This is a genomic window from Acidovorax facilis (assembly GCF_050626955.1).
GTDB lineage: Bacteria > Pseudomonadota > Gammaproteobacteria > Burkholderiales > Burkholderiaceae_C > Acidovorax > Acidovorax facilis.
The window spans coordinates 5,277,529-5,390,796 of sequence record NZ_CP192460.1 but is presented as its reverse complement, the minus strand read 5'-3'; the positions used below and the strand labels follow the sequence as shown (position 1 = coordinate 5,390,796).

The following is a 113,268-nucleotide window of genomic DNA, read 5'->3' as shown; positions in this document are numbered from 1 at the left end:
CCCCCGGCCGAGCTGGCCCAGCGGCTGGGGCTGGACCGGTCGCGCACGTCACGCGCCATCACGTCGCTACTGGCCAAAAAACTGCTCACCCGCGATGCGATGCCGGGCGACCGGCGCCAGGCGGTGCTATCGCTCACCCCGGCGGGGCAGGCGCTGCACGATCAGCTGTTCCCCCAGGTGAAGGCGCTTAACCAGGAACTGCTGGCGGGCCTGAACACGGGCACGGTTCAGGCCCTGGACCACGCGCTGGCCGATATGCAAAAACGGGCGGAAGCCCTGGTAGCAAGCCGCACCGATGTGCCGCGCACTTACCGGTTGCGCGGGGGCCGGAACACTTCGCGAACAGACCAAGACTGGTGACGGCAGCGCCACCAACGGTCCTTTCCAACCCCCTGGAATCGCAGTTTCCTATTTTTCAGTATTTGCCTGAATTTCCATGAGCTGGTTCAAATCCGCTCGCAGCATTCCATTTGGATCCACAGCGGCATCGTTTGCTGAAGATCGGATTCCTGCCGCCGTAATGGCCGCCGTGACATCGGTAATAGAAATTTGAACCTGATAAAGGTTTCCATCATTTGCATACTCTTTGGTGAAAGCACAAACAGCCTCCCCTGGGTCTGCAAAGTAGATGACTGCCGCGTCGGTAGCCCGCTTAGGAATTCGCAAAAAGCTGGAATACAAAGATGCCGGTACAGGGGTTCGTGCTGCACCATTGACATAGTATTCCTCCTCCCAGTCGTCGTTCTGCATCACATAGTTGTATTTCAGCGAGCTGACTTTGAGCATGGGATCACGCCCAGTACCCATCGATTCGGCAAAGATATACAGCACCTTGGTACCACGGTACGACGCCCCATCGTACCCGGCTATAGTGCAAGCGATGGCTTCCAGATTGGTTGCGGAATGAACTCCGCCCGCGCTGATATTTTTGAGATCTGCATGTGCAAATCCAGCCGCACAAATAAACCCCAAAGAAATAATGCTTTTTTTCAACATACCCTCTCCTCCGTCGGTGAATTGACCTAGGCTTGCCACTGCTCTATACAAATAGCTACAACACGCACAAATACTAACAAACGCCCCGCCTCAGCGTCATCCCCCGTTTTGGGGATTGACTGCACAGGGCCGCACCCAACGGCGGGACGCGTTGGCAAAGGTCGTATCGGTGGGCGTGGCTGCTCCAGTGCATTCCTTCTGGTCCGCCTTTTTCTTTGCCCACACGCCATGTCATCACCCCCGACCTCTTTGTGGAGCCCCCTGCGCCAACCCGCTTTCCGAGGCCTGTGGATCTGCGGTGGTATCTTTTTTGTGGGCAGCGGCATGCAGACCATGGCCGCTGCGTGGCTCATGGTGGAGTTGACGGGCTCGTCGTTCCTGGCGGCGCTGGTGCAGACCGCCGTGTTTTTGCCCATGTTTTTGCTGGCCCTGCCTGCCGGTGTACTGGCCGACACCACCGACCGGCGCAGGCTGATATCGGGCGCGCTGATGGCACAGGTGGGCGCCTGTGCACTGCTCACGCTGCTGGTGCTGGGCGGCTGGGGCGGTCCGGCGTCGGTGCTGTTTCTGGTGTTTGTGTGTGGCTGCTGCACGGCGGTGCTGACGCCTGCGTGGAACTCCTCGGTCATCGACCCGGTGCCGCGCGATGAGTGGCCCCAGGCCATCACCGCCGTGAGCATCGCCTACAACGCCGCGCGCGCCGTGGGGCCCACGCTGGCCGGGCTGGTGTTTGCGCAGCTGGGTGCGGGCTGGGTGTTTGCCGTCACGGTGACCACAACGCTGGTGATGTGGGAGTCCATCCGCCGCTGGCCGCCCAAGGCACACCCACCGTCCAAGCTGCCCGCCGAGCGCCTGTGGGGCGGCACGCTCAGTGGCCTGCGTTTTGCCTGGCACTCGCGCATCATCCTAGCGCAGCTGGTGCGTGTGATGGCGTTCAGCGCGGCAGGCTCTGCCCTGTGGGCGCTGCTGCCGGTGATCGCGCAGCGCCAGCTGGGCACCGGTGCGCAGGGCTTCGGGCTGCTGATGGGTTGTCTGGGTACGGGTGCCGTGGCCGTGGGCCTAGTGCTGGGGCGGCTACGCGCGCGCTTTGGCATGGAGGTCATCGTAGGCGTGGGCGGCGTGGTGTTCGCTGCCGCCATGCTGGTGGCAGCGCTGACCAAGGTGGCGTGGGTGGTTTACATCGCCATGCTGTTTGCGGGCGCGGCGTGGATGTCGGCGATGTCCACCTTCAACACCGCCACGCAGGCCAGTGCCCCGCAGTGGGTGCGATCCCGCGCCGTGGCCATGCACATGGTGGCCGCGCTGGGCGCGTTTGCCATGGGCTCGGCATTCTGGGGCGCCGCATCCGACATCGTGGGCCTGGCTCCCACGCTGTATGTGGCCGCTGCGCTCATGGGTGTGGGGCTGCTGCTGGCACGCCCCATGCCGCTGCGCATGGGTGGGCTGCACGAAGTGACGCAGGCCACACCGTGGGATGAACTCTTCATCGAGGCCGAGCCCCTGCCCGAGGCAGGCCCCGTGGCTGTGGAGGTGGGCTACCGCATTGCGCCCGGCACCGATGCAGCGTTCCTCGACACCATCAGCCGCATGAAGGCCCCGCGCAGGCGCGACGGCGCCACCTTTTGGCGGGTGTACAAGGACCTGGGTGAACCCTCGCGGTACGTAGAGCGCTTCATCGTTGAATCCTGGGCCGACTACCTGCACCAGCGCGCCCGCGCCACGATGGCCGACCAGGCGCTGGAAACCGAAGTGCGGGCGTTTTTGGCGCCCGGCGAGACCGTCCGCATGTCGCACTACATCGCAGAACGGTGAAGCCCCCCCTGAGCGGCTGCGCCGGTTCCACCGGGAGGAGGACGCCACCCCTGGACCGGTGAAGCCGGTTCCGCGTGCGCCCTGGCTTGATGCGCATCAATTTCTGCCGCCAGGCCGGGTGCCGAGGCTGGCGGTCGGCCTGCGACAATCGCAGGATGACCTTCGCCCCCCTTGCCAACGACACCTTCCTGCGTGCCTGCCGCCGCCAGGCCACCGACTACACGCCCCTGTGGCTCATGCGCCAGGCGGGGCGCTATCTGCCGGAGTACAAGGCCACGCGCGCCCAGGCCGGCAGCTTCATGGGCCTGGCCACCAATGTGGACTACGCCACTGAAGTGACCCTGCAGCCGCTGGAGCGTTTTCCGCTCGACGCGGCCATCCTGTTCAGCGACATCCTCACCGTGCCCGACGCCATGGGTCTGGGCCTGTCGTTTGCCGAGGGCGAAGGCCCGCGCTTTGCCAAAGTGGTGCGCGACGAAGCAGCCGTGGCCGAGCTGGCGGTGCCCGACATTTACAAGCTGCGCTACGTGTTCGACGCGGTCACCAGCATCCGCAAGGCCCTGAACGGCCGCGTGCCATTGATCGGTTTTTCGGGCAGCCCCTGGACACTGGCCTGTTACATGGTCGAAGGCAAGGGCAGCGATGACTACCGCCTCGTCAAGAGCCTGATGTACAGCCGCTCCGACCTGATGCACCGCATCCTGGCCATCAACGCCGACAGCGTGGCCGCGTACCTGAACGCCCAGATCGACGCCGGAGCCCAGGCCGTGATGATTTTTGACAGCTGGGGCGGCGTGCTGGCCGACGGCGCGTTCCAGGAGTTCAGCCTGGCCTACACCACGCGCGTGCTGGCGCAATTGAAGCGCACCGGCGTGGACGGCACCGACGTGCCGCGCATCGTCTTCACCAAGGGCGGCGGCATCTGGCTGGAAGACATGAAGGACATCGACTGCGAGGTGCTGGGCCTGGACTGGACGGCCAACCTGGGCAGGGCCCGCGCCATCGTGGGCGGCCAGCCAGGAGGCCCGGGCAAGGCGCTGCAGGGCAACATCGACCCCAACGTGCTGTTTGCGCCGCCCGCGCAGATCGTGCAACAGGTGCACAAAGTGCTCGACAGCTTCGGCAAACCCCACACCGACCGCAGCACCACCGGCCCCACCCACATCTTCAACCTGGGCCACGGCATCAGCCAGTTCACACCGCCCGAGCATGTGGCGGCGCTGGTAGAGGCGGTGCACAGCCACTCGCGCGCGCAGCGCCAGGGCTGATCCCCCGGGCGAGGGCTCCAGACCGCGCGGCGCACCCGGCAGGGACCAGGTGATGGCAATGGAACAGCCCGTACCGCAGCCAGCGGAGTCCCCCACCGGCCCGCAGGCGCTGCCCGCCTCGGCCCTACAAGCCCCACCCGGCGCGCTCGCGGACTGCGTGCGCGCCTTTTTCTGGCGCGACCTGGGCCGCCAGCCGCCCCACACCCTGGCGGACACGCGCGTGCCGCCCAGCCCCTACCCGGGCATCATCTGGCTCACGCGGGGCACGGCCCAGCTCGTGGAATGTACGGGTACGGCCACGGCAGCGGCCATGCCGGCCATCACGCTGTCGGGCGCCCACCGCCATCCTTACCACTCGGTCTCTTCCCGCGATGGCGATTCGTTCTGCCTGGCGTTCCAGCCCGGCGCGCTGGGGCTGCTGACCGGGCAGGACCTGGCGCCGCTGACCGACCGCATCACGGACGCGGTGACCTGGTTGCCCGAGGAGTGGCACCCATTCCTGGCAGCCGTCCACGCGGCGCCCGACCATGGTGCGCGCAAGGCGCTGTGTGTGGCCTTCCTCACCCCGCGCTGGGGCGCCGTGGCAGACCGGCACGCCGCCTGGCTGCAGGTGTTGCAACAAGACTGGCAGCGCGGCGCACGCCAGGCCCTGGCCACCACGCTCGGCTGGACGCCCCGGCACCTGCAGCGCCGCACACGGCAACTGGTAGGCCTGCGGCCTGGCGAGATCGAGCGCATGCTGCGGGCCGAACACGCCCTGCTGACCATGCGCGACGGCGATGCGGGTGCGCTGGATGCAGCGCTGCGCCATGGCTACGCCGACCAGGCACACTTCAGCCGCGAGGCACGCAGCCTTTTCGAACGCCCTCCTGCTGCACTCAAGGCCCACACCCAGCAGCCGGGCGACGATGCCGACTGGCTGCTGCGGCGCAGTTGAAGGGGACGCCGCGCTTTGCGACCGCTTTACCGCTGGATCACACGCGGGCGCTTGATCTTGGCCTGCAACTGCAGGATGCCGTAGAGCAGCGCCTCGGCCGTGGGCGGGCAACCGGGCACATAGACATCCACCGGCACGATGCGGTCGCAGCCGCGCACCACCGAATAGCTGTAGTGGTAGTACCCGCCGCCGTTGGCGCACGACCCCATCGAGACCACATAGCGCGGCTCGGGCATCTGGTCATAGACCTTGCGGATGGCGGGCGCCATCTTGTTCGTCAGCGTGCCGGCCACGATCATCAGGTCGCTATGGCGTGGGCTGGAGCGCGGAATGATGCCGAACTGGTCCAGGTCGTAGCGCGCCATGGCGGCGTGCATCATCTCGACGGCACAGCAGGCCAGGCCAAAGGTCATGAACCACAGGCTGTTGGCGCGTGCGGCCTGCACCACATCGTCCAGCCGGGCCAGCACAAAACCATCGCGCTCCATGGAGGGAGCTACTGCCAGGGAAGGAGAAGAGTTGTTAGCCATGGCCGCATCGTCGCCACGCGGGCCCACGCCGTCTTGAAGCAAAGCGACATCGGCCGCCATCACCGGGTACCTGCGACGACACCAGCCCCACCGCACAGCGCCCCGGCAGGCCCTGCGACAATCCTTAGAACCTGTTCAAGATCTTCAGGTGCCGGCGAGCCCGCTTCCAAGGCGAACTTATGCACAAAATTGGAGCATCCACCGGCCACGAGCCACTGCAGGTGGCAACTTGTAAAAAAACTTTGTGCAACCGCTAAGTCGTTGATTTATATGGATTTAAATCCCCTGCTTTTTTGACAGGCAATCCAGCCAAAGCACGGATTTTCAAGGGCTTACGGGGCAAACCCAAGGGATATCAACAAAGTTATCCACAGAAATTTTGGATTTCTTACAAATACCCTGTGAAATCAAGCACTTGCAGGCCATATCGAAGAAATGCGTGAACATGACACCCCACAGCTAGCACAAAAAGGGGGCCATCTGTCCTCTTGACGAAGCCCTCGTGTCCGACTTATGCACACCAACCGTGATGCGGCGCAACATACCTCCGTCACAACGGCTTAGCACAAAAATTCGTGGGGAATTTCTTCAGATGCTTGATTCATAACGATTTTTTTGGTGTGCCGCATTTCCGGGCAATCTGTTCGCAGCCAGCATTCATGCGGGCTGGCAGGGTGTCCGGACAGGATGTCAACAAAGTTATCCACAGAAAGTCGGGATTACTTGGGCCCCCTCATCAAATCAAGCACTTAGCACCCAAACCTCCACGCGACCTCCACAAGCCTCTGTAACCCGCCCTCTGCCGTGCCTACCCCCTCCACCATCGTCCAGGTTGCCCTGCACACCCCGTCGCACAGCGGCGTGGGCGATCTGCTGAGCTACGCTAGTGAACACCCGCTCGCGCCCGGCACGCTGGTGCGCGTGCCGCTGGGCACCCGCGAGGTGCTGGGCGTGGTGTGGGATACCGACGAGGCCACCGGCGAGTTGCCTGACGGCGCCACGCTGCGGCCGATTGCCGGGGTGCTCGACGGTGTGGCGCCGCTGGACCTGCCTTGGCGCCGCCTGGTGGCATTCGCCGCGCGCTACTACCAGCGCGCCCTGGGCGAGGTCGCTACGGCCGCCTTGCCGCCCCAGCTGCGCGACCTGCGCCCCGAACAACTCGCCCGCCGCCTGCGCCGCCCGGCCAAGGCAGGGGGCGACACTTCAAATGCTATTGAAAACATAGCACTTACCCCAGAACAGGAAAGCGCTAAGGCCCGAATTTCTGCTGAAAAAGGCCCTTTCCTGCTGTTTGGCAGCACGGGCAGCGGCAAGACCGAGGTGTATTTGCGCTGTGTGCAGGAGATGCTGGAGGCCGACCCCACCGCGCAAGCCCTGGTGATGGTGCCCGAGATCAACCTGACCCCCCAACTCGAAGAGCGCTTTGTGGGCCGCTTTGCCCCGCGCTTCGGCCCCGGTGCCGTGGTGTCGCTGCACAGCGGTATGACGAACCCACAGCGCCTCAAGAGCTGGCTGGCCGCCCACAGCGGCAGCGCGCGCATTGTGCTGGGCACGCGCATGGCGGTGTTTGCCAGCCTGCCGGGGCTGAAACTCATCGTGGTCGATGAAGAACACGACCCCAGCTACAAGCAACAAGAGGGCGCGCGCTACTCGGCCCGCGATCTGGCCATCTGGCGCGGGCGCGAGCAGGGCGCCAAAGTCATTCTGGGCTCGGCCACACCGTCGCTGGAGAGCTGGTATGCCAGTCGCCCCCCTACGGCCGACGACCCCGAAGGCGGCCGCTATGTGCGGCTGCACATGCCCAGCCGCATCGGTGCCGGCGCCCTGGCGCGGGTGCGCCGGGTGGACATGAACCAGCAGCCTCGGCGCACGGTGTTCAGCGCGCCGCTGCTGCAGGCCATCACCGAACGCGTGGCGCGCGGCGAACAAAGCATGGTGCTGCTGAACCGCCGGGGCTACGCCCCCGTGCTGCACTGCGTGGACTGCGGCTGGAAAAGCGACTGCCCGCACTGCAGCGCGCACCAGGTCTTCCACAAGACCGACCGCACCCTGCGCTGCCACCACTGCGGCTACACCGTGCGCGTGCCCTACCACTGCCCCACCTGTGGCAGCCCCGACATCCACCCCATGGGCCGGGGCACCGAGCAGCTCGAAGAGCAACTGGGCGCCCTGCTGTCCGAAGTGCTGCGGCCCGACCGCACGCCGGCCCGCATCGCCCGCATCGACGCCGACACCACCAAGGCCAAGGGTGCGCTGGAGGCGCAGCTGGCGCAGGTGCATTCTGGTGAGGTGGATGTGCTGGTGGGCACGCAGATGATCGCCAAGGGGCACGACTTTCGGCGCATCACGCTGGTGGCCGCGGTGCAGCCCGATGGCGCGCTGTTCAGCAGCGACTTCCGCGCGGCCGAGCGGCTGTTTGCACTGCTCATGCAGGCCGCAGGCCGGGCTGGGCGCGATGCGGCCTACATGGCCGCGCAAGCGGTGCATGGCACGCAGCCCGAGATGTGGGTGCAGAGCTTTCACCCCAAACACGCCGTGTTCGAAGCGCTGCGCACGCACGACTACGAGGCTTTTGCCGCCCAGCAGCTCAAGGAGCGCGAGGAGGCCGCCATGCCGCCGTTCTCTTACCAGGCGCTGGTGCGGGCCGATGCCCGCACGCAGGAGGTGGCGCAGGGCTTTCTGTCAGCTGCCACCGCCGCCGCCCACGCCGCGCAGCTGCCAGGGCTGCCCGATGGCACGGTCATCCTGTTCCCGCCCGTGCCGCTGACCATCCAGCGTGTGGCCAATGTGGAACGCGCCCAGATGCTCATGGAAAGCAGCAGCCGCGCCACCCTGCAGCGCTTTCTGGCCGCGTGGCAGCCAGTGCTGCAAACCACCCGCAGTCAGCCCGAGCACAAGGGGCTGATACGGTGGCTGGTGGATGTGGACCCGCTCGCGATATGACGCCGGTCAACCGGGCAAACTGTCGTTATAGACCTTGATGTAACAGACTTCGTTGGGCTGCAGCACCAAGCCCACGGTGCATTCCGGCGTGAAGCCCGTGGGAGGAAGCACAACCAGTCCGGATATGACGCTGACGCCGGTCACCCGCTGCGCGCGGTCCGTCAGGTTCTGGGCGGTATAGATATGAAACAAATCCCCAAAGAAAAGATCGGTGCTGTGGGGAATGCTGGCCACACCGCCCGTGGTCTGGTCCAGGGCGATCTCGACCGGTGGGGGGGTTGCGATGGCGGGGTGATTCCAGAGGCTCGCTGAGAGCACTCCGCAAACCAGCAGACCCGTTGTCCAGGCCTTCAGCGCACGGCCGCCCTGGGCACGCATCGCGTGATAGGCCGCCAGGGCCAACAAAACCGCCATTCCGATCAGCCCCCATTCAGACATCGTGGGCACGTTCGAGGCCGCCAGGGGCGCGTAGGACACGCTACCCATGGATTGCGCGGCTGCGCCCTGCGCCACCAGTAATCCCACCACCGCAACGACACTACCCCGCGCACCCAACATCACTTGCTTCATTCTGGAATCCCTTTTTTGCGTAAAACAGAAAGTGTTACAAGGGATTACTGAATCGGCAAGCAAGTTATTGCCATGCACAGACCATCAGCGCTTGCGCAATACTTTCGGCCTCTGGAAACGATCATGACCCCCGACCACTTCACCCACGTTCTTGCCCAGGAAGGCTTTGCCGAGCCAGTACGCGTTGGCGTGAACCTCATGGCCTTTGGGACAACCATACCCACCCGTTCGAAGCCAAGGCACTGGTGCTGGCGGGCGATATCCGCATCGTCACCGCAACCTCTGAGCGGGTGTATCGGCAAGGTGAGGTGTTTCACCTGCAGGCGAACGAGCCGCATTCGGAGTTTTATGGGCCGATGGGTGTGAGCTACCTGGTGGGGCGCAAGCCGGCGCCCTGAGTGCTGCGGGTGCGCCAATGGAGTGCCGCACACCGTCCGGTGCGCACTGTGATATCGCACTGCGCTACTGCGGGTAGCCGCACGCGGGCCGAGCGCTGAAATCCCGCGCCATCGACGGCACTGCTGGACACATTCCATGGCACGGCCACGGTTCATACTCCACACACTCGCAATCCCAACCCCGATGCGTTCCTACTACAACCTGCTGCCCCCGCTGTGGCAGACCATTGCTGTCACCGTGGCCACCCTCGCGACCAACTGGATCTGGGGTTCGTGGTTCATCAAAACCAAGGGCACGGGCCTCGCCGCACTGATGATCTACAGCATCTTCGGGTGGCCGCTGATGTTGGCCGTCACTTACCTCATCCTGGGTTATGCCCTCAAGTTCTGCGGCGGCCTGACCTTGCTGCGCATGGCCATCGTGCTGGGCGTGGTCGGGTTGGGCTTCGCTGTATATGGGGTGCCGGGCCCGTGGAACCTGCTTCTCTGCGCCGCCGTCGCCATCCCCGTTGCGTTTCAGGCCTGGCGCACGGCACAGGACGATGCCGACCTGGAGAAGCTGTAAATGGCCGTCAAAGAGAAGCCGCCCAGCGGGCTGCTCGACAGTTTTTCGGCACCGCTGTGGGTGCGGCTGGGCCTGACAGCCCCTCGGCCCGTGTGGATCGTCAAGAGCCAGCACCGGGGCTATGACTGGATGGCCATCGAGCTCGATCACGGCGGTACGGGCTTCCAGCAAACGCGTGCCACCACCACTGTCTTTGTCGTGTGGCTACCGCACAAGTCCCAGGACTGGTACCTGCCAGGCCACCGCATCACGCCCGAGCAGCAGGTGTGCGTGGACGACACGTGCGTTTACGCTGCGGCACTGGGCCAGCAACCCCGCGTGCGCACCTGGACCCACTGGCTGGACCTGGCCGTGGACGCGGCCGAGGAGGTGATCAGCACCGAAGGCATGCGCCGCGATGAAAGCCCGCAGCAGAAAGCGGAGCGGGCAGACGAAGCCAGCTGGAACCCTACCGACGTCAACCTGGTTTTGCTCTGCCTGGTGTCGATGGCAGTATTCAGCTTTCTGAACGTCATGATGCTGGTCGAGGCGTACGGCGAATGGCAACGGCACGGTGCCATCCTCGTGTGCCATACGAAGACCTCCATCGGGACCTATCTGCAAGGCTGGAAGGCCGTGGCCTATGCCGTTTCGTTATCGGCACCCCTGCTGATAAGCACTCAAGGCGCTGCACACCATGGTCACGCGCGTTCACAGGCCAAATTTTTTCTTTCGACTCTGTTTCGAAGGGCTGATCTGGGTGGGCGCCATGTATGGGCTTCACCACGCCCGGCAGGCTCTGATTGAATCGGTACAGCGGGCTTGCTAGTCCGCCTTCAGCGCTTTTTTGACTGATCGGGTCCCAGGGCTGTCACGTGCCATGGTGGACGGTGCGGACCAATGCACACGCATCCATGCGCCGCCCCACACCATGGAGCGTTCCACCGCCCTGCATCATCCCTCCAGCGCGCGGCGCCCCGGTGCCTGATAAAACTTGCATGCCGCGGACTGACCCCAGATACTGCGGCATCGCACGGCGTCACCTCGGGCCAACTGTGCTGCACGGGCTCGATAGCCCTGGGGTCAGTGCGTGCCCGATGCCCCGTGCTCCCGCTTTGTCCCTCCATAGTCAGAAAGCCCTTCCAATGACAGCCATTGTTCGTGCCCTGATCTTGCTGCTCCTCCTGGCGGGGGGAACCGCCGTGCGTGCCCAGAACCTGCTCACCAACGGCAACTTCGAGGCCGGCCTGGCTGGCTGGAGTACCTGGACGGCGCCGCCGGGCTTCTGGGACGGCACCTGGATACACAGCAACGACTGCGATATCTGGGTGCCCACCCAGTGCCCGTTCGGAGGCGCCGGAATGTCCCACGCGCAGAAAAAAGGCAGTGGCGCGGGCAATGCACACGGGGGCCTGTTCCAGACCGTGGCGGTCACGCCCGGGCGGGTGTACCGGCTGCGCGGGGCATGGTCGGGGGGCGTCACGGGCAATGCCGGTGGCAACGCCACCTGGTGGGAGGTGGTGGCCTACGACGGCGCTGTGGGCGCAGCCACCATCGACGCGGCGCCGGGCCCGCTGGACACGCTGATTGCCCGGCGCGACGTGTCGAACCTCGCGCTCAACGGCGTCTTCCAGTTCCAGTGGGAGCCCTTTGACGGCACCTTTACGGCGACCTCCAGCCAGGTGACCATCGCACTCAAAACCGGCAGCTTCTTCACCTTCGACGCGGCGGGCTACCACGACGACCTGGTGCTCGAAGAAGTGGCCTCCAGCAACATCCCCGTCAACTCGCCCTGGGCGCTGGTGGTGCTTTGCCTGGGGCTGCTGGCGACCGGCGCCTGGATGCGGCGCGGCCCGGGAATGCGGCGCGGGTAGAAGGCAGCGCCAAAAATTCAAGCATTTTGGGCCGCCAGCGCTTTATGGAAAAGCGCCAATAGCTATCATAAATATAGCAATTAGGTCAACAGCGCCACCGCTGCTGAAAAGCTCAGAAACGCCAGCGCCGTGGACACCAGAATGATCCGCGCCACACGCCCATTGTTGGCGCCGAACTTTTCGGCCAGCAGCGAGACGTTGCTGGCGCTGGGCAGCGCGGCCAGCAGCACCAGCACCGTCAGCGCAAAGGGCGTGAGCGGCACCCCCATCGCCATGGCCGCCGTGCCCACGCCCCACACCAGAAGCGGGTGCACCAGGAGCTTGGCCAGCGCCACCGGCACATAGTCGCGCGCGGGCACCTGCTCGTGCTGGTTCATCTGCGAACGCGCCAGCACGGCACCGATGGTGAACAGCGCCACGGGCGAGGCCGCGTCGGCCAGCATGGCGATGGTCTTGTCCACCGGGCCAGGCAGCTTGAACTGCAGGGCCGAGGCCAGCGCCCCCAGGGCAATCGACCAGGGCATGGGATTGGTCGCCATGCCCTTGAAGGCGTTCTTCAGCGCCACCCCCACGCCGTGGGTGCCCGCACCGTCCAGGCGCGAGAGCGCAATACACAGCGAGCTGGTGATGACCATGTCCACCACGATGGTGACGATGGCCGGGCCCGCGCTTTGCGCCCCCAGCAGCGCGACCAGCAGCGGCACGCCCATGAAGCCGGTATTGGGAAAAGCGGCCACCAGCGCGCCAAAGGCTGCGTCGTTCCAGCCGATGTGCGCCTTGCGCGTGAGCGCCACCGTGGCGCCCACCATCACCAGCGCACAGAGCACATACACGCCCGCCACGGCCGGGTCCAGCAGCTGGGCGATGGGTGTGCTCGCGCCAAAGCGGTACAGCATGCAGGGCAGTGCAAAGTACAGCACGAAGGCGTTGAGCCCCGGGATGGCCGGCTGGGGAAGCACTCCGCGCCGGGCGGCGAGATAGCCGCAGAGCACCAGCGCAAAGAAGGGGAAGGTGATGAGAAGGACTGAGAGCACGGTCCCATTGTCCTTGCTGCGCCTGCGGCCGGGGTCTGCGGCGCCCGGTGTGGTCAGCGCAAAGTCAGGTGGGGGCCATCACCCATGGCGAATGCACGGCAAGGATCTCCAGCCAGCGTTGCGGTTGAAGGCGCATCCACTTCACTGCTTGCGGTGGATGATCAGGTTGCGCTTGGCGTCTTCGGGGTAGGCAAAGGTGATGGCGCCGTTCTTGACCATGCCCATGACCAGCATGTTGCGCGTGATCGCGTCCTTGTCCTGCACGCTGAAGGGCTTGTCGTAGGTGGTGACCACGCCGTAGTAGGTCTTCATCTTGCCCTCCAGCGACTCCTTGATGGCTTTGCCGGTGAGGTTGCCGTCGCGGATGCCGAGGAAGGAATACATCAGCAGGTAAGTGGCGTCGTAGGCGTTGGCCGCTGCCATGGGCACGGCCACCTTGCCGTGGTACTTGCGGGTGTAGCTCGACAGGAACGATGCACGGCGCTCGTTGCTGGGCTCGGCGATGAAGGTCTGCACCATGAGCGCGCCCTCGGCCGCGTCCTTGGCGCCTTCGAGGAAGAAGGGGAAGGACAGTGGCCACGGCCCCACCTGCGGCACCTTCCAGCCCAGGGCCTTCTTGCCGTTGGCGATGGTGGCGTTTTCCGGCCCCACGGTGTAGCTGTAGACCACGTTGGCGCCCGCGTTGCGCGCGGCGGTCAGCTCGGCCGTGAGGTCCTTCACCCCCAGGTCAAAACGCGCCACATGCACGGGCTTGAGGTTCTTGGCCGCCAGCGCGGCCACCACGTCGTTGTAGCCGCCTTCGCCATAGCCGGTCTTGTCGGCAAAGATGGCGACCTTGTCCCAGCCGCGCTTGACGATGTCGTCCACCAGGAAGGGCGCCTGGATCGCGTCGCGCGCCTGCACGCGGAAGATGTAGCTGTCGGGCGCGGGGTATTTGGCCGTCACGGCAGTGCCCGTGGCGCAGGGCACGATGAGGGGGCTGGCGGCGCCCTGGAACAGGTCGATGGCCTTGAGCGCCACGCCGGTGTTGCAAAAGCCGATGGTGGCGACCACTTTTTCATTGAGCAGTTCCTGCGACACCTTACGCCCCTGGTCGGGGTCGGCCGTGTCGTCCTTGATGACCAGTTCCAGCGGGCGGCCCAGATAGCCGCCCACGGCATTGATTTCGTCCACCGCCAGCTTGATGCCGTTGAGCATGGGCACGCCAAAATCGGCCGATGGCCCGGTGAACGGCCCCACGACTCCCACGCGCACAGGCACGGTGCTGCCGATCTGGGCCTGTGCCGGCAGCAGGGCCGTGCAGGCCAGTACACCGGATGCCACCACAGCGCTCCATGCGCGAAGGTGCACACAGCGGCGGCGTGCGTCCGGGATGCCCGGTGCGGCGGTCTGAGCGGTGGAGGGCTGGTCAGTGGGGTTCATGGCGGGGCTCGGTTCTCTACACCAGCATCCCGGCAAGAGATGCACTGGCCTGCGAGTATCAAATTGTGAAAACAAAGCCCCTAGCGGGGTTTCCCGGAGCGTCCGGCCCGCCAGGTGCCGGTGGCGCCCACCCGTCAGGGGCCTGTCAGCCGCCCGCCCGGCACACGCGGTCCACCCCGACTGGGCACGGGCTAGACAGGCTGCCGGACCGCGCCGGTATCATTGCGCCCTTGCACGGCCTGACCCGGCCGCGCCACCACCCGCCCCTGGGCATGCGCCGCCCACACCCGCCCTCCCTGTCCCGCTCCCCGCTGCTCTGCTGCCCTCCCTCCCATGTCTGCCGGTCTCAATCTCGCCCAGCTCCAGGCTGTCCACTACACCGACGGGGCTTGCCTCGTGCTGGCCGGGGCGGGCTCGGGCAAGACGCGGGTGATCACCATGAAGATCGCCCACATGATCGAAAAGGGCATGGACCCCAAGCGCATTGCGGCCATCACCTTCACGAACAAGGCTGCCGCCGAAATGCGCGAGCGCGCCAAGGGCCTGATCGGCCGGCGCGCCAAGGATGTGCTGGTGTGCACCTTCCACGCCCTGGGCGTGCGCATGGTGCGCGAGGACGGCCATGTGCTGGGCCTCAAACCCCAGTTCAGCATCCTCGACGCCGATGACGTGACGGGCATTCTGAAAGAAGCCTCGGGCGGCACCACCGACATGGCCACCGCGCGCCAATGGCAGTGGGTCATCAGCAAGTGGAAGAACATGGGCCTGACTTCCGAGCAGGCGCTGGCCCAGGCGGCGGACGACAACGAACGCATCATCGCCACGCTGATGGCCCGGTATGAAGAGCGCCTGGCGGCCTACCAGAGCGTGGACTTTGACGACCTGATCGGCATGCCGCTGCGGCTGCTGCGCGACTTCCCGGAGGTGCGTGCCAAGTGGCAGGCGGCCCTGGGCCATGTGCTGGTGGACGAGTACCAGGACACCAACGCCACGCAGTACGAGCTGCTCAAGCTGCTGGTGGGCGAAAAGGGGCACTTCACCGCCGTGGGCGACGACGACCAGTCCATCTACGGCTGGCGCGGCGCGACGCTGGACAATCTCAAGAAGTTGCCGGTGGACTACCCCCACCTCAAGGTCATCAAGCTGGAGCAGAACTACCGCTCCACCAGCGCCATCCTGCGTGCGGCCAACAACGTGATCGGGCCCAACCCGAAGCTGTTCCCCAAAACCCTGTTCAGCGAACTGGGCGAAGGCGAGCCCGTGCGGGTGGTGGACGCCGACAGCGAAGAACACGAAGCCGAGCGCGCCGTGGCCCGCATCCAGAGCCTGCGTGCGGCCAGCAACCCGCCACCGGACTGGAAGAGTTTTGCCATCCTGTACCGCGCCAATCACCAGGCCAAGCCGTTCGAGAAGGCGCTGCGCAAGGCCAATATTCCGTACAAGGTGTCGGGCGGCACCAGCTTTTTCGACCGCGCCGAAATCAAGGACCTGTGCGCCTGGTTTCGCCTGTGGATCAACAACGACGACGACCCGGCGTTTCTGCGCGCCATCACCACGCCCAAGCGCGGCATCGGCCACACCACGCTGGCGGCTCTGGGCGCGTTTGCCACGCAGCACAAGCAGAGCATGTTCGGCGCGCTGTTCAACGGCATGCTGCCTGCCGCTGTGCCCAAGCGCGCCATGGACGGCCTGCACGAATTCGGCCGCTACATCAACTACCTGGAGTACAGCGCGCGCCGCACCCATGGCGCCGAAGAGGCCCGCGCCTTTTTGAACGAATGGCTCAAGGAAATTGGCTACGAGCAGCACCTGTACGACAACGAAGACAGCGAAAAAGTGGCGGCCGCCCGCTGGAGCAACGTGATGGAGTTCTGCGACTGGATGGCCCAGCGCGCGGGCGGGCAGATCGACGATACGGCCGGTGCCGTGGTGGCCAAGGAGACCAAGAGCCTGCTGGAGGTGTCGCAGACCATTGCGCTGCTCTCCACCATCAGCGAGCGCGAGCAGGAGCAGGACATGGTCACGCTCTCGACCCTGCACGCCAGCAAGGGGCTGGAGTGGCCGCATGTGGTGCTGGTGGGCGTGACCGAGGGCATGCTGCCCTTCAAGCTCGACGACGACGAAGGCCGACAGCAGAAGGTGAGCGACGACACGCTGCAGCGCCTGCAGGAAGAGCGCCGCCTGATGTACGTGGGCATCACCCGCGCCCAGCGCACCCTGGCCGTGAGCTGGACCAAGCGGCGCAAGAAGGGCCGCGAGATGGTGGCCGCACAACCGAGCCGCTTCATCGCCGAAATGGGCCTGGACAAGACCACCGCCCGCGAAGACCCGCGCGAGAAGCTCAAGGCATTGCGCGCCGAATTTGCGGCCAAGGCCCAGGCCACCACCGCAGCCACTGCAGCCGCAGCCGCCACCCCGGAATGAGCGCCCCACCGCAGCCACGGCACCCACCACAACGCACTCCACCCATGGCGCCCGACACCCACCGACACACGCCGCTGTTGGCGGTTGCTTTTGTTTTGATAGCTATCAGCGCTTATCCTACAAGCGCCAGTAGCCAAAATGACCCAAAATCCACGGCAGCATGCCCGTCGGCGGCAGACATGGACCACCAGCACCTGCAAGGGCGCTGGCTGGCCCAACTGCAGGGCGCAGCACCGGATGCACCTGGCGCCACCGCCACACTGCAACTGGGCCCGCATCCCGAGCTGGCACAGAGCGTGCGTGGCACCGTGCAAAGAGATGGCGCCACGGCGCAGGTCAGCGGAGACGTCGATGGCGGCGACCTGATGCTGGAAGAATCGATCAATGGCACGAACATCAGCGCCACCTGGACAGGCCAGGTGGTCGATGGAAGTTGCGGCAAGGAAATACGCGGAACATGGAACAACGCCAACCCCACCCCTTCGGCCCCCTCGGCTCCTTTTGTGCTGCGCAAGCAGGTGGACTGGCAATGACGGCCGCGCCAGCCTCACCTCGCCGCAGCGGCGGCCACCGGCGTGGCACGCTGGCCCTGCTGGTGGCCGCTGCGCTGACGCCTGCCGGCGCCGCGCTGGCGCAGACCCCGCCTGCTGGCGGCTCGGCCACCCCGAGCGGCGACGCTGCCTGGCGCCGCTGCGCCGCCCTGTCCAGTGACAATCAGGCGCGCCTGGCCTGCTTTGACCAGTGGGCCACCGACCAGCAAGGCTGGAACGCGCCTGGCGCCACGGCGTCGGCCTCGACAGACGTGCCGCCCCCGGTGGACACCACGCTACCCGCCACCCGTGTGATTGACGTGGCCCGCACCGAGGGCTGCCGCGATCCGCAGTACAGCGACCTCTCGCGCTTCTGGGAACTGGAGTCGGGCAGCGACTGCGGCACCTTCAGCTTCCGGGGCTACCGGCCCATCACTGTGTCGGTGGTGGCGTCAAGCAATGTGAACCGCCAGCCCACGTCGGATGCAGCCGACCATTCGGCCACCGAGTCCACGCCCTACCGCCGCACCGAGAACCGCATCCAGCTGTCGGTGCGTACCAAGGTTGCGCAAGGGCTGCTGACCCAGGGACATCCCACGCTCAAGGACTCGGTGTGGTTCGGCTACTCCCAGCAGTCGTACTGGCAGCTGTTCACCCCCGAGATCTCGCGCCCCTTCCGCGCCACCGACCACGAGCCCGAGGTCATGTATGTCTACCCCACCACGGCACAACTGCCGTTTGGCTGGAAGTGGCGCTACAGCGGCATCGGACTGGTGCACCAGTCCAACGGCCAGAGCAAGCCCCTGTCGCGCAGCTGGAACCGCGCCTACCTGATGACGGGCATGGAGCTGGGCAACAGCGTCAGCGTGAACGCGCGCATCTGGAAGCGCATCCCCGAAAGCTCGGGCAGCGACGACAACCCCGGCATCAGTGACTACATCGGTCGGGGTGAGCTGTCGGCATTCTGGAACGTCAACAAGGAGAACACGGTGGGCGCCACGCTGCGCCACTCGTTGTCGAGCAGCGACCGAGGCTCGGTCCGCCTGGAATGGCTGCAGACCGTGGGCACGGGCCTGTTTGGCAACAAGAGCAACCTGCGCCTGCACACGCAGCTGTTCAGCGGCTACGGCGACAGCATGATCGACTACAACCGCAAACGCACGGTGTTCAGCGTGGGGTTGAGTCTGGTGGACTTCTAGAGTCCATCCCCCTGAGGCGCTGCGCACCTTCCCCCTTCTCTCGAATGGCTGCGCCATTCGGGAAGGGGGACGCAGCCCTCGCTGCAGGGCGGCCCTTGCTCGGCTGCCCGCGCCTGGGGCTGCGCCAGTCTCACAGGCTGCGCACAAGGCAAAGCGCAGCGAACTCCGCGCTGGATTGTTCACAACTCGTTACGACATCGTCCTTAAGTTTCGTGTGAAGGCGCCGACAGGCCGCCACAATGGCACGCGCACAGAAACCGGCGTGGCCATCTGTGAGAGGCGTTCAAAAAGAGCCCCTTTCCCACCGTTTTACCTGCCATTGCCCGCACCGTGCGCCCTCGACAATGCCGACAAAGAGGAACACACCCATGGACATGCAATACCAGCTCAAGGCAGGCAGCTACTACCTCTACGACATGCGCGAGGCGCCCAGTGCCGTCACGGGTGAGCGCAGGTTCAAGCTCAAGACCGACACGGTGGCCATTGCGTTCGATGCGCACACGGGCGAGGTGCACCAGCATGGCAGCCCCACGCGCATCCAGTCCTGGGCCAACAACACGCGCCGCCGCCTGCGCGCTGCTGGGGCGCAGGACATGGCCAACGACATCGTGGTGGTGTCGGGCCCACTGCCGGTGGACGAACTCAACAAATGCCTGTGGGTGCGCGGCTATGTGCGCCGCATGTTCTCGCGCCTGGCCACCTTGCCCCACGGCAAGCTGCAGCGCCCTGCGGAGCCGTTTCGCAAGGCAGCCTGAAACCAGGCGAGCTTCCTCAAAGATCCCGATCAGGGCCGCACACAGCGGCCCTTTTCTTTTCTGGGAGCGCTCAGGCCTCCGAGTCCTCGGCCATGTCGCTGTCTGTGTTCTCCAGCACCTCGGCGTGTTTGACGATGGTCACCGGCACCGGGCTGGCATGCGCCACCTCCTGCGACACCGAACCCAGCAGCGCACTGGTGATGGCGCCCTGGCCCTTGGCGCCGATGATGACCATGTCGCAGCCCGAGCGCTCGATCATGTCCACCAGCGTGTGCGCCACATCGCCCACACCCACATCGGTTTCATAAGCCACCCCGGCCGCATCGAGCAGTGCGCGCGCCGGCGCCATGAGATGGTCACCCGCCTCCAGGCTGGCGGCGGCGATCAGGTCGGGGTCGCGCGTGGTCACCAGTTCGTACAGCGTGGCGGGCTCCTGCACGTTGGCCAGCACCATGGTGGCCTGGAGCCCCTGGCCCACCAGCGCCAGTGCGTGGTGCACGCCATCCAGGGAGAGTTCGGAGCCGTCCACGGCGATGAGGATTTTGAGCATGGTGTTCTCCTTGTAGTACCTTGATCCAGTGTAGCCACGGCCTCGTCGAAAACCCGTCCATAACCTTGAGCGAGGTCAGGGTAGCCTGTCTGGGACAATGCCGCCCATCATGCTGCAGTTCGACCTCCTCAAAACCGACCCCACCAGCCACGCACGCCGTGGCACGCTCACGCTCAACCATGGCGTGGTGCAAACCCCCATCTTCATGCCCGTGGGCACCTATGGCACCGTCAAGGGCGTGATGCCGCGCAGCCTGCACGACATGGGCGCGCAGATCATCCTGGGCAACACCTTCCACCTGTGGATGCGCCCGGGCCTCGATGTAATGCAGAGCTTTGGCGGCCTGCACGGCTTTGAAAAATGGGACAAGCCCATCCTCACCGACTCCGGCGGCTTCCAGGTCTGGAGCCTGGGCGCCATGCGCAAGATCACCGAAGAAGGCGTGACCTTTGCCAGCCCCGTCAATGGCGACAAGCTCTTCATGTCGCCCGAGGTGAGCATGCAGATCCAGACCACGCTCAACTCCGACATCGTCATGCAACTTGACGAGTGCACGCCGTACGAGACCAAGGGCCACAAGACCACCGAGGCCGAGGCGCGCAAGAGCATGGAAATGAGCCTGCGCTGGGCCAAGCGCTCGCGCGATGAGTTCCAGCGGCTTCAGAACCCCAACGCCCTCTTTGGCATCGTGCAGGGCGGCATGTTCAAGAACCTGCGCCAGGAGTCGCTGGAGCGCCTGGTCGAGATGGACTTCCCCGGCTACGCCGTGGGTGGTGTGAGCGTGGGCGAGCCCAAGGACGAGATGCTGGACATCATGGCCCACACGCCCCACCGCCTGCCCGCACACAAGCCGCGCTACCTGATGGGCGTGGGCACGCCCGAAGACCTGGTGCAGGGCGTGGCCGACGGCGTGGACATGTTCGACTGCGTGATGCCCACGCGCAACGCGCGCAACGGCACGATGTTCACGCGCTTTGGCGACCTCAAAATCCGCAACGCGCGCCACAAGGCCGACCACCGGCCGATGGACACCAGCTGCACCTGCTACGCCTGCGCGGGCAGTTCGGGCGTGTCGTGGGACGATGGCGGGCGCGAGGGCTTCAGCCGCGCCTACCTGCACCACCTGGACCGCTGCGGCGAGATGCTGGGCCCCATGCTGACCACCGTGCACAACCTGCACTACTACCTGAACCTGATGCGCGAGGTGCGCGAGTCGCTGGACGCGGGCACGTTCGCCGAATTCCGTGCACGCTTCAAGACCGAGCGCGCACGGGGCGTGTAAGCACAGCCAATAGCTATAAAAATAATAGCTATTGGCGCTTGATAGATAAGCGCCAGAGGCCAAAATCATCCAAAATCTCCTGCACCACCTGCTGCGCTGGCCCGCCCGCATGCTGACCGGCCTGGGCAGCGGGCTGCTGGCGCTGCTGATCCTGTTCGAGGAATGGGGTTGGGAGCCGCTGCAGCGCCTGCTGGCGCGCATCGGCCGCTGGCCCGGCCTGCGCTGGATTGAAGGCTGCGTGCGCGCCCTGCCCCCCTGGGCGGCGGTGGCGGTGTTTCTGCTGCCCACGGCACTGCTGCTGCCCGTCAAGCTGCTGGCCCTGTGGGCGGTGGGCCGGGGGCACGTGGTACTGGGCATGCTGGTGATCGTGCTGGCCAAGGTGGTGGGCACCGCCGTGGTGGCGCGGCTGTTCAGCCTGACCCAGCCCGCCCTGATGCAGCTGCACTGGTTTGCCTGGACCTATGCCCACTGGATGCGCCTCAAGCACGCGGTGCTGGAGCGCGCCCGCGCCTCGTGGGCATGGCGCGTGGCGCGGGTGGTGCGGCGGCAATGGCGGCTGCGCTGGCACAGGCTTCGCGCCAGGTAATGTTGGGTAGCGCCAGGGTAGCGCCCGCCGCTGTTTTGCTGCCAAGATATGCGCTCCCGCAAAAGCCCTCCCCAACGTCATCCCCCACCGCCACCGCATTGCGACATGGGTATGCAGCTTGACCTCCCGACCATCCTCCTGCTCTACAAGACCGCGCTGGTGGCGGGGGCGCTGAGCATCTTTCATGTCAGCCGCCATTCGTGCCGCCCGCAAGGGCTCAAGCCCCTGGCAGCCGCCTACTTGCTTCTGGCCGTGGGTGCCGAACTGGCAGGCCAGGGTGAATATTCCATGCTGCCGCTCTGGTTCTGGACCCACACCAGCCTGCTGCTCGGGGCACTGGGGTACACCCTCTTCTGGGCAGGTGCACGGGCACTGAGCGGCCGCAGGCGCGTCCTGCCTGCGGTGCTGATACTGGTTTCCGGAGGCTGGCTGGTGCTGGGCCTGGTCACGCAGTTTCCGCTGGACAACCTGCTGCGCGCAGGCGCCTTCCACCTGACCGCCGCAGTGTCACTGACCGCGGCAGCCTGGGAGGTGTGGCACGACCGCCGCACCGAATCCCTGCCATCGCGTCCCCTGCTGGCCGGGCTGCTCCTGGCCAGCGCGGGCACCTTTGCCCTGCAGCTGTTGTACATCGCCACGCACACCGCCAGCCCACAGGGTTTTGCGCTGGCATTCTCCGTGCAGATGTTCTGCCACTTTGGCGTTGCGCTCATGGTCTCGTCCCTCTCCAACGAGCGCGCCGAAGTGCGCCTGGAAAAAGTGGCGCAGACCGACACGCTCACGGGCGTGGGCAACCGCCGCTGGGCCATGTCCATGCTGCCCGCGCGGCTGCCCGTGGGCAGCGCCATCGCGCAGCTCGACCTGGACCACTTCAAGCACATCAATGACCGCTTCGGCCATGCGGCGGGCGACCGCGTGCTGGTCGCCACGGCCGACGCACTTCGCCACCAGCTGCGCGATTCGGACCTGCTGGCCCGCATGGGCGGTGAAGAGTTCCTGGTCTACCTGCCGGACGCCAGCGCCAGTGCTGCAAGCGCCATCGCCCAGCGCCTGTGCGGGGCCGTGCAGCACATCCGGCTGTCCGAGCTGGGCGAGGACATCCCCGTCACCGTGAGCATTGGACTGGCCTGCGTGACCTCCGCCGGCGGAACCTGGGCCGACTGGCTGGCTGCGGCCGACCGGGCGCTCTACGACGCCAAGCGCGCGGGCCGCAACCGCGTGGTGACAACGCACGAGCGCGCTACCTGAAACCGGTCCTTCTCACCCGAGCCGCGCCGCTGACCTGCGGCAGAATCCCACCCCATGCCCGCACCGCCCTATGCCGCCCTGAACGAAGCGCTGGAGCTGGCCTTTAACCTGGCCCCGGTGGGCATGTGCGTGACGCGCGAGCGCAGCATCGAGATCTGCAACGACGCCTTTGCCCACATGTTCGGCCACGAGCAGGCCGAGCTGCTGGGCCAGCCGCTGGCGCCGCTGTACCCTTCGTTCGAAGAGTTCACCCACACGGGCCACCTGGGCCTGCAGGCGATGAAGGCGTCGGGAAGTTATGCGGATGAGCGCATCATGCGACGGCGCGATGGCTCGCTGTTCTGGTGCCACGTGGTGGGCCGGGCACTGGACCGGTCGGACCCGTTTGCACGGGCGGTGTGGATGTTCGAGGACATCTCGCACCGCCGCCCCGTGAGCACGCCGCTGACCCTGCGCGAGCGCGAAATCGCCCAGCACATCGTCACCGGCGCCACCAGCAAGCAGATCGGGCGCTACCTGGACATCAGCCACCGCACGGTGGACGCCCACCGCGCGCGGCTCATGCGCAAGCTGGGGGCCAGCAGCACGGGGGAGCTGGTGGCGCTGCTGCTGGGCAACACCTGAGAGCTGGCAACGATCTCACAGGCAATCATCAACAATTGTTTCCCCAGCCAACGCTGCGGAGTCTCCCGCGCACCCGGCCCGGGGACAATCGGCACTGACGCGCGCGCCGCTCCCCGCCCATCAACTGCTGCCCCCATGTACCGCCCTTTTTTGCTCCACCGCCCTCTTTCGCCGCCCCTGGCCTGGCTGGGTTTGTCCGTGCTGACCTTCGCCGCCTGCCTGGTGGGCATCTTTGCGCGGCCCATCGGTTTTCTGTCGGTCTTCTGGCCCGCCAATGCGCTGCTGCTGGGCCTGCTGGTGCGTTATCCCAGGCTGGCGCGCCCGCCAGCCTGGGTAGCTGCCGCCGTGGGCTATGTGGCGGCAGACCTGGTGACGGGCAGCTCCTGGTCCATGGCCCTGTGGCTCAACGGCGCCAACCTGCTGGGCGCCACCGCGGGCTGGCTGGTGTTGCGTCGGCTGGACGAACGCATCCGGCGCCTGCAACGCACCATCTCTGCCCTCTACCTGCTGCTGGCTGCGCTGGCAGCCAGTGCCGTGGGGGCACTGGCTGGCTGCGGCGCCGCGCCGGTCTACTTCAACAGCCCGTGGACCGACCTGCTGTCCCTGTGGTTCAGCACCGAACTCATGAACTACATGCTCATCGTGCCGGTGGTGCTGGCCGCGCCGCGCGCCGACGACCCGCCGCCCGCAACGCAGGAGGTCCCCCTGATCTGGCGTGTGGCACCGGTCAGCTCGCTGCTGCTGGCCGAAGGCGTGCGCACCGTGATCGGGGGGCCCGGCATGCTGGCCTTTGTGGTGCCAGGGCTGCTGTGGTGCGCGCTCAGCTACAGCCCGTTTGTCTCCAGCCTGCTGTCGCTGGTGGTGTGCCTGTGGACCATGGCCGGCGTGGCCACCGGCGTGCTCAACTTCACGCCAGCCCATGCCAGCGACGTGTTCTCGCTGCGTGTGGGCGTCACGCTGCTGGCACTGGGGCCGCTCGCCGTGGCATGCGCCAGCGCGGCGCGCGCCGAAGCCCTGCGCCGCCTGGACCACGCCGTGCGCCACGACGACCTGACCGGTGTGCTTGCGCGGCGCGCGTTCCTGCAGCAAGGTGAGCGCTTGCTAGCGCGCTACCAGCGCGAATCTGCCGGGTTGGCCGTGTTGATGGTGGACGTGGACCACTTCAAGCAGGTCAACGACCAGCTGGGACACGGTGCGGGCGACCAGCTTCTGATTGGCATCGCCCAGGCCATGACCAGTGCGCTGCGCCCCCAGGATGTTCTAGGCCGCCTGGGTGGCGAGGAGTTTGCGGTGGTGCTGCCCGATGCCTCGCCCGCCGAGGCCCACGCGATCGCAGAACGGCTGCGCACGGTGGTGGAACAGCGGCCCTTTGGTACTGCGCAAGCACCCGAGCAGCACGCCACGGTCAGCATCGGCCTGGTGCACAGCGCCTCGCTGGGCGGCGACGCCGACCTGGACACGCTGCTGCTCGCCGCCGATGCAGCGCTCTACCGGGCCAAGGCGGAGGGGCGCAACCGGGTGATGACAGGGTAGGTCCAAGCGCGCCCCCGCGCCTCCGCAAAGCGCCCCCCTGCGGGGAGGGCGCCGGTGGTACGACAGGGGCTGGCTCCATGAAAGCTCGGGCTTTCCATGCGCCGATTTCATCCGCCGAGCCCAACCAATGGGCACATGGCCCCATCAACGCGCAGGCAGACCGTCACTCCTGCGCCAACTTCACCCCCGCCCCCGTGCCGCAGGCATGGCAAAAGCGTGCAAAAGCGCTCTTGCGGGTGCTGCAGTGGCCGCAATGGTCGAACAGCCCAATGCCGCAATGCGGGCAAAAGTCGATCTTCTCGTTTTTCAGGTCCACCGGCCGCTCGCAGCCAGGGCACACGCTTTTGGCCAGGCGGGCCAGGGCGACGTCGTAGCTCAGCTCCTTACGGCGCTCCTGGTCGGGCAGGGTTTCGGCCAGCTTCTGGCGCTCCAGGTAGCGGTTGAGCGCCAGGATGGCGTAGCGCCCCACCACGGCCGTCACGGCAATGCCCACCACGTAGCGCACATAGCCGCCGTAGCTGGGCAGGTAAGGCACCAGCTCCACAAAAAACGCAAACAGCGCAAAGAAGATGAAGCCCCACACAAACGGCCAGTAGGTGCTTTTGCGCTTCTTGACGAACAGCCAGCCCGCGGCCGCCAGCAGCGGCAGCGTGAGGGCCAGGCGATAGAGGAACACCCGCAGCTCGACCTTGCGGCGCTCGGCATTGAGCTTCACGTAGCCGTCGGACTCCATGCGGTTCAACTGCTCCTGCCGGGCGGCTGCGGTCTGGCGGGCATCCAGCGCAGCCTGCTGCTGCGCCTCCACCGCCTGCTGGGTCTTGCGTTCAGCGAGCTTGAGCACGTCCAGCGCCTGGGTGCGCGCCAGCACTTCGGGGTCCTGGTCGGCGCGCTGGGTGGCGCTGCGCGTGGCCAGCCAGTTGTTCAGGCTGGCCCTTTCTGCCTGCACCTCGCTGCGCACCTTGCTGCGCTGCAGCTGAGCCTGCTCCAGCGCGGTCTGCGCGTCTTGCTCGGCCTGGCGCGCCGTCTTGACTTCGGCGCGCAGCTTGTCGGCTGCGGCTTTGTCCAGAAAGTCGTCCACCCGCAGCGGGGTCTCGACCTTGGGCAGATCGCCCACGATGGTGCCGCCCAGCCCGATGAGGAAGCTGGCAAACACCAGCGCCACCAGCCACAGGCCACGGCGAAACCATTTTTCAGACAGCCGCAGGGATTTGCTCATGATCATTTCCCTCTGGAAATACTATGCATTTGATAGCTCTTAGCGCTTATCCAATAAGCGCCAGAGGCCATTTTCACTCAATTTTTTGCCACCAGCACCACCGGCGGTGCCGCCAGCTGCGCGCGCTGCAGCCAGGCCAGCACCGAATCGACGGTGACGGTTTCGATGCGGTCCGAAAACCGCTTCTCGTTAGGGTGGTCGTCAAACGCGATGTTGGCCGAGCCGACCCGCCCGCCCATGCGCGTGAGCGGCCCGAGCTTGAGCGCGGTGGGCTCGTAGCCCTTGAACTGCAGCCAAGCCTGCGCCTGGTCGCGCGCACGCACGGTGGTGGGCTCCATGGCCATCGCCAGGGTCTCCAGCGCCCACTGGTTGGACTGCTGGTATTTGCGGCCCCACGCGTAGCTGACCATGCTGTAGGGCGGATGCTGCAGCGTCTTGGTGCGGCCCTTGTCCTGCAGCACGGCCAGCAGGCGCTGCTGCACCTCGGGCGTGGGCACAGCGTAGACGGCTTCGTAGCGCCACAGGTCGTCCAGGAAGAATTCCCCCAGGCCCTGGCGGTACAGGTGCCCCACGGCCGTGCCACATTCGTTGAGCTTGTGCGCCACGCGCCAGGGGCCTTCGGCCGTCTTGTAGGCCCAGCCCATGTGCGAGTAGCGCAGGCCGTATTTGCTCAGGTCCTGCCCCGCACGGGCCAGCGCCACCACCTGTGCACCCGACCTGGCGTGCTCGGCATCGAGCGCGGCCGAGGTCTGCTCGGCCAGCTTCATGCCCCGCTCGATCACCTGCGGCGGCACGGGCTTGCGCGATTCGCAGGAGCGGCCCGCCTGGGCCGGGGTGGTTGCCGCAATCGCGACAACAGCTATCAGTACCGCGATTCCATGGCCTATGAAACTGGCGCGACCTAAGCGAGGGATGCCAAGCAAGGGCCGCCCCGCAGCGAGGGCATCGTCCCCCTTCCCGGAGCGCGCAGCGTGAAGAGAGAAGGGGGAAGCCGCGTCGCGGCTCAGGGGGTTGTACTTCATGTTCACAGACGCTCGTTGTGCAGCAGCGCACGACCGATGGCGTTGGGCACAAAGGCAATCGCCTCGCCCGCTGCCGACAGGATCACGCCCGTGCCGATCACGCTGCAGGTGACCACCGTGCCCACCGCGTAGGCTGAGCCCACAACGCCGCGCCCCACCACCTCCACACTCACCTGGGCGCCGTCCGAGGCACGCTCCAGCAGGTACACCGTGCCCACGGCCGAGGCCTCCACCGCCTTCACGGACAGCACCGCGCCGCCCACCGACAACGCTGCGGGCACTGCCACCACTGCGCCCGCAGCAGCGGAAGCCACAGACGCCGTGCCCACCACCGAGGCCACCGGCAACAGCGACAGCGCGGCAGAGGCCTCGCTCTGGGCGCGCGCGGGAGCCATGGCCATCACGGCACACACCACACCGGCCGCGAGCAGAGCGCGAGACAGGCGGGCAGAGCCCCACGAAGAAAACACAGCATTCATCATCATTCACTCCTCAAAATGCGGCCCCACCGCGCACCCGGGGTTCCGGAGAAACCGGGTCGATAGACCAGAAAGAAAAATCACCCGAACAGGCGGCGGATTGCCGCCTGCGCACGTTCGATGCGATCAGTTCGCGCTGTTGCCGTTGGCTGCCGCCTGGGCGGCTTCGCGGCGGCCTTGCAGGCGGGCGTCCATCAGATCAGCCTCGTGGCGATCGCGCAGCATCTTGGCCAGCGTGAAGGCGGTGGTGATGAGGTAAAGCCAGCTCACGCCCAGAAACGCCTTGTAGGTCACGTTAATGTCCATGCTCATCAGGCCCCAACCCGTGAGGCCCATGGCCACCGCAAAGCCGCCCCACACCACCAGCTTCCACATAGGGGTGTCGCCACCGCCACGGCGCGAAGCGCTTTCGTTGTCCCGCACAAACTTGGCCAACACAAACGCGGCCGAGAGGCAGAACACGTAGCCCATCACCATGAAGGCCTGCTCCAGTTGCTCGCCAGGCAGCCATGCCAGGCCCACGGCACACAGAAAAACCGCGATGCCGAACGAGACCCACACCTGCAACTGCCAGGCCTTGGTGTCACGCTGAACAACGATGGGAGAAGAAGACATTGCAGTGGTGCCCCGGGGGGACGTTGGTTGAACACGGAGCGAATGGTGCCCAGACGTAACTTGCGTGTCTGCATTGAACCGTAACAGTGGCTACCCGCAGGCTACCCGGTATCGTTTGGCGGTACTTTTTCTCGAAAAAATAGCCGAAGTCCGTTGTTCTCGCCCTACGCAGCCCCTGCAACGCACCTGCGCGACAGAGCCTGCAGGCCCCGCCAAAGACAATGGCAGACCCCCCGGCGTGGCAGCCCCTGACCGCTGCGCGTGCTTGCTTTTTTGATGGACGGAGACCCACACCATGACCAAACCCTTTGACCTCGTCGTCCACGGCGCCACCGGCTTCACCGGCCGCCTGGTGGTCGAATACCTGCTCCAGCGCTACCCCGCTGGCAGCGGCCTGCGCTGGGCCATGGGCGGGCGCAATGCCGACAAACTCGCCGCCGTGCGCGACGAAGTGGGCGCACTGGCCGACACTCCGCTGGTCGTGACCGACACCAGCAACCCCGCCAGCCTGCAAGCGCTGATGGATTCCACGCGCCTGGTGCTGACCACGGTAGGCCCCTACCAGCTCTATGGCAACGAACTGGTGGCCGCCTGCGCGAAGGCTGGTGTGGACTATGTGGACCTGTGCGGCGAGCCCGCCTGGATGCGCCAGATGATCGACGCGCACGAAGCTGCGGCCAAGGCCAGCGGCGCGCGCATCGTGTTCTCGTGTGGGTTCGACTCGATCCCGTTTGACCTGGGCGTGTTCCTGCTGCAAAAGGAATTTGCCCAGCGCTTCGGCCACCCCGCCCCGCGCGTGCGCGGCCGGGTGCGCAAGATGAAGGGCACCTTCTCTGGGGGCACGGCCGCCAGCCTCAAGGCCACCATGGCCGCGGCTGCCACCAACCCTGCGGTGCTGGATTTGCTGAAGAACCCGTTCTCTCTCACGCCCGGGTTTGAAGGGCCGCGCCAGCCAACCGGCCACAAACCCATGGTGGACGAGGCGCTGGGCGATGGAATCTGGGTGGCCCCGTTTGTAATGGCCGCCATCAACACGCGCAACGTGCACCGCACCAACTTCCTGTTGCAGCACGCCTATGGCACCGACTTTGTGTACGACGAAATGCTCATCACCGGCCCTGGCGAAAAGGGCGAGGCCATCGCCAACGCGGTGGCGGGCGACAAGTCGCTGGGCTCGGACCAAGGCCCCAAGCCCGGCGAAGGCCCTTCGCGCGAAGAACGTGAGAACGGGTTCTACGACGTGCTGTTCCTGGGTACTGACGATGCAGGCAATACCTTGCGCGTGGGCGTGAAGGGCGACCGTGATCCGGGCTATGGCTCCACATCCAAGATGATCTCCGAGGCGGCTTTGTGCCTGCTGCAGGATGCCACCACCACCCCCGGCGGCATCTGGACCACGGCGCCCGCGCTGGGTGACAAGCTGATAGCGCGGTTGCAGGCGAATGCAGGCCTGAGCTTTGCGGTGGAAACGGTGTGAGCACACAGGCCCCGGGAGGCGGTGCAGCGCCTTCGCGGATAGGCATGTACTAAGCCGCAGGAAAGGCCGCAGGAAGTGCCTTGCACACACCTGCACGCCAGAAGCGCCGAGGCTGTGGGCGCGTCACACGGCGTGCAGGGAGGAGCATGGCACCGCCCACCAGTCCGGCGCCCACTCCACAGCACACCCCATGACGCGCCTTTTTCTGTCTCCCCTACTCCACCATCCCAGGGCTGTGCAGCCCCCCCAGCACCCGCGTAACCAGAGACTCCAGCGAGCCGTCATGCCGGAAACCGGCAGCCTCTGACTGAGGCGTCCGCAAGGCTGGTAAACACCCGAACAGTGCTTCGGTGCGCGCGTCGGGTGCGTACCGGATCCAGTCCTTGGGATCGAGACCCTGGGCGTGCGCGATGGCTTGCACCACATCACCCACCGATAACTGCAATACCGGCGGCTGCCAGCACCGCGCGGTCGGCATGCCCCGCGTGGGCAAGCGCGCGGCATGCACCAGGTTGTCCAGACAGCACTGGAGCGACATCCACCAGGCGGTGGCCTGTGCCGACACGGGGCAGGTGTACATCTGCCGCGCCCGCAGGGCATGGAAGATCTGGCTCATGAACGCGGAGCCATGACCCGTTTCTGCGGGTGGCCGCGCCACGATGCCAGGCAGCCGGATGCTGCAGCCATCAATGTCGCCGCGCCGTCCATAGTCGGCCACCAGCAGTTCCGTCATCCACTTGTGCACCCCATAGCTGAGGGTGGGCTGCGGCCCCTGGCGCTCATCCACCGCTTGGGTGCCCAGCGCACCGTACACCGCCACCGAACTGGCAAACACCAGCCGTGGGGCACGCGCCCGGCCTTCGCGCACCGGGCGCGCAAGCCCCTCGCACAAGGCCACGGTATCCAGCAGATTGGCCTGCACACCCAGCCCAGGTTCACGCTCGGCCAGCGATCCCGGGACACTGGCCAGGTGGAATACGCAGTCGGGCGGGTGGTCCTCCAAGGCTTCGAACAGTGCGCGGTCTGCAAAGCCGCCGATATGCCAGTGCACGGCCGGTGCGCAAGGGGCAGCGGGCCCGGCTCGGTCCACCAGCGTCAAGCGCAGGGGCAGACCGGGCACCAACGGCACGGACTGCAACCGCTCGGCCAGGGCGGCGCCAATGAACCCGCCGGCACCGGTGACAAGCACATGCATCAGCGCACCTCCGAGCCCACAGCCACCACGCGCTGATGCACCACGCCAAAAGGCCCATCACGGCCATCGGGCCAGCGTGCCTGCATGCGCACGCGGTCACCGTAGCGCATGAACGGCGTTTTGGCCGCACCTTCGTCCAGTATCTCGATCACGCGCCGCTCGGCCAGGCAGGCAGAACCTGCATCGCGCGATGCGTTAGACACCGTGCCCGAACCGATGATGGTTCCTGCCGTGAGCCGCCGTGTGCGGGCTGCATGGGCGATGAGCTGGCCAAAGTTGAAATTCATCTCGCCGCCATGGGGGTGGCCAAACCACTTGCCGTTGGAGTCCACATGCAATCGCAGATGCACCCGCCCACCCTGCCAAGCGTCGCCCAGTTCATCCGGCGTCACGGCCAAAGGGGCAAAGCTGGTAGACGGCTTGGCTTGCAGGAAGCCAAAGCCCGTCTTCATTTCGTGCGGGCCCAGCGCGCGCAGGCTCCAGTCGTTGATCTGGACGACCAAGCGCACGCAGTTCAATGCCGCTTCAGGCGTCACACCCATGGGCACGGGGCCACAGATGACGCCGAACTCGCCTTCGAAATCGATGCCGTCGGCCTCACTGGGCAAGGGCACATCGTCGCAGGGGCCCAGAAAATCGTCGCTAGCGCCCTGGTACATCACGGGGATGGTGTCAAAGTGCGGGATGGGCGGCGTGTTGAACGCCCGCTCCATCAAGCGACCATGGTTGAGGAACGCCGATGCATCGAGCCACTGCGGGCTGCGCGGCAAGGGAGCGCTGCATGCGGCGGGATCGAACGCAAAGATGCCGGTGGCAGTGCCAGCCTCCAGCGCAGCAGCGCGCTCGCGCAGGGCGGGCTCCACAGCATCCCAGTTCTGCACAGCGGCCAGCAAGCTGGCCGCTATCGGAGCGGCATCGACGGCCCGCAGGCCGTTGGAAGAAACCAGTACCAGGCGGCCGCCCAGGCTGCCGTCTTTCAGAGTTGCAAATCGCATCGCCAGTCCTATCAGGAAGAAGGTGTTTCCAGTCGCAGCCCCGCCGCCCGGATCACGCGGGCATAGCGGTCGGTCTCTGCAGTCAGAAATGCGCCAAACTCGCGCGCACTCTGGGTGGGGGCATCGGCACTGCCCAGCAGAGCCAGCTTTTCGCGCAGCTCGGGCTGGGCCAGGATGCGAACGCATTCGGCATTGAGCCGCGCGATGGCCTCGGTGGGCAGGGCAGCAGGAGCCAGCAGGCCAAACCAGCCGGTGACCTGAAAGCCTGCCAGTCCCGGTGTTTCGGCCACGGTGGGCAGATCGGCGGGCAAGGCAGGCGAGCGCTGCGCGCCGGTCTGCGCCAGCAGGCGAATGCGCCCGTCCTTGACCATGGGGGCCACGGCCAGGGCGCTGTTGAACATCAGATTGACTTGCCCAGCCGCCAGGTCGTTGAGGGCGGGCGCTGCGCCTTTGTAAGGCACATGCAGCAGCTGCACTCCGGCCTGCTGCGCCAGCATCTCGCCCGCCAGGTGCAGCACGTTGCCGACCCCGGCCGATGCGTAGCTGACCTGCCCGGGCTGCCGCCGGGCCAGCGCGATCAGGTCCGACAAGCTGCGCACCGGCAGGGCCGCAGGCACCGCAATCACCATCGGCCCGGGGCTGGCCACCAGGGCAACAGGGGCAAAGTCGCGCTGGCTGTCGTATGGCAGCCGGGGGTAGAGGCTGGCGTTGATCGCATGGGCCGCGCTGACCCACAGCAGGGAATGCCCGTCTGTGCTTCGCGCTACGGCCTCTGAGGCAATGATGCCGTTGGCCCCCGCGCGCGACTCCACCACCACCGCGCTGCCCAAGGCCTGGCTCAGCTTGTCGGCCAGCAAGCGGGCCACCAGGTCAGAGCTGCCTCCCGCCGCGAACGGAAGGACGATGCGCAACGACCGTGTGGGCCAGGTGGCAGCCCACGTGCTCGGCGGGAACGCCAAGGCACTCACCACCAGGGTTCTTCGGTTCAACATGCGGTGCATGGTTTCAACTCCCATCGCTGATGGTGGTGCCGCCGTCGACCACCAGGTTGTGTCCGGTCACAAAGGCCCCGGCGGGGCTGGCCAGCATGGCGACCACGCCGGCCACTTCCTCGGGTTCTCCTGCGCGCCGCAGCGGGGTGGCCTGGATGCGCCTGACCATGAAGGCTTCATCTGCCATGAGCTGCTCGGCCAGCGGCGTGCGGATGAGGCCGGGTGACACGGCGTTGACCCGCACACCGGAAGGTCCCCACTCCACAGCCAGGTTGCGCGCCAGCTGGGCCAGGGCCGCCTTGGTCAGACCGTACAGGCCAATCGAACGGTTGCCGCGCAGGCCTGCAATGCTGGAGATGAGCACGGCACTGCCACCGCCCCGTGCCGCCATGCCGGGAAGCACCAGCGCACACAGCCGCGCTGCGGCCCGCAGGTTGATGTCAAACACCTGATGCCAGTCGGCGTCGCTGGCATCGGCCAGCGGGCCGGCGGGCCCCTGGATACCGGCGTTGCACACGAGGATGTCCAGCGGTCCGGCGCGCTCCACCAGCGCGGCGATCGCTGTGGGCACCGCCATATCGGCCGCAACACCGATGGCATTCGGCAACGATGCAGCCACCTGCTCGCAGGCGAGTGCATCGCGGTCGGAGACCACCACGCGGGCGCCCTCGTCGGCCAGGGTGCGCGCAATCGCCAGGCCCAGGCCCTGGGTGGCACCGGTGACGAGCGCGGTGCGGCCATGCAGGTCAAAGAGGCTCATTCGACCTTGATCCCGGCCTGGCGAATGGCCAAACCCCACCGCTGCGATTCGCCCTGGATGAATTCGCCGAACGCAGCCGGTGCGAGTGGTGCAGGCTCCAGGCCCAGCGGCCTGTAACGGCCCAGCACCTCGGGCGACTCCAGCGCGGCCACGACGGCCTTGTGAAGCATTTCGACCACCGGTGCAGGCGTGCCCGCGCGCACCATCACACCGTTCCAGCCCGGAATATCGAGGTCCGCATGCCCGGCCTCGGTCAGGGTGGGCACCTGGAGGAGCACTTGCAGGCGCTGCTCGCTGCCAACGCTGACCAGCGCGCGCAGCTTGCCTTCGCGCACCAGCGGCAGGCTCGAAGCCACCACATCGCACATGAAGTCCAGGCGCCCGGCCATCAGATCCTGCAGCGCGGGCGCTGCGCCCTGGTAGGGCACATGGGTCATGCGCGAGCGCGTCTTGATGCGCAGCTGCTCGGTCCACACATGGGGCTGGCTGCCCTGCCCGTAGGAGCCATAGTTGAGCCCATCTCCTGCAGCGGCCGCGCGCAGCAGGTCGGCCAGCGTCTGAAACGGGCTGCCCGCAGGCACGACCACGACCAGCGGCGACTTGAACAAGCGCGTCAGGGGCGCGAAGTCCTTGAGGGGGCTGAAGCTCAGTTTGGCGTACAGCGCCGGGTACATGGCCAGCGGGCCGATGTCGGCGTACAACAAGGTACGGCCATCAGCAGGCTGCTGCTTGACGTATTGGGCCGCCAGTTGCGCGGCACCGCCAGGCTTGTTCTCCACGACCACGGCTTGCTGCATGCGCTCTCCCAGCTTCTGCACCAGCAGGCGCGACATCGCGTCGCCAAAGCCCCCGGCCGGGTAAGGTACCACCCAGCTCAACGGGCGCGCGGGGTACGGAGCCTGCGCCCACGCCCAGGGCGTCAACGCCACAGACGCTGCAGCGCCCAACCATTGACGGCGCGTGCTCATGGTTGTTGCTCCTTCGCAGGCGCGGCCAGAGAGGTGTCAAACCGCCCATCGACCAGCACAAACAGCATGCGGCACGGCGCGCCCGAACGGTTGGCCCATGCGTGGTTGGTACCCCGCTGCACCACCACGCTGCCGGGGCGCAGTGGCACTTCGCCTTCGTCCAGCACCAGCGTCAGTTCGCCTTCAATCACCACGCCGTAGTCCACCGATTCGGTACGGTGCATCAGCGGGTGGGGGGAGTCGGTTTTCACCGTGGAGGCGGCCGCATCGCCAATCTGGCTGAAGGCGTCATGCATGCGCTCGGCACCCCGTGCGAGGAACTCGGGCGTATCGGGCGGAATGTCCACGAACCGGATGCGCGTGCCACCCTGCGGGGGCGGCAGCACCAGCGGACCGAGCGTAGGGTCCGGGCCGTTGTCCACGACGGCGGGCGATTGCAATGTGCTCCAGACCTCATGGAACACCGTACCGGGAATGGCCGCAATCTCGACCACGGTGGGCAGCGGCCCCGCGCTGGTAACCACGGCACGGCCTTCGGCGTTGTGGCCCGTGACCACGCGGTGGATGGATGGAAAACCCATGAACGGACTCCTCAGTCTTCAAAAATGGCGACCGCGCGCGTCCAGCCTGCCGAGGCACCGCGGATCTTGTGGGGGAAGCAGCTGATCGTGAACCCCGTGGCCGGCAGCGCCTCCAGGTTGTGCAACTTCTCAAGATGGCAGTAGCCGATGTCGCGGCCCGCCTTGTGGCCCTCCCAGATCAGGGCCTTGTTGCCCGTCTCGGCCACGCGCTGGGCGGTGTAGGAAAACGGCGCATCCCAGCTCCAGGCGTCGGTGCCCGTGAGGCGCACACCACGCTCCAGCAGGTACATCGTCGCTTCGTAGCCCATGCCACACCCCGCGCCCAGGTAGTCCTTGTGCCCGTAGCGCGACCCAGCGCGGGTGTTGACCACCACGATGTCGAGCGGCTGCAGCGTGTGGCCGATGCGGGCCAGCTCGGCCTGCACATCGGCGGCGGTGGCGACGTAGCCATCGGGCAGGTGGCGAAAGTCCAGCTTCACACCCGGCTGAAAGCACCATTCCAGCGGCACTTCGTCAATCGTGATGGAGGGGCGGGCTCCGCCGTTCTTCGCGTCCTGCGTGGAGTGGAAGTGCCACGGCGCATCCAGGTGGGTACCGTTGTGCGTGGTCAGCGTCACCCACTCGGCCGCTGCTGCTTCGCCATCGGGGTAGTCCTCAGGCTGGGTGCCGGGGATCATGGTCATGAACTCGGGCAACGTATCGGCGTGTTTCTGGTAGGTGATCTTGGGCGCCAGGGGCGGCGGGTCGGAGAGCACGTCGTTTTCGAGGTAAATGGACAGGTCCACGAAGCGGCGTTGGGGTTTGGTCATACGGGCACAGGAGTTGGCGCTGAACGCGACCGAAACGGGAGCGTTCAGCGGGCATGGAATAGAGAAGGCAAACGTTGTCACGCCACCCCGGGCAAAGGCTTCGCTTTGTGAGGGGCTCGGTGGATGCGCGCAAATGCATAGACGGCCACTGCGTCAATCACGAGGGCCGCCGCCCCCAGGCTGCCATAGCCCCATGCCTTGACCAAGGTGCCGCCGAGGATGGGCCCAATGGCCGCGCCGAACATGAGCATGGCGGGGGTGGCGGCCAAGGCACGGCCGCTGGGGTCCAGCCGCGCCAGCACGCCAAAGGCAAAGGTGTGCGTGAAGATCATCACGGCCGCAAACACGGCGGCGGCTGCGGCATAGGGCGCAAACACGGGCGAGTTCATGATCACCACCACCAGCAAGGCCTGGAGCGCAGGTCCCGACAGCAGAACGCTGCGGGCAGCCCAGCGCTTTTCCAGCACAGCGGCCAACGCTGCGGGAAAGAGGTTGACGACGCCCAGGGCAATCAGCACGCCGGTGACGGCCTGAAGTCCGTAGCCCCGGTCACTGCCCACGCGCTCCAGAAAGCTGAAGGTCATGGACTGCACCAGCCCGAGCGCCGCGATGCCCAGCACGCCCCACCAGACCGCGGCGGGCAGAGGCGCAGCCGGAGCCCGCGAAGTGGCCGCGCCGCCTACGCTGTCGGCCTCGGGAAACGCCAGAGCCGCCACCACCGCGCCCACTGCCATGACGCCGGCAAAGACCTGGAACAACACGGGTCCACCCAGCTTGGCCACCAGCACGGGGGTGCCCCCCAGGAACGCGATGGCAAATACCCCCAGTGCCATGCCCACCAGGGCGAACATGCGGTGGGGGTTGAGGCTGCGGGCAATGGTGCCATGGGTAACGCTCAGGGCCGTGCCGGCCGCGATGCCAGCTCCGGCATGCAACAGCGCCAACAGCGCAAACTGGGTGGTGGTGGAGGCCGCGGCAAACGCCACGGCAGCGCCGGCAAAGCCGCAGGTCGCCACGGCGCGCCCGCGCAACAACTGAAAGAACGGCGCCAACACCAGGCTGGCAGCCACCGCTCCAGCCAAAAACAGCGTCGCCAGCAAGCCGGCCTGCTGCGGGTCGAACCGGTACACCGATATCAGCGTGCCCACCCAGACGGGCAAGGCCACCAGATCCACCATGCCTGCGCAATGGCCCACCATCAGGGCCACCCGGCCCCGCAGCGATTGGGTTGTGATCATGCTCACCTCGCCTCAGATGGGTTGGGACAACGCCATGAGGGACTCGCGCATGATGCGCGAGTGCTCCTCCTTGTCGCCGCCTTCGATCTCGATCTCACCCAGCCGGGCGGAGTTTTCGACCACCATGCGGCAGCGCTCCCAGCGCCGGGCTTCAAAGGCCGACAACGCGGTCGGTACATCGCCCGCCTGCGCCAGTTCATCGGCCAGCACCAAGGCGTCCTCGATACCGATACAGGCCCCTGACGCCAGATGCGGCGTGGTGGCGTGCACCGTGTCACCAATCAGCACCACCCGGCCGCGCGACCACGGGCGTGGCATGAGCAGGCCTTCGAGCGGGCGAAACACAATCTGTGAATTCGGTCCGATCTGGCTGCGGATGGACTGCAGCGTGGGTGCGGAAAACCCGTCGAGCAATGCGCGCAAACGGTCCGCAAAGGTGGCCGGATCAACATGGTCGTTGGTCGGGCGCGGCTCGGTGACAAAGAGGTACATCTCAGTCTTGGAGACAGGGTTCACGCCGGGTTTGATCTTCGGGCCCATCCACATCGTGGCGGTCTCGATCTCTGGCGGCTTGGGAAGCACGGCACGCCACACGGCCTGGCCGCTGTAGCGCGGCTGGGGTGCGTTTTCAAACACCGTCTCACGCACCTTGGAGTACAGGCCATCGGCACCGATCACCAGGTCATAGCGCTGGCGCTGTCCATCGGTGAAGGTGACCTGTACGCCATCGGCCTCTTGCTCAATGGCAGAGAAGGTGCAGCCCAGGCGGACGTTGGCGCCCGCCGCGCGGGTGGCCTCGGCCAGGATGCGGGCCAGCACCGGGCGCATGATGGCGCCGCCGCCGGGGACATCGCCCCCCGCAATGCGGGGCGTGGGCAAGGTGGCCACCAGAGGGCCGTGGGGCAGGTGCAGGTTCACGCCGTCCGAGGCGTTACCCTGCACCAGAAACGCTTCGAGAATTCCCAGGCGCCGAAACGCCCGCAGCGTGGCGCCCCCCAGGCTGATGCCCGCACCGTAGCTGCGCCAGCCAGGGTCGATCTCTACCAAGTCCACCTGCGCACCCAGCTTGCGCAGTTCGATGGCGGCTGCCATGCCGGAAAAGCCCCCGCCGATGATCAAAATCCGTTGGTGAGAAAGGCTCATGGGTTTGTCTCCTTGTGATTGGTAGGGGCGATGTGGATCTCGCCGTTCGCTTGTACTTTCAATGGCACGGGCACCAAGGCGTCGCCCAGGCACGGGCCCAAGGTACACAGCCCATTGGTGATGTCAAACAGCGCACCGTGGGCCGCGCAGACGATGCGATCACCCACCGCATTCAGGTACTGGTCCTTGCGCCATGCCATGGGGGTGTCCAGGTGAGGGCACAGATCGGCATAGGCGTACAGCCGCTCGCCCTGGCGCACGATGAGCACCGTGTCCTGCCCACGGCCTGCGGGGTCAAAGCCCCGCGACTCACCATCGGGCAGATCGTTCCAGTGGCAGAGCTTCATGGTCGGCTCTCAGTGCGGTGCACCCGCAGGTGGCGGGCCCGAAGGCGCCCACTTCTCGCGGTGTTGAAAGAGGAAGAGCTGCGAAGCATCGGCACTCATCGGCACCTCGCGCGCGGCCCAGGTGTCGTCATGCTGGTCCATATCGGCGTCGTACTCCACGTGGCAGCCCAGGGGCGAGTTGAAGTACCAGAACCAGTTGCTGCCAAACTTGTGGCGACCCGGCCCCCAGAAGCTCTGGTAGCCCTTTTCAACAAACCGCGTCCCCGCCAGCAACACATCGGTGGGGCCGCCCATATGGAAGGTGAAGTGCTCGCAGCCCTTCATGAACGGCGGCGTCTGGATCATGAACAAGGTGTGATGGTCTTGTGTGCCCGCAGGGCGCAGGAACGGTCCCACACCCGTGAAGCGATCGGTGCACACAAAGCCCAGTCGGACGTAGAACGCCTCGGCCTTGGCCGCGTCGGGCACGAAATACACCACATGCGACAGCGAACGGGGCCGCGCCGCCATGTCGGGCGACAGGCCCAGGGCGTTGGGCCCACGCTGCGGGACGGCACCGGGCGCGTTCACGGCCTCGGCAGGCAATGCCAGCGGCTTGCGCACCGTGACCTGGAAAGCGAGGGCAAAGCCCAAGTCATCGGTGGCGCGCAGCACACCGCCCTGCCGCACCACGGCGCGGTCGCGCGCCAGCTCGGCTTCGATGGCGTCGAGCGTGGCCGCATCTGCGACCCCGTAGACCGTTTCGCGCAACATGCTGGCAGTGCCCAGCGCGGGTGGCAGGGAAGGATCGCTCTGGGAGCGGATCTCCACGCACGTGCCGTCCAGCGCTTCAAAGCGCCCACCCGCAGCGGTGACGCCCACGGGAGTGAGTCCGTAGTCGGTGAGGTACTGGGCGCAGGCAGCGATGTCGTCCACGCCAAAAACGAGCGCGTCGGGTCCAATGATGTTCATCTGTTGATCCTTGGTTGTAGAGGTTGTCAGGGCAGGTGCGTGGCTCTCAGGCGGTATGACCACCCAGGGTCTGGGCCACCCAGTCAGCGATGTAGTGGCCGGCGTTGATGCTGTTGTCAAAGCTGGCGTGCTGCGACCCACCCTCGCGGTCGGTGAACACCTTGAGTTCGCGCTGGGGGCTGTTGACCAGCTGCTCGTAGGTGCGGTGCGCCCACTTGAGCGGGATCTGCGAGTCGCGCTCGCCGTGCGTCACCAGGAAAGGCACCTTGATCTTCTCGACCACACCATCGAGGTGCACGTTTTCCGCGATGCGCATGAAGTCGTCCACGTCCTTGGCGCCCCAGACCCAGCACACGTGAGCCCAGTAGTGCGGCACGGGGAAGTCGCCCTCTTTCTCCAACCGGCGCTTTTGCACATCACGCCAGTCGTGGTTGGCGCCCCAGGCCACGCCGCAGGCAAAACGCGGCTCCATGGCCACGGCGCGTGGGCAGTAGTAGCCGCCCAGCGATACGCCCTCGCAGCCGATGCGCTTCGGGTCCACGTCGGGGTGCTGCTCCAGCCAGTCCACCACGCGGCTGGCCCAGTGTTCGGTGTCGTAGCGTGCGGTCAAGCCCTGCAGGCGCAGTGCCTCGCCCGTGCCGGGCTGATCCACCACCAGGGAAGACACGCCGCGCTTGGCCAGCCAGGCCGGCAGGCCCACGAGCACCTTCATCTCCTTGCTCGAATCCAGGCCGTTCAGCTGCACGCACAGCGGTGCGCGCTCGCCGGGCTGGAGGCCGTCGGCGGGGTAGTACAGGGCCGAAAGGTGTTTGCCTTCGTAGGGAATCTCCACACGCTGCACGCGGTCGCCCATCAGGCGCGAGCCCTGGAGGAACAGCGCCAGCGCGCGCTGGTAGATGGCCAGACGGCCCGGCGCGTTGTGCGCCTGGAGCCGCTCGGCGGTGATCAGGTAGCCCGAGGCGCGGCGGTACTTTTCGCCGGCCGACAAAAGGCGGCCCTTGGCCTCGTCTTCGGCGGCCAGTTCGCAGAGCCGGTCGGCCATGCTCACCCAGGTCTCGCGGAAGGCCGCGGTGCCGGCAGCGTCGGGCGCCTTGGCGGCCTCCTGCAGGGGGGCGCACATCTGCTCGATCTCGCCGATGCGCGCGCCCATCTCGATGGCCAGATTGACGGAGAGGTTCCAGACGTAGTTGGTGGGGAAGTACTTGAACATAGGATCACTTTGCGGGGGCTTGGGAGGCACGCGGGCCAATGCCCAGCGTGCCAAAAAAGACGGCCGTGGGCGCGTCGGAAAAGTCGGGGACAAAGCGGAAGGACTGGATCCGTCCATCGGTCACACGGAGCACATCGCGGCCCACGATGCGTTCCACACCGGCGCGGCGATACAGCTCGCTGCGCACCTCCAGCAGTGCAGACACCCGGTCCCCATCCACCTCGGTGCTCAGCACAGACAAACGGGCCTGCGGCCGAACCACCGTGGCGTCGATGTAGTGCGCCAGGCAGCTGGGGTTGTCCATGGCCGGAGTGCAGCCGGGAAAATCCGATCGCTCCACCTCCGGCGCGATGAGCGCGCGCACGGCGGCCATGTCACCCGCGTGGACTGCGGCGATGTAGCTATCCAGCACTGCGGCCGGTTGGGGGCTGGGCTGGGCCTGTGCGTTGACGCATGCCAGCAACATACCAGCAGCAACGCACATCGTGTGGGTCGTGGTCATGGTTCGTCCTCGTTGTCAGTCAATGAGCGCCCTGCGGCACCCCGTGCACACCGCGCCCAGTCGCGCGGACGTTGGCGATGGGCGTCGCGGGCTTCAGTAAAAAGTGGGCCAGCGCGGGCAACAACACCAGGGCTCCCAGCATGTTCCAGAGGAACATGAACGCCAGCAGCAAGCCCATGTCGGCCTGGAACTTGATCGGGCTCGCCACCCAGGTGATCACGCCCACAGCCAGCGTGACGCCCGTCAGCATCACGACCTTGCCGGTGAACAGCAGCGCGCGGTAGTACGCCTCCGACAGGCTCTTGCCTTCGCGCAGTTGCGACAGCGTGATGGACAGGATGTAGAGCGCGTAGTCCACGCCGATGCCCACGCCCAGCGCAATCACCGGCAGCGTGGCGACCTTCACGCCCATGCCCAGCGCCACCATCAACGCTTCGGCCAGGAAAGACGTGACCACCAGCGGCAGCACGGCCACCACCACCGCCTTCCACGAGCGGAAGGTCACAAAACACAGCACGACCACCGCCGCGTACACCATGAGCAGCATGGTTCGCCACGCGTCCTTGACCACGATGTTGGTGGCTGCCTCAATACCCGCAGACCCGGCGGCCAGCAGAAACTGGGTGTCTGCCGTGTTGTTGCGCTGGGCAAAGGCCTCGATGTGGCCCACGACGCGCGCCAGGGTGTCGGCCTTGTGGTCGCGCAGATAGACGTACACCGTCAACAACCCACAGGCATCGTTGTAGAGCCCACGGGGTGCGCTGGCCGTCACGGTGTTGAGCATGTCCTGGTTGGGCAAGAACTCGTACCACCGTGGGTTGCCTTCGTTGAGGCCCGACAGGACCCGGCGGTTGAGCAGAGAGAGCGAGTTGGTGCTCTCGACGCCGTCGATCTGGCGCAGCTCCCATTCGAGCGCATCGACCTTGTTCAGCGCATCGAAGTGGGAGCACTGGCCCTCAGGCGTCTTGACCATCACCGCCAGCACGTCACTGCCTGCGCCATAGGCTGCGTTCATGAAGCCCACATCGCGGTTGTAGCGGCTGTCTGCGCGCAACTCGGGCGCCCCCGGGTCCAGGTCGCCAATCTTGAGCTGCGTGCTGACAAGAAAGCCCCCCACCCCCATGACCAGCCCGGCGGCCACGGCCACCGTGGCCCAGGGCCGCTGGGTGAAGCGGTCGAGCAGAGCCCACAGCGGGTGTTTGGCTGAGCCCGCCGCATCGGCCTGTTCGGCGCGCAGGCTGCGCTCGGCAGCCACCGCACTGACGCCGGTGTAGCTCAACAAAATGGGCAACAGGATCAGGTTGGTGAAGATCAGCACCGCCACGCCAATCGACGCGGCAATCGCCAATTCGCGGATGACCTGGATGTCGATGACCAGCAGCACGGCAAACCCAACTGCGTCTGCCAGCAGGGCCGTCAAGCCCGCGAGGAACAGGCGCCGGAAGGTGAAGCGCGCAGCCACCAGCTTGTCCACGCCCCGTCCCACGTCCTGCATGATGCCGTTCATCTTTTGCGCACCATGGCTCATGCCGATGGCAAACACCAGAAACGGCACCAGGATGGAATACGGGTCGAGTGCATACCCCAGCAAGGGCAGCAGGCCCAGCTGCCACACCACGGCCACCAGCGATGCCAGCACCACCAGCAGCGTGGAACGGATGCAGCGCGTGTACCAGAACACCATGGCCGTGGCGATGGCTACCGCCATGGCAAAGAACACCAGCACGGCCCGCACGCCATCAATCAGGTCGCCCACGATCTTGGCAAAGCCGGTGATGTGGATAGCCACGCCTTCGGCCTCGTACTTTCCGCGCAGCGTCTCCAGCTGCCGCGACAGCAGGGCGTAGTCGAGCGACTGGCCCTGGGCATCCTTGGCCAGCAGGGGCACAAAGATCACGGTCGATGCGGCATCGCGCGCTACCGTCTGGCCGATCTCTCCGGATCGCGCCACGTTCGCCGCGAGTTGCTGCAGCTTGGCTGGCGATCCATCAAAACCATCGGGAATGACCGGCCCGCCTTCCAGGCCCTCTTCGGTGACACCCACCCAGCGTGTGGTGGGGGTCCACAGCGACTTCATCCGTGCACGGTCCACACCCGGCAGCAAGAAGACTTCATCGGACAGGCGGCGCAGCGTGTCCAGGTACTGCGCGTCATAGATGTTGCCCTGGGGGCGGGCAACGGCCACACGCACAGCGTTGCCCAGGCCACTGAGTTCCGACTGGTAGGCCAGAAAATTCTGGATGTAGGGGTGGCTGGTGGGAATGGTCTTTTCAAAGCTGGCATTGAGCTGCAACCGCGTGGCCTGCCAGCCCAGCAGGGCAGTGACCAGGGCGCACAGCAACACGACTACGGCTCGGTGGTTGAACAGCGCGCGCTCGATCAACGAGCCCGAGCGGGTATCGAAGGAGGGCGCGCTCATGGCCGTGCCTTCTGTGCCACCACGGGCACCACACCGGCCACGCCCAGTGCGAGCAAGGGGCCCTCGCGCTGCGGCAGCAGCGCGGACGGCACGGGTACGGGTGCCGCGTTCAGGGGCACCAGTGCCTCGCCCTGCTGGCGCAGCACTGCGCCCGCCTGTGTGGCAAACCACAGTCCGCCCTTGCCATCGTCGGCAGCCGCGGTGATCGTGCTCTGGGTGGGCGATGCTAGCTGCGACCAGGTGTTGCCCGCGTCGTCCGAGCGCCAGGCGTTGCCCCGCAGGCCCGCCAGGACCACACGCCCGTTGGCGTTCAGATCGCCCGCAAACCAGCTGCCCTTGTAAGGCGATGGCAATGCCTCAAACGTATCGCCGCCGTCGCTGGAGCGGGCAAGCAGCCCCTGCTCCCCCGCCAGCAGCAGGGTATTGCCCAGGCGCCGCGCCACATACCAGTGCAGGGCCTTGGGATTGGGCAACCTGCCCATCCAGGGCGCCCAGGTCTGTCCGCCATCGGCGGTGTAGAAGGCCAAGCCATAGGCGCCCACCGCCAGCATGCGCTGGGCGTCCCACACCACCACATCCATGAAGGGCTTGTCCGGGCCATCGGCCATCAGGCGCTCTGCGTCCTGCAGCGCCTGGGGCGTGGTAGCGGCCGCCTTGGCCAGCGCGGCCAGGCGCCGGCCGTCCAGCCGCAGCGCCCAGCTGGCGCCGGCATCGGACGTGGTCAGCACCGTGCCGCCATGGCCCACGGCTACACCGTGGCGCTCGTCCGCAAAACGTACCATCGTCAGGCTCACACTGACCGGGCAGGCCGCCTGGCGCCAGGTCGCGCCCCGGTCGTCGGACAGCGCGACCACTCCGCGCTCGCCCACCGCCACCAGCCGCTGCCCTGCTGCGGCAGCTGCCAGCAGCACGGTGCGCTGAGGTGCCTTCACGCTCAATGCAGGGCGCTGGAGTGCATCCCCCACCTGTGCGAAGGCGCAGCCCGCCCCCGCCGCAGCGATGGCTGCAGCTACATAGATCGCAATATGCATGGTTCCGTCCCGCTCAGCGGACACCCTCGCCCGCCATGGCATCGGGCGAGAAGAAGCTGTCCGGGCGACGCGGCACAATCTTGTAGTGCTGGTTGCGCTCGTTGACCACGCCGCTGGCATACCAGGCACCAGAGATCAGATCGTTGAAGCCCCACTGCTGCTGCGGCGTGGTGGCAGGAAGGTCAGGCATCACCACCGGGTGGGACCAGATGGTCTTCCACAGCTGGCCCTTGGCATCCCAGCGGTCGCCCAGCACGGCCACCCAGGTGTCTTCGTCCACGTAGTAGCGGCTCTTGGGTGCCTGGTGGCGCTGGCCGGGCTTGAGGGTGGCCTCCACCACCCACACGCGGTGCAGCTCCCAGCGCACGTGGTCGGGGTTCAGGTGATTGGCCAATAGCACATCGCTGTCCTTGGTGGGCGTATGCAGGCGGTTGCTGTTGTAGGGGATCAGCATCTCCTGCTTGCCCACGACCTTCCAGTCAAAACGGTCGTTGCGCCCGGCAAAGACGTCGATTTCGTCGAAACTTGCCACGCCTGCGGTGGCAGGCGTGGGCGTGTCGCAGCAGGCATTGGGCAGCTTGCGCACGCGGCGCTGCCCCGTCAGGTACACCCACGATGCGCTCTTGTCCTGGTCCAGGTGCGACCGGCCCGTGATGGCCTCGCCCGCACGCACCGGTGGGCCGCTGTTGACCAGGCGGATGGTCCAGTACTCGCCCGTGAACTTGTCGTGCTGCCCCTGGGCGTAGTAGGGCATCTGGAAGTCGCCGCGCCCCTCCACCGACAGCACGCGCTGGCCGTTGGCCGTGCCCAGGTAGCCCCGGAAGTCGGCCTGCCAGGCCTCGCCGCGCCAGTGCAGTTCGTGGTTGGCCATGATCTCCTCGCCGGTCTTGGGGATGGGGAACGGAATGCCACCGTAGGCACCTGTGACCTTCTCGCCATCGAGCTTGGCCTGCACGGCATTCTTGGCTGTGTAGTCATAAACCCACTGCGGCGCAGCGGCGGTGCGGTGCGTTTTGTATACATCGACCCGGAAGGTCTGGGGGTATTTTTTAAGCAGGGCCTGGGTGCCTTCGGTCAGCTTGCTCGCATGTTCGGCCATGTTGGCGGCGGTGACGCTGTACAGCGGCTTTTCGCCCGCAAACGGATCGCCCCGGCGCCCGCCATTCTGGAACCCCGCGATGGGGGTGGTGTAGCCACCACTCCACGCGGGGATGGTGCCCTCCTTGTTGCCCGCGCGCTCGGCCCCCAGGGGAGTCAGCTCGGTTTTGAGTTTGGCGGCTTCCTCGGCGCTCACGGCGGCGTGTGCAGCGCTCAGGGCCACAGAGGACAGCAGGCAGGCGCCCGCGATGTGCAGGTAGTACTTCATGACAGAGTTCCAGATCAGAAAGTGGTGCGGACCGAGAGCGTCAGCGAGTTGCGGTCTTTGAGCGCTTGCTTGTATTGCGCGTTGTTGGCGGCATCGAGCGTGGGCGCGGCCTTGCCCAGGTAATGCACATAGTTCAGCGACACGTTCCATGTGCCCAGGTACACCCCGGCCAGACCGAGGTTGATGTCGCCGCCCTTGTCCACCCCAAACCCCGGGCCGACGGCTGACGAGGCGCCGAACGTGTAGCCCATGCCGATGAAGGGGGTGAGATCCAGACCCGGCAGCACCTGCCGGTAGCTGGGCGAATACACCATGCGCACGCCAGTGGCCGATTTGTCGGCATTGGGGTTGAGCATCTGCGCATTGCGTGTGACCTTGGTGCGCTGGTTCCAGGCCACCTCGCCCACAAACGATGCTTCGCGCGAAATCCACGAAGGGCCCAGCGATGCGATCCAAGACACTTGCGCATGCGCCGTCTCGCCCACCGCGTAGCCCGGGTTGCTGTTGTTGTTGAGGCCCGCATTCACGCCAATGGTGGCCAGCGTGGACTGCCCAGAGCTGGCCAGGGGCGCGTTGTGGCGCACTGAGACTTCGCCCGCGAGCCCCCAGTTGTCAATCGTCTTGGAGAAGCTGGCGCCATAGGCACGCACGCCCTCGTGGTACATCCAGCGGTAGCTGCTGGCCCTCAGCGCGGGAGGCAGGCCCACCAGCACGTTGTTGATGTTGCTGGGGGTAGTGGCGTGGTAGCGGATGGCATAGAAACCCAGATCGGTGTCGATGGACTCGACCCGCCAGCGCAGCTGCAAGCCGCCCTGGCCCGAGTTTTTGGCATCCAGGTCTGCCTGCCGGATGAACGTGCCCGTGGGCCCCGCATTGATGCGCTCTGCACCCGGGCCCAGCGAATCACTGGTCGAGAGGTAGGCCCCCACGGGCATCAGCCGGGTCTTCTCCCACTCGTAGTTCAGGTACGCGCCCACCGTCACGTCGGACGACAGCTGCACCTGCCCCGAGACCTTGCCGGTCGGCCGGGCCACTTCCTTGAAGGTGGAGTTGGGCACCGACAGCAGCTTGATCAGGTCCAGCGGGGCCTGGCCGCCCGCGATGCCGTTGGCGCCAAAAAACAGGCTCTCTCCCCACAACAGGGTGTGGCGGCCCAGGCGCACCGTGGCTGGCTTGTCGGCCACATCAAAGCGCCCGTACACAAAGGCGTCCAGCAGCTCGGCCTTGCGCCCCATGAGCTTGCGGGTCTCCGCCGGAAACTCGCTCGCAGGGCTGTGGTTGGACGTGGCGCTGGTGTTGTCCGTATGGCTGTTGTAGGCCTGGTCGTACCAGGCCGCCGCACTCAGGCGCGCACCGTAGCTAGGGCCGGTCAGATCCAGCTCGCTGAGCAGGTCCACGCGGTTGGATACCACGCCGCGCTTGAAATTGTTGTTGCCGTCGTTCTGGTTGGCCGTCACGGGCAATACGGAAGACAACTCAGGCAAGGCCGTGTTGAGGCGTCCGGTGAGGCTGTATTTGACGGTGTTGTCCCAGCGCAGCTTCCAGTCGGGGTTGCCAGTGTCCAGCTCGATGGCAGAAACACAGGGGGTGACAGCCAGAGTGGCAAGGGCCAGCGTGAGGCGGCTTCTGCGGCTTTGGGCAGCACCCCGCCGCACTGCGCCTGATGGGCAGTGTTTCATCATTTGTCTCCGTTCTGTTTTTTTGGGAATCTGATGACCAAAGGGGCTGGACATCGGTTCGGTGGCTACTGTAGGGAGTAAGCTTGCATTCGAAAAATGGATTTTTCAGATTCCATCAATTGATATCGCGAATATCAACGTTTACCCGTAGCCCATGCGATTCAACAAACTCGACCTGAACCTGCTGGTGGCGCTGGACGCGCTGCTGACCGAACGCAACATCAGCCGCGCGGGTGAGCGCATCCACTTGAGCCAGCCCGCCACCAGCAATGCGCTGGCGCGGCTGCGTGCGTATTTCGACGATGAGTTGCTGGTGCCGCAGGGCCGTCAGATGGTGTTGACGCCCCGCGCTGAGGCGCTGCTGGACCCGGTGCGTGAAGTGCTGATGCGCATCGACAGCACCATCGCTGAGAAGCCCCGCTTTGACCCCTCTACCGACACCCGGAGCTTCACGCTGCTGGTGTCAGACTTCACCACCACCGTGTTCATGCAGCCGCTGATCGAGAGGCTGTTTCACGAAGCGCCCGGGGTCCAGGTGCATCTGCGGGCGCAAAACGCCCGCCCCGTGGAACAGCTGGAGGAGTACGGGGCCGACATGCTCATCATCCCCGAGCAATATGTGTCCGCCAAACACCCGAGCATGACGCTGTTCGAGGAGACATACATGTGCGTCACCTGGACGGGCAACCCGCACATCCAAGGCCAGCTCAGCTTTGACGACTACCTGGCGGCGGGACATGTGGTGGCCGACTACTCCGGCGCGCGGCAGATCCCCGCGTTCGATGGCTGGTTTCTGGAGCGCTTTGGCGTCAAGCGCCGCATCGAAGTCACCGCGCCCACCCTCGCATCCCTGCCCAGCCTGGTGATCGGCACAGCACGCATTGCCACCGTGCACAAGCGCCTTGCTCAACGCGCGCTGCAGTACGGGCTGCCCATCCACGTATGGGAGCCCCCCCTGGAAATCCCGGTGATGCGCCAGACCCTTCAATGGCACCGCCACCGGGACAAGGACCTGGCTCTGCAGTGGTTGCGCGAGCGCGCGATCGAGGTGGCTACGCTTATTTAGAACCTGTTCAAGATTTTTTCGGGGTCGCACAAGGCCCTTGCCAGGATGGGATGCAAGGCGCGAGGCGCGCGAGAAATGTCTTGTTTTGATCGATATCCGGCCCATCGGTACCGGCCACACCCAGCGTGCCCACGCACAATCTCCCCATCCAGCCAGACCCTTCTACGGCCTCACCATGAATTTGCCCCTGCGCCCCCGTGATCTCGCCCTCGCCCTGCTCGTCATCGTCGTCTGGGGGCTGAACTTTGCCGTGATCAAGGTGGGCGTGGCCGACATCCCTCCCATGCTGCTGGGCGCGCTGCGCTACCTTCTGGCGGCGTTTCCGGCGCTGCTGTTCGTCAAGCCACCCAACGTGCCGCTGCGGTTGTACCTGCTGTACGGCATGACCATGGCCGTGGGCCAGTTTGCGCTGCTGTTCACTGGCATCCACATGGGCATGCCTTCGGGCCTGGCCTCGCTGGTGCTGCAGGCGCAGTCGTTCTTCACGCTGCTGCTGGCCGCCTGGTGGTTGCGTGAGAAATGGCTAGGCAACCAGGTGGCGGGCCTGGCGCTGGCAGGCGTGGGGCTGGTGCTGATTGGCAGTGCACATGGGGCCTCCATGCCGCTGGCGGGCTTCGCGCTGACCGTGGCGGCGGCAGCGCTGTGGGGCTGCGGCAATATCGTGACCCGCGCCGTGGGGCGTTATGGGCCGATGAACCAGTTTGCCTTCATCGTCTGGTCCAGCCTGGTGGCGCCCCTGCCGTTTGTGGCCCTGGCGCTGGTGATGGACGGCCCCGGTACTGTGCTGGCAGCGGTGCAAAACCTGTCGCTGAAATCCATGGCCGCCGTGGCCTACATCGCGTGGATCTCCACGCTGCTGGGCTTCGGGCTGTGGACCTACCTCATGTCGCGCTACCCCGTGAACCGCGTGGCGCCGTTCACGCTGCTGGTGCCCGTGGTGGGCCTGACCACGGGCTGGGTGGTATTTGGCGAGCAGTTGCTGCCTGTGCACTTTGCGGGCGCCGGGCTGCTGATGGCGGGGCTGGTGGTCAACCTGTTTGGCGGCACCGCCTGGACGGCGGTGATGGGGCGGCTGCGCGGAGCGCAATAAAGAAATGGGGCTTGCGCTACACCGCCAGCGGCAGCTCGGTGGTCGAAAGCACATTGCGCAGCACCATGAATGAGCGCACCTGCCGCACGCCTGGCAGGTAGAGCAGTTGCTCGGCGTGCAGGCGATTGAAGCTGTCGTTGTCGCGCGTGCGCACCAACATGAAGTAGTCAAACTCGCCAGTGACTACATGGCATTCCATGCAGCCCGACACCTTGGCTGCCGCCTTTTCAAATTCGGCAAACGACTCGGGCGTGGAGCGGTCCAGCACCACGCCAATCATCACCAGCATGCCAGCGCCCACGGCCTGGGGGTTGAGCAGTGCCACCACCTTGTCGATGAGCCCCAGGCGCCTGAGGCGCTCTACCCGGCGCAGGCAGGCAGGCGGGCTCAGGTGCACCTTCTCGGCCAGTGCCACGTTCGACAGCGACGCGTCGCGCTGCAGCTGGCGCAGGATGGCTTTGTCGGTGCGGTCCAGCTCGGCCGAGACATCGGCCTGCGGCACATTCTTGACACGAACTTTTATTGCGCACATAGATTATTTAAAGAAACATTTTTCGCCATTATTCTCTTTCATAAACCATAAACGCTGAAATTCGAACAAATTTTGCAACCACGTGATGCGCGCATTTTTCTACGATGAAGGCACTGCAAGCCCCCCGCTTGCGCCTTCTCTTCATCGACCGGAAACCGCCATGAACCTGCAGAAATTTGCCCGCCACCCGCTCACCTTCGGCCCCTCGCCCATCACACCGCTGCCGCGCCTGTCGGCCCACCTGGGCGGCAAGGTGCACCTGTATGCCAAGCGCGAAGACTGCAACTCGGGCCTGGCCTTCGGCGGCAACAAAACCCGTAAGCTCGAATACCTCATCCCCGAAGCGATTGCAGGCGGCTACGACACGCTGGTGTCGATTGGCGGCATCCAGTCCAACCAGACACGCCAGGTGGCCGCCGTGGCCGCACACCTGGGCATGAAGTGCGTGCTGGTGCAGGAGAACTGGGTGAACTACTCCGATGCGGTGTACGACCGCGTGGGCAACATCGAGATGAGCCGCATCATGGGCGCCGATGTGCGCCTGGATGCTGCGGGCTTCGACATCGGCATCCGCCCCAGCTGGGAGCAAGCCATGGACGATGTGAAAAAGGCCGGTGGCAAGCCCTTCCCCATCCCGGCCGGTTGCTCCGAGCACCCGTATGGCGGCCTGGGATTTGTGGGCTTTGCCGAAGAGGTTCGCCAGCAAGAGAAGGAGCTGGGCTTCCAGTTCGACTACATCGTCGTGTGCTCGGTCACGGGCAGCACGCAGGCCGGTATGGTGGTGGGCTTTGCAGCCGACGGCCGTGCACGCAAGGTGATCGGCATCGATGCCTCGGCCAAACCAGAGAAGACCCATGCGCAGATCCTGCGCATCGCCCAAAACACCGCCAAGCTCGTGGAGCTGGGCCAGGAGTTGACCGCCGAAGACGTGGTGCTGGACACCCGCTACGGCGGCCCTGAGTACGGCCTGCCCAGCGAGGGCACGCTCGAAGCCATCCGCCTGTGCGCACGCCAGGAAGGCATGCTGACCGACCCGGTGTACGAAGGCAAGTCCATGCACGGAATGATCGACATGGTGCGCAAGGGCGAATTCCCCGAAGGCTCCCGCGTGTTGTATGCGCACCTGGGAGGGGTGCCGGCGCTCAACGCCTACAGCTTTCTTTTTCGCAACGGCTGATGCGTCCAGCGAGCAGCACCAGCTGGCACCGCTGGCCGGGCTGTCGTTGATCTGAGTGGCCCTGGCCTCGATGCTGGAGGGTGACGCTTTTCCCCTCCAAGGAGTGCCCCATGAAGTGCTTGCAGATCGACAGACGGCGTAGCGTGATCCACTTGGCAGCAGCCCTCGCGGGGCTGGGACTCGGCACGCCGTGGCTGGCGCACGCCGAAGGCTATCCGGCCAAGCCAATACAGCTCATCGTTCCCTTCCCGCCAGGTGGCGCCGTGGACATCGTGGGTCGAACGATCAGCAAGAAGCTGGGCGACCGCCTTGGCCAGCCCATCGTGATTGAGAACAAGGCGGGCGCAGGCACTGTGGTCGGAGCGGCCTTCGTGGCCAACGCACCCGCTGATGGCTACACGCTGTTGATCAGTTCAGGCTCCACGTTCACCGTGAATCCGGCGCTCAATGCCAAGCTGCCCTACGACCCCGTCAAGAGCTATGAGCCCATCGGCATGGTGGCCCGCGTGCCGCTGATCCTGCTGGCAAACCGCGAGGTGCCCGTGGGCAATCTCAAGCAGCTGATCGGGGCGGTGCAGCGCGCCCCCGACAAGTTTTCCTACGGCTCCTTTGGCAACGGCACCACCGGCCACTTCGCGGCAGAGCTGACGTGGTCTGCCGCCGGCATCAAGGTGATGCACGTGCCCTACCGAGGCAGCGCGCCCGCCATGAGCGACCTGATGGGCGGGCAGATCCCGTTCACCATCGACACCGTGGCCGCAGCGCTGCCACAGCTCAAGGCGGGCAAGATCAAGGCCATTGCCGTCACGGGTGCAACGCGGGCCACGCAACTGCCCGACGTGCCTACGGTGGCGGAAAGTGGCTTCCCCGGGTTCTCGGCCGACTCCTGGCTGGCCGTGGTTGCGCCACGCGGCTTACCCCCCGAGGCCAAGGCCAAACTGCACAAGGCCCTGGCCGACACCCTGGCGGACGCGGAGGTCCGCAGCAAGCTCATCGCCGCCGGGCTGGAGCCGTCGTACGCCACGGGCGATGCCGTGCTCACGCAGATCGAAGACGAGTTGCCACGCATGCGTGCAATTGCACAGCGCGCGCAGATCCGCGCGGATTGAACGCCGCGCGAGGCCCCTTGCTTTTGGCGTTTTTTGACTCTCAGCCCCGCAGCCAGGCCAGCATGTGCGGATAGGCCGGGGTTCCGCCCGGCAGGACCTGCGCGGGCAGCAGGGTGAGCCCCGCAGCGGCCAGGCCCGAGGCGCCCAGGTACACCCCCAGCTCAAAGGTGGTGCGCAACCCGACGGAGCGCCCGTGGTAACCGCCGTCATGGAACAGCACGGCGGAATCCAGCCCCAGGTGCCGAGTGGCCGCCCAGGCCCAGGCCGTGGCTTCGATCTCACCACCGTGGGCCACCTCGGGCAGGTCCTGCAGTGCATCATCCAGGGTGGACCGCAGCGCCGTGGGTACCACCGCCAGGTGGCCAGCTTCATGCAGCAGGTCTCCAGGCCAGCGCAGCCGCGCCCGGTCCACACGCAGGCCACCCCGCTCGATGCGGACGCCGGGTAGAAAACTGCCTTCGGGGACCTCGGCCTCGCAGACCGCAAGGCCGATGCTGCGCAGGAAGGCCAGGATGCGGTCCGTCAATGCGCCGTGGTCCGCCGCTGCCGCTGCGGCGTTGGAGGATTCATCGCGGCTCATGCTTGCAGCAGGTCCGCCACCTGGGTGCGCAGCAGCGCGGGCTGCACCTGCGTCGATGCCACCGGGCGGCCCACATTGAGCCCCACACGGCTGAAAAATCCCCGCCGGAACGGTCGCACCATGGCGCCGCCCTGCTCGATACGGCTGAAGTACGAGCCCCACAAATTGGTCAGCGCCATAGGGATCACCGGGGCTTCAACACCCTCTGCGCGCGCGCGCTCGATGATCTTCATGATGCCGCCCTTGAACTCCTGCAGCTGCCCGTCCTTGGTGATTCCACCTTCAGGGAAGATGGCCAGCAGATCGCCCTCGCGCAGCACCTGCGCGGCGCGGTCGAAAGCGGCTTCGTAAGTCTTGGGGTCTTCCTTGTAGGGTGCAATCGGAATCGCCTTGGCGAGGCGAAACAGCCAGCCCAGCACCGGCACGCGGAAGATGCGGTGGTCCATCACGAAGTAGATGGGGCGCGGGCTGGCCGCCATGAGCAACACGGCATCGACAAAGCTCACATGATTGCAGGCCAGGATGGCCGCGCCCGTCGAAGGCAGGTTCTCGTCGCCCTGCACCTTGAAGCGGTACACGAAGCGCGACGACACCCAGGCCACAAACCGCAGCAGGTACTCGGGCACCAGCATGAAGATATAGAACGCCACCACCGCGTTGGCGATGCCCGTGAACAGGAAGATCTGCGGCACCGTGAAGCCCGCGCCCAGCAAGGCACCGGCGATGAGCGAGCTGGCAATCATGAACAGTGCGTTCAGGATGTTGTTGGCCGCGATGATGCGTGCGCGGTGCGTGGGCTGGCTGCGCATCTGGATCAGTGCGTACATGGGCACGCTGTACAGGCCCGCAAACAGGCTCAGCAGCAGCAGATCCAGCATCACACGCCAGTGCGCGCCCTGGGCCATGAAGGCGGCCAGGCCCATGATCTCGGCAGGGGGCAGGCTGCGCGAGGCGAAGTACAGGTCGATGGAGAACACGCTCATGCCGATGGCGCCCAGCGGCACCAAGCCGATCTCGACATGGCGGCGCGAGAGCACCTCGCACAGCAGCGAGCCGATGCCGATTCCGATGGAGAACACCACCAGCAGCAGCGAGGCCACCTGTTCGTTGCCGTGCAACACCTCCTTGGCCAGGCTCGGAAACTGGCTCAGAAACACGGCGCCAAAGAACCACATCCAGCTGATGCCGAGCAGCGAGCGGAACACTGCGACGTTCTCGTGCGCCAGTTTCAGGTTGCGCCAGGTTTCCGTGAAGGGATTCCAGTTGATGGTCAGGCCGGGGTCGGTGGCGGGCAGCGAGGGAATGAACTGCGCGACCGCGCGCCCGGCCAGGGCCGCCACCACGCAGGCCACGGCCACCGTGGTGTGGCCAATGCCCGGGACGGCCACCAGCAGGCCACCGGCCACGTTGCCCAGCAGGATGGCCACAAAGGTGCCCATCTCCACCATGCCATTGCCGCCGGTCAGCTCACGTTCGTTGAGCACCTGGGGCATGTAGGCGAACTTGACGGGGCCGAACAGCGTGGAGTGCACCCCCATCAGAAAGGTGCACAGCAGCAAGACGGGCACGTTGTCCGTCATGAACCCGAAGGCCGCCACCAGCATGATGGCGATCTCCATGTTCTTCACGAAGCGGATCATCTTTGTCTTGTCGTACTTGTCGGTCAGCTGCCCCGAGGTTGCCGAGAACAGCAAAAACGGCAGGATGAACAGCGCACCAATCACCAGCCCCGCCATCGCTGGCGGTAGCCACGACACGCTGAGCTGGTAGGTCACCATCACGGTGAACGCGAACTTGAAGAGGTTGTCGTTGGCCGCCCCAGAAAATTGCGTCCAGAAGAACGGCGCAAATCGCCGCTGGCGCAGCAGGGCGAACTGGTTCGGGTCCTCATGCGTCGGCACTGGCGCCGCGCTGGCTGAGGGAGTCTCGGGGTGCATGCGTTTCTCCTCGTTTCCGATGGGTTGGCTTGTTGGAATTTTCCGTGCCCGCACTTCATGCGCCTTCATGGCTCTTCATGCGCGTGATCTGCGGGCAACACCCACGGCGTGGGCGCCATTCTGCCCGGACAGCGTGACGTGCGGCGCGCTCCGTGCAGCACTGTTGCGCAATGCCGCCAGGGCCATCAGCGCGGGCCAGGCGGCGCCAGCAGCAAATACATGTTTGATGCTGTGGCCTGACACCCACTGGTGGGTGGCATCAAACACCGCGTGGTCCGCCGCCTCGAACAACTTGGCCACGGCATACAGGCCAATGACCGCGCCCAAGTGCACCGCCAGCGCGCCATCGCGCCGAGGCAGACAGGCCAGCGCCAATACCACCAGCATGCCGCCCAGTTGCACTACGGCCCAGGGCATCAGGTTGCCGGTGTGTGCCCACCACAGCACGGCCGACGGCCCCGCCAGCAGCACCGCCCCCGCCATGGCCCAGCCTGCCCGTTCGCTCACGCGGCTGGCAGCCAGCCCCAGCAGTCCTGCAAACGGCAGCACCATGCCCAGCCGGTCCCACAGCAGGCCCGCATCCTGCGGTCGCCAGTGGTAAACGCTGGAGCCCACGGCCGTACACAGCAGCCCCGCAAAAAACAGGGCGGCCAGCGCGCGCGAGGTGGGATCCAGCGCTCCTGGCGCCAACCGGCGCAGCGCCCACAGACCCCACACCCCTGCGATGGCAAACGGCAGATTGCTGAGTACATCCACCGCGCAAGGAATGCCCCACAGCGCCCGCTGGTCGGCAAAGCCATGCTGGTGTGCGCTGGCGGGCAGCACCGGGCCGAACAAGGCCAGCGCCAGCAACGCGGCCGCGCCCAGCACGAGAGCCATTTCAGCGCGGGTCGCGGGCTTGTGGCGCCGGGTGGGGAGAGAAATCAGAGAGGTCATAGTCGTCACATCCGTGGATGAGTGGGGATTGCCGCGCAGTGTGTTAAGCCGCAGTCACCTGGACACCAGAAAGTCGCTCAGAGGGCTACCAAAGCCACCTCAGGTATTGATAATTGATACCAAGGAGCCAAAGCCCATGAGCACGACCGCCGACCTCGTCACCGCCCTGAAGAAGGAACTCAAGACCGCGCAGATGACCTACGCCGACCTGGCGTTGGCATTGGGCATGGCCGAGTCCAGCGTCAAGCGCATGCTGGCCAAGGGCGACATGCCGCTGTCGCGCATCGACGCCATCTGCCGCGCACTGGCGCTGGACTTTGCCGATCTGGCGCGGCGTGTGGCCGACGAACAGCCGCTGTTGAAAGAGCTGACGCAAGAGCAGGAAAAAGCCGTGGTGGGCGACAAGAAACTGCTGCTGATGGCGATTTGCGTGCTCAGCCAATGGACGCTGGAGCAGGTGACCACCGCCTACCGCCTCACCGAGGCCGAGGGCATCAAGTACCTCGCACAGCTCGACCGCATCGGCATCATCGAGCTGCGGCCACTGAACCGCTACCGCCTCAAGCTGGCCAAGACCTTTCGCTGGCGCCCGCATGGCCCGGTGATGAACTACTTTCGTGACCACGCGTTGCTGGACTACTTCGCGGGCGGCTTTGACGGCGCGGGCGAAGGCGTGCTGCTGGTGCACGGCAACATCAGCCGCAGCCTGGCCCCAGCGTTCATGGAGCGCATGCAGCGCGTGGCCCAGGACTTTGCCCAGCAGCACCTGGCCGACCAGAAGCTGCCCGACCGCGAGCGCGAGGGCTACACCTTGCTGCTGGCGATGCGCAGCTGGGAGTTTGAGGCGTTTGCGTCCATGCGGCGCTGATTTACTCTTATTTTGATAGCTATCAGCGCTTTACCAAAAGCGCCAGAGGCCAAAAACACCCTGAATTTATGAGTTGAGCACAGCGCTAGCAGCTGTGCTGTGCCACCCCTGCTTGACGCAACAAACAGAAAATACTATTCTTTAAATAACAAATTTTGTTTATTTAAAGATAGTTAAATGAAAACCACCCGCCAGCAACAAGACGCCACGCGCCGCCAGATCGTGGCCAGCGCGGTGGACCTCATGACCCGCCAGGGCTTTGACGGCACGACGATGAAAGACATCGCGCGTGCAGCAGGCATTGGCGACGCCACGATCTACAAATACTTCCCCACCAAGGACCGCATCGTGCTCGGCTACCTGGACGATGTGGTCCACCAAGCGCTGGCCGAAACCCTGCAGACGCCAGGCTTCGCGGGCTATCAGCTGCAGGAAAAGCTTCAGCGCCTGACCGACGCCGTGCTGGAGCGCCTGCTGGCCGACCGCGAATTTGTAGCCCAGGTGCGCAGTCTGGCGCGGCGCTCGCCGCTGTCGATGCTGGCCGAGCCCCTGGCGGCGCGCCAGAGCCTGCGCGAGGCCGTCGCCAGCTTTCTCGAAGCGGCAGAGGCCAGCGGCGAGATCGAGCCCTGCGACTTCAAAGGCATGGCGGGTGGGCTCTACACCGACTACCTAGCCGGTGTGGTGACCTACTGGCTGGCCGACACCTCCGACGAATTTGCCGACACCACGCAGCTGGTGGACCTTTCGCTGGGTGTGCTGGTGCAGGCACTGCGTGGCGGGCTCGTCAATCGCGTGCTGCAACTGGGCGGCTTTGTGCTGCGCAGCCAGATGGCCCGCATGGTGCAGCACAGCAGCGGCCTCATGGGGATGCTGCAGCTGGCCAAGCAGGCCATGGCCAGCGCGCCCTACAGCACTCCCCAGGCACACCAGGCCCACACGGCAAACGCCGGTTCACCCGCAGCGCCAGAGCCTTCCAAGCCGCCCCGTACGCCGCGCAAACCACGCGCGGCCAACCCAGCCCCGCCCCCCAGCACCACCGCCAAGCCTGCCGCTACGCCACGCAAGAGGAAGTCCGCATGAACACCGCCCCCACCGTGCGCGAAACGCAGGTGCCCGCAGGCACCGCCATCCATGCAAGCTTGCCCGGCGCCCATTTTTTTGATGCCTACGAGGTGGCTGACGGCCAGCCATCCCACACCGCCCTGCAGGCCTGGCTGGACGTGGTGGCCCGCACGCCGCGCTGGACACAAATGCTCATGACCGTGCGCAACAAGCTGGTGCGGCTGGTGGGCCTGAAGGACCTGGGGCAACTGCACGATGGGTACCCCCCCGCCAGCGGCAGATCGCTGCGCGAGGCCAGCAGCTACCGTGTGGGCGACCGCGTGGGCATCTTCCGCATCCGCCACCTGAGCGACACCGAAGTCGTGATGGGCCAGGACGACAGGCACCTCGACGTGCAGGTTGCACTGACCAAGCACAGCGGACGGACCGAGACCTCTGGGCCGCCGACCATGGTGCTCAGCACCGTGGTGCACATACACAACACGCTCGGGCATGCCTACATGGCGGTGGTGACCCCCTTTCACCGCCGCATTGCACGGGCCATGGTGCAACGCCTGGCAGACCATGGCACGCACTGAACCGCCGCGCACCGGCCGCCTGGCGCGCGGCACCATCACGGGCATCGCTGCCGCGCGCATCGGGATGGCCCAGCTGGGGCACCGCGTGCGCACGCCATCTGCCCAAGCGCAGGCCGACCACGAAGCCGCCCTCGGCCGCATCCTCTTTGGCGCGCTGGGCCAGTTGCGGGGCTCGGCGCTCAAGGTGTCGCAGTTGCTCAGCATGCACCCCGGCCTGCTGCCCGACGGTGTGCGGCAAGAGCTGGCGCGCGCCCACCACCAGGCCCCGCCACTCAACCGCGCGCTGGTGGGCCGCGTGTTCCGCCAAGCTTTCGGGCAGGAGCCCGAGGCATTGTTTGAACACTTCGAACCCACCGCCTTCGCCGCCGCCAGCCTGGGCCAGGTGCACCGCGCGCAGCTGGCAGACCACGGCACGGTGGCCGTGAAGGTGCAGTACCCCGGCATCGCCGCCACCATCACCAGCGACATGCAGCTCATGCGCGCCGCGCTGCGCGCCCTGGCCCATACCGACATGCCGCTGCCCGCCAACACCGTGGTGGACAGCGTGATGACCGAGATCGAGGCCACGCTGCTGCGCGAGGTAGATTACCTGCAGGAGGCCGAACAACTGCAGTGGTTCGCAGAGCACGCGGCGCTGCCAGGCGTGGTGCTGGCCCAGCCCATCCTGTCGCACACCCGGGCCCAGGTGCTCACACAGCAGTTTCTGCCGGGCCAGCATCTGCAGGACTGGCTGGCCTCGCAGCCCACGCAGGCACAACGCGACCTGGCAGGGCAGCACCTGTGGGACTGGTTCATGCACTGCCTCTTTGTGCTGGGCCGAGTGCACGCCGATCCGCACCCGGGCAATTTCTTGTTCGCACCCGATGGCACCGTGGGCGTGCTGGACTTTGGCTGCACGCGCAGCCTGTCGGAGCACTTTCGCACCCAGGTGACAAAAGCATGGTCCGCACTGCTGCGCCCTCCTACCGACCCACAGCGAGACGCGCTGGTGCTGCAGGCCTACCAGGCACTCGGACTCGTCAACGCCAGCCTCACCGTGCCGGCCTACACCGCCGAACTCGCGCCCGCACTGGCTGACATGCAGGCCTGGCAGATGGAGCCCTTCACGCAACCGGTTTTCGATTTTGGCGTCAAGACGCCGCCACCCATCACCGCCGGACGGCACCAGCGCATGCTGGGCGAGCACCTGGTGCAGGTGCCCGGCGAGATGCCCGCGTTTGAGCGCATGTGGATGGGCCTCATGCACCTGCTTACGGGGCTGGGCGCGCGCGTCCACACGCATTGCCCCGCCCTTCTTCCTTCATAGGACCCCACCCACATGACCTCCCTGACCTCCCCCTCCCCTCGCTCTACGGCCATACCGCTTCGCAACCGCTGGAAGGGCCAGTGGATGCTGGCCGTGGCGGTGCTGCACACGCTGTATGCCGCCGTCGTGTTTCCGACCCAGCTGCAGGAGATCGTGCGGCGCGGCGTTTTCAACAGCGTACAAAAAGACCCGGCCGTGGGCGCCGTGGTCTGGTTTGTACTGTTCGGCGTGTTGTTCGCGTTGCTGGGCTGGGCCATCCTGCTGGCAGAACGCAACGCTGCCCTGGCGCCCGTTCCTTTGCGCGGGCTGGGTGCCGGGTTGCTGGCACTCACGGTGCTGGGCATTGTGCTCATGCCTTCCTCCGGTTTCTGGCTGGCGCTGCCGCCCGCGCTGGCGCTGTGCTGGCCCCAAAGCGCTGAAGGCGAAAAAGGCGGTTGATGCGCCGCGTCTGCACCTTCCACGGCCATCCTGATTGAACTAGAAACTGTCCATGAATACTGCGCTGGTACTGGCAGCCGGGGGCCTCGCCCTGGTGGGTGTTGCGCACTCGGTGCTGGGTGAATTGCTGGTGTTTCGCACCCTGCGCACAGAGGGCATCGTGCCCACCGGCGGACGGCCCGTGCTGCGGGAGTGGCAGGTGCGCATTCTGTGGGGCACCTGGCATCTGGCAACCGTGCTGGGCTGGGCCCTGAGCGCCTTGATGTGGCGCCTGGGGACCGCGCCCCTGGACGCGGACTTGGGAGCCTGGGTGGCCGATGTGGCCGGGGTCGCAACGCTGGCCAGCGGCGTGCTGGTGTTCTGTGCCACTGAGGGCCGACACCCTGCCTGGTTTGCCCTGCTCGTGGTGGCGGCGCTGGTGTGGTGGCGCTGAAGGGCCGCACCATGTTCACGGGGTGGGCAGCTTGCCGGAAGTGTGAGAAAAATCACGGAAACCGCTGCTGCTCCTGCTGCAGGAAACACAACTTCACAAGACTTCGCAATTCGCCTACACCGGCTTGACGCAGCATCTGCACCATGAAGTCTCCGGTTCCGCAAGGAATCATTCTGAGGAGATCACCATGGCCCGCAATGCACTCGCCGCTGTTTCCATCGCCTTGCTGTCTCTGGGCGCCGCAACGGTGGCGCAGGCACAGACCAGCGCCACCGTTGTCATCCAGTCGGGGCAGCCCCACCACTACCAGGCGCCAGCGCCCATGGTGGTGCAATACGGCCCACCACCGCCCCCCCGCCATGAAGTGGCGCCCCGCCCTCGGCATAACATGGTGTGGGTGCCCGGCTATTGGGATTGGCGCGGCCACCGCCATGTCTGGGTCCAGGGCCACTGGGTCAAGGCCCGCCCTGGCTATTACTACCGCGAGCCGCGCTGGGTGGAACACGGCGGCCGGTGGGACCTGCGCCCCGGCCGCTGGGACCGTGATGGCGACGGCATCCCCAACCGCTATGACCGTGACCGCGATGGTGATGGTGTTCCCAACCGCTACGACCGCGATCACCACGACCGAGACCGCGATGGCGTGTCCAACCGCTACGACCGCGACCGTGATGGAGACGGCGTTCCCAATCGGCACGACCGCCGCCCGGACAACCCCTACCGCAATTGAACGATTGAACGATTGAACGATTGAACGATTGAACAGCTGAAGGAGCGCGGAGGCTCGCGAGCCCCGCGCCCACTCCCCCCTTTGGCCTACGCCCGCCCCCGCTGAGCACCTACGTGGCGCCGCGCACCAGGCCGCCACCATGCAAAGACCGATTCCGCCAGGAATCACCCCGGAGACCACCATGACCCGCCAAACACTGACCGCAGCCGCCATCGCCCTGATGGCACTGCTGCCCCTCGTACCGACACACGCGGCCATCCAGGGCACCGTCGTCATTCAGTCCGACCAACCACAGCGTGGGTACCAGCCCACGCAGACCTACCAGGTGATTCCCGCGCCCCCACCCCCACGGTACGAAGCCGTGCCGCGCCCACGCCGTGGCCAGGTGTGGGAACAAGGCCATTGGGAATGGCGCGGCAACCGCCACCGCTGGGTGAAGGGCCACTGGGTACAAGCGCGCAGCGGCTACCAGTACCGGCAGCCCCAATGGGTGGAGCGCGATGGCCGCTGGGAAATGCAGCGGGGCCGCTGGGACAGTGACGGTGACGGCATTGCCGACCGCAACGACCGGGACCGCGATGGCGATGGCATCTCCAACCGCAACGACCGTGATCGCGACGGTGACGGCGTGTCCAACCGCCGCGACAGCCAGCCGGACAACCCGCGCCGCAACTGATCTGCCGCGTTCCACGATCCTCGTAACGGTTCAGTCGAATTTCACCTCGGCGCGACCGACACCAGGGAAGTCGGCAACCACCACCGTGCCCGGAGCCACCATCACGGTGCCGGTGCACGACCCGGTGGTCACCCACTGCCCTGCGCGCAGCCCTCCCAGGCTGCGCGCGCCTTCGTTGGCCAGCCACACCAGCAGCCGCAGAGGGTCGCCCGCCGGGTTGGCCCAGGTGGCGTGCTGCACGGCCACCGATCCGTTCACCGACAGGCTGACCCCTTCCACCAGGGGCTGCACCGAAGCCACGTCGGTCAAACCCGAACCCACGATCAGCGCCCCATGGCAGGCCTGGTCGGCCAGGCGACTCCAATCCCCTTGTTGTGCCCAGGCGGCAAAGCGCGTGTCGCACACCTCAATGGCGGCACGCACCGACACCATGGCGGCCAGCACCTCGGCCGCGCTGTAGGGCGTGGCGCGTACGGGCAGGTCTGCGCCCAGTTCGTACACCAGCTCCGCCTCCACCCCCATAACGGCAAAGCCTGTGGCCGACAAGTTGACCTCCTGGCCAGGCTGCTCCACCCACACCGAGTCGCGGGTCAGCGCCGCACGCGCGGGTTGGGCCTGGGGCGACGCGGCGCCCACTTTCCATCCCGCGACCTCGCCGCGCTCACGCAATACGGCGTCCTGCACGGCGTAGGCCTCGGCCGCATCGCGAGGGCGCAATGCAGCGGGCAGATCCAGCGGCCGGGGCGTGCGTCCCTGGCGCGCCATGGTGATCACGGCGGCGCTGGCGAAGGGGTCAAAGGCGGTATCGGGCATCGGGAAAGCGTCCTGGGGGTGGGTCAAATCGCCGGATTATGGCGACCCCATGTCGCCGCCAGCATCAGCAACGATTGCCACCCATTAGCCGCCCCAAACACCCCACCGCCGCCCGCACCCTCCTAGAATGGCCCCCGCAGGAGAGCACGGCAGGCCACAAGGCCCACCGCTGCACCGAAGGCGCAAACTCCCATACACGCTCAGGTCCCGTACTGCACCATTTATCAAAGCCGTCTGGAGAGCCGCCACCACCTGTCAGCAGCGTGGAGGCGCACCGAAGGAGCAAACCGCGTGCCATGTGGGCAGCGCGGTGAATCTCTCAGGTACCAAGGACAGGGGGAGCGGCAGCTTGGCGGACGCGCGCTGGCTGCTTGCTATTGAATCAATAGCTGCCAACGTATATCCATCAAGCGCTGAACCCTTAAAAGGCTTCAAAAATGCGCGTGATCGTTTTGGGCGCCGGCTTGCTCGGCGTGACTTCGGCTTATTTCCTGCAACAACTTGGCCATGAGGTCACGGTCATCGACCGCCAGGGTGCGCCCGGTGCCGAGACCAGCTTTGCCAACGGCGGCCAGATCTCGGTGAGCCACGCCGAGCCCTGGGCCAACCCCAGTGCGCCGCTCAAGGTGCTGCAGTGGCTGGGCAAGGAGGACGCGCCTCTGCTGTTCCGCATCCGCGCCGACATGCGCCAGTGGCTGTGGGGCCTGTCCTTTTTGCGTAACTGCACGCCAGCGCGCACGCGCCACAACATCGAGCAAATCGTGCGCCTGGGCACCTACAGCCGCGACACGCTGCAGCAGCTGCGCGCGGCAACCGGCCTCCAGTACGACCAGCGCACGCAGGGCATCCTCCACTTCTATACCAACCAAAAGGAATTCGACGGCGCGCTGGCCCCGGCCGAGCAGATGCGCCAGCTGGGCTGCGAGCGCCAGGTCATCAGCGCCGACGAGGCCGTGCGCCTTGAACCAGCGCTGGCCCACATCCGCCCACAACTGGCGGGCGCCACCTACACGGCCGAGGACGAATCGGGCGATGCCAACCAGTTCACGCGCGAGCTGGCCAAGCTGTGCGAGACGGCGGGCGTGCAGTTCCGCATGGGCCACCACATCACCGCACTGCGCAAGGCAGGCGGCCGCATCGACCATGTGGAAGTGACCAATGCCGAAGGCCGCTTCGAGCGCGTGCGCGGCGATGCGTTTGTGCTGGCCATGGGTTCGTTCAGCCCGCTGCTGGCGCAGCCGCTGGGCATCCAGCTGCCCATCTACCCGGCCAAGGGCTACTCGGTGACGATGCCGGTGAAAGACGCCAGCAAGGCGCACCAAGTGAGCCTGACAGACGACGAGTTCAAGCTCGTGTTCTCGCGCTACACCAGCGAACGCGGCGGTGATCGCCTGCGCATTGCAGGCACGGCCGAGCTGAACGGCTACGACCGCCACCTGAACCAGGTGCGCTGCGAGGCCATCGTGCGGCGTGTGGAGCAGCTCTTCCCTGGCGCGGGCGACGCGAGCCAGGCCCAGTTCTGGAGCGGACTGCGCCCGGCTACACCGAGCAACGTGCCGCTGATCGGCAAGACGAAAGTGGGCAACCTGTTCCTCAACACCGGCCACGGCACGCTGGGCTGGACGCACGCCTGCGGCTCGGGCAAGGCCCTGGCCGACATCGTGAGCGGCCGCGTGCCCGAGGTGGACTTTGCGTTCCAGGGCTTGCAGGGGCGCGCAGCAGGAGCGGCGCTGGTGCCGTCGCGCACCGCGGCCTGAAGCAGCGCGCGGTTGCAGCGAGGCAACGCTGCTGCAACCGCCGCGAAAGCCCGCGCTTACTTGGCCGCGCCCGTGGCGTGCGCCACAAACTGCGCCACGGCCAGCATGTCCTTTTCGCTCATGCGCTCGGCATACGAGGGCATCACGCCGATGCCTGCCTTGAGCGCACGCAGTACACGGCCGGCGTCGGGTTTCAGCTCATCCAGCACCGGGCCCACCTGGCCCTCGGCACCGGCGGCCTGCAGCGTGTGGCACACCGCGCAGGCGGGCTGGATCTTGGTGAACAGCTCCTTGCCGCGCGCCAGCTCGGCCGGCTCGGCGGCCCAGCTGGCACCCGCCCACAGTAACGCTAGCCCTACCAGCAAACCGCCTTGCGGCATCCGATGCCGTCCGATAGCGGCGCGCACCCACGCCAGTGCCACCGTGGAACTGGCTCTGCCAGGCCACGGGTGGCGTCCCCCCTTCGGGGGGAAGGCGCAAAGCGCCTCAGGGGGGAGCGATGTCATGCCACGGTCACGGTGACGGCGTGGTCGCGCCAGCTGGCGTTGTTGTAGCCGCCCAGGTTTTCCTCGCGCTGCTCGGCCTGCACATTGCCCGCCGTGTCGGTGGCGCGGCTCGCCAGCACATGGGTGCCCGCCTCCAGGCGCACGGGCAGCGCAAACTGCCGCCAGGCAAAGGGGCCCAGGTCGGGGCCGATGAGCTTGGCCGCCAACCAGGTCTTGCCGCCATCGGCCGACACCTCCACGCTCTTGATGCCGCGCGTGCCGCCAAAGGCCACGCCATGTACCTGCACCTGTCCGGGCTTGAGTGCGCCTTTGTCCGGCAGCGGCCCATTGATCCAGGACTTGACGCCCATCTCCCACACCGAAGGCTGGTCGGGACTGGCCTTGCTGCCGGGCGGCGACATGCGGTAGCCGTGCGACATGATGCGCGCCTGCGACTGCGCGCTGGTGAAGGCCACGCGCTTGACGTACTTGATGTTGTTCACGCCCTGGTAGCCCGGCACCACCAGCCGCAGCGGGCCGCCGTGCGCCAGCGACAGCGGCTCGCCGTTCATCTCCCAGGCCAGCAGTGCGTCGTCCATCGCCTTCACGGGCACCGAGCGCTCCACCAGCACGGTGAGTGGGTCCACACCTTCGGGCAGTTTCTCGCCGCCCGTGCCGGTCAGGTAGGCAGCACCATCGGCCAGCCCGCCCAAGGCGGCCACCACGTTGCGCAGTGGCACGCCGCTCCAGACCACACAACCGGCAGCGCCCACCGACCAGGGCGTGCCGCTGGGCTTGCTGGGGAAAAAGCCCCGGCCATTGCCCGAGCACTGCAGCACGGTGGCCACGGTTTCCACGCCCAGCGTCTTGAGTTCGGCCAGGGTCAGGCTGCGCGGACTCTTGACCCCTTCGATCGCCACGGTCCAGGCATCGCGGTTGTCCAGGATGGCGGCGTCGGGCGCGGGCAGGTTGTTGCGCACATACAGCTGGTTGGACGGCGTGATGACACTGGTGCCAAACGCGGAGCGACGGGTTTCGAGAGTGCTGCTGCTGTGCACGATCAGCGCATCCGGTGACTTCCATCCTGCATACGCGGGCAGCGGCTTGGCAGCGGCTGCGGCCTGCTGGGCACGCGCACCGCCGGCCCATCCAGCCAGGCCCAGCGCGCTCAGGGCAGCGGCACTTCCGGCCAGCATGTGGCGTCGCGGCAGGGTCATCGAATCTTTCATGGAAACGTCTCCAAATAATGGGATGGACAAAAACTCTTTGTTGCCCCCGCCCACCCGGCAGGCACAGGGGATCGGGCCAGCCCGCATTCTGTGCGGGAGCTCTGCGCGCCGCACGTACGGCTTCGTTAGCAGAAGTAACAAGAACAAAAGATCAGAAACATTCGTACGCAGGGGGGGGGGGCCCTGGGCATATTCGCGGTTTGTTTTGGGGAGAGGAACCGCGCAATGAACATCACCAGAAAATCGACCCGCGGCCCGCTGGGACTGCTACTTGGCTTATGGCTGTGTTGCAGCGCCGCCCAGGCCCAGCTGACGGCCATCGTGGCCGTGGAGCCCACGGCCCGCAAGGCGGCGCACTCCATCCTGCGCACCTCCGCCGAATCGGGCCTGTCGAAGGCAGCTGGCCAGCCCGTGGCACTGACCACCAGCGACGACCTGGCCGACGTGATGCGCGCCACGCGCAGCGCGGGATATGACATCTTCATCGGCCCTGCCCAGGTGGCTGCGTCCGCGTTGCAACGCGGCTACGAGCTGGTGGGCGCCACGCACAAATCGGACAGATACCTGCTGGTCGGGCTGCAGCAGATCGCTGCGGTGCCTGCCATGAAAGGCCGACGGCTCTACCTGCCCCAGCAGGATTCGGTCTACACCTACATGGCGCGCGGCATGCTCAATGAGGCGGGGCTGTCGTTCCAGGACCTGCGCGCAGTGCAGTACGAGAAATTTCCCCAGGCCGGCCTGACAGCCCTGACTCTGGGCACGGCGGATGCCACTGTGGTGCGCGAGGACGACTGGGCCGAATGGTCGGCAGCGCACCCCGGCCTTGCGCGGGTGCTGGCTACATCGCAGCCGGTGCCAGGCGGGTTCTCCATCGTGGTGAAAAAAGACCTGCCGGCGGATGCGCGCAACAAGCTGGCCCAGTGGTTCAGCGCGTCGTCCTCCGCCAGCGGCCTGCCGCCAGCCTCCGTGCGCCCGGAGGCCGTTGAGTACCGACGTGTGGCCGAGCTGGGGCTGTTCACCCCCACGAGCCTGCCTGGGGTGAAGCGCATCACTGCGCGCGAGGCCCAGACCCTGCTGGTGCAGGGCGCCACGCTGGTGGACACCCGCACCGAGAAGGAATTCAAGACCAAGCGCATCCGGGGCGCCGTGTTTGCAGCGTATGTGGAAAAGAGCCTCAAGGACGTGGCCTTCAATGCCGCACAGGATGATTTCCAGGCGCTGGACAAGCTTCAGGGCCTGGACAAGGCCAAGCCGGTAATTTTTGCGTGCAATGGCGCCGAATGCTGGAAGTCCTACAAAGCTGCCAAGGTGGCCACAGCCAAAGGGTTCCAGTCGGTGTACTGGCTGCGGGGGGGACTGCCCGAGTGGGACGAAACGGGCCTCCCGACCGAAGGTGGCTAGGAGCCAGCGCAGGGTCTCTGGCCCCTGTCCTTACAATTGGTCGCTTCTCAACACCCAAGGGCGCGCAAGGCGCCCTTTGTATGGAAATAGCAATACTGTTCGCCCTCATCCTTCTCAACGGCCTGTTTGCCATGTCCGAGATCGCTCTGGTCACGGCCCGCAAAGCCCGGTTGCAAAAGCTGATTGATGAGGGCGATAGCGGCGCCGCCGCTGCCGTGAAGCTGGGCGAAGACCCCACGCGTTTTCTCTCCACCATCCAGATCGGCATCACATCGATTGGCGTGCTGAACGGTATCGTGGGTGAGGCCGCCTTGGCTGGGCCCCTGGCGTTGTGGCTTGAAGCACTGGGCGTTCCCATGCCTTTTGGCAGCTACGCGGCCACCGGCCTGGTGGTGGTGCTGATCACGTATTTCTCTATCGTGGTGGGTGAACTGGTGCCCAAACGCATCGGCCAGTCGTACCCCGAGACCTTCGCCCGCCTGGTGGCGCGGCCCATCAACTTTCTGGCGCTGGCCACCAAGCCGTTTGTGCTGCTGCTGTCCACCTCCACGCGCACGCTGCTGCGCCTGATGGGTGTGAAGGAAACCAGCGGCAGCCCGGTGACCGAAGAAGAGATCCACGCCATGCTGGTGGAGGGCACCACTGCGGGCGTGATCGAATCGCACGAGCACACCATGGTGCGCAATGTGTTCCGGCTGGACGACCGTCAGATCGGCTCGCTGATGGTGCCGCGTGGTGATGTGGTGTGTCTGGATATGGATGCGTCGTTTGAAGACAACCTCAAATGCATCGAGGAATCCGACCACGCACGCTTTCCGGTGGTGCGCGGCGGCATGGACAACATCCTGGGCGTGATCAACGCGCGCCAGTGGCTGTCGCGCACGCTGCGCGACAAGGCGCGCGGCGGCCTGGCCGACCAGCCGCTGCAGACAGCGCTGTATGTGCCCGAAACCATCACGGGCATGGAACTGCTGGACAATTTCCGCCTGTCGGACGTCCACATGGCGTTTGTCATCGACGAATACGGCGAGGTGCAGGGCATCGTCACGCTGCAGGACCTGATCGAGGCCATCACCGGCGAGTTTCAGCCGCGCGACCCGGAGACCTCCTGGGCGCTGCAGCGCGAGGACGGCAGCTGGCTGCTGGACGGCCACATCCCCGTGCCCGAGCTGAAAGACCGCCTGAACCTGGATGCCGTGCCCGAGGAGGAACGCGGCCGCTACCACACGCTGAGCGGCATGATCATGCTGCTGACTGGCCGCCTGCCCAAGGTGACCGACACCGTGCAGTGGGAGGACTGGAAGCTGGAAGTGGTGGACATGGATGGCAAGACCATCGACAAGATCCTGGCCACGCGCCTGACCCCCGAGGAAAAGGCCGAAGCAGACGACAACGGCGCGGGCTGACCTGGCCCCTCCATGGGGCACCGTCTCCGCCACCGCCAGGGCCCGCCCTGGCGTTCCCTGCGGGCAAAGCGGCTCAGCCGCTCAGCGGGCGTTCGGGTCGTCGTCAACGAAAACGGTGAGCACCCCGGTGTAACCATACAAGTGGTGGTGCGCAATTTCCCCACCGGCAAAGAACCCGGCCAGCGGCACGTCACCCAGCGCGTGGCGCACGATCTGCAGCTCGGCGCTGGGCCCGCCAAAATGCGGGCCGCCCCGGCCCGAGCAGCTCACATAAATAGCCCCACAGATTCGCCGCCCTGCCTGGGGCGCCGCGCTGGCGCCTGAGGCGCTGTTGGCAGCGGCCATCTCGCCATCCGCGCTGGACGACGACACCAGCCACGCGGGCTCCAGCTCTTCGGGCGAGAGTTCTTCGCGGATCTCGGCGCAGATGCGCATGAGGTCGGCACGCGCCGCTGCCACGTTGCGCTGACAGAACGCCAGGTGCATGCCCGGCTCCACATGGTCGGCCAGGGCCACGCCCCGGCGGCTGCCGTCCAGCCCCACGATGTGGCGCACGCGTGTGTCGGTACCAAAGTGGCCCGTGCGGCGCTGGCCCTGCGGCTGTTCGCCCGCGCTGACCAGCCCGGCCAGCGTGGCGCGCACCTTGCGCAGCGCGGGCTGTGGGTCGCCACCATCCAGCGACACCTGCAGCGTATCGAGCAGCACGTCCAGCGCGGGCTCGCCATCGAGCGCGAGCACCACGTTGTCCTGCGCGGCGGTGATCGTGCGCAGCGTGCCCACGGGCTGGCAGCCCTGCGTAACGCGCGACACCAGCGCCACCCCGGCACCAAACGCCACGCCCGACAGGCCACCGTCAAACACCCCGCTGGCACCGCCCTGCCCGGCCATGTTGCCATCGCCACCCACGGCAAACTGCACACTGCTGGTGCGGCTGGCAGAGAGGCCACCAAACAGGTAGCCCGTGTCGGTGCGTGCAGCCATCTCGGTCAGCAACTCGGCCAGTTCGGGCGTGCGGCCATCGGCATGCACCAGGGCGGTATGGGCCACAAACCCACTGCCCGGGTGTGGCGCATGCGTGGGCAGCGGCGCCACGCCCGAGAACACGCGGTACTGGTCTGCGGGCACATCCAGCAGCATGACCGACAGCGCGGGCTCGTCAAAGTACTCGGCGTTGTTGGCCGACACGCCCACCCCCACGGTGCCGCTCCAGTCGGTGACCTCGGGCAGTTCGCCGCTCAGGTAGTCGAGCAGCGCCTGGGCGTCGTTGCCATAGTGGTCGGTGATGTAGAGCAGGCCCAGGGTGGGCGCAGCAGCGTAGTCGGGCAACGCCATCTGGGCGCGCAGCTGCGCCAGCACCAGCGCGGCGGCCATGCGCCATTGGGGGTGGGTGGCATGGCCAGTGGGAAATAGTTTCATGGTGGTGATCTCCATGCCAGGGCGGTGGCGGGCAGATATTGCACCACCTGCGGGTTGTCACACCCGCCCACGTTGGCGTCAGCCCGCTCGCTTGCGGGCGGCTGGGCTGCGGGTGCTGCTGCTGGCCTTCTTGGCGGCGGGTTTTGCCGGGGTTTTGCGGGCTGCAGGCTTCTTGGCAGCGGCGGTCTTCTTGGCGGTGCCCGATGCAGCGGCGCGCTTGGCACCGCCCTGCATGGTCTGCATGCCCTTGGCGGCAAACTGGCTGGCCATTCCGGTCGCCGTCTTCAGGGCTTCTTTGGCAAGGCCCGTGGCCATGTTCTTGGTGGTGTCGATGGCGGTCTGCTTGGCCGCATCCTTCATGGCGTTGGCGGCGATCTGCTGGAACTGACCGGTGAGTGCACCCCACCACTGCATGGGGTCCACCACGGTATGCGCGGCAGCGGCCGACGCCTTGCTGCCTTTTGTTTTGGCCTTGGCAGGCGGGGCGGCGGGTTCGGCGTCATCACCCTCGTCTTCAGCTTCTTCTTCGGCAGCACTCACACGTCCCGTAGCGCGGGCAGCGGCACCAGCCACAGCCTCGGCGGCGCCCGTCACGGTGTCGGCGGCTTTCTGTACGCCGCTCATCACGGTGTCAGCCGTCTTGAGCTTGAAGGCGTTGGCCACGTCCCCCATGCTGAAGTTCATGCCCTTCAGGGTGGCCAGGGTCATCTTCTGCACTTCCAGCGCCTGGATGGTGGCGGCCAGCGCGCGCGAGTTCTGCTCCAGCCAGAACTGCACGGCCTTGAGTTCGTCGATGCGCTTTTCCAGCTCTTCGACGCTGATGGTGGGCGCCACCCAGTTGCTGAGGTTGGGCAACTGCGGAATGCTGCTGGACGCCCCCTTGGCCAGGCTCTGCAGAAAGTCAAAACCGGGGACAAGTTTGCCGAAACCGAAATTCGATGTATCGCTCATGGCCGCTCCGCAAGAGGTGGGTCTGTGGTGGAGTCACAGCTTACTCCAATGCGTTGCGCAGGCGAAGCGGCCGCAGATGCGGAGATGTCAGTGTTTATGCCCATTCATCATGGTGCCTGCGGTGGCACCACCGGGTGCTGCCGTGCCCACGGGCACGGTGAGGTCGAGCTTGCTTTCCACGCCCTTGGCGTCCTGAAACACCAGGGTGAGTGGCACCGAAGCGCCTTTGGCCAGCGGAGCCTTCAGGTCCAGCAGCATGACGTGGTAGCCACCGGGCTTGAGCTCCACCGTCTTACCCGCAGGCAGGTCAAGCGCAGGCACGGCGCGCATCTTCATGATGTCGCCTTCCATCTTCATCTCGTGCACTTCGGTGATGCCCGCAGCGGGCGACTCGGCGCGCACTAGGCGGGCGCCGTCCTGGGCGGTGAGGCGCATGAACGCACCGGTGGCCTTCTGGCCCTGCACGCTGGCGCGCGCCCAAGCACCTTCGACTTTGACAGCGGCGGTCTGTGCCCATGCGGGGGCGCTGGCGAGTACAGCGGCCAGTGTGGAAACCAGGGCGGCAGTGTGAAGCAGTTTTTTCATGATGGATGCCTTTCGGTGAGTGAGAGAACGAGAAGAAGCGAAGAAGGGAAGAGGGAAGGGAAAACAGGCCGTGGGCCGGACTGTCAATGATGGTGGGCAGCGGCGCCACCCGTGGGCAGAATCTCCAGCGCTGCAGCGGGGGACTTCAGGTCCGAGAGTTTTTGGCCCGCCTTGGGCACTTCGGTCCAGTCGTTCTTGCCTTCGGCGCAGACCTGGCGCACCGGCCAGTACACGGTGCCTGCCTGCTCCGGCGCCTGGGCCACGAGCACGAACTCGTCGTAGTGCGCACTTTGCAGCATGTCGTCCGGCGTCTTGGCCGTCCAGGTCACACGCACCACGTCTTCGGTGATGCTGCGGCCGTGGCTGGTATAGGGCTGGGCGAGCTTTTCGCGCTGTACATCGAGCGTCCAGCCCGGCTTGGGCATGGGGCGCGCGCCGCGCATGCCCGCCGGGATGTCCACCGCAATCTGCCGCGTGGGCGACGCACCGCAGCCGTGGCCCACCTTGAATGTGGCCTTGTAGCCTGCGCCCGCCGGGGCGACCTGGTATTCGAGCACCACATGGGCGGATGCAGAGCCAAAAAGGCCTCCTGCGCCTGACAGCAAAGCGATTACAGCTATCTTTTTCATAGTATTGAGAGGCATGGGATGTATTCCTTTCAGAGACTGACCTTGAGCTCAGCGAGGTAGGTGCGCTGCGGGTAGGGGTGGAAGTTCCAGAACTGGTAGTTGTTCAGGTTGTCGATGCCCACGGCCGCGCTGACCTGCTTGGTGATCTGGTAGCGCACGCGCACGTCAGTGGTGAAGTAGCGGCTGGCGCCCTGGTAGGCAAAACCGTTCACATCGGTGTTGTCCAGCGTGCTGTACTGCTTGCCGCTGTAGCGCGCGCCCAGGGTGTACGACCAGGTGTCGTCGGGCCGGTACGTGGCCACGGCGCTGGCACGCCACTCGGGGATGCGAGGTTGCCATTTGCCCACGCTGGCAGGGAACTTGTCGTTGCGGGTGATCTTGGAGTCCGTCCAGGTCAGGCTGCTGCCCAACTCCAGCCCGCGTACGAAGACGTTGGCAGCCTGGTACGACAGCTCAATGCCACGGGTAGCGATGGCGTCCACGTTCTGCACGTTGGTCACGTTGGGTGTGACGAGCACATTGGTCTGGGAGTACAACGCGTCTTTCGTGCGCTCAAAGAACGCTGTGAGGCGCAGCAGGCCATTGCCCATATCGCGCTCGGCGGTCAGCTCGGTGGTCCAGCTTTTTTCAGGCTTCAGGTTCGGGTCGTTGTTGATCAGCGTGCCGCTGCCACTGATGCCACCCTGGTACAGCTCGGACACGGTAGGCATGCGCACCGCACGGCCGGTAGAGGCCTTGAGCACCCACAGGTCATTGGCCTGGTAGGCCACCGCAGCCTTGGGCGACACATAGGTTTCGTTGCGCTCGGGGTGGCCCACGGTGGTGGTGGCGTTGCCGGTCTGGCCGTTGCTGGCGCTCCAGCGTTCGGCGCGTGCGCCGAGCACGGCCTTCCACTTCGGCGCGATCTTCCAGGTGTCTTGCGCCCACAGGCCCAGCAGTTGGGTGTCGCCGTTGAAGGCCTGGGTGCGGGCGCCTGCAGCGCCGTTGATCCAGTTCGTCGTGGCGTTCTCCACCGTTCGCAATTGGTAGCTGTCGCGCTGCAGGCCAAAGTCCACGATGTGCGCGCCCTGCACCCCATCGGGCCGCCAGGTGCCTTTGGCGGCCAGCGTGTTCCAGCCCGTGCCCTTGTTGTTGACGATGCGCCCTGCCCCGCCGTTGAGCGCTGCAGGCAGCGCGACGGTGGCAGCGCGCAGGGTGTCGGTCTGGTAGTCATACAGGCTGGCGGCCACCTCCCAGTCGAACGCGCCCTTGGTATTGCTCTTGACCGAGAGCCCGTGCATGAAGTGCGTGAGGTCTTCGTTGGAGACGTTGAAGTCCGTGGGCGCCAGCGCAAACGAGCGACCGTTGATGTTGACCGTGCCGCCGTACACCGCATTGCCATTGGCGTCGCGCAGGTAGCTGGTGGGGCGCCCCTCGGATTCGTTGTGCCACCAGCCCAGGGTGTAGGCCGCACGCACGGTGGGCGAAAAGTCGTAGGCGATCTTGGCCTTGATGTGGTCTTGCTGCGTGTGGTACTGCGTGGCCGTGCCCAGCAGGTACCAGGGCTGGTTGCTGCGGTTGAGCCCAGGCACCGCGCCCGTCACCGGCGTGCCCGCATTGCCCACGGTACCAGCGGACACGAGGCGCGTGGGGAAGGTGAGCGGCTGGCCTTCGCTGTCGGTCTTGTTGAAGTTGAGGAACCAGGACCAGTCGCCGTTCTTGTTGCCGACGGATGCGCTGACCTGCTTGCCAGCGTAGGTGGCGTTGGTGCCGTACAAATCGAACGGCTGATGCTGAACGCTGACCTGCCCGTGGGCCTCGAACTTTGTGGGCATGCGCGTGACGTAGTCCACCACCGCGCCCACCGAGTTGCCTGCGTAGGCGGCCGAAAACGGGCCGTAGAGCACGTCCACGCGCTCGATCTCCTCGGGCGTGACCAGCATCCAGCGCGGCGCGTTGGTGGGGCCGTTGCCCAGGTAGTTGCTGAGCAAAATGCCGTCGGCAAACACCATGGACCGCGCCGGGTTGCCCGTGCCCGAGGCGCGCGTGGACAACACGGCGTGGTTGTAGTCGCCGATGTAGCGCTTGCGCACCAGCAGGCTGGGCAGGTACTTGAGGGCGTCTTCGCTGTCGGTGGCGTTGATCGAATGCTCGATCTGCTCGCGCGTCACGCCCTCGATGGTGGTGGGAATCTGCGTGGGCAGCGAGGTGGGCTGGCCGCCGCTGATGGTGACAACGCCCAGTTCCTTGACGGGGGCATTGCTGTTGCCGGCGCTGTCGACGGTCTGGGCCAACGCGGAAACACCCACGCAGAGTGCGAGGGGAAAGGCACTGGCCACGGCCAGCGCCATGCGGCTTTTGCGCATGGGAACTCCTGAATTTCAAGCCAAATAGGCTGTCAGCGCTTATCTATCAAGCGCAAACAGCTATTAAAAATATAGCGATTTCAGGAGAAGGCCGGGGGCCCACGCGGCGGCAGCGGCGCGGCGGTGCGCGCAGCAATGTGCGCGGCAGGGATGGGGCGCAGGGCATGCGCCAGGGGGTGGACCACAGGCAGCTGGGCCTGCGACACGGGAGGCGGAGCGCCGACATGCGCGCAGAGGGGGCAGTCCAGCGTGTGGCTGGACATCTCCTTGGCACCGTCATCGGTCTTGACCAGCAGCTTGATGGCGCCCGAGCCCGAACAGATCAGTTCCATCGCCTGCGGATTGACCAGCGGCGACGCCACCGCCACCCCGATGGACAACACAAACCACGCCAGCACAAGGCGGGCGAGCCAGCGAAGGCTGCGAATGGTTTGCAGGGAGGGCATGGGTGCGAATTGTAGGGGGCCTGGGTGCGCACCCCTTGACCGGGGTCATCTGCGCGACGGACTGCGCCCCCGCCCCCACCTAGGATGCGTGCTGCATTCACCACCACAACGGAGACGCCACCATGCTCACACTCTGCGGCTTTTCGGCCAGCAACTACTACAACAAGATCAAACTCGCCTTGCTCGAAAAGGGCCTGCCCTTCACCGAAGAACTGGCCTGGGTGGGCGAGACCGACCGCAGCGCCAGCCCGCTGGGTAAGGTGCCCTACCTGCGCACGCCCGAGGGGCCGCTGTGCGAATCGGCCGTGATGGCGGACTACATCGAGGCAGCCCACCCACAGCCAGCGCTGATCCCTGCCAACCCCTACCAGGCCGCCAAGGTGCGCGAGCTGATCACCTTTCTGGAGTTGCATCTGGAGCTGGTGGCACGCAACCTGTATCCCCAGGCTTTTTTTGGCGGAACCGTGAGCGACACCGCCAAGGAAAAGGTGGGAGCGCAGCTTGAGAAAAACATTGCCGCCTTCGGTCAGCTTGCGAAGTTCAGCCCCTACGTAGGCGGCGACGCCTTCACCCTGGCCGACTGCGCAGCCATCGTGCACCTGCCGCTGGTCAGCTCGGCCACCAAGATCATCTATGGCCGCGACTACCTGGCCGATCTGCCTGTGCGCGAGTACCTCACGCGCATGGCAGAGCGCCCCCACGTGCAGCGCGTGAACGCCGATCGCAAGACCAACACCGCTGAAATGCTGGCGCGGCCGCCCAAGCGCTAAGACCCTGTTCTAAACCCGCCCCAGGCGCTGGGTCTTCATCCCTTGACCTTGGTCAACCGAGGTCATCGCGCACAAGCGCACCATGCAGGTATCCGATCACCCTTGAGGAGACACTGCATGGACAAGACCCAGGCCGCCCCATTCCGCCAACAATTGCTGGCCCAGCAATCCGAGCTGCTGGCCCAGTTGGCCGCGCAGCGCGGGGGCGTCATCGGCCGCGCCGAGGCCGCTGCCGACCACTTTGGTCAGCCCGAGGACCCGCGTGCCCAACTCGCCACCGAGCGTGAACTGGAGTTTGCGCTGGACGAGCGCGAAACCACCCACCTTGCCGCCGTGGAAGCCGCTTTGGCCCGCATTGAAGCGGGTACTTACGGCGAATGCACAGACTGTGGCACCCACATCACCGCCGCACGCCTGCACGCCACCCCCGAGGCCGCACGTTGCGTGCACTGCCAGGAAAAGGCCGAGCAACACCGCCGTGCTGCGTAAGTTCGCTCACGCATTCAGGCCCCTTTTCCCTTCTTTCCCCGTTTTTTTCGTCACTTCAAGAAAGCCGATTCATGAGCACTTTTCACGCCGTTGTCTGGATGGACCAGTCCGAAGCCCACGTGGTGATGTTCGACCGCGAGCATGCCGAGGCCCAGCGCATCAAGTCCCGCAGCCACCACAAGCACCAGGGCAAAGCCGACGACCTCACCGCTTTCTTTGCCGACGTCGCCCAGGCCTTGGCCGACACGCGTGAAGTGCTGCTGGCTGGCCCGGGCCTGGTACGCAACCAGTTCCGCGACTGGGCGGCCAAGCACCATGCTGCGGTGGCCGATGTGGTGGTGGACTCTGTGGCTGCAGACCACCCGACCGACGCCCAGCTAGTGGCCATGGCGCGCCAGTATTTCAAGAAATTTGACAACATGGCCGCCGACCCGTCTGTCGCCTGACAGGCCTCCAGGCCGCGCCCGCAGCGCAGCCTTGGCTGCTATCCTTTACGGGATGCGCAGCCTCTTTCACCTCGCCTTTCACGTCACCGACCTGGATGCCGCGCGCCGCTTTTATGGCGGCGTGCTCGGTTGCCAGGAAGGCCGAAGCACCGATACCTGGGTGGACTTCGATTTTTTCGGCCACCAGATCTCGTTGCACTTGGGCCCCCCGTTTGCCAGTGCCCGCACCGGCCATGTGGGCGACCACTTGGTACCCATGCCGCACTTTGGCGCCATCATGGAATTGCCCGACTGGCATGCGCTGGCCGCACGGCTGAAGGCCGCCGGCACCACCTTTGTGCTGGATCCGCAGGTGCGCTTTGAGGGCCAGCCCGGCGAACAGTGGACGATGTTCTTCCACGACCCCAGCGGCAATCCGATCGAGATCAAGGGCTTTCGCTCACTGGACGCGGTGTACGCATCGTGAGCTACACCTTCGCGTCCGCCACCATCCTGCTCCTGCTGATCACCGATCCGCTGGGCAACATCCCCATCTTTGCCAACGCCCTGCGCGGCGTGGCGCCCGAGCGCCGGGCGCGGGTGATCCTGCGGGAGGTGCTGATTGCGTTTGCGCTGCTGCTGGTGTTTCTGTTTTTCGGGGCTCAGTTTCTGCAGGTGATGAACCTGAGCGATTTGTCGTTGCAGATTGCGGGTGCGGTGGTGCTGTTTCTGATCGCGCTGCGCATGATTTTTCCGTCGGCTGACGGCCCACAGGCGGAGCTGCCGGGCGAACCCTTGATCGTGCCGCTGGCCATCCCTGCCTTGGCGGGCCCCTCAGCGCTCGCCACTGTCATGCTGCTGGTGGCCCAGGCGCCGGAACGCCGCTGGGAATGGGTGGGCGCGCTGTGCGTCACCATGGCCGTGTGCGCCGTGGTGTTGCTGATGGCAGAACGCATCCAGCGCCTGGTGGGCGAACGCGTGGTGATGGCGTTTGAACGCCTGATGGGCCTGATCCTGGTCGCCATCTCGGTAGAGATGCTGATCCGGGGAATCAAGCAGCTCGCGCAGCAGCTGTAGCCGCCCCGCGCACGCAAAACTGATGGAGGGCGGGCCAAGGCCGCCCCCCCGGAGCACTGGCATGCGCCCGCAACTGCAGAGCGCAACCGGTGTGCGGTCTCAACGGCGTTGCAGCAGCGGGATCGAACCCAGTGCGAACACCGAGTTGGGCACGCCCACCCGCGCCATCAAGGGGCGCGGCTTGGCGCTCAGCTTGGGGCGAGGGGCTGCAGGGGCCATTTCCTCGGCCACCACACCCTTGGCATGCTGCTGCGCCACAAGGTCTTGCAAAGTCACCGACTGCAAGTACTCCATCACCCGTGCGTTGAAGGTGGACCAGAGTTCGCCCGTCATCGACTTCACTTGCGCAGCCTGGCCGGCACCCAGGCTTTGCAGATCGTCGGTCTTGAGGTTCTCGACCGCCAGGATGATCTCGGCCACTGAGATCTGGTCTGTGTTTCGGGAAAGGGTGTAACCGCCACCCGGGCCGCGTGTGCTGTCCACGAGCCCGGCACGGCGCAAGGCGCTGAACAGCTGCTCCAGGTACGACAGCGAGGTACCCTGCCGGGCGCTGATCGTCGAAAGCGCTACCGGCCGCATCTTCTGGCGCAGCGCCAGGTCGGTCATTGCCGATACCGCAAGTTGTCCTCGGGTGGTAATCCGCATCGTTGCTACTCCTTGTGAACGTTGACAGTTCCAGACCGCAGCACCAATGGCTGCGGAAAGGGGCCAAGCGTTCAATGTAGGCGGTTTAATACTTCGCGTATATTCGTTTTATCAACGTTGATTGATCGTTTTTTACGAAGCATTTATCACCATGAACTTCAAGCATCTGCGGTATTTCTGGACGGTTGCAAAGGCCGGAGGGGTGATGCGGGCAGGTGAGCAGCTGCACACCACGCCCCAGACGCTTTCTGGGCAGATCAAACAGCTGGAGGAATGGCTGGGCCACGACCTCTTTCGCAAGCGGGGGCGTGGGCTGGAACTCACCAGCGAGGGTCGTGTCGCCCTGGGTTACGCGGAGCAGATTTTTACGCTGGGGGACGAGCTGGAAAAATCGATCCGCCTCTCCCGCGGCCACGCCAAACCGCTGGAATTTCGCGTAGGGGTTGCAGACTCGATCGCGAAGTCCGTGGCCTATCACCTTCTGGAACCCGCCTTGGGCATGCCTGAACAGGTGCACATGACCTGCCAGGAAGGAAAATTTCCAGAACTCATCGCCCAACTGAGCCTGCACAAACTCGATCTGGTGCTGGCCGATGAACCCGTTTCCAAAAAAATCGGCGTCAAGGCGTTCAACCACCCGCTAGGAACCAGTGGTATGAGTTTTTTCTGCGCTCCTGGCCTGAAGGCGCAGCTACAGGGTTCCTTTCCCCAATGCCTCCAGGGCGCCCCCATGCTCATCCAAGGCCCTATGTCTTCCGTGCGCCAACAGCTCGATCACTGGTTTAACAAATACCAGTTGCAGCCACGGCTCGTGGGTGAGTTCGACGACAGTGCGTTGATGAATGCTTTCGGCCGCGAAGGCCGTGGGGTTTTCACGTCCCCGACCGTTCTGGATGAGGAAACCACCGCACAGTTTGGTGTCGAAGTGATCGGCCGCACGACGGAACTGGTCGAGGAGTTTTTTGCGATTTCTGTGGAGCGACGCATCACGCACCCCTGCGTGGCAGCAATCACCAAGGCAGCCAAGGCAGATCTGTTCGGGAAATGAGTTTGCCGGGTGCCACCCGCGCAGGACTCCATGATCGAAGGCCTCCAGGCGGGCTCAGGAACGCCGAGGGTCAGGTTAAGGCAGCTTTTGCGGCCTCTCAACAAAACGCGGCCTCAGGCAGCCTGCTCATGGAGTTGCTGTGATGAGCCCTGCATCAAACACCAAGGCTCCCCCGATATGCCCAGGGCCAAGCCCTCGTTTGTGAAAACATGCCATGCCGGATGACGGCGACATGAAAGGCCATTTGCCGGGTTGGAAGAAATCACCTGGCAAGCCAGAGTGCCAATCCCGCACGGTCCGAGAGGCAGAAACAAAAACGCCCACTGTGTAGTGGGCGTTTTGTTCAGCAGAGGCCTGCCATGTTGGTTATGAGCTCTAGGCTGATGAGAACATATCTTACGTTTTCAATTGACTAGTAATGATGTAAAACGTTGAATACACATGGAATTTTGACGATTCCGGTCGGTGCAGAACGCGCCGCATTTCAACGATTGAGACCTAATGGACAACGGACCCTGGATTTTCGGCGGTCAGGACGGACAGGCTTTTGAGGCCTTTGGGCTTCCAGCGTCGCTGCATCCTTTGCTTGAATGGGCTAGCCGACTAAGGCTGACTCGTCCGCTGCTTGCGGTTCTTGATGCATCAAAAACCGGCGCCAATCCTGAGTACGTCGGATCAATCATTGAGTACTTGCGCCAGCCCGTACCGTTGAAGATTGCCTCGGCATGGGCCGACGAATCCGAGCCGGCTTCGGAGTTGTACCGGCTCATGGAATCCTTGTCAGCATCCCCAACCGTTGCCCGTCTGTATCCATATTTGCCTCCGGCCCAACAGGTGGCCGCGCAGCTTCCGCGCGGCACACTGCGCGAATTCGCCCTCCTCGCGCTGTGCGTGCCCAGGGCCTATCACCCTGACGCAGCCGCCCACCTTCGGTTGGAGACATTTCGAACCTGGACGTTCATCCAGTTCATCGCAGCCATCTATGAGGGATCCGAGCCGGACAAACGGCTCGTCGAGGTGTCGTGGAGCTTGCGCCAAGCAGTCTCTGGCGACTGGGATTGGCGGGATCTTTTCGCTGGGCTTCGCCCCCCCAGTGGATCACTAACTATATATAGACAGCATCTGACTTGGGAATCTGCAGCTCTGATCGGCAAGCTAGAACTGGCGTCCAACGACGGGCCCGGCGTCAAGGCGCATATCAAACTGCTCCGGACATTGCGCAGCTACTGTGAATCTGAGCCGATCCGGGCCGGCCGATCCGAAACCCTGACCGCGAAGGGTGCCTTTTCTCAATATGCGCGCTTGTCCCTCGGTCGGGTGCATCTTTGGGGAACATCCGCTCGAAGTACAGCGCCGACTGTGTTTTCTTCTAGCGAAATTATGGCGGAAGACCCCCAGCCCATCACAGGAAGATCCATCGACCAGGATGGCGGCGAAGGGACCGAATGCTGGGAAGCAAATATAGATGAGCGCCTCAATCCGGTGGCTCAGGAACATGAAGCACGTGGTGTGCTTCTCGCCACCATCGAAGACCAGCAATTCCTCCCGTTCAGTACCAACCGCCTCAATCAGTTTGAACGGGCTTGCCTGGAAAACTGGTGGCAGGCTGCAATTGCGCGAGACGCTGCCGAAAGTCTTCGTCTCTTGGGCGGACTCGTTTGGATCGCGGTCTACACGGCCAAATCCGTTCGGATGGCAGCGACCGACATCTCCTTTTCCAGTCAATGTGGGCCGGACTGGAGCATTCACCCCGACACCCTGACTTTGCAGAGACTGCCCCCCCGGCACCCCAGGGGATGGAAGGCTTCATCTGCGACATCGCAATGGCTGGAACCCCTCGCGGGCCATCTTCAAGTGCCACTTCCAGGCGAAGTTGCAGAAATCATTTCTCAGCAGTGCTCGGGGCGCCCCAAGGCAGGCGCACTGCTGAATCTTTGGCCATCGGTGCAGATCCAAGATTCTCCCGAGTCAATGTTCAACGAGGTGTGCAAACGCACGCCCGGCTTGGAACGCGTTCGCTCGGGCATGCTCGCACACGTCCTTGAACAAGGCGTATTCCAGGCGACCGGCGACCCGGTACTCGGTCGACTGCTTGCAAGCAGCTCGCGAAGTGGTCTGCCAGGTTCTTGCGCCTATGCAGCTTTTCGAACAGCGGAAGTCCACCGAGGCATGACCGCCGCGGGCCTCGCGCCGCCTCCGTTGTTCCCACAGAACGCACAGGCGCAAGAAAACATCGCCGGCAGCGAACTGAATCCGCTGGACCCATTGCTGCGCGAAGAAATTGCACGGGTACGTCAGCACATTGGCAGTCTGGCGGCTGGCCCGGCCGAGAACTGGCTAGTCCACCACAACGCGGTGACGGTCTACATGACCGCCGCAATTCTTGCCGCGACTGCAATTCGTCCGGTGTCCAGCCCATTGGAGTCCTTCGGGCAGGTCGACTGGGACGAAAGGTATTTGTTCGTCGTGGACAAAGTTGCCTCCCAACGTCATGACGGCCGGATGGTGGTTCTTCCCAGCGAGTTGGTCCGGCTCTTCCAAGACTTCTACCTGCCCCACCTTCGTCGCCTCGCTGCCTCCCTCAGCAGCCAGGATCCCTCTCTCTCTCAAGAGTTGCAGGCCCTATCTGCGGGAGCAGCCAGCACCGTGATGCCAGCACTTTTCTTCCTCAGAGAAGACCATGCACGGAAAAGCCTGCGCTGGTTCGAAGTATCTGAAGTGACGCTGGACTCGATGGAGGTCTTCTCCTGGCCGTTGCCGTGGAACCTGTTCCGACATCGGACCAGCACGAGTCTGCGCAGATTGGGTCAAGACCCCGAGATCATCGACGGCCTCCTCGGGCATGCAGAAGGAGGAACGGCTACATACGGACGGTTCTCGGCAAGGGTGAGGCTTAAGGATTTGGAGGCTATCCGCCCGGCCCTTGAACAGCTCTTCGCCGCGCTTCAGTTTGCCCCACCTCAAGCGCCTGGCTGGGATTCCACGCCCCTTGATTTTCCCGACCTGACGCCTGGCAAGACATGCCTTGAAGAGGGTGCGCAATTCGGCAGAGCGGCCCGTGAGACTCGACGCGCGAAACGCCACGCAGATGCACTGTCTGAAGCACAAAGTGAGATTCTTCGTTTTGTTGGCGAGCGACCTGTCGATTCAATCTCAGCCGACGAATGGGAGGTGCTGAGCCAACGCATGCTGCTCAACGACTCGGGCACACCGCGAGCACTCGGCTCCCTTCGATACGAAGCGCTTCAGGATTGGATTCGGCAACGCTGGTGCGCGGATGGGACTCGACCACGTCTGAAAAAGCGCTATCTGCCGGCCTTGGAGGAGCGCACGTTGCTCTCGCACCAAGCTATCGGCAGCCGCCAAAAGGTAGCTGCGGCACTTCATGCTCTGCAGCCCATTCTTGAAGCGATGGAGCTCTCCCGCACCTCGCTTCGCGAATGTTTTTTCTTTGGTGCAGTGCTCACGGTTCTTGAGTCCAGGGTGACAGAGCTACAGCTGCTCCGCGACCTACTAGCGGCCAAAAATTTTCGGCTTGTGCATTTCGATCAGTCCTACTATCTGGAACATTCCCCTGACTTGGACATCGATTCGGGCTGCGCCGTCAAACGCTACCCCATCAGTGTTACCGCAGCGAACTTCCTTGCCCGCGCCAGTACGACAAAACGTGGCCTGGACATGGGCAAGAGCAGTCCTCCCGTTGAGTGGCTAAAGCTCTGCAAAGAGATCGGGTTGCTGGCCCCGCACATAAACACCGCCACCGCAACGATCTCTGAAATCGCGCAACTGGTCCATCAAGCAAACCTTCTGGAGTTTCCCGCCTCACTTACGGCCTATCTGAATGGCGACCTCCCATCCGTCGGATTGCCGCATCGCGACTGGATCAGACTGCGGCACGGTGCGGCCGGTGATTTCGGAACATTCAAAGCATCCGGAACTGAGAGCGGCTCGGAAAATTTCGAGGATGAACAAGGCCCACCCAGGGTATCTCCAGACCAGCATGAAGTTCATCTATCCGCTCTGGTTGATAGAGATACGGCAGACCATTCGCCACCAACCGGAATGCCAGATCCCGCCATCTCACAGGAGGCAAGCAAGAAGCTATTCGGCGAGGTGCGTGCGATATTTAGAAAGCACGCCGATGCTACCGGTGGTGGGATTGGCCGCAGAAATATGGAAGCGGCACTTTGCAGGGCGCTGGATCAATACCGAGGGTCCGCCGGTAGAAGTTGCCTTCTTCTGGTGGAGTGGGTGCGGCACCTCTTACGTAGAAGCACCCGCAAGGGCACCCTTCTTCGCGTCAGTTCCGTCGACAGATATTTCAGCAGCTTGTCAATGTGCTTTCTGGCCGTCGGTTTCGACCACGATCTACTGGCGTGCGAAGAAGAAGATGTCACAGATTTCTACCTTCGTTTGATGGACGCGCGTTCGAGCATTCCAGATCCAACCGAGTCGTCACCAGAGTCCGGCTCAGAGGTAACAAGGAATGGCTACAAGACCCTCCACCTAGCCCTCCAGTGCCTGAAGGACTTCCACCAAACTATAAACGCTGCGTTCGGAGTCGAAAACCCAGATTGGTCAGAGATTTTTTCAGATGGACCGAGCTTGTTGGTATCGGCTGGCTGCATCACAGAGCGGGAGTACCTCCGCATCAATGCTTGTCTCGCGCCCATTCCGGCCCAAGCATCCGTGGGCGATCTTCAATGCGCGTTCATCAATCTGTTGATGTACCGATTCGGCTTGCGCGGGATGGAGGCCGCATGTCTGTTGCGATCTGACTGGACGGAGCCGGCACCGGACTGTGTGGTGCTCATGGTTCGGAGCAATCAATTGCGCCGGCTGAAATCGCCAGCAAGCCGTCGCCAAGTTCCACTCCTCTTTCGCTTGACGGCGCACGAGCGGTCAATCATCGAGCAATGGTTCTTGGTACGGCAAGCCACTCCGATATTGCATGACAAAGACGAACTCTTCCCGACCGAGTTTGGGCTAGATGGTTTGGAAGAGCGGCGAGGACTGCTCAGAAGAATCGGTGCTGTCATTCAACGGGTAACCCGCAACGATCAACTCAGTCCGCATCACAACCGACATACGTTTGCGAACAGAGTGGCTGAGCTCTTGGACCTCAGTACATTGAATTTGAATCCGTTTGATATCGGGAGCGCCGCACACCAGAATGCACGGCGCCTCTTACTGGGAAGTGAGGAATCAACACGCCGCTGTTCGTGGGCTGTCGCCCGACTACTGGGTCATGCACAACCAGGCACAACATTTCGAAGTTACTTTCATTTCTTTCCGAATGTGGCAAGCCGCTCCGTGCAGCTTCAGAAATTCACTCAACAGGATAGGTCCAAATATCTTCAGGAAAAATTGATTGACCTGGACAGGATCACGCTACTCCATGACTACTTAAGCACATTTGAACAAAACTCTGGCACGACTACCACAAGTCCCCTCACAGCTACGGAGGCCCTCAAATTTGTTCGGATGCTTGTTCTACGGAGAAATTTCGGCATCGCTCAGTCGGCGACAAATATCTCCGACCAAAATGCAAAGCGTCTAGAGAATTTATTGATCGAAACGGGCCGCATAGTTTCAAGAAAAAAGACAGGCTCGCACCCACTTGACTGGCTTTCTGGAATTCAACCGACACGCTGGGCTGAACTGGTACGACATACAGAGTTAGTGAAGTGGGATGAGTCCCTATCCTCCAATTTCCCGTACGCTGGCGAGGAAATCAGCACCTACATTGGTCCTTCTCGGCAGGTGCTTATGTGGAAGAAAGAGCATTTTGAATTCATGAAACAAGTCATAAACTGCTGGAAGCTTGAAAATGATAGTTTCCGAATTTTCACAAATTCCCGGGAAATGGCTCTACAAAAATTCGCTGACGACAATTCACTCCAATTAATTACAACGCAAACCTTGAAGCTCGAAGGCATTAAACTTCAAGTGGATCCAGTTCGGCGTGGATTTCCGCTAGCAAGCATTATTGATCGCTGCGCGGCGATTGGACTCAGAGGCACAGGATCTGTTCGCTCAAGTCATGAATTTATGCTAATTTTTCTTATTTCTTTGGCGTTATCGTGGTCAGCCAACCAAAGCAAGCTGACCACGTAGTCACCAAAATACTAAGCTACCGCACGGGGCTCCGCAAAGCAAGAATAACAAAGCACTTCACGACCCAGGTGATCTAGTGTTTTCCTCGCCCGTACATGCGCCTCTGAGCCAATTTGCGCTAGTTCTGCTACTTGGACGAGGGGCAGTTCATCCTCCAAATAATGGATCTCCATAACCTTTCTTTCCACCCGCATTAATAAGCTCTTCTTTCCTGTATCAAACCCAAGGATTCGACCATAAAGAGAAATCTGTTTCGGTTCAAAACAAGCCAGGTTCGCACGCGGCGCAAATTTCCCCTCCAATTCAATATTTGAACCAAAAAAATCAACGCGGATTGGGGCCTTGATTTTTCTGTTTGCCAAGCTTCGCAAAGCTTCCTGAGCAACGACTTGTACATTTTCCCTTTCACAGTCTGCTAGTTGATTTTCATCAAGGTATTTTGGATCATCTTGAGCAGAATATCCCAACATTTTCTGCAAAATTGCCCGAATGAGACGATTCGCCTTCGACCGATCAAAAGCGCCTTCTTCGGCATAACAAAACAACCTCAACTGAAGAATTGTTCCATCAGGTTTACTGCGCGCGATCGATTCTATTAACAGCAACTCAGGCTCGCACAAACGCTCGCCAGTCAATATATTTTTTAGCGCTGCGGCTAGCGAATTCATCTCGCCAAATCGCAGATCCGCCACGCCGCCACCGACTTCAACACCTTCGTCATCAATAATCGCTGTTAGTTGATGGGTCACCTTTTGCTCCAAAGTTGCGATTAACTCACCAGTCCTTCTTGATTCAAAAACCAATGCATTTTCAAAAATCATAGGAATTCCTTTCAAATCAAATAGATAAATATTGGTCGTAGAAAAATTTGCCGCACGACAAACGGCCGCCAGCGCTAAGGCGAGCGAAATTAATGGTGGGAGGGAGATTGCGCGATCCGCGTGGACTGCGAATTTGACGACCCCCAGAGGATGCGGGGCCAGTATGGGAGCATCGATGCACTTAACTGCACCGATGATTTTTTAAATGACGGACGAACCGTCCTTGAAGCGAAGATAAATTAATGGCGATATTTCGCCAAAAAAATCCGTTGATATTTTGATTGCCGCACAGTTGTTGTGCAATCAATTTTGAGGAGCGCGACGCGTGTAACGTCGGCTAATTTATGAGGGGGAATTTTCCCGCTGAGTGACTGACGGTTATGAACCATCAACCATCAAAATTAAATCTCGGGCCATGGGAGGCACCGGATATGTATAGGACAGGTTTCCCAATCCATGATGGCTCGCCGTTAGCAGGCGGTCTGGCCGCACGCAGACGGCCATTAGTTCTACTTTAGCACGAAAGTGGCGTTTTCGCGCGAGTGAATCACCTGCATTTTTGGCTGCGGCATGACAATTGACAGGGTACGTCTACAGGGAGCACCGGAGTTCGACGCCAAATGGCGCAAGTGATTGATTTCATTGACATCGAGTGTCAAACGTGCCCCTACAAGAGACTGAGTTGAGCGCCTTGTTGTAGCTGTTTGATCCTCAATGCCTTGAGAACGGCGGTTTGAACGCTGCTCATGGACGAGACCCCGCCCAAGGGGGCAGTGGGACTTGCTAACAAAGTGTCAACCTGCAATAACCTGTCACGGTCCACTATCCGAGGATGATTGAGCCATCAACCTGTCAATGGAATTATGTATTTACATGAGTCCCGCAAGCGTATCTTGATACCGGGATGACGACTTCTGAGTTTCGCGCGTGATGGATTCGCTTGCACTGACACCAGTGTCTGCCAAGATCGCCATGACCTTACTGATTACAGCAGTGGTTGTAGCAGCGGCTTATCGACAAGCTCCTTCAAGTTGAATGTCGACACTTGTTGGGTCGCTTCAAGCCGCCGGTGTTTGACTGGTTCATGAATCGGGCTCCTCGACTAACTTTCGATGCCGATCTGAACATGCCGGAATTCACTTCGCGGCGCATCCATAAGGTGCTGCTATGGCTTATCGCGGATGTCGGCTTTCTACGGGCAGATCGATTGCAAGCCTGGTCGCTCGCTCTGGCGAGTTCCATACTGCTGCTGCGTGCGCAAATTCGGGTAGTGGCACCGGCACAGCCGGAGCGGCACCCACCAAGAAGACGATGTTCTTCGGTTCGGTGGAGCTCGACCCCATCAAGGCCAAGCTGGAGTTTTCCGATGTGGCCGAGGAAGTGTTGATGCTGTTCACCCAAAAGCCGGGTGTGAAGGTGGCTGCGCAGATTGGGCGCTATGCGCACGCCAAGCAGTTCAAGCGCATGAAGAAAGCTGTGAGGACACTGCGCACCCGCGTGGGCCGGGTGCATCGTGAAGTTACTCGCCAACTGCACCTGCTGCCTGAGGTGGCCAAGGCCAAGGTTCAGGACCTATTGCAGCGCACGGGCCGCATCCTGACCCAACGGACGAAAGACAAGAACAAGTTGTACGCCCTGCACGCGCCCGAAGTGGAGTGCATCAGCAAGGGCAAAGCCAGAACGCCATACGAGTTCGGCGTAAAGGTCAGCATCGCCACCACATTGAAGGAAGGCCTGGTGGTGGGCATGAGGAGCATGCCGGGCAACCCCTACGACGGTCACACGCTGGCCGAGACACTGGAGCAAGTGGGCATCCTCACTGGCACGGACAAGCCGCCGACAACGGCCATCGTGGACAAGGGCTGGGGGCGTAAAGGTGGAGGGCGTGCGCATTCTGATGTCAGGCCAAAAGCGAGGCATCACCCGAACGCTCAAGGCCATGATTAAAAGGCGCAGCGCCATCGAGCCGGCCATCGGGCACATGAAGATGGATGGGCGGCTTGCCCGCAATCCGCTCAAGGGTGCGCTGGGCGATGCGCTGCACGCGGTGATGTGCGGGGCCGGGCACAACTTGCGCCTGATTCTGGCCGCGCTGCGGCTTTTACGCGCCCGCTTCGGACTGTCGATGCAGGCGCTCATCGTTGCATTGGTCGCCGCTCCACGCAATCACCGACTGGCCTGCGACTGAGAGGCGAATTGTTCAGGGCGAACTTAGTAGTCGCTATCTGAAGTTATTTGACGTAGCTCGTCACGGCGCTTTAACAACAACCTGATTGATTCGTCTGTTTCTTTGTTGGCCTTATCAATCATTCTCCCTGCGGGGATTGCAATGAGAATGAAGAGCAAGACAAAGAGCCCGTAGATCAATACAGGCGTTGAAGGCATAACCAGTGCTACCTCCATAATAGAGCAGTGTATCAATTGGTGCAGTGAATCGCCCCTGGGCTCGTCAAGGATCACCCAGCAGCACCCGTTCCACCTAACCGCTATCAGTCTGTCACCTCATGTGCACGCCGTCGCTCCAATTTAAGACCAAGCGCTGCAAGGTTGATAGCTATGGCGGTCAGAATCAGCCCCAATAGAACTGGATCATCGAGAACTTGGCGGGTTGTAGACATGTCCTTTTTATAGTTCCTTGCGGCGACAAGATCAACCCGGAACAGACAACGGTTCCGGCGGTGCGGGTTTCCGCCTGAGCAATCCACCCATACAAAGCCGAGGATTGCACTGTTGACCCAATACGGAAAGGATCTCCGTCACCTTGCAGCGGTGGAGCTCCCGAGTCTTAAATCCGCACCATACGCCGGTGCACGCTCTGCGGCTCGCGCTCGAACGCCTCCATCAGGAAGCGGTCCTGCGGCTTTTCGGATGCCGTCTTGGGAATTTGGGCTAACACTTGGATGAAACCCGGCAACATGCCGGCCTCCAGGTGCTCCCGGCACACGTCGAAGAGTTGCTGCGCGTTGAAAATCGCCGCATCCTTGGGTACAACGGCGGCGACGACTTCCTTTTCTCCTGGTGCGAGCTGCGCGCTGGCTATGCCGTAGACGTACACGTCATCGACCATGCCCGATTCAGCGATCGCCTTCTCGATGTATGCGGTGGCAATGAATTCGCCGTTGCGACGGATGCCGCTGCCCTGGCGATAGTCGAAATACAGCCAGCCATCTTGGTCCGCATGCACCACATCGCCCATGTGCAGCCAGCCTCCGGCGCACTTGCTTTGCGACGCCTGGGGGTTGCCGAAATATTCCACAACGAAAGGTGCACCGTTGGCATGGCGCATGAGTAGTTCGCCCTGCTGGCCGGGCGGGACATCGTTGCCGGCGTCATCCACGATGCGATATTGCAGCGAGGGCGGAGGTTTGCCAATACTGCCCAAAGGCCCCTGGCCAAAGTGATTGAAGGTCATCCCGCCTTCGGCCGCGCCATAGAACTCCACGATCTGCACACCAAAGCGCTGGGAAAACTCACCCCAGATGGCAGCCGGCATGCCGGAGGAGACAACGAAGCGCACCGGGTTGTCGGCATCGTTGGGTTTGCGGGGTTCGGTATAAACCGCTGTGGTCATGCCGCCGAGCAAGGTGAACGTGGTCGCGCCGTACTGGCGCGTGATGTCCCACAGGCGCGATTTGGTAAATCGCCGCGAAAGGACACAGCGCAGGCGACAGGCCAGTGCCGACCCGAGCGTGACGAGTTGCGCGTTGGCGTGCGTGAGCGACAGGCCCGAGTACAGCACGTCGTCCGTGCTGTACCCGAAAAGGCTCGGGCCGAGCTGCACGGTTTGGCAATACCGCCGGTGCGTCATCACGATGCCCTTGGGGTCGCCTGTGGTGCCGGAGGTAAAGATCAGCTCCAGTGCGCTGTCGGGGTCGGTGGTCAGGAGGGGCAGGTCGGGCACATCGGCCGGAGCCCGTGCCGCCAAGTCCTCAACGCCCTGCCAGTCGGACAGGGGCCGGTCGCCCTCGTCGGTGGCAAAGGCCATCGCCCAGCGCAGGCCGGGCAGTCGTTCGCGCAGCGGTTGCAGGCGGGGCAGGACGTAGTCTGCGGCGATGGCTGCGCTGCACTGGCTGTTGGTCAGCATGAAGTGCAGCTTGTCGCCTTTGGTGCGTGGATCGATGGGCACCACGGCTGCGCCCACGATGCCAGCGGCCACCATGGCCTCGACGAACTCGGCGTGGTTGGCCATGAGCAGGGCCACGCGTTCGCCCGGGGCAATGCCCAGGTCGAGCATGGCCTGCGCCATGCGCTGTCCGTTGTCCCAAAGCTGGCGGTAGGTGCGCACCTCGTCGGGACGCACCCCGGCGCCTTCGATGGTGAGCACCTTGAAGTCTGGAAACTCTGCGGCTCGGTTGGCGACCATGCCGGGGAAGATGTTGTCGGGGTAATGGCTCATACCTTTCACCTCCTTTTCAGCGGCCCAGCAGCGTGAGGCAGGCCACGGCTTCCTCGACGCCCGCCAGCCCGCCGCCGTTTTCTGCCAGCGCGATGCGCACGCCCGGTGCCTGTCGCGGCCCGGCCTCGCCGCGAAGTTGCGTCACCAGCTCAAACACCTGGCCCAGTCCGGTGGCACCAATCGGGTGGCCTTTGCTTTCGAGCCCTCCTGAGGGGTTGATGGGGATGCGTCCACCCAGGCGCGTCTCGCCGCGTTCGGCCGCCGGGCCGCCGTGTCCCATGGGAACCAGGCCCAGCAGTTCGGACTGCAAGACTTCGCCAATGGCCGTGGCGTCGTGCACCTCGGCCACGCCCACGTCTTGGGGCGACACGCCGGACTGTTCGTAGAGCCGGTGGGCGGCCTTGCGCACCAGGTGGTTTTCGAGGTCGTTCGACGCGCGCTCGCTGCCGGTCTGCAGCACGCAGGCCAGCACGCGCACGGCACGGCGGGCATCGCCTTGCAGGCGATTGAGGCCCGCTTCGTTGCAGACGATGGCCGCTGCCGCGCCGTCACTCACCGGTGAACACATGGGCAGCGTGAGCGGGTAGCTGATCGGCGGGGCGGCCAGCACCTGCTCCACGCTCATGGCTTCACGGTATTGCGCCAGCGGGTTGTGCGCAGAGTGCCCATGGTTCTTGGCGGCCACCGCCGCGAACTGCTGCTGCGTGGTGCCGAATTCACGCATGTGCATGCGGCCCATGGCGGCGTAGATGTCCATGAACAGGCTGTAGGGGCGGGGCGACTGGCTTCCCGGAGGCGGGGCGATGCCGTGGCCCATGGCCAGCAGGCGCTCTTTACCGGCTTCGGTTTCATGCACATCCCAGGCCCCGTCGAAGGCGGCGAACATGCGGGCCTTGTCGTCAATGCACATCTTCTCGGCGCCCACGGCAAGCACGATATCGGCGGCGCCACTGCGCACATGTTGCACGGCCATGTGCAGCGCCGTGCTGGCGCTGGCGCAGGCGTTTTCCACGTTGACCACCGGAATGCCCTGTACGCCCATGGCGCGCAAAGCCAGTTGCCCGCGTACCATGTGCTGGCCGTCCATGTGACCCTGCGTGGCATTGGAGAAATAGGCGGCTTGCAGGAGCGAGGCGTCGCAGCCTGCGTCCTGCAGCGCGGCGGTGACGGCCTGGCGCGTGAGGTCTTTCACGCTCCATTGGCGATGGCGGCCAAACGGCGTCATACCGACGCCTGCGATATAGATCGATTCCATGGGTTGCTCCTAAACCAAAAATGGATAGCCGTGCCACTGTCCCTACCGTCGCCGGGGCCGGGCGGGTCAGGTGTCACGACGCTTGTGCGTACCAGGCGACGCCGTCGGCATCCACGGTGCACTGCACCGCGCGTTCAACGATGAGGTAGTTCATGCACGCCACCGCCTCTCCCGTGGCAAGGCCCAGTTGCTGGCCATCCTGTTCGCCTATGGGGCGGCGAAACAGTGCCGGGAATACGTCCACGATCCGTTGGGGCCCGCCGCGCAGTTGTTGGCACAGCCGCTCCAATGCCTCCGTAGTACCCGCTCGAAGCGAAAGCAGGCGTTTGTGTAACCCGTAAAACGGCTCGTTATGCGACGGAAGTACCAGTACATCGTCGGGAATCTGGCGATGCAGCTTGTCGAGCGACGCATACCATTCCTTGAGCGGATTGGCCTGGGGCTCATTGGCGAATACGGACACATTGGACGAGATACGTGGCAGCACCTGGTCACCGGAGATCAGCAGTTTCAGATCGGGGCAATAAAAGCAGACATGCTCAGGTGAATGGCCAGCGGTGGCGACCACCTGCCAGGCGTGGCGCCCCCACTGGAGCACCTCGTCGTCCTGCAGCCTCCGAAAGCTGTCAGGCAGTGCGTGTATCTGCTTGCCGAAACTCCCGAAGCGACTGCGGTAGTTCTCAATGGCGGCCGGCGACCAACCCGCGCGCCGGTAGAACAAGACTCCGTCGGGCGGTGCCTCGCGGCTGGTGTCGGCATGCATGACACGGCAGGTTAGATATTCGAGACGGCTCATGGACAGCGGCACGCCGGCACGGCGTGTGAACCAGCCCGCCAGGCCGATATGGTCTGGATGCATGTGGGTGGCATACACGCCTTGCAGCGGGCGTGCCAGCGCGCCTTGGTCCATCAGGGCAAGCCATGCGGCCACCGTATTGGGGTCGTTCAGTCCGGTGTCGACCAGCACCCAGCCATCGTCCGTATCGACGGCCCACACGTTGATGTGGTCCAGGCGAAAAGGCATGGGCAGCCGGATCCAGCGCACTCCCGGGGCGATCTGCATCGCCTGGCCCGGAGCCGGGGCTTCAAACGGGTAGCGCAGCGCGGCGCCTTCGGGCTTTGACATGGGAGCAATGGTTGCCGGTTGAAAGATTAAATGCCTGTAAGACCGCCCGTGCACAGCACGGTTTGGCCACTGACGTAATCGGACTCGGGAATGCAAAACAGATAGGCTGCGCCGGCTGCTTCCTCCGGCGTACCGGCACGGCCCATGGGGATGCTGCGTTCCATCATCGCCATCAAGTCGTGGTTGACGCCCACCTTGATTTCGCGTCCCTCGACTTCAATGGTGGCGTCTGCGTTGGCGGTGGCCTCGGTCATGCGGGTTCTGATGAGGCCATAGGCGACGCAGTTGACCGTGGTGTTCAGGCGCCCCCATTCCTTGGCCAATGTCATGGTCAGGCCCATGATGCCGGCCTTGGCGCTGGAATAGTTGGCTTGCCCTGCATTGCCAAAAACGCCGGAAACCGAGGAGATATTGACCACCTTGCGCACCACGCGGCGGCCCGCTGCCGCATCGGCCTGGGACAACGTGCGTATCACCGGCTGGGCTGCCCGCAGCAGGCGAAACGGTGCGGTGAGGTGCACGTCGATCATCGCATGCCATTGCTCGTCGCTCATCTTCTGGATGACGTTGTCCCAGGTGTAGCCAGCGTTGTTGATGAGGATGTCGAGTCCGCCAAACGCGTCGGTGGCGGCGCTGATGATGCGATCGGCAAACTCCGGGTCGGTGACGCTGCCGCTGCAAGCGAGCGCCTCGCCACCCAGCGCGCGGATTTCCTCGCGCACGGCTTGAGCGGGCCCATCGTCGAGGTCATTGACGACGACTCTGGCGCCTTCGCTGGCGAGCTTGATGGCCATTGCCCGGCCGATGCCGCGCCCCGAGCCCGTGACGACTGCGACCTTGCCGCGCAACTTGTTGGACATCGTCTGCTCTCCCCGTCAGTCGGTCGTCGTCGACTCGGAATCGTAGGCGCCTGCGCTGCCTTGCTGGCGCAGGACGGCCCGCTGGATCTTGCCGGTCGCGGTCTTGGGCAGTTCGTTCATCTGGCGCAGGTAGCGCGGCTTGGCGAAACGCGGCAACCGGGCACTGGCCTGGCGCACGATCTGCGCCATGTCCAGGGTCGCACCTGCGCTGGGCACCAGCGCCAGCATGACCTCGTCTTCACCACCCGGGCCTTGCGCGGGCACGGCGTAGGCAGCCACCTCGTGAATGCCAGGCAGTTGGCCCACTACGGCCTCAACTTCGGTGGCCGAGATGTTTTCTCCCCGGCGGCGGATGCAGTCCTTGATGCGGTCGACAAACGTGATCAGACCCTGTTCGTCGCGTATCCCCGCATCACCGGTGTGGAACCAGAGATTTCGCCAGGCCTCGACACTTTTTTGGGGCACGTTGAGGTAGCCCGCCATGAAGCCAAACGGCACCTTGGGTCGCATCAGGATTTCGCCCGTCTGACCGGCGGGCACCGGCACGTCGGTGTCGGGGTCGGCGATGCAGACCTCGAAACAATCCTCGTGGACCCAGCCCGCCGCGTTGGGTGCGACATGGCCCAGGCGGCCCCAGATCGGAATGCCAATCTCGGTCATGCCGAAACCCGACAAGACATCCTTGACGCCAAAGCGCTCCCGAAAAACCACTTCGTGTTGCACGGGGTTGGGGGCACTCATGCAGACGCGCAGGCGGTGGCTGCGGTCTTGCGCCGTGGGCGCCTGGTTGATGACGAACATCGCGGTGGTGCCCAGGTGGTTGGTCAGAGTGGCGCCGGTTTTCATGATGTCCGCCAACCAGGTGCTAGCACTGAAACGCTGCTTCAAATACGCGGGAATGCGGGCCAGCACCGTCGCGCCTAATTGCATGAAGAGCCCGTTGGCGTGGAACAAAGGCAGGCATATGTAGTACTTGTCCTGCGCCGTGATCTCCACGCTGCGCATGGCACCGATGCCGAACAGCGCGCAGTGGCAGTGCGGCATGAGCACGCCCTTGCTGGGCCCGGTGGTGCCTGACGTGTACATGATGCAGAAGATGTCTTGGGGCGTTGGCGCAAGGCCTTCCCACGGTGTGCTGGACCGGTGGTCGGCCCAGTCCAGACAGCGCCACTGGCTGGGCATCGCGCCAGTGCGTTCGCCAAACACGATCAGTGTTCTGAGGTGTGGCAGCTCGTCAGCCAGGCTGACGATGTGCTCGACCAGCGATGCGTCCACCACCATGGTGGCCAGTTGGCAATCGTTCAATTGGTGGCGCAGGAACGTGGCGCGCAATTCCGTGTTGAGCATCACCGCAGCTCCGCGCAGCAGGCCAATGCCGAACACGGTGGTGGCGGTTGCGCAACTGTTCGTCATGAAGACACCCACGCGCTCCTCGGGCTGAACCCCAAGCTGGTGCAAATAGCCCGCGAATCGCTGGCTGTCCGCGTAGGCTTGGCCGGCGGTGAGCTGGAAACCTTGGCTGTCCTCAAGCCAGGGCTGGTCAGGATGGCTGCATGCCCACTCGCGCAAGGCATCGGTCAACGTGCATGCGTGGGGCTCGTCAATACGGCTATACATCGTCTTTTTCCTTCGCACCAAGGGCGCATGGGAGCGCCAAGCTCAGATTTCCAGTTCCGAAAGCCAAGGCACATGGGCCATCGCTTCCGCTGGCTCTGCCTCAAGCTCCGAAGCCATCAGGCCGTTCCAGCGGTTGAACCAACCGACCATTGCGACGCAGGAGACGATCTCCACGATTTCCTCGTCGGAAAAGATCTGCTTGGCCTGTTCAATGGCTTGGGCCGGTTCGCGAACCGGCAAGCTGCCTCCGGCGGTGGCAATGGCCAAAGCTCTTCTCTCCTGGTCGGTAAACCGGGTGTCATCGCGGTAGGTTGGCAGCGCAGCAAGCTTGTCCCAGGAGACACCCACATGGTGGGCAGCGTGGACCAGGTGCGTCGTGGTGTAGCGGCAGTGCGCACGGCGCGCAGTCTCCGCCGCCACCAGGAAGCGCAGCGATTGCGGCAGCAGCCCATCACCGCGCACCGTCAGCGCAAACAGCTTGAGCAACTGCGGCACCACACCGGGCTTGCGGGCCATGGTCAATAGGGCGTTGGGGCGGTAGCCAATGAAGTCCACCAGTTCTTCAATCACAGGGTCCTTGGACCGTGGGTCGTCCGCGCTCAACGGGGCTATGCGTGCAGTGGTTCGATTCATCGTGGTGTTCGTATCGGATGGGCGTTGGATAGGGGCAGTCATGTGGCCGCTCCCGTGGTAATGAGGCCTTCCACGTGGGCGCGCTGCGCTTCGAGCTCCTGGGCCGTGCCGGACCACACGACCTGGCCATGGTCCAGAACGTATTGCCGATGCGCCAATTTCATGGGGACTTTGAGGTTTTGCTCCACCAGCACAATGCCGGTGCCTTGGCTGTGCACCTCGCTGAAGACGCGGACCAGGTGGTCCACGATCACGGGCGCCAGACCCTCCGTCGGTTCGTCCAGCAAAAGCATGCGCGGGTTGCTCAGCAGTGCCCGTCCGATGGAGAGCATTTGCTGCTCCCCGCCAGAAAGATGGTCTCCGCCAAAGTTCAGTCGCTCTGCCAGGCGCGGGAAAATTTCCAGCACGCGGTCAATGGTCCAATGCCCCGGTTGATGGGCCAATGTCCCAATCTTCAGGTTCTCCAACACCGTGAGATTGGGGAAGATACGGCGCGTGTCAGGAACCAGAGCGACACCGAGCTTGGCGATGGCTTCCACGCCAAGGGCCGAGATGTCTTGCTCACCAAGCAGGCGCCGACCGCCCACCAATGGCATCAGGCCCATCAGCGCCTTGAGCAGGGTGGTCTTGCCGGCACCGTTGCGGCCGACGATGGCGACGATTTCGTGGGCATCAATGCGCACGGAAATCTCCTCCAGCGCCAGAGCCTGCCCATACTTGACGCTTGCTTTATCGAGTTCGATCACTGGGCGTCCTCTCCAAGGTAAATTGAACGTACCGACTCGTCCTTGCGGATCGATTCCGGCGAACCGCAAGCAATGACAGAACCGTTATTCATCACCACGATTTCGTGGGATAGAGACATCACTGCATCCATGTTGTGTTCAATCAGGAGCACCGTGCGCCCCTGCGCGACTTTGTGGATGAGTTCCAGCGCAGCCTGGATTTCGTGGTGGCCGATGCCGGCCAGCGGTTCGTCCAACAGCAAAATCTTGGGGTCGGGCAGCAGCGTGACGCCAAGCTCTAGCGAACGCTGCAAGCCGTAGGGCAACGTGCCAGCAATTTCGTCACGGTGCGCGGTGAGTCCGGTCAGTTCCAGGATGGCGTCCAGCTGCTCGCGGAACTTCCTGTCAAAGCTGCTGCTGATCCAGAAAGGCTGAAAACCTGGGCGCCGAGACTGTGCAGCGATCAACAGGTTCTCTTCCACCGTCATCTCGCCGAAGATCTTGATGATCTGGAAGCTCCGGCCTATGCCCATGCGGGCACGCGCGTAAGCGGGGCGCTGGCTAATCTCCTGGCCATGGCAAAAAACCTTGCCGTCGTGGCGCATCTGGCGTCCCGCCAGAACGTTCAGCAAAGTTGTTTTTCCCGCACCATTGGGGCCAATCAAGCCGTAAATGCGTCCTTCATGAAAGTCATGGCTCACATCGTTGACGGCCCTCAGCGCTCCGTAGCTCACGGTCACGCCGTCGCATTTGAGTGCCACCTGGCTCATTGGACACCTCCTCGGCGATTTTTCTGGTAGGTCGCAAAGGCTTTCTCCAATTCACCGACGATGCCGCGTGGGAAGAAGATGGTGACGAGGATGAACACCACGCCCAAGACGCCGTACCAATATTCGGTCCAACTGCTCAGCCATTCCTTGAGGAACTCGAACACGATCACACCGACCGTGGCACCCCAAAGCGTTCCAGAGCCTCCCAGCAGCGTCATGATGATGACGTCGCCAGACGTCGTCCAATGCAGCATCTGCGGGTTCATGTACATCAGCAACGATGCCAGAAGAGCGCCGGCCAAGCCGCTCAAGGCGCCAGAAATCACAAAGGTGATCTGTTTGTAGCGGTTGATGTTGAAGCCCAGTTGGTCAGCGCGGGTTTCGTTGTCCCGAATGGCCGCGATAACGCGCCCAAAAGGCGAACTGCGCAGCGAGATCACCACCAGCATCACCAGGGCATACACACCAAGGACAAACCAGTAGTAGGCGACGGGATCGTAAAAGTCGATGCCTATGAAGCTGGGGCGTTCGACGCCAGAGATGCCATCCGAGCCACCCGTGAAGCCGCGAAGCTTGCTGTCCGCCAGAATGAAAATCAACTGGGACAGTGCCAAAGTCACCAACGCGAAGAAGATGCCCGACACCCGCAGAGCGAAAAAACTGAACAACAGTGCGAATACGGCACCGACAGCAATCGCCATGACAGCTCCGCCGTAGAAAGGAAGACCGTACTTTTGCGTCGCCAGGGCCACGGCGTAACCGCCAACCCCAAGGAAGGTGGCATGGCCGAAAGACACCATTCCCAAGGAGCCGAAGACGAAGTCGAATCCGACGGCGAATATCGCCCAGATGGCAGCCAACGTCAGCAACTGGATGGTTGCCTCCCCGGGGTTGAGAAGCGGCACGATGATGCTCGCTGCCGCCAACAGCAAGCCAAAGTAGATATCAAACTTGGTGAACTTCATGCCGTCCTCGTCGCACGGTGAAACAGGCCTTGTGGGCGTGTCAAAAGGGTGCCTATCAGCAGCACGAATGTCATGATGTCCACCCAGCCGGGCATGTACACGTAACCCAGAGCGCGGACCATGCCGATCAGCATGGAGGCAGCAATCGCCCCACGGATGTTTCCAAGCCCACCCAGGATCACGACGATGAAGCAGTCAATGATGGTGTTCGTGGCCATTCCCAGCTCAATCGGGAACAAAGGCGCCGCAATCGCACCAGCAAGGCCGGACAGTCCGCAGCCAATGGAAAATACCGCCATGCGCACAGTACCCACCGGCAGTCCTAAGATGCGCACCATTTCCGCATCGCTGCTGGCAGCACGCACGAGCATGCCGAATGTGCTTTTCTCGAGCAGAAGGTAAAGCCCGATGGAAATGAACGCGCCGAACCCGATGACGAAAAGTCGGTAGATGGGGATCGTGCTACCCAGCATGTCGACAGTGCCGCTCCAAAGTTGGGGAATTGGCACCTCCTGGTAGCCCGGGCCCCAGAAGAAGCGCACGGCATCGCCCAAAACCAGGATCAGGCCAAACGTCAGAATCAACTGATAGAAATGCGGTCGGTCATACAGTGGGCGCAGGGTCAACTTTTCCACCACTGCTCCCACAACCGCGGTTACGAGGGTGGCTACCAGTGCGCCCATGAGAAAGGAGCCTGTTCGCCTACCTGTCTCAAAAGAGACGTAGGCACCTAGCATGTAAATGGCGCCGTGGGCGAAGTTAATCACGCCCAACATGCCAAAGATGAGCGTGAGGCCCGCTGCCAAAAGAAACAGCAGCATGCCTAAGCTCAAGCCAATCACAATAGTTGACATATCGAATTACCGGGTACGAACCACCGTTGCTGACACGGAGGTGCCTTGCGGACCTCCGTGCCGTACGGTCCTTAGTTCTTGCAGGGAGCGAAAAGCTTGTCCTCGGAGAAGACCTTGGTGACCTTCATGGTCAGAGCCGGTGCAGGTGGGGTGCCGTTCACCACTTCACTCCAGAAGCCGGGTTGTGCTGCTTGGTGGTCGCAGGCACGCATGGTCTTCTTGCCCTCAACGGAGTTTTCACGAACGCTGGTAGCGAACGCATCAACCCACTTCTCCTTGTCCCAGGAGCCGGTTTTTTCCACCGTGTCAAGCCACCATGCCATGCCGTCGTAAGCCTCGCCCGCCGTCATGCTGGGGAACATGCCGAACTTCTTACGATAGGCCTCCACGAACTTCTGGTTCGCAGCGTTTTCAACGGTGTAGTGGTATCGCTGGCCAGAATTGACACCGACCGCAGCGGGCCCAACGGCTGCGACCATCGTGTCATCAGCTGCTACGGGGCCGAACAGCACCTTTGTCTTGCCGAGATTGACTTGGCCGGCTTGCTTGAGGAAGGTGACCACGTCGGAGCCCGTCATCATCAACAACACGCCGTCGGCATTCGACTTGGAAATCTTGTCGATGATGGACGAGTAATCGCGGTTGCCAAACGGGGGGAAGTCCTCCCCCACGGCCTGAATGCCATTGGCGTCAAGCTGGGACTTGATCCAGGTGTAGCCGTCGCGGGTGGCCTGGTAGTCCGCAGTCACTGCATAGATGCGCTTGAGCTTTTTCTCCTGCATGTACACCAGCGCCATGCGGTTTTCCATATCCAGGTTGTTGGACGTACGGAAGGTGTAGCGCGAACCACCGGGCACGGTAATCTTGTCGTCCGCCGAAATGGTGACGAGGTGAGGGATCTTGCGTTGCTTGGTCACGTTCATGATCGCCAGGGTCGATGCGGAGCTCAGTGCGCCAAAGATCATGTGCGAGCCTTCAGAGATCAGCTTGGTAGCCTTCTGCACTGCCGGCTGTGGTTTAGTCTCATCGTCTTCCCAGGTGATTTCGATTGGCACGCCCAGCACCTTGCCACCGCGCTCTTCCACAGCGATCTGCACCCCGCGGCGCATATCTTCTCCCAGCAAGCCGTAAGGGCCCGACAGCGACAGCACGGCGCCGACCTTGAACTTCTCCGGCGTGGCTTGTGCATACGCTGTGGCGGTCAGTCCGATCGTGGCTGCCGCAGCAACCACCATGCTCCTTCTGACCCATTTCGAAAAATTACCCATGCTCTGTCTCCTTTGGTTAATTTCAGATGCTTCTAATCAGCCGATGCGTGCGGAAATTCCGCCATCGACCAAGATTTCGGCGGAAGTGACGTATTTGGATTCGTCACTCGCCAGCCATAGGGCCGTGTAAGCCACGTCCCATGCCTCTCCCATGTGCCCCATGGGGCATTGCTTATTGCGTTTCTCCATCGTGTCGTCCACGGATGCCTCCTGGTAGCCCTTTTGCAGTGCCAGAGACGGTTGACGGACCATGGGCGTATTCATCAGACCCGGCATCAGGACGTTGGAGCGGATGCCCTGCTTGGCGTACTGCAAAGCCACGCTGCGCGAGAAGCCAAGCACAGCCGCCTTTGATGCGCTGTAGGAAACGTACGCCACGCCGCTGTCACGCAGACCAGCCACCGAGCCGATGTTGACGATGCTTCCCTTGCCCTTCCTGAGCATTGAGGGAATGACGTGTTTGCATGTCAGGAACATGGACGTCAGGTTCACGTCGAACACCAGGCGCCAGTCTTCCAGGCTCTGCTCGACGACTCCACCCAGGCGGCCAATGCCAACGTTGTTCACCAGCACGTCGACATCGCCATAGGTAGCAATGCAGTCCTGGATCAATGTCTCTACCGCAACAGGATCGGTCACATCGCAATGGGTGACCCTGATGGTTCCGCCCTCGCTTTGAACGATGGATTCAGTCTCCCGGGCCGCTTCCAGATTGATGTCGCAGCCATAAACTTTCGCTCCCTCACGAGCGAACAGCACCGCCATCGCCTTGCCATTGCCCCAGCCGGGGCCTGACGATCCGCAACCCGTCACCAAGACGACCTTGCCTTCCAGTCTTTTCGTCATATCCGGTTCCTCAATTGGCTGGGCCGTAGAGAGTTACCACTGTGGCGCCACCCAAACCGGCGTTGTGCTGCAAGGCGAACCGCGCCCCCTCAACCTGCCGATCCTCAGCACTGCCACGCACCTGGTGGACCAGCTCAAAGCACTGCGCTAGGCCGGTAGCGCCCAAGGGGTGACCCTTCGAAAGCAATCCACCGGAGGGATTGACGACTACGGCGCCGCCGTAGGTGTTGTTGTTGGATTGCACGAACGCCTCACCTTCGCCGATGCCGCAGAAGCCCAGGCCCTCGTAGCTGAGCAGCTCGTTTTGGGCAAAGCAGTCGTGCAGTTCACACACATTGATGTCCTGTGGCCCCACGCCTGCAGCTTCATACACCTGGCGAGCGGCTTCCTGCGTCATACCGAAGCCGGCAATCGAAATGGCGGACTTGTCGGTAAACGCGCCGGAACGGTCCGTCACTAACGACTGTGCCAACACCTGCACACCTGGAGTCAAGCCCATCTTTTGCGCGAAGCGCTTGCTCACGAAGACAGCCGCAGCAGCACCGCAGGTCGGGGGGCAGGCCATCAGACGGTGCATTACCCCATCGACCAACGGCGCACTGGCCAGCACTTCTTCGGCGGTGACTTCCTTGCGGAACAGCGCCAGAGGATTGCGTGCGGCGTGGCGGCTCGCCTTAGCGCGGATTCGGGCAAAAGTCTCCAGTGATGTTCCGTACTTCTGCATGTGCTCGCGGCCAGCTCCAGCGAAATAGCGGATTGCCATCGGGAGCTCAGGATGGCCGAAGACCTCATCCATGACACCGTTGAAGCGATCGAGCGGGTCGGGCCGGTCGTCCCAGTGCGCCTTCAGGGCACCTGAGGGCATCTGCTCGAAGCCCACAGCCAGGGCGCAGTCGGCCGAGCCGCTGGCGACGGCCTTGCGCGCGAGGTACAGGGCGGTGGAACCGGATGAGCAATTGTTGTTGACGTTGATCACCGGTACGCCGGTCATGCCAACTTCATAAACAGCGCGCTGGCCGCTGGCCGAGTCACCATAGACATAGCCTGCATAGACATCCTGAATATCGGAGTACACCAAGCCGGCGTCCTGCAGCGCCTGGCGGATCGCCAGCGCGGCCATTTCCGGGTACGGCAGGTTGTCACCAGGTTTCTTGAAAGGGGTCATGCCGACACCGGCGACGAGAACGGTTTCTTGCATTGCGATAGCTCCAGGTTGAATTGCCAAACGTGCGTTGATTCGAAGCGTCCTGCGTTCAGGAGACCATCCGCTCCTGCGCGCTCCAGTACTTCTTGCGTACTTCCTTCTTCAGGACCTTGCCCACTGCGCTGCGCGGAAGTTGCGCGACGACATCGACCTCCTTGGGCGCCTTCACGCTTCCCAGGCGGTCCTTGACGAACTGGATGAGCGCCTGCGGATCCACAGATTGGTCTGGGCGCAGCTCGATGACGGCTCTGACGGCCTCACCCCATTTGTCATCGGGCACCCCGATGACGGCGCAGTCCTTCACTGCAGGGTGTGCCATAACGGCAGCTTCAACCTCGGACGAGAAGACGTTGAAGCCGCCGGTGACGATCATGTCTTTCTTGCGGTCAACGATGAACAGGAAGCCCTGCTCGTCGAAATAGCCCACGTCACCGGTGCAATGCCAGCCATGACGCTGCACTTCGGCGGTGCCCTCGGGGTTTTTGTAGTAACCCGTAGTTACGATGTCGCCTTGCGCGACGATTTCGCCCACAGCCCCCGGCTTAGTGAGCACCTGACCGTCGTCGTCCATGATGGCCACTCGCGTGAAGGGAAAGCGGCGCCCTGCGCTCAGCAGGCGCTGGCGGGGGGCCACCTGTCCGTCAATGAAATGATCCTCGACGCGCAACACGGAGATGGCGCCCGGCACTTCCGCCTGGCCATAGATCTGCAGCATGACTGGGCCGAAAACCTCAATGGCCTCGGCCAGCTTGTCGGGTGACATGGGTGCGGCGCCGTACATGAAGTAGCGCAGCGCAGAAAAGTCGAAATCGCGAACGTTGGGCTGGGCCAGCAACGTATAGATGACCGTAGGAGGAAGGAACATCATGTTGACCCGCTCCTGCTCAATCACCTTGAGCAGGTTCTGCGGATCAATCCCATCCATCAGGATGACGCGGCCGCCTCGCGCCATAAAAGGCAGCGACACCAGTCCTGCGGTATGGGTGATGGGCGCCGCTGCCAGCACGGTCATGTGGTCGGTGATATACATCGCCGACATGTGGTTGGCCATGGTCGCCGTCAGGTTGCGGTGGCTGAGCATGACCCCCTTTGAACGCCCCGTGGTGCCACCGGTACCCATGATCATGGCCAGTCCCTGTGGTTGCAGCGGCGCTGCAAACATCTCGGACGACTGGCCCTGGATCAGCTGGGCAACCGACAGGTCCTGCTCATCAGTCTCGTCTAAGGCGATGTAATGGCGAATGCGGGGAACCTTGCCGCGGATCTCGGCGACTTGGCCGGCATATCGGGCCTGGTAGAACAAGACGTCGCAGTCCATGTCCTGCAGGAACTCGATGTTGCTCTCCACACTGTTGCGCGCATTGACGGGGAGCCAAACGCCTCCAGCGCGTACAACCCCGAGCAACGCCACGAATGCGGCTCCGGAGTTGCCGCTGAGCACCGCGCCGTGAAAGCCCGGCGCGAACTCCAAGGAATCCAACCCTCGGGCGATCTGGCAGGTGAGCGCACCCGCCTGAGCATAGGTCATGGGCGTGGTGTCGCGCCCGTGGTCAAAAAAGCAAGGGGCGTCCGGGTGGCTGGCGACGCCAGCATCGAAATAGTCGAGAAGATTCATTGCGTTGCTTCTTTGTTCAGGTCAATTTCAGTGGTCTCGCCGTCGCTGACAATTCGCACGCCTTCAGCACCAACGGGCAAACAGAAATCGTGTGCTGTGCGGTACGTTGAGCAGGCTGTTCATTTGGTACCAATTGATGTAAATTAGTACCATTGGACATCTAGATAGGTACTGGGTCAATTGTTTTGGTACCGCTTTTTATTGGGAGAAACCCGCATGAAAAAAAAGCTCACAGACGAGGAGTTCTTCGATGCGTTGACCCATTTGCTCTTAACGGAGGGCATCAAAGGTCTGACCGTGGGTGAAATTGCCGCGCGTATGCATTGCTCGCGGCGGCGCCTCTATGACATTGCGCAGACAAAGGAAGAGATCTTTTGCGCTGTCGTGCAACGCTTTTTTGACAGCCTCCTGGAACAGGGGGAGGCATTGATCCACAGTGAAAAAGATTTGACGACGGCTCTCGCTGTCTACCTCAGCGTCGGCGTCCATGCGGCCAGCCGTATTGGTGTGCAGTTCTTGAAGGATGTCGAAGACTCTGCGGTTGCCCGAGGCATCTTCGACCACTACCAGCATGCCCGTACCATGCGAATGTCCCAACTCATCGACGAAGGAGTGCGGCAGGGTGTTTTCACCCCTTGCCATGGATTGGTCATGTCTGAGGTGATGCTGGGAGCGGCACTGAGGTTGCGCCGCCCGGCATTCCTTGCCCAGGCCAACCTAACCATCGAGGATGCCTTCCAGGAGTTTTACCGGATATTGCTGGGTGGATTGCTGACCGATTCAGCTGCATCTCACACAGCCAAGAGTGGCAAGCGGGCTGTGCGGACTGGCGTGCGGCGAGTCGCCGAAAAGAAGGATACGGACTACGATGAAGTCGGCACCATGCTGATGGCGGCCTGGAATCGCGAATAAGTGGAAAAAGGCGGCGCGGTTGGCGGGGGCGTAACCTCGGATGGTCTTGTGAAGGCTGCCAAGATCATGTCCACGGCACATGGGCACAACTTGTCGGATGTGTTTGCGTCTCTTGAACTGCCCACTCAGGCTGCTATTGAGTCTGAATTTCTGGCGGCGTCAGGAGAACAGCTGGCACCGCTTCTTGCCGAGTGCTCGAACTACTTCATTCAAGCCCGCTATGCCTATGAACAGATCGGTGGCAGCTACAACTTGAGCGGCATCCGCACGCTCGCAAAGGGCGTGCTTGATGCCGTGAAAGCCTTCGGTACCAAGAATCCCTGAGCGAAGTGCTCATCAATATTGGCGCGTCGGTTCGCCCCGGAGTCCGGCTAGGTGCTGCCCCAGTTGTCTCCAAACACCTGCGCTTGCCGCAGCACCAAGTCCACCGCCTCTTCCTGCAAGTCTGGCGGGTACTTGTACTTGCGCAAGACCCGCTTGACCATCAGTCGCAGTTTGGCCCGCACACTCTCACGCTCGGACCAGTCCACCGTCAGGTTCTGGCGCAGGTTCTCGGTCAGCTCATGGGCAATCTTCTTGAGGGTTTCGTCGGTCAGTTCTCTGACCGCTGATTCATTGGTGGCCAGGGCATCGTAAAAGCGCACCTCGTCCTCGGTCAGCCCCAGCAACTCGCCCCGGCTGGCGGCCTCGCGGAACTTCTTGGCCATCTCGACCAGTTCTTCCATGACCTGCGCGGTTTCAATGGAGCGGTTCTGGTAGCGCTTGATCACGTTGCCCAGCAGATCGGAGAACTTCTTTTCCTGCACCACGTTGCTGCCGAAGCGGCTCTTGATCTCGCCTTCGAGCAAGCGTTCCAGTAGTTCAACCGCCAGGTTCTTCTCGGGCAGGTTTTTCACCTGGGCCAGGAATTCATCGTCCAGCAGCCCAATGTTGGGTTTGTCCAGGCCCACGGCATCAAAGATGTCCACCACCTGGTCGGACACGACGGCGTTACTGATGATCTGGCGGATGGCTTCGTCGCGCTGTTCGTCGGTGCGCTTTTTAGCGGTGATGTCCCGCTTGGTCAGGATGACCTTCACAGCCTGCATGAAGGCGACTTCTTCCCGCACAGCCTTGGCTTCGTCCAGGGTGCAGCACAGGGAGAAGGCTTGGGTCAGTGCCAGCGTGGTATCAGCAAAGCGGCGTTTGCCATCCTTGCCACCTTCTTCCCGCAGGCCCAGGACGTGGTTGGCAGCTCGTGCCAGGGTCTGGTGCCCCCCAGTGAGGAAGTCGCTGTAATCGCAGCCATGCAGCATGGATTGCAGGACATCGAGCTTTTCCATGAGGACGCTATACGCCTCGCGGGCATCTACGGTGGGAGTGCCCCGGCCTTTGCTGGCGGTGTACTCCTTCATGGCGGCTTTGAGTTCGTTGCCAATGCCGATGTAGTCCACCACCAGGCCGCCTTGCTTGCCCTTGAAGACCCGGTTCACGCGGGCAATCGCCTGCATGAGGTTATGGCCCTTCATGGGCTTGTCCACGTACAGGGTGTGAACGCAGGGGGCATCGAAGCCGGTGAGCCACATGTCGCGCACGATCACCAGGCGGAGCGGGTCGGCGGGGTCTTTGAAGCGCTTTTCCAGTCGTTTTTTGACCTTGCCGTCGTAGATATGGGGGCGCAGCAGGGCTTTGTCGCTGGCGGAGCCGGTCATCACGATCTTGATTGCGCCTTTCTCGGGGTCTGGGTCGTGCCAGTCGGGCCGCAGCTTGATGATCTCGTTGTAGAGGTGAACGCAGATGTCGCGGCTCATGGCCACCACCATGGCTTTGCCGGATTGGGCGGTGCTGCGTTCTTCAAAGTGCGCCACCAGATCGGCGGCCACACTGGCAACGCGGGGTTCGGCGCCTACGATTTTTTCCAGGGCGGCCCATCGGCTTTTGAGTTTGGCCTGGGTACTTTCTTCCTCGTCCTCGGCCAGCTCGTCCACTTCGTCGTCAATGCTGGGCAGGTCTTCGTCGTTCAAGCGCAGCTTGGCCAGGCGCGACTCGTAGTAGATGGCCACGGTGGCGCCATCTTCCTTGGCCTGTTGCATGTCGTAGACGTGGATGTACTCACCAAACACCGCACGGGTGTCGTGGTCGGTGCTGCTGACCGGAGTGCCAGTAAAGCCTACGAATGTGGCGTTGGGCAAGGCATCGCGCAAGTGCTGGGCGTAGCCTGCCTGGTACTTCTCTTCGCCGGGCTTGCCTTTGAGTGTGGCCTTGAAGCCATATTGGGTGCGGTGGGCTTCGTCCGCGATCACCACGATATTGCTGCGCTCGGACAGCACCGGGAAGGTGTCTTCATCCTCCCCCGGCATGAACTTCTGGATGGTGGCAAAGATGATGCCACCGGAGGGGCGATTGCCCAGCTTGGCGCGTAAGTCCGGGCGGGTCAACGCTTTTGTCGGCTGCTCGCGCAACAGGTCTTGGGCCAGGCTGAACACGCCAAACAACTGTCCATCGAGGTCGTTGCGATCGGTGATGACCACGATGGTGGGGTTCTCCATCGCGGCTTCTTGCATCACACGGGCGGCAAAGCAGGTCATGGTGATGCTCTTGCCGCTGCCCTGGGTATGCCACACCACACCGCCCTTGCGGGAAGCTCCGGGCCGGGAGGCGGTCACCACTTCTTCGATGGCTGCACGCACAGCATGGAACTGGTGGTAGCCTGCAATCTTCTTGACGAGCTGACCGTCGTCCTCGAACAGGACAAAGTAACGGATGTAGTCCAGCAGGTACTGTGGGGTCAGCACACCACGCACCAGGGTTTGCAGTTCTTGAAACTGCCCCAGTGGGTCGAGGTTTACTCCATCAATCGTGCGCCAAGCCATAAAGCGCTCGGCGTTGGCAGACAGCGAACCCATCAGCGCGTCGGTGCCGTCCGAGATCACCAGCACCTCGTTGTACTGGAACACGTCCGGTATCTGCTCTTTGTACGTCTCGATCTGGTCGAAGGCCTTCCAGATGTTGGCGTTCTCGTCGGCGGGGTTCTTGATTTCCAGCAGCACCAGCGGCAAGCCGTTGAGGAACAGGATGATGTCGGGGCGGCGGGTTTTGTGGGGACCTTTGATGGTGAACTGGTTGACGGCCCACCATTCGTTCTTCTCGGGGTGTGCCCAGTCAATCAGTCGCACAAAGTCGCCGCGTGTTTCGCCGTCCTTCTGATACTGGACGGGGATACCACCCACCAGCATCTTGTGAAACGCGCGGTTGGCCGACAGCAGGGATGGGATGCCAAGATCCGTGACTTGCTTGATGGCATCTTCACGGGCAGCGGCTGGTACCCCGGGGTTCAGGCGGTTGATGGCCTCGCGCAGCCGAAAGGGCAGCAGCACCTGCCGGTAGTCCGCGCGCTCTGGCGTGGTGCCGTCAAAGGCAATGTCAGGCCCGTAGCGGTGGGTGTAGCCCACGTCTTGCAGCCAGGCCAGCGTTTCGCGTTCCAGTTGGTCTTCGGTCACGGCTCCCTCTCGCTTTTTTGTCCTGTGGCTACAGCTTCATCAGCTCGATGTAGCGCAGGTACCTGTTGCAGGCCCCCGCAGAAAGCCCCCCGATCATTCTTCGGCTTTCCGATAGGACTGCAACTCATGGGTTGGCGTACCAGGAAATGCGCGCCGAATGCGATGCTCCCTGACCAATGCGTCCAAATAGCCTTTGCGCAAACCGTCTGGATCCCGGTTTAAAAGCTCAGCCAATGCACTGAGCCGCACATACCGTCCTTCGCATACCGACAAGATTACCTCCACCATGGCTGGACGCTCCAACCGTGCCTTACCCCGGGGTAGGGCGGCTCGCCGCAACAGGTCGTCCTTCAATGTATCTGAAAGGGCGCTGAGATCATCCAAGACGGGCGCATCCAGCAAGGGCGACAGTAGACAACCGTGCTCATCCCTGGTTGCAGTGTGGGTGTTGACGCCCTCCGTAGTGCGAGGCGTGGCCTGCTCCGGCCGCACGGGCTGATCACTACCGGAGGTATCCTCCTTAGTACCGGAGCTTGCAGTGCTACTACCGGAGCTAGTGCCATTACTACCGAAGCTGAACGCTGCGGGAAATACCTGCTCCGGGGTAACGGGAGCCGCGCCCGGCAAGTAATAAACCTTGCCACGAGACTGGCCTTGGGAGAGCAACATCCCATCACGCTCCAACCGTGCCAGCGCCAAGCTGATGTCATGAGGATGCTGGGGGGAAATCTCGGTCATGCGCGCATGGTTGACCACACCTTCGATCACGGCCGTGGACAGAATCATTCTGTCGAGCGCCCCCACCTGATCGAACGATGCACCAAACCGCGCCCGCAGTGCGTCCAGCACCGCAGGTGGCAGCAAATCCAGCATGTGCAATTCCAGCAAGGTTTGCTCTGGCATGTCCTTTTCCCTCAGCAGCGGCTGACGCCAGTGGCAGCTTTGCCAGCCGCTGTAAATTTTGGGCATGCCCGAGCCCCCACGTTCACCCAGGCCAATGAGCAAGAACATTTGATGCAGGATGCGATTGCGGCAATCGCTCTCGCCACCCCGAATCACCTGCTCCACAGGCAGCCGAAGCAAACCAGGGTTGCGAAAGCCGAACATGTCTGGCCGCTTGACCACCAACACCGACACCCGGCCCGTGTAGTCCGCATGCACCAGGGTGTTGACCAACGCTTCACGCAAGGCGACGTGTACCGGCGTGTCGTCTTGCCTTTGGCCGTCTTTGAGCGAAAACGGAACTTTCAGGTCGGCCACCAGCTTTCGGTACACCCGGCGGTAAAACTCGAAAAGATTGCCCGTCCAGGTACCATCAGGTACCAATCGGTCAACCCAACGCAATTCGGTTTTGGCCTCTGGACGCTCTTGATAGTCCAGAAAATAGTGCGGCGCGGCCTCCTGGATGGCCGCCCAGGTGCCAAACATCAGTAGGCCCGCCAGCGTCATTCCCTCCTGGCCTGTCTGGCGGTCACGCCGCCAGCCGCGCAGGCTGGTCAAAAAGGTAAAGTCGTCTTGCTCCAGATAAGGGTGACCTGGCTTTTCGTCTTTGAGCATCTGGCGGTAGATGCGCAAGCTCTCGCCATCAATGTCCCCCATACCAAAGCCCGGCAGAATTCGGGCATCGCGCTCATCCTCCACCTGCTCGGCCAGCATACGCTTGACCGTCTCTTCATCACACGGCCGGTCTCCGTCGTTGAGCCGCTTGTACGTATGGCCGAACGGCTGGCCGTTGAGGAACACCGGCCTTTGCTTGCGCATGGCCTGCGGAATGCGCACCACCAAAATGCTCTTGTCCCCCAGCACCCACTCCTGCACATCGGCGTCGGTCAGCAGATTGGCGCTCACCTTGCCCGGGTTGTTCAGGTTGTTGAACAGGTCTGCCCGCACCTTCGCCGGGTTGGGAATGCCCGCAATGGAGAACACCCCATCCTTCTCCCGCACGCCCAGCAGCACCACGCCGCCGTGGGCGTTGGCCATGGCCGAGTAGGTGGGCCAGAAATCCTTGGGCACCTCGCCCTGGCCGTTCTGGCCTTGGGCCAGCTTGCACTCCAGCTCCACCGTTTCGCGCAGCAGGGCCAGGTCTTCGAGGGAGGTGGGTGAGAACATCACACGGGTCCTGGAGCAGATTCTTAAGCCAAATTGGACGCTAGCGCTTTATGGATAAGCGCAAGCAGCTATAAAAAGCAGAGCAATCATGCCTACAGGGCACCGCCCAGGGCGGCCTCGGTGCCGGCCTGGGCTTCGGGCAGGCGCAGCTGGCCGGAGATCAGGCGGGGGAGCAGGGTGTCGCGGAGGGTGGCGTAAGCGAGTTTGCGTTTAAACACGTAAACCCTTGATATGTATGAATTTTTCAAGCACCCCTCGCTGATAAAAGGTTTGCGTTTAAGCACTTTTCAGGCCCAGAACGGCAGATAGTGCGCGTAGTGCGTGGAGGTCGTGTCCGACTCGTCGGTCTTGATCAGCCCCGCCTCCTCCGGTTCGATCCGCGTTTCCATCACAGCCCCATCTCCCCCGCAACTCGGCGCACCCCGCCCACAAACTTGCCGTAGCTGTGTGATTGGTTGTGCTCTGGCTCACGCAGGTGCTGGGCCATGGCACGGGCGCCAGCTCCTTTTTGAAAGCGCGGCACCAAACGCTCCAGTTCCACCGACGGCTTTCGCCATGCATCGGGGTCTGCAAACTTTTTGCGATGTGCTGCGCTGTCGGCCTTGGGGTGGGCGAAGGCTGCGGCCACGGCTTGCAGATCGCCGAGATACCAGGCTTCCAGCTCCTGGCAGGCCAGCCGCACCAAGGTGTCGGGGCGGCCAGCGGCGCGGCACATGGACTGGAGCTTGTGCAGCACATCCCCGCAATCTGCCCCGTCGTTGTCGCGTACCACCACAAACCTATCCCCCGGAATCTGCCACGCACTGAGCTTGCGCGGAATGCTTCTGTCCAGGTCTGACTTGCCCTCGTGCGGCACACACAAAAAGTGTTGCCCAGCCACCCAACCGGGCATCAGGCGGGGCAGCAGCCCTTCCAGCAACAGCTTCATCGAGGGCTCTTCCAGCAAAAACACCAGCCGCCCCGCCATCAGTTCAAGCCCTCCAGCAGACCCTGTTTCCACAGCGCGCCCGGCAAATCACCCGCATCCACCAGCGCCTGCAAGTTGGCTGACTCCGCCGCGCGGCTGATCTGCGTGAAGCCCTGTACCTTGCGCAGGCAGTAAATCTCTTCCAGCTTCAGCGCATTCAAAAAGTCGGGAGAATGTGAAGAGATAAACACCTGCCCGCCGCGCTGGGCATAGCTGCGAAACTCTTCCGCCAACTCCGGC

The 113,268-nt window shown here is 63.9% G+C and carries 103 protein-coding genes, 1 pseudogene and 1 riboswitch (2 of these 105 cut by a window edge); of the genes and pseudogenes, 43 read left to right on the top strand and 61 right to left on the bottom strand.

All coding sequences use genetic code 11. The features are described from left to right. A protein-coding gene (locus tag ACQ4MJ_RS24810; protein ID WP_218301538.1) for a MarR family winged helix-turn-helix transcriptional regulator crosses the window boundary here: on the top strand, window positions 1–360 show its 3' portion. 210 nt of this gene lie to the left of the window's left edge; only the last 360 of its 570 coding nucleotides appear in the window; its start codon lies beyond the left edge, outside the window; the stop codon is at window positions 358–360. Window positions 361–408: 48 nt separating this feature from the next. Here the strand turns inward: ACQ4MJ_RS24810 and ACQ4MJ_RS24805 are convergent, their stop codons facing one another. After that, window positions 409–996: a hypothetical protein gene (locus ACQ4MJ_RS24805; RefSeq protein WP_431150895.1), complete on the bottom strand. Its 588-nt coding sequence runs from the start codon at window positions 994–996 to the stop codon at window positions 409–411. Between the two features lie 228 nt (window positions 997–1,224). Between ACQ4MJ_RS24805 and ACQ4MJ_RS24800 the strand changes: the two genes are divergently transcribed. The 3 genes from ACQ4MJ_RS24800 (at window position 1,225) to ACQ4MJ_RS24790 (ending at window position 5,013) form a co-directional block, all read left to right on the top strand. Beyond that, window positions 1,225–2,808, top strand: a complete 1,584-nt coding sequence (locus ACQ4MJ_RS24800; RefSeq protein WP_055398942.1) for an MFS transporter — start codon at window positions 1,225–1,227, stop codon at window positions 2,806–2,808. Between the two features lie 155 nt (window positions 2,809–2,963). After that, window positions 2,964–4,076: a uroporphyrinogen decarboxylase gene (gene hemE, locus ACQ4MJ_RS24795; protein ID WP_431150896.1), complete on the top strand. Its 1,113-nt coding sequence runs from the start codon at window positions 2,964–2,966 to the stop codon at window positions 4,074–4,076. Window positions 4,077–4,134: 58 nt separating this feature from the next. Continuing rightward, window positions 4,135–5,013, top strand: coding sequence for a helix-turn-helix domain-containing protein (locus ACQ4MJ_RS24790; RefSeq protein WP_431150898.1), 879 nt, complete (start codon window positions 4,135–4,137; stop codon window positions 5,011–5,013). Between the two features lie 26 nt (window positions 5,014–5,039). Here ACQ4MJ_RS24790 and ACQ4MJ_RS24785 read toward each other — a convergent pair whose 3' ends face one another. Beyond that, window positions 5,040–5,501 carry a NuoB/complex I 20 kDa subunit family protein gene (locus tag ACQ4MJ_RS24785; protein ID WP_369801366.1) on the bottom strand — a complete coding sequence of 154 codons (462 nt, stop codon included), beginning with the start codon at window positions 5,499–5,501 and terminating at the stop codon, window positions 5,040–5,042. A gap of 846 nt (window positions 5,502–6,347) precedes the next feature. Between ACQ4MJ_RS24785 and priA the strand changes: the two genes are divergently transcribed. Further along, entirely contained in the window at window positions 6,348–8,486 is a 2,139-nt protein-coding gene (priA, locus tag ACQ4MJ_RS24780) for a replication restart helicase PriA (RefSeq protein WP_431150899.1), read from the top strand. 6 nt (window positions 8,487–8,492) lie between these two features. On the opposite strand, the gene ACQ4MJ_RS24775 is transcribed toward priA, so the two are convergent. Then, entirely contained in the window at window positions 8,493–9,056 is a 564-nt protein-coding gene (locus ACQ4MJ_RS24775) for a midcut-by-XrtH protein (RefSeq protein WP_431150900.1), read from the bottom strand. A 582-nt stretch (window positions 9,057–9,638) separates the two neighbouring features. Here ACQ4MJ_RS24775 and ACQ4MJ_RS24770 point away from each other — a divergent pair. From ACQ4MJ_RS24770 to ACQ4MJ_RS24760, 3 genes are all read left to right on the top strand, one after another. Further along, a complete protein-coding gene (locus tag ACQ4MJ_RS24770; protein ID WP_121508401.1) occupies window positions 9,639–10,019 on the top strand; it encodes a hypothetical protein in 381 nt (126 codons plus the stop codon). Next, window positions 10,020–10,805 carry a hypothetical protein gene (locus ACQ4MJ_RS24765; RefSeq protein ID WP_431150901.1) on the top strand — a complete coding sequence of 262 codons (786 nt, stop codon included), beginning with the start codon at window positions 10,020–10,022 and terminating at the stop codon, window positions 10,803–10,805. Between the two features lie 338 nt (window positions 10,806–11,143). Beyond that, window positions 11,144–11,872 (top strand): hypothetical protein, encoded by a 729-nt coding sequence (locus ACQ4MJ_RS24760; protein WP_431150902.1) that lies wholly within the window; start codon window positions 11,144–11,146, stop codon window positions 11,870–11,872. A gap of 80 nt (window positions 11,873–11,952) precedes the next feature. Here the strand turns inward: ACQ4MJ_RS24760 and ACQ4MJ_RS24755 are convergent, their stop codons facing one another. Further along, the gene (locus ACQ4MJ_RS24755; RefSeq protein WP_431150903.1) at window positions 11,953–12,906 is read right to left on the bottom strand and encodes an AEC family transporter; all 954 of its coding nucleotides are present in this window, start codon (window positions 12,904–12,906) and stop codon (window positions 11,953–11,955) included. 141 nt (window positions 12,907–13,047) lie between these two features. Continuing rightward, a complete protein-coding gene (locus ACQ4MJ_RS24750) occupies window positions 13,048–14,328 on the bottom strand; it encodes an ABC transporter substrate-binding protein (protein ID WP_431150905.1) in 1,281 nt (426 codons plus the stop codon). 333 nt (window positions 14,329–14,661) lie between these two features. Here ACQ4MJ_RS24750 and ACQ4MJ_RS24745 point away from each other — a divergent pair, with 333 nt between their 5' ends. The 4 genes from ACQ4MJ_RS24745 (at window position 14,662) to ACQ4MJ_RS24730 (ending at window position 19,236) form a co-directional block, all read left to right on the top strand. Then, window positions 14,662–16,752 (top strand): ATP-dependent helicase, encoded by a 2,091-nt coding sequence (locus ACQ4MJ_RS24745; RefSeq protein ID WP_121508396.1) that lies wholly within the window; start codon window positions 14,662–14,664, stop codon window positions 16,750–16,752. 179 nt (window positions 16,753–16,931) lie between these two features. Continuing rightward, the gene (locus tag ACQ4MJ_RS24740; protein ID WP_431150906.1) at window positions 16,932–17,285 is read left to right on the top strand and encodes a hypothetical protein; all 354 of its coding nucleotides are present in this window, start codon (window positions 16,932–16,934) and stop codon (window positions 17,283–17,285) included. After that, window positions 17,282–18,481, top strand: a complete 1,200-nt coding sequence (locus tag ACQ4MJ_RS24735; RefSeq protein WP_202907095.1) for a phospholipase A — start codon at window positions 17,282–17,284, stop codon at window positions 18,479–18,481. Before ACQ4MJ_RS24740 ends, ACQ4MJ_RS24735 begins: the two co-directional genes overlap by 4 nt. A 368-nt stretch (window positions 18,482–18,849) precedes the next feature. Further along, a complete protein-coding gene (locus tag ACQ4MJ_RS24730) occupies window positions 18,850–19,236 on the top strand; it encodes a hypothetical protein (protein WP_055392926.1) in 387 nt (128 codons plus the stop codon). 70 nt (window positions 19,237–19,306) lie between these two features. Here the strand turns inward: ACQ4MJ_RS24730 and ACQ4MJ_RS24725 are convergent, their stop codons facing one another. Continuing rightward, a complete protein-coding gene (locus tag ACQ4MJ_RS24725; protein WP_055392923.1) occupies window positions 19,307–19,786 on the bottom strand; it encodes a universal stress protein in 480 nt (159 codons plus the stop codon). Window positions 19,787–19,895: 109 nt separating this feature from the next. On the opposite strand from ACQ4MJ_RS24725, the gene tgt reads away from it, so the two are divergent. The 5 genes from tgt (at window position 19,896) to ACQ4MJ_RS24700 (ending at window position 25,059) form a co-directional block, all read left to right on the top strand. Next, the gene (tgt, locus tag ACQ4MJ_RS24720) at window positions 19,896–21,068 is read left to right on the top strand and encodes a tRNA guanosine(34) transglycosylase Tgt (protein WP_431150908.1); all 1,173 of its coding nucleotides are present in this window, start codon (window positions 19,896–19,898) and stop codon (window positions 21,066–21,068) included. A 109-nt stretch (window positions 21,069–21,177) separates the two neighbouring features. Then, window positions 21,178–21,654: a hypothetical protein gene (locus ACQ4MJ_RS24715; protein WP_228899054.1), complete on the top strand. Its 477-nt coding sequence runs from the start codon at window positions 21,178–21,180 to the stop codon at window positions 21,652–21,654. Between the two features lie 111 nt (window positions 21,655–21,765). Continuing rightward, complete coding sequence (locus ACQ4MJ_RS24710) at window positions 21,766–22,902, top strand: diguanylate cyclase (protein ID WP_431150909.1); 1,137 nt, start codon at window positions 21,766–21,768, stop codon at window positions 22,900–22,902. Between the two features lie 54 nt (window positions 22,903–22,956). After that, a complete protein-coding gene (locus tag ACQ4MJ_RS24705; RefSeq protein ID WP_055392918.1) occupies window positions 22,957–23,526 on the top strand; it encodes a LuxR C-terminal-related transcriptional regulator in 570 nt (189 codons plus the stop codon). 135 nt (window positions 23,527–23,661) lie between these two features. Next, window positions 23,662–25,059, top strand: coding sequence for a diguanylate cyclase (locus ACQ4MJ_RS24700; RefSeq protein ID WP_431150910.1), 1,398 nt, complete (start codon window positions 23,662–23,664; stop codon window positions 25,057–25,059). Window positions 25,060–25,222: 163 nt separating this feature from the next. Here the strand turns inward: ACQ4MJ_RS24700 and ACQ4MJ_RS24695 are convergent, their stop codons facing one another. From ACQ4MJ_RS24695 to ACQ4MJ_RS24680, 4 genes are all read right to left on the bottom strand, one after another. Then, window positions 25,223–26,275, bottom strand: a complete 1,053-nt coding sequence (locus tag ACQ4MJ_RS24695) for a serine endopeptidase (protein WP_431150911.1) — start codon at window positions 26,273–26,275, stop codon at window positions 25,223–25,225. Between the two features lie 77 nt (window positions 26,276–26,352). Then, window positions 26,353–27,297 (bottom strand): DUF2145 domain-containing protein, encoded by a 945-nt coding sequence (locus ACQ4MJ_RS24690; protein WP_431150912.1) that lies wholly within the window; start codon window positions 27,295–27,297, stop codon window positions 26,353–26,355. A 2-nt stretch (window positions 27,298–27,299) separates the two neighbouring features. Then, window positions 27,300–27,782: a hypothetical protein gene (locus ACQ4MJ_RS24685; RefSeq protein WP_218301519.1), complete on the bottom strand. Its 483-nt coding sequence runs from the start codon at window positions 27,780–27,782 to the stop codon at window positions 27,300–27,302. 120 nt (window positions 27,783–27,902) lie between these two features. Beyond that, on the bottom strand, window positions 27,903–28,391 hold the full coding sequence (locus tag ACQ4MJ_RS24680; RefSeq protein ID WP_431150913.1) for a YiaA/YiaB family inner membrane protein: 489 nt from the start codon (window positions 28,389–28,391) through the stop codon (window positions 27,903–27,905). Window positions 28,392–28,686: 295 nt separating this feature from the next. Here ACQ4MJ_RS24680 and ACQ4MJ_RS24675 point away from each other — a divergent pair, with 295 nt between their 5' ends. Further along, window positions 28,687–29,868: a saccharopine dehydrogenase family protein gene (locus ACQ4MJ_RS24675; protein WP_431150914.1), complete on the top strand. Its 1,182-nt coding sequence runs from the start codon at window positions 28,687–28,689 to the stop codon at window positions 29,866–29,868. A gap of 214 nt (window positions 29,869–30,082) precedes the next feature. On the opposite strand, the gene ACQ4MJ_RS24670 is transcribed toward ACQ4MJ_RS24675, so the two are convergent. The 17 genes from ACQ4MJ_RS24670 to ACQ4MJ_RS24590 form a co-directional block, all read right to left on the bottom strand. After that, complete coding sequence (locus ACQ4MJ_RS24670; protein WP_431150915.1) at window positions 30,083–31,063, bottom strand: NAD-dependent epimerase/dehydratase family protein; 981 nt, start codon at window positions 31,061–31,063, stop codon at window positions 30,083–30,085. Beyond that, window positions 31,063–32,058, bottom strand: a complete 996-nt coding sequence (locus ACQ4MJ_RS24665; RefSeq protein ID WP_431150916.1) for a fumarylacetoacetate hydrolase family protein — start codon at window positions 32,056–32,058, stop codon at window positions 31,063–31,065. Before ACQ4MJ_RS24665 ends, ACQ4MJ_RS24670 begins: the two co-directional genes overlap by 1 nt. Before the next feature lie 11 nt (window positions 32,059–32,069). Continuing rightward, entirely contained in the window at window positions 32,070–33,059 is a 990-nt protein-coding gene (locus ACQ4MJ_RS24660; RefSeq protein ID WP_431150918.1) for a tripartite tricarboxylate transporter substrate binding protein, read from the bottom strand. A 4-nt stretch (window positions 33,060–33,063) separates the two neighbouring features. After that, entirely contained in the window at window positions 33,064–33,810 is a 747-nt protein-coding gene (locus tag ACQ4MJ_RS24655; RefSeq protein ID WP_055401966.1) for an SDR family NAD(P)-dependent oxidoreductase, read from the bottom strand. Further along, a complete protein-coding gene (locus ACQ4MJ_RS24650; RefSeq protein WP_055401968.1) occupies window positions 33,807–34,778 on the bottom strand; it encodes a Bug family tripartite tricarboxylate transporter substrate binding protein in 972 nt (323 codons plus the stop codon). Before ACQ4MJ_RS24650 ends, ACQ4MJ_RS24655 begins: the two co-directional genes overlap by 4 nt. Continuing rightward, entirely contained in the window at window positions 34,775–35,359 is a 585-nt protein-coding gene (locus ACQ4MJ_RS24645; RefSeq protein WP_055401969.1) for a cupin domain-containing protein, read from the bottom strand. The genes ACQ4MJ_RS24650 and ACQ4MJ_RS24645 overlap by 4 nt, the downstream gene beginning before the upstream one ends. An 11-nt stretch (window positions 35,360–35,370) precedes the next feature. After that, the gene (locus tag ACQ4MJ_RS24640) at window positions 35,371–36,168 is read right to left on the bottom strand and encodes a cyclase family protein (protein WP_431150921.1); all 798 of its coding nucleotides are present in this window, start codon (window positions 36,166–36,168) and stop codon (window positions 35,371–35,373) included. Window positions 36,169–36,245: 77 nt separating this feature from the next. Beyond that, window positions 36,246–37,406, bottom strand: a complete 1,161-nt coding sequence (locus ACQ4MJ_RS24635) for an MFS transporter (protein WP_431150922.1) — start codon at window positions 37,404–37,406, stop codon at window positions 36,246–36,248. 12 nt (window positions 37,407–37,418) lie between these two features. Then, the gene (locus ACQ4MJ_RS24630; protein ID WP_431153139.1) at window positions 37,419–38,612 is read right to left on the bottom strand and encodes an FAD-dependent oxidoreductase; all 1,194 of its coding nucleotides are present in this window, start codon (window positions 38,610–38,612) and stop codon (window positions 37,419–37,421) included. Beyond that, window positions 38,546–38,896: a Rieske (2Fe-2S) protein gene (locus ACQ4MJ_RS24625; RefSeq protein WP_431150924.1), complete on the bottom strand. Its 351-nt coding sequence runs from the start codon at window positions 38,894–38,896 to the stop codon at window positions 38,546–38,548. Before ACQ4MJ_RS24625 ends, ACQ4MJ_RS24630 begins: the two co-directional genes overlap by 67 nt. Window positions 38,897–38,905: 9 nt before the next feature. Then, a complete protein-coding gene (locus ACQ4MJ_RS24620; RefSeq protein ID WP_431150925.1) occupies window positions 38,906–39,847 on the bottom strand; it encodes a VOC family protein in 942 nt (313 codons plus the stop codon). Window positions 39,848–39,893: 46 nt separating this feature from the next. Next, entirely contained in the window at window positions 39,894–41,057 is a 1,164-nt protein-coding gene (locus tag ACQ4MJ_RS24615; RefSeq protein ID WP_431150926.1) for an alpha/beta hydrolase family protein, read from the bottom strand. Between the two features lie 4 nt (window positions 41,058–41,061). After that, window positions 41,062–41,559 (bottom strand): nuclear transport factor 2 family protein, encoded by a 498-nt coding sequence (locus ACQ4MJ_RS24610; RefSeq protein WP_431150927.1) that lies wholly within the window; start codon window positions 41,557–41,559, stop codon window positions 41,062–41,064. Between the two features lie 19 nt (window positions 41,560–41,578). After that, the gene (locus ACQ4MJ_RS24605) at window positions 41,579–43,978 is read right to left on the bottom strand and encodes an efflux RND transporter permease subunit (RefSeq protein ID WP_431150928.1); all 2,400 of its coding nucleotides are present in this window, start codon (window positions 43,976–43,978) and stop codon (window positions 41,579–41,581) included. Next, on the bottom strand, window positions 43,975–45,009 hold the full coding sequence (locus tag ACQ4MJ_RS24600; protein ID WP_431150929.1) for a WD40/YVTN/BNR-like repeat-containing protein: 1,035 nt from the start codon (window positions 45,007–45,009) through the stop codon (window positions 43,975–43,977). The genes ACQ4MJ_RS24605 and ACQ4MJ_RS24600 overlap by 4 nt, the downstream gene beginning before the upstream one ends. A gap of 13 nt (window positions 45,010–45,022) precedes the next feature. After that, window positions 45,023–46,375, bottom strand: coding sequence for a DUF1329 domain-containing protein (locus ACQ4MJ_RS24595; RefSeq protein ID WP_431150930.1), 1,353 nt, complete (start codon window positions 46,373–46,375; stop codon window positions 45,023–45,025). A 14-nt stretch (window positions 46,376–46,389) separates the two neighbouring features. Beyond that, on the bottom strand, window positions 46,390–48,054 hold the full coding sequence (locus ACQ4MJ_RS24590) for a DUF1302 domain-containing protein (protein ID WP_431150931.1): 1,665 nt from the start codon (window positions 48,052–48,054) through the stop codon (window positions 46,390–46,392). Window positions 48,055–48,208: 154 nt separating this feature from the next. On the opposite strand from ACQ4MJ_RS24590, the gene ACQ4MJ_RS24585 reads away from it, so the two are divergent. Next, window positions 48,209–49,120, top strand: coding sequence for a LysR family transcriptional regulator (locus ACQ4MJ_RS24585; protein ID WP_218301500.1), 912 nt, complete (start codon window positions 48,209–48,211; stop codon window positions 49,118–49,120). Between the two features lie 187 nt (window positions 49,121–49,307). Beyond that, a complete protein-coding gene (locus ACQ4MJ_RS24580; RefSeq protein WP_431153140.1) occupies window positions 49,308–50,210 on the top strand; it encodes an EamA family transporter in 903 nt (300 codons plus the stop codon). A 16-nt stretch (window positions 50,211–50,226) separates the two neighbouring features. Here ACQ4MJ_RS24580 and ACQ4MJ_RS24575 read toward each other — a convergent pair whose 3' ends face one another. Beyond that, entirely contained in the window at window positions 50,227–50,742 is a 516-nt protein-coding gene (locus ACQ4MJ_RS24575) for an Lrp/AsnC family transcriptional regulator (protein ID WP_431150932.1), read from the bottom strand. A gap of 160 nt (window positions 50,743–50,902) precedes the next feature. Between ACQ4MJ_RS24575 and ACQ4MJ_RS24570 the strand changes: the two genes are divergently transcribed. Together ACQ4MJ_RS24570 and ACQ4MJ_RS24565 are read left to right on the top strand one after the other, a co-directional pair. Beyond that, the gene (locus ACQ4MJ_RS24570) at window positions 50,903–51,919 is read left to right on the top strand and encodes a 1-aminocyclopropane-1-carboxylate deaminase (protein ID WP_176887273.1); all 1,017 of its coding nucleotides are present in this window, start codon (window positions 50,903–50,905) and stop codon (window positions 51,917–51,919) included. Between the two features lie 110 nt (window positions 51,920–52,029). Continuing rightward, complete coding sequence (locus ACQ4MJ_RS24565) at window positions 52,030–53,028, top strand: Bug family tripartite tricarboxylate transporter substrate binding protein (RefSeq protein WP_431150933.1); 999 nt, start codon at window positions 52,030–52,032, stop codon at window positions 53,026–53,028. 40 nt (window positions 53,029–53,068) lie between these two features. On the opposite strand, the gene ACQ4MJ_RS24560 is transcribed toward ACQ4MJ_RS24565, so the two are convergent. From ACQ4MJ_RS24560 to ACQ4MJ_RS24550, 3 genes are all read right to left on the bottom strand, one after another. Next, window positions 53,069–53,608 carry a hypothetical protein gene (locus ACQ4MJ_RS24560; RefSeq protein ID WP_431150934.1) on the bottom strand — a complete coding sequence of 180 codons (540 nt, stop codon included), beginning with the start codon at window positions 53,606–53,608 and terminating at the stop codon, window positions 53,069–53,071. Beyond that, window positions 53,605–55,545, bottom strand: coding sequence for an MFS transporter (locus tag ACQ4MJ_RS24555; RefSeq protein ID WP_431150935.1), 1,941 nt, complete (start codon window positions 55,543–55,545; stop codon window positions 53,605–53,607). The genes ACQ4MJ_RS24560 and ACQ4MJ_RS24555 overlap by 4 nt, the downstream gene beginning before the upstream one ends. Window positions 55,546–55,620: 75 nt before the next feature. Continuing rightward, on the bottom strand, window positions 55,621–56,481 hold the full coding sequence (locus tag ACQ4MJ_RS24550; RefSeq protein WP_431150936.1) for a hypothetical protein: 861 nt from the start codon (window positions 56,479–56,481) through the stop codon (window positions 55,621–55,623). 136 nt (window positions 56,482–56,617) lie between these two features. Here ACQ4MJ_RS24550 and ACQ4MJ_RS24545 point away from each other — a divergent pair, with 136 nt between their 5' ends. The 8 genes from ACQ4MJ_RS24545 to ACQ4MJ_RS24510 all read left to right on the top strand — a co-directional run bounded on the left by ACQ4MJ_RS24545 (window position 56,618) and on the right by ACQ4MJ_RS24510 (window position 62,572). After that, a complete protein-coding gene (locus ACQ4MJ_RS24545) occupies window positions 56,618–57,349 on the top strand; it encodes a helix-turn-helix domain-containing protein (protein ID WP_055401999.1) in 732 nt (243 codons plus the stop codon). A gap of 177 nt (window positions 57,350–57,526) precedes the next feature. After that, a complete protein-coding gene (locus ACQ4MJ_RS24540; protein WP_121421374.1) occupies window positions 57,527–58,429 on the top strand; it encodes a TetR/AcrR family transcriptional regulator in 903 nt (300 codons plus the stop codon). Then, window positions 58,426–58,989 carry a DUF2867 domain-containing protein gene (locus ACQ4MJ_RS24535; protein ID WP_431150937.1) on the top strand — a complete coding sequence of 188 codons (564 nt, stop codon included), beginning with the start codon at window positions 58,426–58,428 and terminating at the stop codon, window positions 58,987–58,989. Before ACQ4MJ_RS24540 ends, ACQ4MJ_RS24535 begins: the two co-directional genes overlap by 4 nt. Next, a complete protein-coding gene (locus ACQ4MJ_RS24530) occupies window positions 58,976–60,295 on the top strand; it encodes an ABC1 kinase family protein (RefSeq protein ID WP_431150938.1) in 1,320 nt (439 codons plus the stop codon). The genes ACQ4MJ_RS24535 and ACQ4MJ_RS24530 overlap by 14 nt, the downstream gene beginning before the upstream one ends. 12 nt (window positions 60,296–60,307) lie before the next feature. After that, a complete protein-coding gene (locus ACQ4MJ_RS24525; protein ID WP_431150939.1) occupies window positions 60,308–60,733 on the top strand; it encodes a DUF6463 family protein in 426 nt (141 codons plus the stop codon). A 52-nt stretch (window positions 60,734–60,785) separates the two neighbouring features. Continuing rightward, window positions 60,786–61,166, top strand: coding sequence for a hypothetical protein (locus ACQ4MJ_RS24520; protein ID WP_431150941.1), 381 nt, complete (start codon window positions 60,786–60,788; stop codon window positions 61,164–61,166). Window positions 61,167–61,353: 187 nt separating this feature from the next. Next, window positions 61,354–61,896, top strand: a complete 543-nt coding sequence (locus tag ACQ4MJ_RS24515; RefSeq protein WP_121508377.1) for a YXWGXW repeat-containing protein — start codon at window positions 61,354–61,356, stop codon at window positions 61,894–61,896. Window positions 61,897–62,077: 181 nt separating this feature from the next. Beyond that, window positions 62,078–62,572, top strand: coding sequence for a YXWGXW repeat-containing protein (locus ACQ4MJ_RS24510; protein ID WP_121421379.1), 495 nt, complete (start codon window positions 62,078–62,080; stop codon window positions 62,570–62,572). A 30-nt stretch (window positions 62,573–62,602) separates the two neighbouring features. On the opposite strand, the gene ACQ4MJ_RS24505 is transcribed toward ACQ4MJ_RS24510, so the two are convergent. Continuing rightward, window positions 62,603–63,385 carry a 2-keto-4-pentenoate hydratase gene (locus ACQ4MJ_RS24505; RefSeq protein WP_431150943.1) on the bottom strand — a complete coding sequence of 261 codons (783 nt, stop codon included), beginning with the start codon at window positions 63,383–63,385 and terminating at the stop codon, window positions 62,603–62,605. Between the two features lie 224 nt (window positions 63,386–63,609). Further along, a riboswitch (glycine riboswitch) is annotated at window positions 63,610–63,731 on the top strand. 91 nt (window positions 63,732–63,822) lie between these two features. Between ACQ4MJ_RS24505 and ACQ4MJ_RS24500 the strand changes: the two genes are divergently transcribed. Beyond that, window positions 63,823–65,142 carry a D-amino acid dehydrogenase gene (locus tag ACQ4MJ_RS24500; protein WP_431150944.1) on the top strand — a complete coding sequence of 440 codons (1,320 nt, stop codon included), beginning with the start codon at window positions 63,823–63,825 and terminating at the stop codon, window positions 65,140–65,142. A gap of 56 nt (window positions 65,143–65,198) precedes the next feature. Here the strand turns inward: ACQ4MJ_RS24500 and ACQ4MJ_RS24495 are convergent, their stop codons facing one another. Together ACQ4MJ_RS24495 and ACQ4MJ_RS24490 are read right to left on the bottom strand one after the other, a co-directional pair. Continuing rightward, window positions 65,199–65,522 (bottom strand): c-type cytochrome, encoded by a 324-nt coding sequence (locus ACQ4MJ_RS24495; protein WP_055395367.1) that lies wholly within the window; start codon window positions 65,520–65,522, stop codon window positions 65,199–65,201. Window positions 65,523–65,644: 122 nt separating this feature from the next. Beyond that, entirely contained in the window at window positions 65,645–66,856 is a 1,212-nt protein-coding gene (locus ACQ4MJ_RS24490) for a sulfite oxidase (protein ID WP_055395365.1), read from the bottom strand. Window positions 66,857–67,081: 225 nt separating this feature from the next. Between ACQ4MJ_RS24490 and ACQ4MJ_RS24485 the strand changes: the two genes are divergently transcribed. Continuing rightward, window positions 67,082–68,257 (top strand): rhodanese-like domain-containing protein, encoded by a 1,176-nt coding sequence (locus ACQ4MJ_RS24485; protein WP_228899135.1) that lies wholly within the window; start codon window positions 67,082–67,084, stop codon window positions 68,255–68,257. Window positions 68,258–68,337: 80 nt separating this feature from the next. Next, entirely contained in the window at window positions 68,338–69,663 is a 1,326-nt protein-coding gene (locus ACQ4MJ_RS24480) for a hemolysin family protein (protein WP_055395363.1), read from the top strand. A gap of 81 nt (window positions 69,664–69,744) precedes the next feature. On the opposite strand, the gene ACQ4MJ_RS24475 is transcribed toward ACQ4MJ_RS24480, so the two are convergent. From ACQ4MJ_RS24475 to ACQ4MJ_RS24450, 6 genes are all read right to left on the bottom strand, one after another. Continuing rightward, window positions 69,745–71,079, bottom strand: a complete 1,335-nt coding sequence (locus ACQ4MJ_RS24475) for an FIST signal transduction protein (RefSeq protein WP_431150945.1) — start codon at window positions 71,077–71,079, stop codon at window positions 69,745–69,747. Window positions 71,080–71,157: 78 nt separating this feature from the next. Beyond that, on the bottom strand, window positions 71,158–72,030 hold the full coding sequence (locus tag ACQ4MJ_RS24470; protein ID WP_431150946.1) for a PhaM family polyhydroxyalkanoate granule multifunctional regulatory protein: 873 nt from the start codon (window positions 72,028–72,030) through the stop codon (window positions 71,158–71,160). A gap of 87 nt (window positions 72,031–72,117) precedes the next feature. Then, a complete protein-coding gene (locus ACQ4MJ_RS24465; RefSeq protein WP_055395359.1) occupies window positions 72,118–72,615 on the bottom strand; it encodes a copper chaperone PCu(A)C in 498 nt (165 codons plus the stop codon). Window positions 72,616–72,698: 83 nt separating this feature from the next. Continuing rightward, window positions 72,699–73,259 carry a YcnI family protein gene (locus tag ACQ4MJ_RS24460; protein ID WP_431150948.1) on the bottom strand — a complete coding sequence of 187 codons (561 nt, stop codon included), beginning with the start codon at window positions 73,257–73,259 and terminating at the stop codon, window positions 72,699–72,701. Window positions 73,260–73,273: 14 nt separating this feature from the next. Further along, window positions 73,274–75,589: a TonB-dependent receptor gene (locus ACQ4MJ_RS24455; protein WP_431150949.1), complete on the bottom strand. Its 2,316-nt coding sequence runs from the start codon at window positions 75,587–75,589 to the stop codon at window positions 73,274–73,276. Between the two features lie 80 nt (window positions 75,590–75,669). Then, window positions 75,670–76,035: a DUF2946 family protein gene (locus tag ACQ4MJ_RS24450; protein ID WP_055395352.1), complete on the bottom strand. Its 366-nt coding sequence runs from the start codon at window positions 76,033–76,035 to the stop codon at window positions 75,670–75,672. A 122-nt stretch (window positions 76,036–76,157) separates the two neighbouring features. Between ACQ4MJ_RS24450 and ACQ4MJ_RS24445 the strand changes: the two genes are divergently transcribed. The 5 genes from ACQ4MJ_RS24445 to ACQ4MJ_RS24425 all read left to right on the top strand — a co-directional run bounded on the left by ACQ4MJ_RS24445 (window position 76,158) and on the right by ACQ4MJ_RS24425 (window position 78,796). Next, window positions 76,158–76,805: a glutathione S-transferase gene (locus tag ACQ4MJ_RS24445; RefSeq protein WP_055395350.1), complete on the top strand. Its 648-nt coding sequence runs from the start codon at window positions 76,158–76,160 to the stop codon at window positions 76,803–76,805. Between the two features lie 117 nt (window positions 76,806–76,922). Beyond that, a complete protein-coding gene (locus ACQ4MJ_RS24440) occupies window positions 76,923–77,294 on the top strand; it encodes a TraR/DksA family transcriptional regulator (protein WP_055395348.1) in 372 nt (123 codons plus the stop codon). A gap of 71 nt (window positions 77,295–77,365) precedes the next feature. After that, window positions 77,366–77,740, top strand: coding sequence for a hypothetical protein (locus tag ACQ4MJ_RS24435; RefSeq protein WP_121421387.1), 375 nt, complete (start codon window positions 77,366–77,368; stop codon window positions 77,738–77,740). 52 nt (window positions 77,741–77,792) lie between these two features. Then, a complete protein-coding gene (locus ACQ4MJ_RS24430) occupies window positions 77,793–78,206 on the top strand; it encodes a VOC family protein (RefSeq protein WP_431150951.1) in 414 nt (137 codons plus the stop codon). Further along, window positions 78,203–78,796, top strand: coding sequence for a MarC family protein (locus tag ACQ4MJ_RS24425; RefSeq protein ID WP_055395343.1), 594 nt, complete (start codon window positions 78,203–78,205; stop codon window positions 78,794–78,796). The genes ACQ4MJ_RS24430 and ACQ4MJ_RS24425 overlap by 4 nt, the downstream gene beginning before the upstream one ends. 99 nt (window positions 78,797–78,895) lie before the next feature. Here ACQ4MJ_RS24425 and ACQ4MJ_RS24420 read toward each other — a convergent pair whose 3' ends face one another. After that, window positions 78,896–79,441, bottom strand: coding sequence for an Rrf2 family transcriptional regulator (locus ACQ4MJ_RS24420; protein WP_431150953.1), 546 nt, complete (start codon window positions 79,439–79,441; stop codon window positions 78,896–78,898). Between the two features lie 151 nt (window positions 79,442–79,592). On the opposite strand from ACQ4MJ_RS24420, the gene nhaR reads away from it, so the two are divergent. Then, window positions 79,593–80,489 carry a transcriptional activator NhaR gene (gene nhaR, locus ACQ4MJ_RS24415; RefSeq protein ID WP_176887295.1) on the top strand — a complete coding sequence of 299 codons (897 nt, stop codon included), beginning with the start codon at window positions 79,593–79,595 and terminating at the stop codon, window positions 80,487–80,489. A 501-nt stretch (window positions 80,490–80,990) separates the two neighbouring features. Next, a complete protein-coding gene (locus tag ACQ4MJ_RS24410) occupies window positions 80,991–86,606 on the top strand; it encodes a hypothetical protein (RefSeq protein ID WP_431150954.1) in 5,616 nt (1,871 codons plus the stop codon). 11 nt (window positions 86,607–86,617) lie between these two features. On the opposite strand, the gene ACQ4MJ_RS24405 is transcribed toward ACQ4MJ_RS24410, so the two are convergent. Further along, the gene (locus ACQ4MJ_RS24405; RefSeq protein ID WP_431150955.1) at window positions 86,618–87,427 is read right to left on the bottom strand and encodes a hypothetical protein; all 810 of its coding nucleotides are present in this window, start codon (window positions 87,425–87,427) and stop codon (window positions 86,618–86,620) included. 1,413 nt (window positions 87,428–88,840) lie between these two features. On the opposite strand from ACQ4MJ_RS24405, the pseudogene ACQ4MJ_RS24400 reads away from it, so the two are divergent. Next, window positions 88,841–89,615, top strand: a pseudogene (locus ACQ4MJ_RS24400) (transposase); the annotation flags it as partial. A gap of 597 nt (window positions 89,616–90,212) precedes the next feature. On the opposite strand, the gene ACQ4MJ_RS24395 reads toward ACQ4MJ_RS24400, so the two are convergent. The 14 genes from ACQ4MJ_RS24395 to ACQ4MJ_RS24330 all read right to left on the bottom strand — a co-directional run bounded on the left by ACQ4MJ_RS24395 (window position 90,213) and on the right by ACQ4MJ_RS24330 (window position 105,561). Beyond that, window positions 90,213–91,823 carry an AMP-binding protein gene (locus tag ACQ4MJ_RS24395; protein ID WP_431150956.1) on the bottom strand — a complete coding sequence of 537 codons (1,611 nt, stop codon included), beginning with the start codon at window positions 91,821–91,823 and terminating at the stop codon, window positions 90,213–90,215. Window positions 91,824–91,839: 16 nt separating this feature from the next. Beyond that, window positions 91,840–93,078, bottom strand: coding sequence for a thiolase family protein (locus ACQ4MJ_RS24390; RefSeq protein ID WP_431150957.1), 1,239 nt, complete (start codon window positions 93,076–93,078; stop codon window positions 91,840–91,842). 73 nt (window positions 93,079–93,151) lie between these two features. Then, window positions 93,152–94,204: an MBL fold metallo-hydrolase gene (locus ACQ4MJ_RS24385; RefSeq protein WP_431150959.1), complete on the bottom strand. Its 1,053-nt coding sequence runs from the start codon at window positions 94,202–94,204 to the stop codon at window positions 93,152–93,154. A gap of 26 nt (window positions 94,205–94,230) precedes the next feature. Further along, window positions 94,231–95,064, bottom strand: a complete 834-nt coding sequence (locus tag ACQ4MJ_RS24380; RefSeq protein WP_431150961.1) for an SDR family NAD(P)-dependent oxidoreductase — start codon at window positions 95,062–95,064, stop codon at window positions 94,231–94,233. Between the two features lie 15 nt (window positions 95,065–95,079). Further along, complete coding sequence (locus ACQ4MJ_RS24375) at window positions 95,080–96,681, bottom strand: AMP-binding protein (protein ID WP_431150962.1); 1,602 nt, start codon at window positions 96,679–96,681, stop codon at window positions 95,080–95,082. A 42-nt stretch (window positions 96,682–96,723) separates the two neighbouring features. Next, a complete protein-coding gene (locus ACQ4MJ_RS24370; RefSeq protein WP_431150964.1) occupies window positions 96,724–97,314 on the bottom strand; it encodes a carboxymuconolactone decarboxylase family protein in 591 nt (196 codons plus the stop codon). Between the two features lie 38 nt (window positions 97,315–97,352). Then, window positions 97,353–98,060: an ABC transporter ATP-binding protein gene (locus ACQ4MJ_RS24365; RefSeq protein WP_431150965.1), complete on the bottom strand. Its 708-nt coding sequence runs from the start codon at window positions 98,058–98,060 to the stop codon at window positions 97,353–97,355. Next, on the bottom strand, window positions 98,057–98,809 hold the full coding sequence (locus ACQ4MJ_RS24360) for an ABC transporter ATP-binding protein (RefSeq protein ID WP_431150967.1): 753 nt from the start codon (window positions 98,807–98,809) through the stop codon (window positions 98,057–98,059). The genes ACQ4MJ_RS24365 and ACQ4MJ_RS24360 overlap by 4 nt, the downstream gene beginning before the upstream one ends. After that, complete coding sequence (locus ACQ4MJ_RS24355; RefSeq protein WP_431150968.1) at window positions 98,806–99,774, bottom strand: branched-chain amino acid ABC transporter permease; 969 nt, start codon at window positions 99,772–99,774, stop codon at window positions 98,806–98,808. The genes ACQ4MJ_RS24360 and ACQ4MJ_RS24355 overlap by 4 nt, the downstream gene beginning before the upstream one ends. Beyond that, window positions 99,771–100,628: a branched-chain amino acid ABC transporter permease gene (locus ACQ4MJ_RS24350; RefSeq protein WP_348707498.1), complete on the bottom strand. Its 858-nt coding sequence runs from the start codon at window positions 100,626–100,628 to the stop codon at window positions 99,771–99,773. Before ACQ4MJ_RS24350 ends, ACQ4MJ_RS24355 begins: the two co-directional genes overlap by 4 nt. A gap of 71 nt (window positions 100,629–100,699) precedes the next feature. Continuing rightward, a complete protein-coding gene (locus tag ACQ4MJ_RS24345; protein ID WP_431150971.1) occupies window positions 100,700–101,896 on the bottom strand; it encodes an ABC transporter substrate-binding protein in 1,197 nt (398 codons plus the stop codon). Between the two features lie 36 nt (window positions 101,897–101,932). Next, window positions 101,933–102,742, bottom strand: coding sequence for an SDR family NAD(P)-dependent oxidoreductase (locus ACQ4MJ_RS24340; RefSeq protein WP_348707502.1), 810 nt, complete (start codon window positions 102,740–102,742; stop codon window positions 101,933–101,935). Window positions 102,743–102,752: 10 nt separating this feature from the next. Then, a complete protein-coding gene (locus ACQ4MJ_RS24335) occupies window positions 102,753–103,940 on the bottom strand; it encodes a lipid-transfer protein (RefSeq protein ID WP_348707504.1) in 1,188 nt (395 codons plus the stop codon). Between the two features lie 55 nt (window positions 103,941–103,995). Further along, window positions 103,996–105,561 (bottom strand): AMP-binding protein, encoded by a 1,566-nt coding sequence (locus ACQ4MJ_RS24330; protein WP_348707507.1) that lies wholly within the window; start codon window positions 105,559–105,561, stop codon window positions 103,996–103,998. A gap of 216 nt (window positions 105,562–105,777) precedes the next feature. Here ACQ4MJ_RS24330 and ACQ4MJ_RS24325 point away from each other — a divergent pair, with 216 nt between their 5' ends. Both ACQ4MJ_RS24325 and ACQ4MJ_RS24320 read left to right on the top strand, forming a co-directional pair. Next, window positions 105,778–106,473, top strand: coding sequence for a TetR/AcrR family transcriptional regulator (locus ACQ4MJ_RS24325; RefSeq protein ID WP_348707509.1), 696 nt, complete (start codon window positions 105,778–105,780; stop codon window positions 106,471–106,473). Beyond that, complete coding sequence (locus ACQ4MJ_RS24320; RefSeq protein ID WP_348707511.1) at window positions 106,474–106,797, top strand: hypothetical protein; 324 nt, start codon at window positions 106,474–106,476, stop codon at window positions 106,795–106,797. Between the two features lie 47 nt (window positions 106,798–106,844). Here the strand turns inward: ACQ4MJ_RS24320 and ACQ4MJ_RS24315 are convergent, their stop codons facing one another. The 5 genes from ACQ4MJ_RS24315 to ACQ4MJ_RS24295 form a co-directional block, all read right to left on the bottom strand. After that, on the bottom strand, window positions 106,845–109,952 hold the full coding sequence (locus tag ACQ4MJ_RS24315) for a type I restriction endonuclease subunit R (protein ID WP_348707513.1): 3,108 nt from the start codon (window positions 109,950–109,952) through the stop codon (window positions 106,845–106,847). A 93-nt stretch (window positions 109,953–110,045) separates the two neighbouring features. Then, entirely contained in the window at window positions 110,046–112,061 is a 2,016-nt protein-coding gene (locus ACQ4MJ_RS24310) for an RNA-binding domain-containing protein (RefSeq protein WP_348707515.1), read from the bottom strand. A 92-nt stretch (window positions 112,062–112,153) separates the two neighbouring features. Next, window positions 112,154–112,279 (bottom strand): hypothetical protein, encoded by a 126-nt coding sequence (locus ACQ4MJ_RS24305; RefSeq protein WP_348707517.1) that lies wholly within the window; start codon window positions 112,277–112,279, stop codon window positions 112,154–112,156. 170 nt (window positions 112,280–112,449) lie between these two features. Further along, window positions 112,450–112,989 (bottom strand): DUF4276 family protein, encoded by a 540-nt coding sequence (locus tag ACQ4MJ_RS24300; RefSeq protein ID WP_348707519.1) that lies wholly within the window; start codon window positions 112,987–112,989, stop codon window positions 112,450–112,452. Window positions 112,990–113,027: 38 nt separating this feature from the next. After that, window positions 113,028–113,268, bottom strand: the 3' end of a protein-coding gene (locus tag ACQ4MJ_RS24295; protein WP_348707521.1) for an AAA family ATPase. It continues 944 nt past the right edge of the window; the window shows 241 of its 1,185 coding nt (coding positions 945–1,185); its start codon lies beyond the right edge, outside the window; it ends in the stop codon at window positions 113,028–113,030.

Bases quoted from the DNA above. Each gene is read 5' to 3' on its own strand.
- ACQ4MJ_RS24505 (WP_431150943.1), bottom strand. From the start codon at position 63,385: ATGCCCGATACCGCCTTTGACCCCTTCGCCAGCGCCGCCGTGATCACC.
- ACQ4MJ_RS24800 (WP_055398942.1), top strand. From the start codon at position 1,225: ATGTCATCACCCCCGACCTCTTTGTGGAGCCCCCTGCGCCAACCCGCT.
- ACQ4MJ_RS24570 (WP_176887273.1), top strand. From the start codon at position 50,903: ATGAACCTGCAGAAATTTGCCCGCCACCCGCTCACCTTCGGCCCCTCG.
- ACQ4MJ_RS24740 (WP_431150906.1), top strand. From the start codon at position 16,932: ATGGACCACCAGCACCTGCAAGGGCGCTGGCTGGCCCAACTGCAGGGC.
- ACQ4MJ_RS24490 (WP_055395365.1), bottom strand. From the start codon at position 66,856: ATGAAAGATTCGATGACCCTGCCGCGACGCCACATGCTGGCCGGAAGT.
- ACQ4MJ_RS24395 (WP_431150956.1), bottom strand. From the start codon at position 91,823: ATGAGCCATTACCCCGACAACATCTTCCCCGGCATGGTCGCCAACCGA.
- hemE (WP_431150896.1), top strand. From the start codon at position 2,964: ATGACCTTCGCCCCCCTTGCCAACGACACCTTCCTGCGTGCCTGCCGC.
- ACQ4MJ_RS24420 (WP_431150953.1), bottom strand. From the start codon at position 79,441: ATGCGGATTACCACCCGAGGACAACTTGCGGTATCGGCAATGACCGAC.
- ACQ4MJ_RS24680 (WP_431150913.1), bottom strand. From the start codon at position 28,391: ATGTCTTCTTCTCCCATCGTTGTTCAGCGTGACACCAAGGCCTGGCAG.
- ACQ4MJ_RS24555 (WP_431150935.1), bottom strand. From the start codon at position 55,545: ATGCACCCCGAGACTCCCTCAGCCAGCGCGGCGCCAGTGCCGACGCAT.
- ACQ4MJ_RS24530 (WP_431150938.1), top strand. From the start codon at position 58,976: ATGGCACGCACTGAACCGCCGCGCACCGGCCGCCTGGCGCGCGGCACC.
- ACQ4MJ_RS24335 (WP_348707504.1), bottom strand. From the start codon at position 103,940: ATGCAAGAAACCGTTCTCGTCGCCGGTGTCGGCATGACCCCTTTCAAG.
- ACQ4MJ_RS24790 (WP_431150898.1), top strand. From the start codon at position 4,135: ATGGAACAGCCCGTACCGCAGCCAGCGGAGTCCCCCACCGGCCCGCAG.
- ACQ4MJ_RS24665 (WP_431150916.1), bottom strand. From the start codon at position 32,058: ATGCGATTTGCAACTCTGAAAGACGGCAGCCTGGGCGGCCGCCTGGTA.
- ACQ4MJ_RS24660 (WP_431150918.1), bottom strand. From the start codon at position 33,059: ATGCACCGCATGTTGAACCGAAGAACCCTGGTGGTGAGTGCCTTGGCG.
- ACQ4MJ_RS24765 (WP_431150901.1), top strand. From the start codon at position 10,020: ATGGCCGTCAAAGAGAAGCCGCCCAGCGGGCTGCTCGACAGTTTTTCG.
- ACQ4MJ_RS24550 (WP_431150936.1), bottom strand. From the start codon at position 56,481: ATGACCTCTCTGATTTCTCTCCCCACCCGGCGCCACAAGCCCGCGACC.
- ACQ4MJ_RS24345 (WP_431150971.1), bottom strand. From the start codon at position 101,896: ATGGGTAATTTTTCGAAATGGGTCAGAAGGAGCATGGTGGTTGCTGCG.
- ACQ4MJ_RS24610 (WP_431150927.1), bottom strand. From the start codon at position 41,559: ATGACCACGACCCACACGATGTGCGTTGCTGCTGGTATGTTGCTGGCA.
- ACQ4MJ_RS24750 (WP_431150905.1), bottom strand. From the start codon at position 14,328: ATGAACCCCACTGACCAGCCCTCCACCGCTCAGACCGCCGCACCGGGC.
- ACQ4MJ_RS24495 (WP_055395367.1), bottom strand. From the start codon at position 65,522: ATGCCGCAAGGCGGTTTGCTGGTAGGGCTAGCGTTACTGTGGGCGGGT.
- ACQ4MJ_RS24535 (WP_431150937.1), top strand. From the start codon at position 58,426: ATGAACACCGCCCCCACCGTGCGCGAAACGCAGGTGCCCGCAGGCACC.
- ACQ4MJ_RS24640 (WP_431150921.1), bottom strand. From the start codon at position 36,168: ATGACCAAACCCCAACGCCGCTTCGTGGACCTGTCCATTTACCTCGAA.
- ACQ4MJ_RS24695 (WP_431150911.1), bottom strand. From the start codon at position 26,275: ATGAGCAAATCCCTGCGGCTGTCTGAAAAATGGTTTCGCCGTGGCCTG.
- ACQ4MJ_RS24690 (WP_431150912.1), bottom strand. From the start codon at position 27,297: ATGAAGTACAACCCCCTGAGCCGCGACGCGGCTTCCCCCTTCTCTCTT.
- ACQ4MJ_RS24615 (WP_431150926.1), bottom strand. From the start codon at position 41,057: ATGTTCAAGTACTTCCCCACCAACTACGTCTGGAACCTCTCCGTCAAT.
- ACQ4MJ_RS24325 (WP_348707509.1), top strand. From the start codon at position 105,778: ATGAAAAAAAAGCTCACAGACGAGGAGTTCTTCGATGCGTTGACCCAT.
- ACQ4MJ_RS24370 (WP_431150964.1), bottom strand. From the start codon at position 97,314: ATGAATCGAACCACTGCACGCATAGCCCCGTTGAGCGCGGACGACCCA.
- ACQ4MJ_RS24355 (WP_431150968.1), bottom strand. From the start codon at position 99,774: ATGAAGTTCACCAAGTTTGATATCTACTTTGGCTTGCTGTTGGCGGCA.
- ACQ4MJ_RS24525 (WP_431150939.1), top strand. From the start codon at position 60,308: ATGACCTCCCTGACCTCCCCCTCCCCTCGCTCTACGGCCATACCGCTT.
- ACQ4MJ_RS24805 (WP_431150895.1), bottom strand. From the start codon at position 996: ATGTTGAAAAAAAGCATTATTTCTTTGGGGTTTATTTGTGCGGCTGGA.
- ACQ4MJ_RS24585 (WP_218301500.1), top strand. From the start codon at position 48,209: ATGCGATTCAACAAACTCGACCTGAACCTGCTGGTGGCGCTGGACGCG.
- ACQ4MJ_RS24300 (WP_348707519.1), bottom strand. From the start codon at position 112,989: ATGAAGCTGTTGCTGGAAGGGCTGCTGCCCCGCCTGATGCCCGGTTGG.
- ACQ4MJ_RS24685 (WP_218301519.1), bottom strand. From the start codon at position 27,782: ATGATGATGAATGCTGTGTTTTCTTCGTGGGGCTCTGCCCGCCTGTCT.
- ACQ4MJ_RS24430 (WP_431150951.1), top strand. From the start codon at position 77,793: ATGCGCAGCCTCTTTCACCTCGCCTTTCACGTCACCGACCTGGATGCC.
- ACQ4MJ_RS24350 (WP_348707498.1), bottom strand. From the start codon at position 100,628: ATGTCAACTATTGTGATTGGCTTGAGCTTAGGCATGCTGCTGTTTCTT.
- ACQ4MJ_RS24475 (WP_431150945.1), bottom strand. From the start codon at position 71,079: ATGAAACTATTTCCCACTGGCCATGCCACCCACCCCCAATGGCGCATG.
- ACQ4MJ_RS24625 (WP_431150924.1), bottom strand. From the start codon at position 38,896: ATGAAGCTCTGCCACTGGAACGATCTGCCCGATGGTGAGTCGCGGGGC.
- ACQ4MJ_RS24480 (WP_055395363.1), top strand. From the start codon at position 68,338: ATGGAAATAGCAATACTGTTCGCCCTCATCCTTCTCAACGGCCTGTTT.
- ACQ4MJ_RS24705 (WP_055392918.1), top strand. From the start codon at position 22,957: ATGCCCGCACCGCCCTATGCCGCCCTGAACGAAGCGCTGGAGCTGGCC.
- ACQ4MJ_RS24330 (WP_348707507.1), bottom strand. From the start codon at position 105,561: ATGAATCTTCTCGACTATTTCGATGCTGGCGTCGCCAGCCACCCGGAC.
- ACQ4MJ_RS24645 (WP_055401969.1), bottom strand. From the start codon at position 35,359: ATGGGTTTTCCATCCATCCACCGCGTGGTCACGGGCCACAACGCCGAA.
- ACQ4MJ_RS24650 (WP_055401968.1), bottom strand. From the start codon at position 34,778: ATGAGCACGCGCCGTCAATGGTTGGGCGCTGCAGCGTCTGTGGCGTTG.
- ACQ4MJ_RS24710 (WP_431150909.1), top strand. From the start codon at position 21,766: ATGCAGCTTGACCTCCCGACCATCCTCCTGCTCTACAAGACCGCGCTG.
- ACQ4MJ_RS24590 (WP_431150931.1), bottom strand. From the start codon at position 48,054: ATGAAACACTGCCCATCAGGCGCAGTGCGGCGGGGTGCTGCCCAAAGC.
- ACQ4MJ_RS24515 (WP_121508377.1), top strand. From the start codon at position 61,354: ATGGCCCGCAATGCACTCGCCGCTGTTTCCATCGCCTTGCTGTCTCTG.
- ACQ4MJ_RS24465 (WP_055395359.1), bottom strand. From the start codon at position 72,615: ATGAAAAAACTGCTTCACACTGCCGCCCTGGTTTCCACACTGGCCGCT.
- ACQ4MJ_RS24380 (WP_431150961.1), bottom strand. From the start codon at position 95,064: ATGTCCAACAAGTTGCGCGGCAAGGTCGCAGTCGTCACGGGCTCGGGG.
- ACQ4MJ_RS24410 (WP_431150954.1), top strand. From the start codon at position 80,991: ATGGACAACGGACCCTGGATTTTCGGCGGTCAGGACGGACAGGCTTTT.
- tgt (WP_431150908.1), top strand. From the start codon at position 19,896: ATGCTGCAGTTCGACCTCCTCAAAACCGACCCCACCAGCCACGCACGC.
- ACQ4MJ_RS24600 (WP_431150929.1), bottom strand. From the start codon at position 45,009: ATGCATATTGCGATCTATGTAGCTGCAGCCATCGCTGCGGCGGGGGCG.
- ACQ4MJ_RS24655 (WP_055401966.1), bottom strand. From the start codon at position 33,810: ATGAGCCTCTTTGACCTGCATGGCCGCACCGCGCTCGTCACCGGTGCC.
- ACQ4MJ_RS24405 (WP_431150955.1), bottom strand. From the start codon at position 87,427: ATGATTTTTGAAAATGCATTGGTTTTTGAATCAAGAAGGACTGGTGAG.
- ACQ4MJ_RS24560 (WP_431150934.1), bottom strand. From the start codon at position 53,608: ATGAGCCGCGATGAATCCTCCAACGCCGCAGCGGCAGCGGCGGACCAC.
- ACQ4MJ_RS24735 (WP_202907095.1), top strand. From the start codon at position 17,282: ATGACGGCCGCGCCAGCCTCACCTCGCCGCAGCGGCGGCCACCGGCGT.
- ACQ4MJ_RS24510 (WP_121421379.1), top strand. From the start codon at position 62,078: ATGACCCGCCAAACACTGACCGCAGCCGCCATCGCCCTGATGGCACTG.
- ACQ4MJ_RS24700 (WP_431150910.1), top strand. From the start codon at position 23,662: ATGTACCGCCCTTTTTTGCTCCACCGCCCTCTTTCGCCGCCCCTGGCC.
- ACQ4MJ_RS24675 (WP_431150914.1), top strand. From the start codon at position 28,687: ATGACCAAACCCTTTGACCTCGTCGTCCACGGCGCCACCGGCTTCACC.
- ACQ4MJ_RS24670 (WP_431150915.1), bottom strand. From the start codon at position 31,063: ATGCATGTGCTTGTCACCGGTGCCGGCGGGTTCATTGGCGCCGCCCTG.
- ACQ4MJ_RS24485 (WP_228899135.1), top strand. From the start codon at position 67,082: ATGAACATCACCAGAAAATCGACCCGCGGCCCGCTGGGACTGCTACTT.
- ACQ4MJ_RS24635 (WP_431150922.1), bottom strand. From the start codon at position 37,406: ATGATCACAACCCAATCGCTGCGGGGCCGGGTGGCCCTGATGGTGGGC.
- ACQ4MJ_RS24605 (WP_431150928.1), bottom strand. From the start codon at position 43,978: ATGAGCGCGCCCTCCTTCGATACCCGCTCGGGCTCGTTGATCGAGCGC.
- ACQ4MJ_RS24470 (WP_431150946.1), bottom strand. From the start codon at position 72,030: ATGAGCGATACATCGAATTTCGGTTTCGGCAAACTTGTCCCCGGTTTT.
- ACQ4MJ_RS24435 (WP_121421387.1), top strand. From the start codon at position 77,366: ATGAGCACTTTTCACGCCGTTGTCTGGATGGACCAGTCCGAAGCCCAC.
- ACQ4MJ_RS24460 (WP_431150948.1), bottom strand. From the start codon at position 73,259: ATGCCTCTCAATACTATGAAAAAGATAGCTGTAATCGCTTTGCTGTCA.
- ACQ4MJ_RS24440 (WP_055395348.1), top strand. From the start codon at position 76,923: ATGGACAAGACCCAGGCCGCCCCATTCCGCCAACAATTGCTGGCCCAG.
- ACQ4MJ_RS24545 (WP_055401999.1), top strand. From the start codon at position 56,618: ATGAGCACGACCGCCGACCTCGTCACCGCCCTGAAGAAGGAACTCAAG.
- ACQ4MJ_RS24385 (WP_431150959.1), bottom strand. From the start codon at position 94,204: ATGTCAAAGCCCGAAGGCGCCGCGCTGCGCTACCCGTTTGAAGCCCCG.
- ACQ4MJ_RS24375 (WP_431150962.1), bottom strand. From the start codon at position 96,681: ATGTATAGCCGTATTGACGAGCCCCACGCATGCACGTTGACCGATGCC.
- ACQ4MJ_RS24520 (WP_431150941.1), top strand. From the start codon at position 60,786: ATGAATACTGCGCTGGTACTGGCAGCCGGGGGCCTCGCCCTGGTGGGT.
- ACQ4MJ_RS24575 (WP_431150932.1), bottom strand. From the start codon at position 50,742: ATGTGCGCAATAAAAGTTCGTGTCAAGAATGTGCCGCAGGCCGATGTC.
- ACQ4MJ_RS24620 (WP_431150925.1), bottom strand. From the start codon at position 39,847: ATGAACATCATTGGACCCGACGCGCTCGTTTTTGGCGTGGACGACATC.
- ACQ4MJ_RS24455 (WP_431150949.1), bottom strand. From the start codon at position 75,589: ATGCGCAAAAGCCGCATGGCGCTGGCCGTGGCCAGTGCCTTTCCCCTC.
- ACQ4MJ_RS24725 (WP_055392923.1), bottom strand. From the start codon at position 19,786: ATGCTCAAAATCCTCATCGCCGTGGACGGCTCCGAACTCTCCCTGGAT.
- ACQ4MJ_RS24310 (WP_348707515.1), bottom strand. From the start codon at position 112,061: ATGTTCTCACCCACCTCCCTCGAAGACCTGGCCCTGCTGCGCGAAACG.
- ACQ4MJ_RS24760 (WP_431150902.1), top strand. From the start codon at position 11,144: ATGACAGCCATTGTTCGTGCCCTGATCTTGCTGCTCCTCCTGGCGGGG.
- ACQ4MJ_RS24730 (WP_055392926.1), top strand. From the start codon at position 18,850: ATGGACATGCAATACCAGCTCAAGGCAGGCAGCTACTACCTCTACGAC.
- ACQ4MJ_RS24390 (WP_431150957.1), bottom strand. From the start codon at position 93,078: ATGGAATCGATCTATATCGCAGGCGTCGGTATGACGCCGTTTGGCCGC.
- ACQ4MJ_RS24715 (WP_228899054.1), top strand. From the start codon at position 21,178: ATGCTGACCGGCCTGGGCAGCGGGCTGCTGGCGCTGCTGATCCTGTTC.
- ACQ4MJ_RS24500 (WP_431150944.1), top strand. From the start codon at position 63,823: ATGCGCGTGATCGTTTTGGGCGCCGGCTTGCTCGGCGTGACTTCGGCT.
- nhaR (WP_176887295.1), top strand. From the start codon at position 79,593: ATGAACTTCAAGCATCTGCGGTATTTCTGGACGGTTGCAAAGGCCGGA.
- ACQ4MJ_RS24775 (WP_431150900.1), bottom strand. From the start codon at position 9,056: ATGAAGCAAGTGATGTTGGGTGCGCGGGGTAGTGTCGTTGCGGTGGTG.
- ACQ4MJ_RS24540 (WP_121421374.1), top strand. From the start codon at position 57,527: ATGAAAACCACCCGCCAGCAACAAGACGCCACGCGCCGCCAGATCGTG.
- ACQ4MJ_RS24745 (WP_121508396.1), top strand. From the start codon at position 14,662: ATGTCTGCCGGTCTCAATCTCGCCCAGCTCCAGGCTGTCCACTACACC.
- ACQ4MJ_RS24595 (WP_431150930.1), bottom strand. From the start codon at position 46,375: ATGAAGTACTACCTGCACATCGCGGGCGCCTGCCTGCTGTCCTCTGTG.
- ACQ4MJ_RS24565 (WP_431150933.1), top strand. From the start codon at position 52,030: ATGAAGTGCTTGCAGATCGACAGACGGCGTAGCGTGATCCACTTGGCA.
- ACQ4MJ_RS24770 (WP_121508401.1), top strand. From the start codon at position 9,639: ATGCGTTCCTACTACAACCTGCTGCCCCCGCTGTGGCAGACCATTGCT.
- ACQ4MJ_RS24340 (WP_348707502.1), bottom strand. From the start codon at position 102,742: ATGACGAAAAGACTGGAAGGCAAGGTCGTCTTGGTGACGGGTTGCGGA.
- ACQ4MJ_RS24360 (WP_431150967.1), bottom strand. From the start codon at position 98,809: ATGAGCCAGGTGGCACTCAAATGCGACGGCGTGACCGTGAGCTACGGA.
- ACQ4MJ_RS24785 (WP_369801366.1), bottom strand. From the start codon at position 5,501: ATGGAGCGCGATGGTTTTGTGCTGGCCCGGCTGGACGATGTGGTGCAG.
- ACQ4MJ_RS24445 (WP_055395350.1), top strand. From the start codon at position 76,158: ATGCTCACACTCTGCGGCTTTTCGGCCAGCAACTACTACAACAAGATC.
- ACQ4MJ_RS24450 (WP_055395352.1), bottom strand. From the start codon at position 76,035: ATGCCCTCCCTGCAAACCATTCGCAGCCTTCGCTGGCTCGCCCGCCTT.